At 63.8% G+C, this 115,343-nt stretch carries 96 protein-coding genes and 2 pseudogenes (1 of these 98 running past the window's edge); 42 read left to right on the forward strand and 56 right to left on the reverse strand.

Features of this window, described 5'->3' with window-relative positions; all coding sequences use genetic code 11:
- Positions 1-175: 175 nt before the first annotated feature.
- Positions 176-1,219 carry a L,D-transpeptidase gene (locus EV679_RS16750; RefSeq protein ID WP_068374545.1) on the reverse strand — a complete coding sequence of 348 codons (1,044 nt, stop codon included), beginning with the start codon at positions 1,217-1,219 and terminating at the stop codon, positions 176-178.
- 559 nt (positions 1,220-1,778) lie between these two features.
- On the opposite strand from EV679_RS16750, the gene EV679_RS16760 reads away from it, so the two are divergent.
- Together EV679_RS16760 and thrC are read left to right on the forward strand one after the other, a co-directional pair.
- Positions 1,779-3,080, forward strand: coding sequence for a homoserine dehydrogenase (locus tag EV679_RS16760; RefSeq protein ID WP_068374547.1), 1,302 nt, complete (start codon positions 1,779-1,781; stop codon positions 3,078-3,080).
- Positions 3,077-4,486, forward strand: a complete 1,410-nt coding sequence (thrC, locus tag EV679_RS16765) for a threonine synthase (RefSeq protein ID WP_130487825.1) — start codon at positions 3,077-3,079, stop codon at positions 4,484-4,486. The genes EV679_RS16760 and thrC overlap by 4 nt, the downstream gene beginning before the upstream one ends.
- Positions 4,487-4,662: 176 nt before the next feature.
- Here thrC and hpnE read toward each other — a convergent pair whose 3' ends face one another.
- From hpnE to hpnC, 3 genes are read right to left on the reverse strand one after another with little or no spacing between them, the layout of a single operon-like run.
- On the reverse strand, positions 4,663-6,069 hold the full coding sequence (gene hpnE / locus EV679_RS16770; protein WP_068374553.1) for a hydroxysqualene dehydroxylase HpnE: 1,407 nt from the start codon (positions 6,067-6,069) through the stop codon (positions 4,663-4,665).
- Positions 6,066-6,938, reverse strand: coding sequence for a presqualene diphosphate synthase HpnD (hpnD, locus tag EV679_RS16775; RefSeq protein ID WP_127774692.1), 873 nt, complete (start codon positions 6,936-6,938; stop codon positions 6,066-6,068). Before hpnD ends, hpnE begins: the two co-directional genes overlap by 4 nt.
- Positions 6,935-7,771 carry a squalene synthase HpnC gene (hpnC, locus tag EV679_RS16780; RefSeq protein WP_068374559.1) on the reverse strand — a complete coding sequence of 279 codons (837 nt, stop codon included), beginning with the start codon at positions 7,769-7,771 and terminating at the stop codon, positions 6,935-6,937. The genes hpnD and hpnC overlap by 4 nt, the downstream gene beginning before the upstream one ends.
- A gap of 172 nt (positions 7,772-7,943) precedes the next feature.
- Between hpnC and fghA the strand changes: the two genes are divergently transcribed.
- The 4 genes from fghA to EV679_RS16800 all read left to right on the forward strand — a co-directional run bounded on the left by fghA (position 7,944) and on the right by EV679_RS16800 (position 11,769).
- Positions 7,944-8,801: an S-formylglutathione hydrolase gene (fghA, locus tag EV679_RS16785; RefSeq protein WP_068374562.1), complete on the forward strand. Its 858-nt coding sequence runs from the start codon at positions 7,944-7,946 to the stop codon at positions 8,799-8,801.
- A gap of 123 nt (positions 8,802-8,924) precedes the next feature.
- Complete coding sequence (locus tag EV679_RS16790; RefSeq protein ID WP_068374565.1) at positions 8,925-9,650, forward strand: SDR family oxidoreductase; 726 nt, start codon at positions 8,925-8,927, stop codon at positions 9,648-9,650.
- A 16-nt stretch (positions 9,651-9,666) separates the two neighbouring features.
- The gene (gene radA, locus EV679_RS16795; RefSeq protein ID WP_130487826.1) at positions 9,667-11,034 is read left to right on the forward strand and encodes a DNA repair protein RadA; all 1,368 of its coding nucleotides are present in this window, start codon (positions 9,667-9,669) and stop codon (positions 11,032-11,034) included.
- 126 nt (positions 11,035-11,160) lie between these two features.
- Positions 11,161-11,769 (forward strand): nucleotidyltransferase domain-containing protein, encoded by a 609-nt coding sequence (locus EV679_RS16800; RefSeq protein WP_130487827.1) that lies wholly within the window; start codon positions 11,161-11,163, stop codon positions 11,767-11,769.
- A 50-nt stretch (positions 11,770-11,819) separates the two neighbouring features.
- Here EV679_RS16800 and EV679_RS16805 read toward each other — a convergent pair whose 3' ends face one another.
- The 4 genes and pseudogenes from EV679_RS16805 to EV679_RS16815 all read right to left on the reverse strand — a co-directional run bounded on the left by EV679_RS16805 (position 11,820) and on the right by EV679_RS16815 (position 14,629).
- Positions 11,820-12,185: a glyoxalase superfamily protein gene (locus EV679_RS16805; RefSeq protein WP_068374575.1), complete on the reverse strand. Its 366-nt coding sequence runs from the start codon at positions 12,183-12,185 to the stop codon at positions 11,820-11,822.
- Positions 12,186-12,242: 57 nt separating this feature from the next.
- Positions 12,243-12,788: a substrate-binding domain-containing protein gene (locus EV679_RS17760; RefSeq protein WP_207224961.1), complete on the reverse strand. Its 546-nt coding sequence runs from the start codon at positions 12,786-12,788 to the stop codon at positions 12,243-12,245.
- A 238-nt stretch (positions 12,789-13,026) separates the two neighbouring features.
- Positions 13,027-13,149 (reverse strand): annotated as a pseudogene (locus EV679_RS18080) (LysR family transcriptional regulator); the annotation flags it as partial.
- Between the two features lie 43 nt (positions 13,150-13,192).
- A complete protein-coding gene (locus tag EV679_RS16815) occupies positions 13,193-14,629 on the reverse strand; it encodes an SLC13 family permease (protein WP_202969572.1) in 1,437 nt (478 codons plus the stop codon).
- A gap of 256 nt (positions 14,630-14,885) precedes the next feature.
- On the opposite strand from EV679_RS16815, the gene EV679_RS16820 reads away from it, so the two are divergent.
- Positions 14,886-15,554, forward strand: coding sequence for a 7-cyano-7-deazaguanine/7-aminomethyl-7-deazaguanine transporter (locus EV679_RS16820; protein ID WP_068374813.1), 669 nt, complete (start codon positions 14,886-14,888; stop codon positions 15,552-15,554).
- Positions 15,555-15,639: 85 nt separating this feature from the next.
- Here the strand turns inward: EV679_RS16820 and EV679_RS16825 are convergent, their stop codons facing one another.
- The 7 genes from EV679_RS16825 to EV679_RS16855 form a co-directional block, all read right to left on the reverse strand.
- A complete protein-coding gene (locus EV679_RS16825; RefSeq protein WP_130487828.1) occupies positions 15,640-17,634 on the reverse strand; it encodes an FUSC family protein in 1,995 nt (664 codons plus the stop codon).
- 254 nt (positions 17,635-17,888) lie between these two features.
- Entirely contained in the window at positions 17,889-19,160 is a 1,272-nt protein-coding gene (locus tag EV679_RS16830; RefSeq protein WP_068374584.1) for a GDSL-type esterase/lipase family protein, read from the reverse strand.
- The gene (locus EV679_RS16835; RefSeq protein WP_130487829.1) at positions 19,157-20,530 is read right to left on the reverse strand and encodes an SGNH/GDSL hydrolase family protein; all 1,374 of its coding nucleotides are present in this window, start codon (positions 20,528-20,530) and stop codon (positions 19,157-19,159) included. Before EV679_RS16835 ends, EV679_RS16830 begins: the two co-directional genes overlap by 4 nt.
- Positions 20,517-21,923 carry an MBOAT family O-acyltransferase gene (locus EV679_RS16840; protein ID WP_130487830.1) on the reverse strand — a complete coding sequence of 469 codons (1,407 nt, stop codon included), beginning with the start codon at positions 21,921-21,923 and terminating at the stop codon, positions 20,517-20,519. The genes EV679_RS16835 and EV679_RS16840 overlap by 14 nt, the downstream gene beginning before the upstream one ends.
- Positions 21,924-22,133: 210 nt before the next feature.
- Positions 22,134-23,411 (reverse strand): TRAP transporter large permease, encoded by a 1,278-nt coding sequence (locus EV679_RS16845; protein ID WP_130487831.1) that lies wholly within the window; start codon positions 23,409-23,411, stop codon positions 22,134-22,136.
- A gap of 24 nt (positions 23,412-23,435) precedes the next feature.
- A complete protein-coding gene (locus EV679_RS16850) occupies positions 23,436-23,933 on the reverse strand; it encodes a TRAP transporter small permease (RefSeq protein WP_127774684.1) in 498 nt (165 codons plus the stop codon).
- A gap of 119 nt (positions 23,934-24,052) precedes the next feature.
- On the reverse strand, positions 24,053-25,027 hold the full coding sequence (locus tag EV679_RS16855; RefSeq protein WP_130487832.1) for a TRAP transporter substrate-binding protein: 975 nt from the start codon (positions 25,025-25,027) through the stop codon (positions 24,053-24,055).
- Positions 25,028-25,251: 224 nt separating this feature from the next.
- Between EV679_RS16855 and EV679_RS16860 the strand changes: the two genes are divergently transcribed.
- The 10 genes from EV679_RS16860 to EV679_RS16905 all read left to right on the forward strand — a co-directional run bounded on the left by EV679_RS16860 (position 25,252) and on the right by EV679_RS16905 (position 33,240).
- Complete coding sequence (locus tag EV679_RS16860) at positions 25,252-25,671, forward strand: group II truncated hemoglobin (RefSeq protein WP_068374603.1); 420 nt, start codon at positions 25,252-25,254, stop codon at positions 25,669-25,671.
- Positions 25,672-25,735: 64 nt separating this feature from the next.
- A complete protein-coding gene (locus EV679_RS16865; RefSeq protein WP_130487912.1) occupies positions 25,736-26,398 on the forward strand; it encodes a 3-deoxy-D-manno-octulosonic acid kinase in 663 nt (220 codons plus the stop codon).
- A gap of 249 nt (positions 26,399-26,647) precedes the next feature.
- Entirely contained in the window at positions 26,648-27,685 is a 1,038-nt protein-coding gene (locus EV679_RS16870; RefSeq protein ID WP_242611522.1) for a polyamine ABC transporter substrate-binding protein, read from the forward strand.
- 21 nt (positions 27,686-27,706) lie between these two features.
- The gene (locus EV679_RS16875) at positions 27,707-28,837 is read left to right on the forward strand and encodes an ABC transporter ATP-binding protein (RefSeq protein ID WP_068374824.1); all 1,131 of its coding nucleotides are present in this window, start codon (positions 27,707-27,709) and stop codon (positions 28,835-28,837) included.
- Positions 28,837-29,772, forward strand: coding sequence for an ABC transporter permease subunit (locus EV679_RS16880; protein WP_130487914.1), 936 nt, complete (start codon positions 28,837-28,839; stop codon positions 29,770-29,772). The genes EV679_RS16875 and EV679_RS16880 overlap by 1 nt, the downstream gene beginning before the upstream one ends.
- Entirely contained in the window at positions 29,769-30,572 is an 804-nt protein-coding gene (locus tag EV679_RS16885; RefSeq protein ID WP_068374609.1) for an ABC transporter permease subunit, read from the forward strand. Before EV679_RS16880 ends, EV679_RS16885 begins: the two co-directional genes overlap by 4 nt.
- The gene (locus tag EV679_RS16890) at positions 30,569-30,928 is read left to right on the forward strand and encodes a Spx/MgsR family RNA polymerase-binding regulatory protein (RefSeq protein ID WP_068374612.1); all 360 of its coding nucleotides are present in this window, start codon (positions 30,569-30,571) and stop codon (positions 30,926-30,928) included. The genes EV679_RS16885 and EV679_RS16890 overlap by 4 nt, the downstream gene beginning before the upstream one ends.
- A gap of 68 nt (positions 30,929-30,996) precedes the next feature.
- Positions 30,997-31,683, forward strand: coding sequence for a ribose-5-phosphate isomerase RpiA (gene rpiA / locus EV679_RS16895; RefSeq protein WP_068374615.1), 687 nt, complete (start codon positions 30,997-30,999; stop codon positions 31,681-31,683).
- Between the two features lie 226 nt (positions 31,684-31,909).
- Positions 31,910-32,665 carry a phosphate signaling complex protein PhoU gene (phoU, locus tag EV679_RS16900; RefSeq protein WP_068374618.1) on the forward strand — a complete coding sequence of 252 codons (756 nt, stop codon included), beginning with the start codon at positions 31,910-31,912 and terminating at the stop codon, positions 32,663-32,665.
- Between the two features lie 212 nt (positions 32,666-32,877).
- Positions 32,878-33,240 (forward strand): 5-carboxymethyl-2-hydroxymuconate Delta-isomerase, encoded by a 363-nt coding sequence (locus tag EV679_RS16905; protein WP_130487833.1) that lies wholly within the window; start codon positions 32,878-32,880, stop codon positions 33,238-33,240.
- A 210-nt stretch (positions 33,241-33,450) separates the two neighbouring features.
- Here the strand turns inward: EV679_RS16905 and EV679_RS16910 are convergent, their stop codons facing one another.
- Together EV679_RS16910 and argA are read right to left on the reverse strand one after the other, a co-directional pair.
- Positions 33,451-33,723 carry an oxidative damage protection protein gene (locus EV679_RS16910; RefSeq protein WP_068374624.1) on the reverse strand — a complete coding sequence of 91 codons (273 nt, stop codon included), beginning with the start codon at positions 33,721-33,723 and terminating at the stop codon, positions 33,451-33,453.
- 305 nt (positions 33,724-34,028) lie between these two features.
- Positions 34,029-35,387, reverse strand: coding sequence for an amino-acid N-acetyltransferase (gene argA / locus EV679_RS16915; protein ID WP_068374627.1), 1,359 nt, complete (start codon positions 35,385-35,387; stop codon positions 34,029-34,031).
- A gap of 294 nt (positions 35,388-35,681) precedes the next feature.
- On the opposite strand from argA, the gene hrpA reads away from it, so the two are divergent.
- From hrpA to EV679_RS16950, 7 genes are all read left to right on the forward strand, one after another.
- Positions 35,682-39,512 carry an ATP-dependent RNA helicase HrpA gene (hrpA, locus tag EV679_RS16920; RefSeq protein WP_130487834.1) on the forward strand — a complete coding sequence of 1,277 codons (3,831 nt, stop codon included), beginning with the start codon at positions 35,682-35,684 and terminating at the stop codon, positions 39,510-39,512.
- An 80-nt stretch (positions 39,513-39,592) separates the two neighbouring features.
- Positions 39,593-40,285, forward strand: coding sequence for a dienelactone hydrolase family protein (locus EV679_RS16925; protein WP_130487835.1), 693 nt, complete (start codon positions 39,593-39,595; stop codon positions 40,283-40,285).
- 291 nt (positions 40,286-40,576) lie between these two features.
- Entirely contained in the window at positions 40,577-41,299 is a 723-nt protein-coding gene (locus EV679_RS16930) for an STN domain-containing protein (protein ID WP_165390079.1), read from the forward strand.
- Between the two features lie 2 nt (positions 41,300-41,301).
- Positions 41,302-41,841 carry an RNA polymerase sigma factor gene (locus tag EV679_RS16935; protein ID WP_068374830.1) on the forward strand — a complete coding sequence of 180 codons (540 nt, stop codon included), beginning with the start codon at positions 41,302-41,304 and terminating at the stop codon, positions 41,839-41,841.
- A 25-nt stretch (positions 41,842-41,866) separates the two neighbouring features.
- Positions 41,867-42,952 carry a FecR family protein gene (locus tag EV679_RS16940; protein WP_130487837.1) on the forward strand — a complete coding sequence of 362 codons (1,086 nt, stop codon included), beginning with the start codon at positions 41,867-41,869 and terminating at the stop codon, positions 42,950-42,952.
- Between the two features lie 124 nt (positions 42,953-43,076).
- Positions 43,077-56,774, forward strand: coding sequence for a filamentous haemagglutinin family protein (locus EV679_RS16945; protein ID WP_165390080.1), 13,698 nt, complete (start codon positions 43,077-43,079; stop codon positions 56,772-56,774).
- 69 nt (positions 56,775-56,843) lie between these two features.
- Entirely contained in the window at positions 56,844-57,599 is a 756-nt protein-coding gene (locus EV679_RS16950) for an RNA polymerase sigma factor (RefSeq protein WP_130487839.1), read from the forward strand.
- A 138-nt stretch (positions 57,600-57,737) separates the two neighbouring features.
- Here the strand turns inward: EV679_RS16950 and EV679_RS16955 are convergent, their stop codons facing one another.
- Both EV679_RS16955 and lpxO read right to left on the reverse strand, forming a co-directional pair.
- Positions 57,738-58,664, reverse strand: coding sequence for an AEC family transporter (locus EV679_RS16955; protein ID WP_130487840.1), 927 nt, complete (start codon positions 58,662-58,664; stop codon positions 57,738-57,740).
- 114 nt (positions 58,665-58,778) lie between these two features.
- Positions 58,779-59,678: a lipid A hydroxylase LpxO gene (lpxO, locus tag EV679_RS16960; protein WP_068374639.1), complete on the reverse strand. Its 900-nt coding sequence runs from the start codon at positions 59,676-59,678 to the stop codon at positions 58,779-58,781.
- A gap of 206 nt (positions 59,679-59,884) precedes the next feature.
- On the opposite strand from lpxO, the gene dnaE reads away from it, so the two are divergent.
- The 8 genes from dnaE to EV679_RS16990 all read left to right on the forward strand — a co-directional run bounded on the left by dnaE (position 59,885) and on the right by EV679_RS16990 (position 70,860).
- Positions 59,885-63,379 (forward strand): DNA polymerase III subunit alpha, encoded by a 3,495-nt coding sequence (gene dnaE, locus EV679_RS16965; RefSeq protein WP_068374642.1) that lies wholly within the window; start codon positions 59,885-59,887, stop codon positions 63,377-63,379.
- Positions 63,380-63,544: 165 nt separating this feature from the next.
- Positions 63,545-65,524 (forward strand): BCCT family transporter, encoded by a 1,980-nt coding sequence (locus tag EV679_RS16970; RefSeq protein ID WP_068374645.1) that lies wholly within the window; start codon positions 63,545-63,547, stop codon positions 65,522-65,524.
- A gap of 64 nt (positions 65,525-65,588) precedes the next feature.
- Positions 65,589-65,735: a hypothetical protein gene (locus tag EV679_RS17685; protein WP_165390081.1), complete on the forward strand. Its 147-nt coding sequence runs from the start codon at positions 65,589-65,591 to the stop codon at positions 65,733-65,735.
- Positions 65,736-66,112: 377 nt separating this feature from the next.
- On the forward strand, positions 66,113-67,693 hold the full coding sequence (locus EV679_RS16975; RefSeq protein WP_165390082.1) for a porin: 1,581 nt from the start codon (positions 66,113-66,115) through the stop codon (positions 67,691-67,693).
- Between the two features lie 10 nt (positions 67,694-67,703).
- Positions 67,704-67,865, forward strand: coding sequence for a hypothetical protein (locus EV679_RS17690; protein ID WP_165390083.1), 162 nt, complete (start codon positions 67,704-67,706; stop codon positions 67,863-67,865).
- Positions 67,866-67,985: 120 nt separating this feature from the next.
- Positions 67,986-68,912, forward strand: a complete 927-nt coding sequence (locus EV679_RS16980) for a CorA family divalent cation transporter (protein ID WP_130487842.1) — start codon at positions 67,986-67,988, stop codon at positions 68,910-68,912.
- Between the two features lie 18 nt (positions 68,913-68,930).
- Positions 68,931-69,869: a magnesium transporter CorA family protein gene (locus tag EV679_RS16985; protein WP_130487843.1), complete on the forward strand. Its 939-nt coding sequence runs from the start codon at positions 68,931-68,933 to the stop codon at positions 69,867-69,869.
- A gap of 43 nt (positions 69,870-69,912) precedes the next feature.
- Positions 69,913-70,860, forward strand: coding sequence for a magnesium transporter CorA family protein (locus EV679_RS16990; protein WP_130487844.1), 948 nt, complete (start codon positions 69,913-69,915; stop codon positions 70,858-70,860).
- A 52-nt stretch (positions 70,861-70,912) separates the two neighbouring features.
- On the opposite strand, the gene EV679_RS16995 is transcribed toward EV679_RS16990, so the two are convergent.
- The 5 genes from EV679_RS16995 to nrdH all read right to left on the reverse strand — a co-directional run bounded on the left by EV679_RS16995 (position 70,913) and on the right by nrdH (position 76,561).
- Positions 70,913-72,100 carry a porin gene (locus tag EV679_RS16995; protein WP_068374842.1) on the reverse strand — a complete coding sequence of 396 codons (1,188 nt, stop codon included), beginning with the start codon at positions 72,098-72,100 and terminating at the stop codon, positions 70,913-70,915.
- A 518-nt stretch (positions 72,101-72,618) separates the two neighbouring features.
- On the reverse strand, positions 72,619-73,611 hold the full coding sequence (gene nrdF, locus EV679_RS17000) for a class 1b ribonucleoside-diphosphate reductase subunit beta (RefSeq protein WP_130487845.1): 993 nt from the start codon (positions 73,609-73,611) through the stop codon (positions 72,619-72,621).
- Between the two features lie 29 nt (positions 73,612-73,640).
- Positions 73,641-75,776, reverse strand: coding sequence for a class 1b ribonucleoside-diphosphate reductase subunit alpha (gene nrdE / locus EV679_RS17005; protein ID WP_238591440.1), 2,136 nt, complete (start codon positions 75,774-75,776; stop codon positions 73,641-73,643).
- Positions 75,773-76,177 (reverse strand): class Ib ribonucleoside-diphosphate reductase assembly flavoprotein NrdI, encoded by a 405-nt coding sequence (gene nrdI, locus EV679_RS17010; protein ID WP_068374664.1) that lies wholly within the window; start codon positions 76,175-76,177, stop codon positions 75,773-75,775. The genes nrdE and nrdI overlap by 4 nt, the downstream gene beginning before the upstream one ends.
- 162 nt (positions 76,178-76,339) lie before the next feature.
- A complete protein-coding gene (nrdH, locus tag EV679_RS17015) occupies positions 76,340-76,561 on the reverse strand; it encodes a glutaredoxin-like protein NrdH (protein WP_068374667.1) in 222 nt (73 codons plus the stop codon).
- A 419-nt stretch (positions 76,562-76,980) separates the two neighbouring features.
- On the opposite strand from nrdH, the gene EV679_RS17020 reads away from it, so the two are divergent.
- Positions 76,981-77,343 carry a hypothetical protein gene (locus EV679_RS17020; RefSeq protein WP_130487847.1) on the forward strand — a complete coding sequence of 121 codons (363 nt, stop codon included), beginning with the start codon at positions 76,981-76,983 and terminating at the stop codon, positions 77,341-77,343.
- A gap of 190 nt (positions 77,344-77,533) precedes the next feature.
- Positions 77,534-78,700, forward strand: coding sequence for an MFS transporter (locus tag EV679_RS17025; RefSeq protein ID WP_242611518.1), 1,167 nt, complete (start codon positions 77,534-77,536; stop codon positions 78,698-78,700).
- 85 nt (positions 78,701-78,785) lie between these two features.
- Here the strand turns inward: EV679_RS17025 and EV679_RS17030 are convergent, their stop codons facing one another.
- Positions 78,786-79,706 (reverse strand): NUDIX hydrolase, encoded by a 921-nt coding sequence (locus EV679_RS17030; protein WP_068374672.1) that lies wholly within the window; start codon positions 79,704-79,706, stop codon positions 78,786-78,788.
- 19 nt (positions 79,707-79,725) lie between these two features.
- Positions 79,726-80,901 carry a 5-demethoxyubiquinol-8 5-hydroxylase UbiM gene (gene ubiM / locus EV679_RS17035; RefSeq protein ID WP_127774662.1) on the reverse strand — a complete coding sequence of 392 codons (1,176 nt, stop codon included), beginning with the start codon at positions 80,899-80,901 and terminating at the stop codon, positions 79,726-79,728.
- Positions 80,902-81,166: 265 nt separating this feature from the next.
- On the opposite strand from ubiM, the gene EV679_RS17040 reads away from it, so the two are divergent.
- Together EV679_RS17040 and EV679_RS17045 are read left to right on the forward strand one after the other, a co-directional pair.
- Entirely contained in the window at positions 81,167-82,249 is a 1,083-nt protein-coding gene (locus EV679_RS17040; protein ID WP_068374678.1) for an AI-2E family transporter, read from the forward strand.
- A gap of 290 nt (positions 82,250-82,539) precedes the next feature.
- Positions 82,540-82,746: a cold-shock protein gene (locus EV679_RS17045; RefSeq protein ID WP_068374683.1), complete on the forward strand. Its 207-nt coding sequence runs from the start codon at positions 82,540-82,542 to the stop codon at positions 82,744-82,746.
- A gap of 219 nt (positions 82,747-82,965) precedes the next feature.
- Here the strand turns inward: EV679_RS17045 and EV679_RS17050 are convergent, their stop codons facing one another.
- Positions 82,966-83,856 carry a LysR family transcriptional regulator ArgP gene (locus tag EV679_RS17050; RefSeq protein WP_127774660.1) on the reverse strand — a complete coding sequence of 297 codons (891 nt, stop codon included), beginning with the start codon at positions 83,854-83,856 and terminating at the stop codon, positions 82,966-82,968.
- 128 nt (positions 83,857-83,984) lie between these two features.
- Between EV679_RS17050 and EV679_RS17055 the strand changes: the two genes are divergently transcribed.
- Complete coding sequence (locus EV679_RS17055; protein ID WP_130487848.1) at positions 83,985-84,602, forward strand: LysE/ArgO family amino acid transporter; 618 nt, start codon at positions 83,985-83,987, stop codon at positions 84,600-84,602.
- 46 nt (positions 84,603-84,648) lie between these two features.
- On the opposite strand, the gene EV679_RS17060 is transcribed toward EV679_RS17055, so the two are convergent.
- Positions 84,649-85,197 carry a dihydrofolate reductase family protein gene (locus EV679_RS17060; RefSeq protein WP_068374697.1) on the reverse strand — a complete coding sequence of 183 codons (549 nt, stop codon included), beginning with the start codon at positions 85,195-85,197 and terminating at the stop codon, positions 84,649-84,651.
- Positions 85,194-85,871 (reverse strand): TetR/AcrR family transcriptional regulator, encoded by a 678-nt coding sequence (locus tag EV679_RS17065; protein WP_068374700.1) that lies wholly within the window; start codon positions 85,869-85,871, stop codon positions 85,194-85,196. The genes EV679_RS17060 and EV679_RS17065 overlap by 4 nt, the downstream gene beginning before the upstream one ends.
- A 147-nt stretch (positions 85,872-86,018) precedes the next feature.
- Here EV679_RS17065 and EV679_RS17070 point away from each other — a divergent pair, with 147 nt between their 5' ends.
- Entirely contained in the window at positions 86,019-86,744 is a 726-nt protein-coding gene (locus EV679_RS17070) for a siderophore-interacting protein (protein WP_130487849.1), read from the forward strand.
- A 65-nt stretch (positions 86,745-86,809) separates the two neighbouring features.
- Here the strand turns inward: EV679_RS17070 and EV679_RS17075 are convergent, their stop codons facing one another.
- The 3 genes from EV679_RS17075 to EV679_RS17085 all read right to left on the reverse strand — a co-directional run bounded on the left by EV679_RS17075 (position 86,810) and on the right by EV679_RS17085 (position 90,096).
- The gene (locus EV679_RS17075) at positions 86,810-87,883 is read right to left on the reverse strand and encodes an NAD(P)H-dependent flavin oxidoreductase (protein ID WP_130487850.1); all 1,074 of its coding nucleotides are present in this window, start codon (positions 87,881-87,883) and stop codon (positions 86,810-86,812) included.
- Between the two features lie 188 nt (positions 87,884-88,071).
- Positions 88,072-88,974 carry a recombination-associated protein RdgC gene (locus EV679_RS17080; RefSeq protein WP_127774650.1) on the reverse strand — a complete coding sequence of 301 codons (903 nt, stop codon included), beginning with the start codon at positions 88,972-88,974 and terminating at the stop codon, positions 88,072-88,074.
- 102 nt (positions 88,975-89,076) lie between these two features.
- Positions 89,077-90,096 carry a zinc-binding alcohol dehydrogenase family protein gene (locus EV679_RS17085; RefSeq protein WP_130487851.1) on the reverse strand — a complete coding sequence of 340 codons (1,020 nt, stop codon included), beginning with the start codon at positions 90,094-90,096 and terminating at the stop codon, positions 89,077-89,079.
- A 110-nt stretch (positions 90,097-90,206) separates the two neighbouring features.
- Between EV679_RS17085 and EV679_RS17090 the strand changes: the two are divergent.
- Positions 90,207-90,533 (forward strand): annotated as a pseudogene (locus tag EV679_RS17090) (winged helix-turn-helix transcriptional regulator); the annotation flags it as partial.
- Positions 90,534-90,585: 52 nt separating this feature from the next.
- On the forward strand, positions 90,586-91,302 hold the full coding sequence (locus EV679_RS17095; protein ID WP_130487853.1) for an SDR family oxidoreductase: 717 nt from the start codon (positions 90,586-90,588) through the stop codon (positions 91,300-91,302).
- A gap of 37 nt (positions 91,303-91,339) precedes the next feature.
- Here the strand turns inward: EV679_RS17095 and EV679_RS17100 are convergent, their stop codons facing one another.
- A complete protein-coding gene (locus EV679_RS17100; RefSeq protein WP_130487854.1) occupies positions 91,340-92,851 on the reverse strand; it encodes an MFS transporter in 1,512 nt (503 codons plus the stop codon).
- 261 nt (positions 92,852-93,112) lie between these two features.
- On the opposite strand from EV679_RS17100, the gene EV679_RS17105 reads away from it, so the two are divergent.
- Together EV679_RS17105 and EV679_RS17110 are read left to right on the forward strand one after the other, a co-directional pair.
- The gene (locus EV679_RS17105) at positions 93,113-93,862 is read left to right on the forward strand and encodes a response regulator (RefSeq protein ID WP_068374727.1); all 750 of its coding nucleotides are present in this window, start codon (positions 93,113-93,115) and stop codon (positions 93,860-93,862) included.
- 47 nt (positions 93,863-93,909) lie between these two features.
- Positions 93,910-94,950, forward strand: coding sequence for an ATP-binding protein (locus tag EV679_RS17110; RefSeq protein WP_207224963.1), 1,041 nt, complete (start codon positions 93,910-93,912; stop codon positions 94,948-94,950).
- Positions 94,951-94,998: 48 nt separating this feature from the next.
- Here EV679_RS17110 and hutG read toward each other — a convergent pair whose 3' ends face one another.
- From hutG to EV679_RS17225, 23 genes are all read right to left on the reverse strand, one after another.
- Positions 94,999-95,946: a formimidoylglutamase gene (hutG, locus tag EV679_RS17115; RefSeq protein WP_130487856.1), complete on the reverse strand. Its 948-nt coding sequence runs from the start codon at positions 95,944-95,946 to the stop codon at positions 94,999-95,001.
- Complete coding sequence (locus tag EV679_RS17120) at positions 95,943-96,704, reverse strand: amino acid ABC transporter ATP-binding protein (RefSeq protein WP_130487857.1); 762 nt, start codon at positions 96,702-96,704, stop codon at positions 95,943-95,945. Before EV679_RS17120 ends, hutG begins: the two co-directional genes overlap by 4 nt.
- Before the next feature lie 71 nt (positions 96,705-96,775).
- Entirely contained in the window at positions 96,776-97,444 is a 669-nt protein-coding gene (locus EV679_RS17125) for an amino acid ABC transporter permease (RefSeq protein WP_127774641.1), read from the reverse strand.
- Positions 97,441-98,184 carry a transporter substrate-binding domain-containing protein gene (locus EV679_RS17130; protein ID WP_130487858.1) on the reverse strand — a complete coding sequence of 248 codons (744 nt, stop codon included), beginning with the start codon at positions 98,182-98,184 and terminating at the stop codon, positions 97,441-97,443. Before EV679_RS17130 ends, EV679_RS17125 begins: the two co-directional genes overlap by 4 nt.
- A gap of 108 nt (positions 98,185-98,292) precedes the next feature.
- Entirely contained in the window at positions 98,293-99,039 is a 747-nt protein-coding gene (locus tag EV679_RS17135; protein ID WP_130487859.1) for an IclR family transcriptional regulator, read from the reverse strand.
- A gap of 79 nt (positions 99,040-99,118) precedes the next feature.
- Positions 99,119-99,490 (reverse strand): hypothetical protein, encoded by a 372-nt coding sequence (locus EV679_RS17140; RefSeq protein WP_130487860.1) that lies wholly within the window; start codon positions 99,488-99,490, stop codon positions 99,119-99,121.
- Positions 99,491-99,583: 93 nt separating this feature from the next.
- Positions 99,584-99,829, reverse strand: coding sequence for a DUF2274 domain-containing protein (locus EV679_RS17145; RefSeq protein ID WP_130487861.1), 246 nt, complete (start codon positions 99,827-99,829; stop codon positions 99,584-99,586).
- The gene (locus EV679_RS17150; protein WP_130487862.1) at positions 99,826-101,103 is read right to left on the reverse strand and encodes a TraB/TrbI/VirB10 family type IV secretion system protein; all 1,278 of its coding nucleotides are present in this window, start codon (positions 101,101-101,103) and stop codon (positions 99,826-99,828) included. Before EV679_RS17150 ends, EV679_RS17145 begins: the two co-directional genes overlap by 4 nt.
- Positions 101,104-101,105: 2 nt before the next feature.
- Positions 101,106-102,110 carry a P-type conjugative transfer protein TrbG gene (gene trbG, locus EV679_RS17155; RefSeq protein ID WP_130487863.1) on the reverse strand — a complete coding sequence of 335 codons (1,005 nt, stop codon included), beginning with the start codon at positions 102,108-102,110 and terminating at the stop codon, positions 101,106-101,108.
- On the reverse strand, positions 102,107-102,811 hold the full coding sequence (gene trbF / locus EV679_RS17160) for a conjugal transfer protein TrbF (RefSeq protein WP_130487864.1): 705 nt from the start codon (positions 102,809-102,811) through the stop codon (positions 102,107-102,109). Before trbF ends, trbG begins: the two co-directional genes overlap by 4 nt.
- 17 nt (positions 102,812-102,828) lie before the next feature.
- Entirely contained in the window at positions 102,829-104,223 is a 1,395-nt protein-coding gene (trbL, locus tag EV679_RS17165; protein WP_130487865.1) for a P-type conjugative transfer protein TrbL, read from the reverse strand.
- On the reverse strand, positions 104,220-104,534 hold the full coding sequence (locus EV679_RS17170; protein WP_130487866.1) for a hypothetical protein: 315 nt from the start codon (positions 104,532-104,534) through the stop codon (positions 104,220-104,222). The genes trbL and EV679_RS17170 overlap by 4 nt, the downstream gene beginning before the upstream one ends.
- Before the next feature lie 12 nt (positions 104,535-104,546).
- On the reverse strand, positions 104,547-105,290 hold the full coding sequence (gene trbJ / locus EV679_RS17175) for a P-type conjugative transfer protein TrbJ (protein WP_130487867.1): 744 nt from the start codon (positions 105,288-105,290) through the stop codon (positions 104,547-104,549).
- Positions 105,287-107,737: a conjugal transfer protein TrbE gene (gene trbE, locus EV679_RS17180; protein WP_130487868.1), complete on the reverse strand. Its 2,451-nt coding sequence runs from the start codon at positions 107,735-107,737 to the stop codon at positions 105,287-105,289. Before trbE ends, trbJ begins: the two co-directional genes overlap by 4 nt.
- 12 nt (positions 107,738-107,749) lie before the next feature.
- Positions 107,750-108,019: a VirB3 family type IV secretion system protein gene (locus EV679_RS17185; protein ID WP_003462917.1), complete on the reverse strand. Its 270-nt coding sequence runs from the start codon at positions 108,017-108,019 to the stop codon at positions 107,750-107,752.
- Positions 108,016-108,393 carry a TrbC/VirB2 family type IV secretion system protein gene (locus EV679_RS17190; RefSeq protein WP_130487869.1) on the reverse strand — a complete coding sequence of 126 codons (378 nt, stop codon included), beginning with the start codon at positions 108,391-108,393 and terminating at the stop codon, positions 108,016-108,018. The genes EV679_RS17185 and EV679_RS17190 overlap by 4 nt, the downstream gene beginning before the upstream one ends.
- The gene (trbB, locus tag EV679_RS17195) at positions 108,390-109,463 is read right to left on the reverse strand and encodes a P-type conjugative transfer ATPase TrbB (protein WP_130487870.1); all 1,074 of its coding nucleotides are present in this window, start codon (positions 109,461-109,463) and stop codon (positions 108,390-108,392) included. Before trbB ends, EV679_RS17190 begins: the two co-directional genes overlap by 4 nt.
- Complete coding sequence (locus EV679_RS17200; protein WP_130487871.1) at positions 109,460-109,948, reverse strand: ribbon-helix-helix protein, CopG family; 489 nt, start codon at positions 109,946-109,948, stop codon at positions 109,460-109,462. Before EV679_RS17200 ends, trbB begins: the two co-directional genes overlap by 4 nt.
- Complete coding sequence (locus EV679_RS17205) at positions 109,945-111,951, reverse strand: conjugal transfer protein TraG (RefSeq protein ID WP_130487872.1); 2,007 nt, start codon at positions 111,949-111,951, stop codon at positions 109,945-109,947. The genes EV679_RS17200 and EV679_RS17205 overlap by 4 nt, the downstream gene beginning before the upstream one ends.
- Positions 111,952-112,186: 235 nt before the next feature.
- The gene (locus EV679_RS17210; protein ID WP_129485102.1) at positions 112,187-112,453 is read right to left on the reverse strand and encodes an EexN family lipoprotein; all 267 of its coding nucleotides are present in this window, start codon (positions 112,451-112,453) and stop codon (positions 112,187-112,189) included.
- On the reverse strand, positions 112,450-113,394 hold the full coding sequence (locus EV679_RS17215) for a LysR family transcriptional regulator (protein ID WP_130487873.1): 945 nt from the start codon (positions 113,392-113,394) through the stop codon (positions 112,450-112,452). The genes EV679_RS17210 and EV679_RS17215 overlap by 4 nt, the downstream gene beginning before the upstream one ends.
- 26 nt (positions 113,395-113,420) lie before the next feature.
- Positions 113,421-114,860 (reverse strand): efflux transporter outer membrane subunit, encoded by a 1,440-nt coding sequence (locus tag EV679_RS17220; protein ID WP_242611519.1) that lies wholly within the window; start codon positions 114,858-114,860, stop codon positions 113,421-113,423.
- A gap of 57 nt (positions 114,861-114,917) precedes the next feature.
- A protein-coding gene (locus tag EV679_RS17225) for an efflux RND transporter periplasmic adaptor subunit (protein WP_130487875.1) crosses the window boundary here: on the reverse strand, positions 114,918-115,343 show its final stretch. 504 nt of this gene lie beyond the right edge of the window; only the last 426 of its 930 coding nucleotides appear in the window; its start codon lies beyond the right edge, outside the window; its stop codon occupies positions 114,918-114,920.

A 115,343-nucleotide genomic window follows, 5' to 3' on the forward strand; every position in this document is an offset into this window, starting at 1 on the left:
AGAACAGCAGGCAGGGCTGCTGGCAGCACTACGAACGAGGATGCTGGACGAGACATATTGCCTCCTGGCAGGGCGAACAGGCATAGCCTAATGCCGGCAGGGGGCAAGCGGGTGTCATGTGTGACCGAACGAGCACGCTATTCGGGCAGGCTGCTAAGCGCTGGGGCCGCCACTTTCAGTAGTCGGATTCCAGAATGCGTGCAGGTGGCGCTGCGCCGGGGGGCAGGGGCTCGGGGCGGATGGCTGGCAGGCTGGTGACCAGGATGGTCGTGCCCGGCTTCAGGACGCTGTAGAGCTGTTGCATGAATTCGGGGGGCGCCTTGATGCCGTCTTCCAGCGTCTGCAAGGCTGGCGGATTACCCAGCAGCGCATAGCTGGTCCAGTGATGGCGCTGGCGCTGCGGGTCCAGCGGGCTGGGCTCGTTGAGGATTTCCTCTCCCATGACCAGCAGCAAGGTGCCTTCGAAACGTGCTTCCGGCGCAGCCACCAGCGGTGCGGCGCCGATGACGATGCCGTCGCGCAGGACATAGACGCGCTGTTCGGCCAGGCTTGCCAGGACATTGACGGGCCCGGAATCGGGGGCGAGACTGGGGTCCCAGAATTCGCCGCTTTCGAAACTGGCGACCAGCGCAGCCGGCAACTGGGACGGATCACTGGAAACCGGCGCCAGCAACGCGGGATAGGCAATGGCGGCCGGGTTCACCTTGGCATTGCTGACCACCACGGTATCGCCGCGCCGTGTTTCAGAGAACAGTTTCTGCGCGAATTTGTGGGGCAGCCGGACGCAGCCGTGCGAGGCCGGGTAGCCCGGCAGAGAGCCGCCGTGCAGGGCGATGCCATCCCAGGTCAGCCGCTGCATGTAGGGCATGGGCGCGTTGTTGTACAGGTTGGAGCGGTGATCCTTGGATTTTTGCAGGATGGTGAAGACGCCTGTTGGCGTTTCATGGCCTTCCTTGCCGGAGCTGATGGTGGAGGCAGCAATGGCGATGCCGTTGCGGTAGACATAGAGACGCTGTTCATCCAGGCTGACCAGGACGATCAGCGGGCCTGCTGGCGCGATTTCCGGGTGCCAGTAGAAGTCTCCTGGGCGCAATTGCGGTTTGCCGGCCGGTACGGTGCCGGGCGCGGCGGCGAATACCGAGCCAATCGGCAACAGGGAAACCAGGCCGAGCGCGGCGGCCTGGGCGAGAAGTCGGCGGCGTTGCGGTGTCTTGTCCATGGCGACAAGCCTAGCATGAGGAAAAAGGTTATTGGAGGCCTGTCTGTATCAGACTATGATGCCCGGCCGCGACAGACCGGTGCGGGATTTGGCCCGGGCTGGCAGTAAGGTTGCCAGTTCATTTGCCGAGCAGGCAACCATGCGCTAGATTAATGGATTCGGCATGAGCGGCGTCGTAAAATCCGTCATCCGGTTTCTTGCCTGATCCTGTCGCTAACTTCCTTGTCCATGCACCGTTTGCACCGGATTGCGCGGATTGTCCGGAAAAGTTGGGTTTTGTGCGCGGCCCTTGGCGCGTTTGCACGAAAACGCCGGAACGCAGGCGTGACAGGTGGCCTGAAGGTGTCTGTTACTGGCCTGAGGTCGGTGCCAGGACAGCCATTGGATGGCTGAGGGGGGCTGAAGGGCGGGCAGCAAGGCAAGAACACACAGGTACGGCAGCTTGCCGCACCCGTAGTAACCGATGTTTTGATGTCAGTGCGCATCCTGGAAGCGAGCAGCGTATCCGCCAGGCCGTACGCGGTATCAAGGAAATGTTTCGCAAGGATGGTCTGTTGAGATGAAACCAATAAAAGTCGGCCTGCTGGGCCTGGGAGTGGTGGGCGGCGGCGTCTGGGATGTCCTGCGCCGCAATGGCGAGGAAATCTCGCGCCGGGCAGGGCGCCGCATTGAAGTGGCGGCGATTGCCGTGCGCGATGTGGCCAAGGCCCGTGCCCGGGTCGATGGTGACGTGACGGTGACTGCCGATCCCTACGCCGTCGTACGCGACCCCGCGATCGACATCGTGGTCGAGCTCATCGGCGGTTCCACGCTCACACGTGAGCTGGTGCTGGAAGCCATCGCACAGGGCAAGCATGTCGTCACGGCCAACAAGGCCTTGCTGGCCGTGCATGGCAACGAAATTTTCGCTGCCGCGTCCAAGCGCGGCGTGATGGTGACCTTCGAGGCCGCCGTCGCTGGGGGCATCCCCATCATCAAGGCGATTCGCGAAGGCCTGACCGCCAACCGCATCGGCTGGTTGGCCGGCATCATCAACGGCACGACCAACTTCATCCTGTCCGAAATGCGCAGCAAGGGCCTGCCTTTCGCGACCGTGTTGGCCGAGGCGCAGCGCCTGGGCTATGCCGAAGCCGACCCCACCTTCGACGTCGAAGGCGTGGATGCCGCGCACAAACTGACCTTGCTGGCGTCGCTGGCGTTCGGGGTGCCGGTGCAGTTCGACAAGGCGCACATCGAAGGCATCAGCAAGCTGGAGCAGGAAGACATCGTCCATGCAGAGCGCCTGGGCTACCGCATCAAGCTGCTGGGTGTGACGCGCCGCCGTGCCGATGGCATCGAATTGCGTGTGCATCCCGCCCTGGTGCCGGCGCAACGGCTGCTGGCCAATGTCGAGGGCGCGATGAATGCAGTACTGGTCTGGGGCGATGCCGTGGGCGCGACGCTTTATTACGGCCAGGGCGCAGGCGCGGAACCCACGGCGTCTGCCGTGATTGCCGACCTGGTCGACGTGACCCGCCTGCATACCGCAGACCCTCACAACCGTGTGCCGCACCTGGCCTTCCAGCCCGATGCGCTGTCCGATCTGCCCATTCTGCCGATCAGCGAAGTCCATACCGCTTATTATTTGCGCCTGAAGGTGCAGGATCAGCCGGGTGTGCTGGCCGATATCGCCGGTATCCTGTCGCGCGCAGGCATCTCCATCGGCTCCATGATCCAGGAACCGGCGGAAGATGGCGCAACCATTATCTTCCTGACGCATGAAGCGGTGGAACGCAATGTGGATGAGGCCATCGCCAGCATCGAACAACTGCCCTTCGTGCATTCCCGCGTGACTCGCCTGCGCCTGGAAAACCTGAAATGAAATATATCTCTACCCGTGGCGGCATGGCGCCGCAAAGCTTTTCTGACATCCTGCTTGAAGGCCTGGCGCCGGACGGCGGGCTGGCCATTCCCGAGCAATTGCCGCGCCTTGACGCGGATACGCTGGAATCCTGGCGTGGTCTGTCCTACCCGGCGCTGGCCGTCAAGGTGCTGGGTCTGTTTGCCGACGACATTCCGGTCGCTGAACTGGAACGCCTGGTGCACGCTGCCTATGCGCCTGGCGTGTTTGCCGATGATGAAGTCGTGCCCTTGCGTCCGTTGAGTGAAGGCATTTCCCTGTTGGGCCTGTCCGAAGGGCCGACGCTGGCCTTCAAGGACATGGCCATGCAGTTCCTGGGCCAGGTGTTCGAGTATGTGCTGACCCAGCGCGGCACCACGCTCAATATTCTGGGAGCGACTTCCGGCGACACGGGCTCTGCTGCCGAATACGCCTTGCGCGGCAAGCGCGGCGTGCAGGTGTTCATGCTGTCGCCGCATGGCCGCATGAGCGCCTTTCAGCGTGCGCAGATGTTCTCGCTGCAGGACGCCAACATTCACAACATTGCCGTCAATGGCGTGTTTGATGATTGCCAGGATATCGTCAAGGCCCTGGCCGGCGATCTGGAGTTCAAGTCCAAGTATCGCCTGGGAGCGGTGAACTCGATCAACTGGGCGCGCATCGCTGCCCAGGTGGTGTATTACTTCCATGGCTGGCTCAAGGCAACGAGTGGCCCCGGCCAGCAGGTTTCGTTTGCCGTGCCGTCGGGCAATTTCGGCAACGTGCTGTCGGGCCACATCGCCCGCAGCATGGGCCTGCCGGTGCGTCGCCTGGTGGTGGCGACCAACGAAAACAACGTGCTGGAAGAGTTTTTCCGCTCTGGCATCTACCGTCCGCGCGACGCCGTCCATACCTACAAGACGTCCAGCCCGTCCATGGATATTTCGCGCGCGTCGAATTTCGAGCGCTTCGTGTTCGATCTGGTCGGACGTGATGGCGCCCGCGTGGCGGATCTCTGGCGCGAACTGGCCAAGACCGGCCAGTTCGACCTGTCGGCGGAACTGCCGCGCTTTGAGTCCGAATATGGTTTCGTGGCCGGTGCCAGCTCGCATGGCGACCGTCTGTCCACGATCCGCAGCGTTTTCTCTGCCGATGGTCTGATGATAGATCCGCACACGGCCGATGGCCTGCACGTGGCACGCCAGTATGTGGAGCCAGGCATTCCCATGCTGGTGCTGGAAACGGCGCTGCCTGCCAAGTTTTCGGAAACGCTGGAAGAAGCCCTGGGCCGCAGCGCGCCGCTGCCGCCCGCGCTGGCCGATCTGGAAAACCGCCCGCAGCGTGTCGATGTGCTGGACAACGACGCCGAGGCAGTGCGCCAGTACGTGATGGCGCGCGCGCAGCTGTAAACCGGATTCCGGCAGACCTCCGGGCGGCCCTATGGCTGGCCGGGATGAAAGAAATCTCCTGGGGACAGTTTGTTCTCAGGAGATTTTTTTATGTCCCGGAGGTGGCATTCGGCTTGCCCGCGCAATGGCGGCACAGGCGGCGCGAATATCGGGGTGGCTGGCGCCCGGAATCGCTTTCAGGCCATGCGCAGCAGGCGCCTGGCGGCTTCCTGGCCGCTGCGCACTGCGCCTTCCAGTACCCCGGGGTAGCCGGTGTCGGTCCAGTCTCCTGCCAGGTACAGTCCGGGCCAGGGGCTGACGGCCCCAGGGCGAGCCAGGCCTGGACGGGCACTGAAGGTCGCGCGTTTTTCCACCACCAAGGCATGGGCCAGCGTGGCGGGCGGTGCCGCAGGCGCGGGCTGCCCGATGCGGGATGAGGTAGTGCGAGCCTGCCACTGCCGGCGCCACTGGGCATCCATGGCTTGCGCCAGGGCTTCCCGGCCTGCTTCCAGGAAGGGGCCGGCGACGCTGCCGACGATGCTGAGTTCGCCGCATTCGGGCCTGCCGGTCAGGTTGGCCCTGTCGAAGATCCAATGGCCGGGTTGGCGGCCATCCTGGTCGTCCAGCTGCATCATCGGGAAGGGCAGTTGCCAGGGGGCGGCCAGTTTCAGGTTCAGGGTGGCGATCGCCTCGAAATCGAAAACCGCCAGGGTTTGCAACAGGCGTGCCGAGCCTGGCCTGCCAGGCAGGGGATGGAGCAGGCGGGCCGCCTGTGGCGGGGGCACAGCCAGGATCAGGGCGTCGTAGGGCGCGCCGGTTTCATGTCCGCCGGCGGGCGCGGCATCGTCGGTGTGGGCGCTCGCACGCAGGAGCCGCCAGCCGTCAGGCGTGTGCTCGATGGCCGTGATTGCGTTGCCGGGCCGCCAGTCTACCTGGCGGATGGCGGCATCCGGCCAGAGCTCGCCCAGGTCGCAGCCGGGCAGCAGCAGGTCACTGGCCTGGCGTTCCTCAGCAAGCCCATCACGTAGAATTCTGGCGAAAAGGGCGGCGCTGGCCTGTTGCACGGGGGTATTCAGGGCCGCCAGACAGAGCGGATGCCAGAGGCGTTGCCGCAGTTCGCTGCCTTGGCGCAGGCGCGCCAGCAATTGGTCGACACTCCATTCGATGGGAACCTGCCAGCCCCAGCGCCGCAGCGCCAGCATCAGGCGCACGGCCTGCCCGCGGGCGGCCAGGCTCAGTCCCCGGGCGCTGGCCAGCGCCAGGATGACATTCAGCGGGGCGGGCCAGCGCCCGGGGGCGTGCAGCCGGAAATGGCCATCCAGGCTTTCCAGATGCAGGGGGTAGCGGTGCAGGCGTGCCCGCTGGCTGTTGGCAGTTTGGCTGGCCAGGTGTTCGATCAGCGCCAGGCTGTCGCGATAGGCGCCCAGCAGGATGTGCTGGCCGTTGTCCAGACCGGCCGGAAAGTCCGGATGGTCGATGCGGCGGGCCCGTCCGCCAGGCCGGGGGCCGGCCTCGAAGACGCTGACATGCGCGACGCCGGCCTGGCGTAACGTCAGAGCTGCCGACAGCCCGGCCCAACCGCCGCCGACGACGGCGACCTTCATGATTGCAGCTTGCGCAACCGGCGGATGAGCCGCTTGCCGCCGCCGACCCAGGTACTCCAGGCCAGCCAGAGCTTGCGCAGGGGCGTCAGGGAAATGCGCTGGTGCAGCACTTGCCAGTTGTCGCGTTCCAGTTCTTCGAGCAGCGCATGGTAGATGGCGGCCATGAGCAGGCCGGGGCGTTGCGCACGCCGGTCGCTTTCGGGCAGTGCCTCCACCGCTTCGCGGTAGAACTGGCGTGCCCGGGCGGCTTCGAAGCGCATCAGCTGGCGGAATTCCTCGGTTTCGTTGCCATTGAGGATGTCCGCCGCGCGCACGCCGTGCTGCTGCATGTCGTTGATGGGCAGGTAGATGCGGCCGCGCCTGGCGTCGTCGCCCACGTCGCGCAGGATATTGGTGAGCTGGAAGGCCAGCCCGAGTTTTTCCGCATAGACCAGGGTGGATGGATCTTGATAGCCGAAGATTCCCGCCGAGAGTTCACCGACGACGCCGGCGGCGTGCCAACAGTATTTGCGCAGCCCGGCCCAGTCCAGATAACGGTTCTGGTCCAGGTCCATCTCCATGCCGTCGACAATCGCTTCCAGGCGCGTCTGGTCGATGTTGTAGGGCTGCAGGTGGGGCTGCAGCGCCTTTGTGACAGGGTGGTCAGGCTTGCCGTCGTACATGGCGGCAAGCTGGGTGCGCCACCATCCCAGCTTGACCCGGGCCAGGCCAGGGTCGCTGACTTCATCGACCACATCGTCCAGTTCGCGGCATAGCGCATACAGCGCAATGATGGCGCGGCGCCGTTCCGGCGGCAGGAACAGGAAGGCGTAATAGAAGCTGGAGCCGCTGCGCGCGGCCTTGTCCTGGCAGTATTCGTCGGGTGTCATGGTGCTAGGGTACGCCAGAACATGAGGGCCCAGTCACGGGCACCCAGAACGGGACGATGATCGAAAACATTGCCGCGCGCGGCATCTACGCGCTCAAGTATACGTAGACCGCCTTGTATGACCAGTCGCAATTCCCAGCCGATGCGCCCGCCCAGGGTGCGTGGCAAGGGTGCGCCGGCCTGCAGCAGGCGGCGTGCCCTGGCAGTCTGTCCGGCCATCAGGGCCTGCCAGACAGGCAGGTTGCGCTGTTCCGGCAGCGCGCGCACGGCGCGGTCTGTCAGGCCATGGGCGGCCAGTTCGTCAAGTGGAATATAGAGCCGGCCCCGGTCCCAGTCGATGGCGACGTCCTGGCAGAAATTGGTCAATTGCAGTCCGGTGCAGATGGCATCGGCCTGAGCCAGCGCGGTGGCGTCTCCCGGATGGCGATAGAGCCCAAGCATCAGGCGGCCGACCGGATTGGCAGAGCGCCTGCAGTAATCCAGCAGGGCCGCTTGCGTACCATACCGCAGCGTACAGACATCCTGTTCGAAGGCGGATAGCAGGTCGTGGCAGGCCTGCCATGGCAGGTGGTGCTCGGTCATGGCCTGCGCCAGCGGCTGAAAGATTGGGGCCAGGGGCGCAGGCACCTGTTCCACCTGCCCGCGTTCACAGGCGGATAACGCCTGGCTGTAGGCATGCAGGGCAGCTCGCCGTTCATCGGCGGACGCCTGGCCTTCGTCGGCGATATCGTCGGCGCTGCGTGCGAAGCGATAGATCGCCCGCACGGCCGGGCGCAATCGGCGCGGCAGCAGCAGGGATGCGACGGGAAAGTTTTCGTAATGTCCGACAGCCATGGGCAGGTACAGGGGCGCTACATAGGCGCTACAGGGAGCAGGATAGGGCGCGGCAGCGCGATATTGTACCGGCTGGCGCCAATCGCCCCTAGGGCATGCAGCGAACAAGGCGACACTATCCCCTTTGGCAACTGCGGTACTATCCTGCCGAAGATGAAAACCGGAGGAAGATATGTCCGACCTGGAGTTGTTGTCGCAGCATCGCGCCTTCGAGGGCAGCCAACGCTATTACCGTCATGCCTCGGCGGAAATCGGCCTGCCGATGCGCTTTTCCGTGTATCTGCCGCCGCAGGCGGCAGCCGGCGGCAAATTGCCCGTCCTGTTCTTCCTGGCGGGGCTGACCTGCACGGAGGAAACCTTCATGATCAAGGCGGGCGCACAGCGCCTGGCAGCCCAGGCCGGCATCATCCTGGTGACGCCGGATACGAGTCCGCGCGGCGCAGGCGTGCCGGGCGAGGACGATAGCTGGGATTTCGGCACCGGGGCGGGGTTCTACCTGGACGCGACCCAGGCGCCGTGGTCCGCGCATTACCGTATGGACAGCTATATCGTGAAGGAACTGGTGCCATTAGTGCAGCAGCAGTTCAATGGCGATCCCGCACGTATGGGTATTTTCGGGCATTCCATGGGCGGCCATGGCGCGTTGGTGCTGGCCTTGCGTAATCCTGGCGTGTTTCGCTCCGTGTCGGCCTTCGCGCCGGTGGCTGCGCCTTCTCAATGCCCTTGGGGGCACAAGGCGCTGGGCGCCTATCTGGGCGAGGACCGCTCCGCCTGGGCGCGCTACGATGCGACAGAACTGATCCGTGCCGCAGGCCGCAGCGTGTTTCCCGAAGGTATCCTGATCGACCAGGGCACGGAGGACGGCTTCCTGCAGGAGCAACTCCATCCTCACCTGTTCGAGCAGGCCTGCGCCGAGGCTGGCCAGCCCTTGGTGTTGAACCGGCGCGAGGGTTATGACCACGGCTACTATTTCATTTCCACTTTCATTGACGGCCATATGGCGCATCATGCGCGCGTCCTGGCTGGCTGAGGATGGCGGTCCGGCACGCCGCCGGCGGCTGCCGCCTCTCGCCGCGCGGCGGCCAGGGAATAGAATGATGGCGGCACGATAGATGACGACACGACTAATGGCGGCGCAAAAAGGAGCGATGCAATGAAGGGGCTTTGTGTACTGGTGACGGATGCCTGTTCCGGCGTGGGTTGGGCCATTTCCCGGCTGCTGGCCGATCGCGGCTGCCATGTGGTGGGTGTGGCTGGCGACGAGGAGCCCATCGAGTTTCCCGGCATCCTCTACCAGTGTCCGCCCCACGATGCCGGTCGCATGGCCGATATGCTGCGCGCCATTCGCGAAAAATATCCTATCGACGCCATCGTCAATAATACCGGCCTGAACGTGCCAGCGCCCCTGGGTGAAGTGTCGTTGACGGATCTGTACGATGTGTTCGATCGCAATGTGCGCACTGCGCTGCAGGTCACCCAGGCCCTGCAGGAAAACATGCGCGTGCGCCGCGCCGGCCGCATTGTCAATGTCTGCCATCACGGCTGGTGGGGACAGGCGACGGAATCAACGGCCTATGCGGTCGCCAGCGCTGCACTGGCTGCCTGCACCCGCGCCTGGGCGCTGGAGTTGGCGGATGCCGGCGTGACGGTCAATGCCGTGTTGGCCGGCCCGGTGGAAACCGAGGATTTCCGCGAACGCCATCCGCTAGGTTCGGAGGCTGAAAAGCAGGCCCTGGCGCAGTTGCCGCTGGGGCGCCTGGGCGCAGCGGAGGAAGTGGCAGGGGTCGTCGCATTCCTGTTGCAGCGCGAAAGCGCCTTCATGACGGGCCAGGTCATCGCAGTAGATGGCGGCGCAGGCTTGCGCCGCCCCACGTTCTGAGGTTTCGGGAATTTTCATGGCAAGTAAATCGGCCAGCCGCCAGAAAACGGTCTTCCAATGTACCGAGTGCGGCGGCAGTACGCCCAAATGGCAAGGGCAATGCCCGCACTGCAATGCCTGGAATACGCTGGTCGAATCCGTGGCCGAACCGGCGGGCGGGCATCGTTATGCCTCCTTGGCAGGAACGGCGCCGGTGCGCAGCCTCGAAGAGATCGAAGCACGCGAATTGCCGCGCCTGCCTACCGGCCTGGCTGAGTTCGATCGCGTGCTGGGCGGCGGGTTGGTGGCGGGTGCAGTCGTGTTGATCGGTGGCGACCCGGGCATTGGTAAATCCACCCTGCTGCTGCAGGCGCTATCGGCCATGGCACAGAACGAGCGCGTGCTGTACGTGACAGGCGAAGAGTCTGCCGATCAGGTGGCCCTGCGCGCGCGGCGGCTGGGCCTGAGCGGCGCAGGTGTTGATCTGCTGGCGGAGATCCGCCTGGATGCCATCCAGCAGGCATTGAACGAAAAGCGGCCGGCGGTGGCAGTGATCGACTCCATCCAGACCGTCTATTCGCCGGAATTGAGCGCGGCACCAGGGTCGGTGTCGCAGGTACGGGAGTGCGCCGCGCAATTGACGCGCCAGGCCAAGCAGACCGGCGTGCCGGTGGTGATGATCGGTCACGTGACCAAGGATGGCGCGCTGGCTGGTCCGCGCGTGCTGGAACACATTGTCGATACCGTGCTGTATTTCGAGGGTGACACGCACTCTTCGTTCCGCCTGATCCGCGCCTTCAAGAACCGCTTCGGTGCCGTCAACGAGCTGGGCGTTTTCGCCATGACCGACCGCGGCCTGCGTGGCGTGGCCAATCCTTCCGCCTTGTTCCTGTCGCAGCATGCGCGGCAGGTGGCGGGTTCCTGCGTGATGGCCACGCAGGAAGGCACCCGGCCCTTGCTGGTGGAAATCCAGGCGTTGGTCGACGCTTCCCACGCACCCAGCCCGCGCCGCCTGAGCGTGGGCCTGGAGGGCAATCGCCTGGCCATGCTGCTGGCGGTATTGCACCGCCATGCGGGCATTGCCGCACATGACCAGGACGTGTTCGTCAACGCAGTGGGCGGCGTGCGCATTACCGAGCCTGCCGCCGACTTGCCGGTGTTGCTGGCGATCATTTCCTCCTTGCGTGACCGGCCGCTGCCGGCAGGCCTGATTGCGTTCGGCGAGGTCGGCCTGGCAGGAGAAATCCGGCCTGCACCGCGTGGCCAGGAACGCCTGCGTGAGGCGGCCAAGCTCGGGTTCAGCATTGCCCTGATTCCCAAGGCCAATGCACCCAAGCAAGCCATCGAAGGGCTGGAAATCTGGCCGGTGGAACGCCTGGATGAAGCCATGGAGCGTTTGCGCTGAGCCGTTTTCATCCGGCCTCCATCGGCCCATCCTGCTCTTATTCGGTCGCCAGTCGGCCTTCATTTGGCTTTCATTCAGCCGCAAGGCGGTCCTTGGGTGCCAAGGGAAACAGGAAACAAGCGACTCATGACAAGCATGAGCAATGATGTAGAGGCTTACCCCTGGCACTGCTGGCAGCCGGAAGCACTGGCACAACGGCTGTTACGGGTGGAACGGCCGTGGTGCGTGGTTGGAGGCTGGGCGCTGGATCTCTGGCATGGCAGGCAGACCCGCGAGCACGAAGATATCGAGTTCACTGTGCTGCGCGAAGATATTGCAGCGTTCAGGCAGGCGCTGGCAGGTATCTCCTTTTATGCGGCAGGCGATGGGCAGGTGGCTGCGCTGGCGCCCGATGACGCGCCGCCTGCGGATATTTTCCAGTTATGGTGCCTGGAGGATGCCCTGCGCTGCTGGCGGGCCGACATGATGGTGGAGCCGGGCAGTACGGACACCTGGGCCTATAAGCGCGATCCCCGCTTGACCCGGCCGCGCCATGAAATGGTGGGCCGAACGGCAGCTGGCATTCCCTATCTGCGGCCTGCCGGCGTGTTGCTGTTCAAGGCCAGGCACCAGCGCGCCAAGGACGAGCAGGATTTCGAGCATGCGCTGCCGTCCATGCCGGTGGCAGAGCGGGCCTGGCTGAAATATGCCCTGGCTAGCTTGTACCCAGGGCATGATTGGCTGCACCGTTGCTGAGACGGCAGCGGTCGGTATCGGCTGGCGTGGCGGGTTTCAGGCCAGAGGCCTCAGCCGTGTGATTGCTCGCAAAAGCGCAGCCTGTTGCCGAATGGGTCGGTGAGCGTCAGTTCGCGGCCCCAATCCACTTTTTCCACGCCGGGTCGGGCGTAGCGGTAAGGCTTGGCAGCCAGTTCTGCGTGTAGCGTTTCAATGCCGTGCAGCGGGATGAATACGGTGGTGCCGGGCGTGGTGTCGCCGTAGTGTTCCGTCAGGTGCAAGACGAGGTCGTCGCGGCGTATCTGCAGATACAGGGGCATGTCCGCGTGGAAGCGGTGTTCCCAGTCCACTGTGAAACCGAGATAACCGACATAGAACTCGCGCGCTTTTTCCTCGGAGAAAATGCGCAATAGCGGGATGGCAGAGGAAATATGCATGGCGGTCATCCTGGAACTGGCCGGGTCAGGGCCACATGATAAAGGAAAGCCTTGGCGTCAGGCGTCACCCCAATGTCCCTCGGCCTTCAGTCCGTGCACGGTCTCGATGGCGGCACCCAGCAGCGCTTCGCCATTGCGGTGGGCCTGCCAGGCGAAAACCATGCAGGCCTGGTGCTGCGCTTGCCCGCCTATCAGTTCGACTTCACCTGCCGCTTCTGCGGCGCGGGCGGTGGTTTCGTGCAGAAAGCCCAAGCCTATGCCTCCGGTGATCAGGGCGCGCGAGGTGTTTTCGTGATCGGCATTGAACAGCCGTCCGGGCCGAAAGCCATAGGTCTGGAACACGTGTTCGGCGGCCAGTCCGCAGCAGGTGCTGGGGCCGGGGCAGATCCAGGCCAGGCGGGCAAGCTCTTGCCAGTCAGGGGGGGCTGCATGGGCCACCAGGCCGGGCGCGGCAGCCAGAAAAATGCCGAAGCGGTACAGTTCGATGCGGGCCAGGTTGGTGTCGGGCACGCCGGCATCGGCAAGAATACCGGCATCCAGGGTGCCGTTGCGTATGCCCTGCAGGATTTCGACCGATGTGGCGTATTGCAGGTCTAGCTCCACGGCTGGCTGGGTAGCGGGCCGCCAGCGCGCCCAGCAGCGGGCCCAGCACGGGCTCGCTGGCGGCGCTGGTCAGTCCCAGGCGCAGTCTGCCGTTGAGAGTGCCGCGCAGGCGCCGCGCTTCGTCCAGCATGTCGTGGTGCAAGGCCAGCAGCTGTTCGGCCCGGGTGTACAGGCTGACGCCTGCCGGCGTCAGGCTCATGCCGCGTGGCGTACGTTCGAACAGCAGCAGTTCAAGTTCTTCTTCCAGCGATTTGATGTGCGCGCTGATGGCCGGCTGGCTCAGGAACAATTGATCGGCTGCCCGTGTGATGCTGCCTTCGCGGGCGACCGCGAGAAAGGTGCGTAGCTGATAGATATCCATGGCGGTGTCGATGGCAGGAGCGGCCAGGCAAGCAGGCAGGTGATCATATCCAGCCCAGCAGGTGCCACCACAGGAGATCCAGCGGGGTCAGCACCAGCAAGGTGACGGCTGCCAACGCCAGGCAGATGCGGGTGGCGGCGCGCAGGTCGATTTTACCTAGTTGGATGGCGACCAGCAGCGGCGGTGATTGATAGGGCAGGATGACATTGGAAAAGGCCAGGACCTGGCTCATCAGGACGGTGGCGATGGGCAGGCCGGTGGTATCCGACAGGGATGCCGCCAGGGGCGTCATGATGGCAGGCACGCCGGGCAGGGTGGTGAACAGCGCCACCAGCGTGCCTATGCCCCCCAGCATGGCGACTTTCTGCCAGGCGGCGCCATCGCCCAGGCCGACATAGGTGCCGGCAGCCTCGACCAGCGCGCCACCCAGGCCGGTGGCGGCGACGATGGCGCCCAGTCCCATGACCCCGCCGATGAACAGCAGCGAACCCATATTGATTTCTTCATTGATGCAGCGTTTGCTGGTCAGGCCTGAGCCTGGCCAGAGGAAATAGGTGCCAGCCGCCATGCTGATCCAGGCCGGGGCGATGTGGTGCAGCGAGTCCGTCATCCAGAATGCCAGGCACAGCGCCAGGGCGATCATCAGGCGGCGTTGTGGTGGCGTGGGAGAAGTGCGGGCGCGGCGGATTTGTCCGTCGGGGTGAGCCGGGCCGGCCGGAAACAGCCAGAGTATCAAGCCGGCCAGCACCAGCGATTTCAGCATGCCGAGCACCGGAAAGTGCAACAGCAGGTATTGCGTGTAGGTGGGGGCATAGCCGTAGAGTGTTTCGGCGGTGCCGGCCATCAGCATGTTGGGCACATTGGCAGGCAGAATGGTAAAGGCAGGAATGTGGGTGCCCAGCGCCGTGGCCAGGAGCATGCCGGTCCTGCCATTGGAGCCGGGGGCGTAGCCCAGGCGGCCTGCCAGGGAGGTGATGATGGGAATCAGCAGAACGGCGCGTCCGATGGAGGACGGCAGCACGAAACTGAGTGCTACGCTGAAGGCGACGATGGTGCCTATGACGCTGCCGTAGCGCTGGCTCATCAGGGCGGCCAGTGAGTTGGCCCAGCGTTGGTCCAGCGCCGTATGGCGGACAGCAGCGCCGGTGATGAGTCCGCTGAAGAGCAGCCAGAAGGTGGATGAGTTGAAGCCAGAGAAAATGACCGTTGGCGGTGCGACCTTCAGCAGGATGGCCAGCAGGAAGAAACACAGTGCAGTGAGGTACTCGGGCAAGGCCGAGCTTGCCCACAGACCGATGCTGAAGATGGCCAGGGCCAGCGCGATGGCCTGGTCAGCGGGCAGCGGGCCTGCCGCCAGCCAGCCGGCCAGCACGGCGCCGGCCGCAATGATGGCCACTGCTGCATGACGCTGGGGTGGGGGAGGGCCAGGTGTGGCGGGTATGGACGCAGGTGGCGATGCGGGAGGAGGCAGGGTGGTCATGGCGGAGCCGGTACATGCGTGGAAGCGGGAGCGCGGGATAGCGGATGCGTAGAACAGTGGACATGTGAACGCCTGCCACTATGCAACGGGATCGCGCCTGCGTCCAATCGCAAATCTGGAGGGTTGGGTGTCAGGATATCGGGGAGCCTGCCATGATCCAGGGTGCGGGCCTGATAGAAAACCAGTACACTCCCGGCTGCAGTTTCTGCTGTTCCCTCTATGGGTTCCCTTACCCCATTCATCAAAAAGGTTCATGATGAGTCCTGTTACCGACCCGCGCTCGCGGGCGTCCTTGTCGCTGGCATTGCTGGTGGCCTTTCATGTGCTGGTGATCATTGCCAGCAATTACCTGGTGCAATTGCCCATTTCGCTGTTCGGTTTTCACAGCACCTGGGGCGCATTCAGTTTTCCCTTCATATTCCTGGCCACCGACCTGACTGTGCGTCTGATCGGCAAGCAGGCTGCGCGCAGCGTCATTGCCCGTACCATGCTGCCGGCGTTGGTCGCATCTTATATTGTGTCCGTGCTGTTTCATGACGGCGCGTTCAGCGGCTTTGCTGCGCTGGGGGAATTCAACAGCTTCGTGTTCCGCATCGCGCTGGCGAGCTTTGCCGCCTATGTGCTGGGGCAGTTGCTGGATATCCAGGTGTTCGACCGCATCCGTCGCGGCAATGTGGCCTGGTGGGTTGCTCCTACGGCATCGGGAATCGTCGGCCAGGCGCTGGACACTGCTGCGTTTTTTTCCATTGCGTTCTGGCGCAGCAGCAATCCGTTCATGGCTGCAAACTGGGTGGAAATTGCAGTGGTGGATTACTTCATCAAGCTTGCGGTCAGCCTGCTGATGTTCGTGCCGCTGTACGGCATCATGCTCAATGCCATCCTGCGTTCCTTCAAGCAGGAAAAACTGGCGGGCTCTGCCGCCTGAGGCCTGGTGTGGCGCACGGTAATCGTGCGTCACGCGGCCCGCGTTGGGGCTTGTGCATGTCGTCGCACTTGCCCGGGCCAGATTGTCAGGTGCTGACCGGGGTGGCCTTTGGCGCGGTGTCGGGGGCGGCCTCGGCGAAGTTGTGGATATGCGCCATTTCACTGCGGATAGTGCTGATGAGCGCAGATTCCGGCGAGCCGTCGAGCGGTGCGTTTGCCATGGCGTTGTCACTGATGATCTGGCTGCCCTCGGCATGCGAGGCTGTGGCAAGCAGGCCGGCCAGGCGTTCCAGTTCGGCGCGCTGGCCGGGATCGGGCTGTTCGCTGGCCACTGCGCAGTAGCCGGTAATGGCATCGCAGATCCGTTCGGCGCTGGTGATCAGCGGGAACCAGGCAGCTGCCTCGGGCCCGGCAGGTGGTGGTTCGGTCAGCGACTTCTGCAATTGCAGGCGGATGTCCGCCAGGGCGCCATAGGCTGTGCGGCGGCAGGCGCTGGCCTGCTGGTTATCCTGCGCTTGCCCGGGATCGGGCAGGCAGGCGCGCAGGTAGGCGGCAATGGCCTTGCGCGCCTCGCGGAAGGCCTGTACAAGTTGGCGCTCATGGCGCTTGGGCCAGATGGCATAGCCGAATACCAGGACGATGAGTCCGCCCAGCAGCGTATCCACCAGGCGCAATGCGGCGTAGTTGATGCCGTGCGTTTCCGGGGTGACGAAGTCGATCAGCACCAACACCAGCGGCGTCAGCGCCAGCGTGTACATGGCATAGGAGCGTTGCGAGGCCCAGGGAAGAGTGATGGCGATGAGTGTCATGACGATGACGAAGCTGGGGCCGGGTTCGAGCACGGCCAGCAGGATGGCGCCAAGGATGACGCCGATGCTGGTGCCTATGCTGCGTAGGATGGTGCGCGCGAAAATGGAGCCGAAATCCGGTTTCATGATGATGAGGATGGTCATCGGCACCCAGTACCAATGGCTTTTGGCATCTATCCAGTGCAGCGAAAAACCGATGGCGACGCACAGGGAAAGCGCCAGTGCGGATGCGATGGTAGCCCGGCCAGGGGTCAGGCGGTCCAGCAGGATGCGCAGCCGGCTCTCGCGGGCTTGCGCCGGCGCCTGCGTCACGCCGGAAGCCGGCTTTTTGGCGGGCGCAGCGCTGTTCCAGAAGGAGTCATACAGTGCCTGGACCGCCCGCAGCAAGGCGGGGTCCTGGGGACAGGCGGTGCTCGCCGGTGCCCTTGTGCCGTGGGCCAGCGCCTGGCCGATGGGCTGCAGTTGCTCGGCGGCGCGCCTCAGGGTGTCGGCATCCTGGCAAGCCATGATGCAGGCGAACAGGTTGTCGAAGCGCTGCAGCGAGGCGGCGGTGCGTTCGGTCAGGGGGTTGCGTCCTTGCGCATGGGCGCGAATCTGGAGCATCTGGGCATAGAGCACGCTGAGCCGGTCTGTGACCTGACGCCGTGCCGCGTCGGTGTCCTGTTTATCCGCACGGGCCAGCGCCAGTGCGCGCAGCGCCTGTGTCAGGGCGGCGAGCATGGCGCGCTGTGAACGTTGCCGGAAGCATAGCGCCTCCACGCCCAGCATCAGCGCGTAGAAGGCATTGCCGGCCAGCAGCATCAGGGCCGGCAGCCAGAAATCCGGGCCGATGTGGCCATTGCCGGTCATGACGGTGCCCATGACCAGCGCCTGCAGGCTGCCGGAGGACAGCGCGGCACTGTAGCTGCTGATAATGCTGCCGATGAAGGCAGCGCATACCATGGTGACCGTCACCACGCCCCAGGAGTAATCGCTCAGGTAGCCCAGTAGGCATCCCGCCGCGCCCATGGGAGCGGAGATGGCGATTTTCCAGAAGATGGCCTTGTAGGGACCCTCGCGTTCCGCACTGGCTTGCAGCAGAGAGCCCATGGCGATCCACAGGCTGGCGGCGAGTTGATCGAAGACGATGCCCAGCGCCAGGGGCAGGCCCATGCCGATGGCGGCGCGGATGGAAACGCCCCAGCGCCAGTGGGCGGGCTTGAGGGTAGTCAGTTCCCTGAGCCATGGATTGGGCCGGATGGCAGGGCGGGCGGATGATGCAGCTTGCGGCATGCGACGTCTTCCGGAAAAAGAATGGGTGGCAGGTGCCAGGCGGCGAGCCGGGGCTCGCGGGCCCAGGGCCGTGTGGCGGTCCTGGCTGCGCGCGAAGGTGGTGCACCGCCATCATACCGGCTACGTTGCAGCGGGCAATAGGCGGCCAGGGCAAATCCTGTCCCCTGGCCGGAGGGGGTGTCAGGAAAGGAAAAATATCGGCTCGCTGAACCCTCGCCTGGCGAGAGTTTTCAGGCCCTGGGCCTGTGCCCGCATCAGGGCTGGTTCAGGAAACCGAAGAAATCCGAAAGGAAGCGGCGGCTGCTTTCCTGGTAGCCTTCCATGGTGAAGTGCACCAGGTCTTTGCCCACCCATTCGCGCTGCTGCCATTCCAGCATGGGGCAGGCGCCGCCCATGGCCTGTTTCCAGTCCCAGAACAGGGTTTTTTCCTCGCGTGCCACTTCCCACTGCACGCGGCGCACGGTGTCGTGCATGGCGGGCCTGCGGTCCTGGCAACTGGCCGGCGCGGGCCGGGCGCGATCCATGGCGTCGGGGATGCCGACGATCAGGACGGCTGCGTCGGGCAGGGCGCGCCGTATCTGGCGGATACCGGCGCGCAGGCTGGTGGCCATGTCCTCGGCAAGCAACTTGTCGTCAAAGGACTCATTGGTGCCGTAGGCCAGGATGATCAGGTCTGCATGGGTGGCCTGCAATTGCTCCAGCCAGCCCGGCGACCATTTTTCAAAGATGGTCTGCCGGGCGCCATTGGTGCCGACGGGGGAAACGATGACGCCATTGCTGCCCGTTTTCTCCAGCCAGATGCCGCCCAGCTGAGCGCCCTGGGCGCGAGGCGCAGTAATGGAAAACGGCAGGCGCACGTCCACGGTGACGCGTTGCCAGCCTTCGCCGGGCTGGCGTGGGGCCAGGGGCTGGCGCCTGCCGCGTGCATCCTCGACAAGCAGCGCGGGACCGGTCGTGGTCTGGCGCACCAGGAAGGAGGCACGGTACAGCGAAGTATCGGGCTGGCGCAGTTCAATGCGGATGCGGGCGCCCTCCCTGGTGGGCATGGCGATATTGCCGCCCAGCGGGAAATGCGGGTGTTCTTCGGTACGGCTGGAGGTGAGCTGCCAGTGGGTGGAGCGGACCTTGACCAGCATGTGGCTCTGGCCGCGTATGTCCATGGGTGCGATCCAGCCGATGCCGGCATTGCCCAGCGAGGCCTGCAGCGTGCGGCGCAGGCCGGAGGTGAAGGTATCCGACGCCGTGTGTGAATCGCCTAGCTGCACGATGGACAGGGTGCCAGCGGCGGCGCCGGCCTGGCGGGCGCGGAAATTCGCGATCAGGCGTTCGCGGTTAGGGTCGCCGAAGTCCGTCAGGCCGGAAGTACCGACAGGGGGGATGTCATGGGCCAGCGGCGGGGCTGCCTTGGGTGGTGCGGCGGGTTCGGCTGCCGCCGCCAGCTGTGGATGGTAGGGGTTGCAGCCACTGGACAGTGCCAGCGCGAGCAACAGGGGGGCAAGCCAGCGGCGCGCAGGCAGGGCGCTCATTGGGCTGAGTCCGGCGCAGGCAGGACGTCGATGCGAGCCAGCACCGCTTCGGCGATCAGGCGCTGGCCCGCCACCGTGAAGTGGATGCCGTCGTCGATACGCACCTTGACACGGCGATCGCCGACCTGTACGTGGGTCGAGTACGCAGCGTTCTCGTTGCCCAGTAGCAGATTGGTAGGAATGAACTGGGCGCCGGCATGGGCGACTTCCGAGGCATACAGGGTGTTCAGGTAGTCCATGGACTGTTTGAGTGAATTCTTTTTCATGGCCGGGACTTCCAGCCACATGACATGGACCTGATGTTCGCGCGCGCTTTCGAGCAAGGCACGGATGCGTTCGCGATAAGCGGCTTCCCATTCCGGCGACTTGAATCGAAGGAAAGGCTGGCCTCGCGCCAGGGGGAAGTCCCAGGGGTCATTGGGGCCGAGAAATACCACCATCAGCCGGATGTCAGGATGACTGGTGAGCGTCTGCTCGACGGTGGCCGGCCAATTGAAGAAGCCAGTATAAGCCAATCCGCTGCTTTGCTTGCTGAGGTCCAGGCTCTCGATGCCATGCTCTTTGAAGAGCTGTTTGCGGACATGCGGTGCCACCCCTTGCATCATCGAATCACCGACGAAAAACACGGTGTCGCCGGCTTGTAGCAATACCTGCGGTGGGGGGGGCAGGAACAGATCGGGGGGGGCAGACGTGCCTGCTTCCTCCGTCGTCGTGCGGCTTGCTTCATTACCGATGCCTGCGGCCGGGCCCGCGTTGCGGCTCGCTGCCACCAGGCTGTCGGGGGCCGCGTCAGGCTGGCCGGCAGGCCATGCGTCCAGGGTGTTGTGCCGTGCTTTCAGCGGCATTGTGTCGTCACGTACCAGCGAGGTAAGCACGCCGGATTCAGGTAGCGCCGCCGGCTCAGGCAGCACTGACCAGGGGTACTCATGGGCGTCCAGCACTGTTTCTGCTGGCACTGTCGATGGCGGTTCCTGTGCGGGGGCTGGCACGGCAGCGGCAGGGGGGGCGGCCGCTTCCGACGCTGGCCGCGCGGGGCGGGCCTCCATACCGCGCACGGTAGCCTGTTGCGCCTGGCGTGGCGGCGTCAGCCATGTCTGGTTGATGCGCTCACGCATGGCATCGTCGAAACGGTGCAAGGCGGCGCTGCCTGCGTCCTGGTAGTGCATCCAGTCGCGTTGCAGTTCACCACCGGTCTGCCACAGTGCCGAGGCCTGGAACGCCGGAATGCCGGGGTCGCGGTGATACACCTCCAGCCAGTAGTTGCTGATGGAATTCTGCATCAGCCATACCAGCGCGGCAGCGGTCAGCAGCAGTGTGTAGAGCAGCTTGAAAAACGGCCGGCGTACCGGCGCCGGACTAGAATTTCGCATAGATGAAACCGGGAATGCCGGGAGGCGACAGTGTCATGCCTATCCACACCAGGGCGACCAGAACGAACGGCTGCAATACCCAAGGCGTCTGTCCGGTGCGTGCCAGCAGTTGTCGGGTCAGCTGCGCCAGCCTGGGATAAAGCATCAGCAGCAGCCAGGCCAGCAACAGGTAGAAGGGGGAATTGAATTGCAATGGCTGCTGGAAGTTGGAAAACAGCGCCCGAATGAAGTCCGTGCTTTGCTCCAGTGTCTGGCTGCGGAAGAAGATCCAGGCGAATGCCACGTAAAGCACGGTGGCGGTATTTGCCAGCAGCGGTGAAAGACCGCTCAGCCGGTCGCGTCCGAACAGGCGGTCGCCACAGTTCAGCAGGATCATGCCCAGGCCATGGATCGCGCCCCAGGCCAGGAAGTTGACACTGGCGCCGTGCCAGAGGCCCGACAGCACCATGGCGATCATCAAGTTGGCCTGGGTGCGGGAAAAACCCTTGCGTGAACCGCCCAGCGGGATATACAGGTAGTCGCGAATCCAGGTGGACAGGCTGATATGCCAACGTGACCAGAAATGGCGCAGGTTGGTCGCGGCGTAAGGCGCGTCGAAGTTGATGGGCAGGCGAAAGCCCAGTAGTAGCGCCAGCCCGGTGACCAGATCGGTATAGCCCGAGAAATTCAGGTAGATCTGCCAGCTGTAGGCCACCAGCCCGAGCAGGGCATCGAGCGCATGGTATTCCAGCGGGTTGGCGAAAACCGGATCGGCCCAGGTGTCAGCCAGCACGGCACTGAGCCAGACCACCTTGAGTATGCCCAGCGCGATCAGCAGCAGGCCACGCGGATACTCGTCAAGCTGGCGCGGTGCGGTGCTGGTGATCTGGGGCAGGAAATCCCTGGCCCGGTTGATCGGGCCGGCGATGACGCTGGGGAAAAACGCCAGAAACAGTGCGAGCTGGTCCACACGCACCGGCTTGAACTCGCCGCGCTGCAGCGAGACCAGGTAGCTGATCGAATGGAAGGTGTAGAACGAAATGCCCAGCGGCACCATGACTTGCAGCGCCGGCAGCATGTGCTTCAGGCCCAGCGCCAACAACAGGGTATTGATGTTTTCGCTGAAAAAGTCGAAATACTTGAAGAAGGCCAGATTGGCGATGGCCAGCGTGATCGACAGGCCTAGCGCCAGCTTGCCATGCACGCGCCATCGTGTGATGAGCAGGGCGCAGGCATGGATGCCCAGCGTGTAGCCGGCCAGAACCAGTGCGAAATAGGGATGGAAGCTGGCCAGGATGTAGTAGCTGGCCAGCAGGATGAAACTGTTCTGTATTCCCGGCAGTGCTTTGCATGCCCAATACAGCAGCAGGAAGAGCAGGAAGAAAACCGAGAATTCAAGTGAGAGGAAATTCATAAGCCGGGGCGCCCGCGATGCTGGCGCACGCTTGGCAGGCAGGCGGCGTCGCTTATCTTAACGTTTGCTTATTATTGGGACGCCGGCATGATACAACGCTTTAGGCGGGGTAACCGCCGGGGAAATGCCTGGTTACCGATGCCTAGATAAAGAAAGATTCTGGCATGCCGCCGGCCCTGCAGGGAGCGCGGGCGGCGGCATGCCGGGGACTCAGCGGCTGTAGGCCAGGTCCCGCAGCCACAGCGACATGCCGGGGATGTACGTGATCACCATCAGGCACAGCAGCACAACGATGACCAGCGGTATCAGGGGCTTCATCAGCCGTTCCAGGGAGATCTTGGCGATGGCGCAGGCGGCGAACAGGTTCACGCCCAGCGGCGGCGTGATCATGCCCAGCGCGAGGTTCACGATCATGATGACGCCGAAGTGCACCGGGTCGATGCCGAACTGCATGGCTACCGGCAGCAGCAGCGGCGCCAGCACCACGATCGAGGCCGAGGTCTCGATGAACATGCCGACCACGAAGAGCGCGACGTTGATGCCCAGCAGGAAGGTGAAGCTGTCGGAGAACAGTGTGCTCAGCCAGGCGCCCAGCATGTCTGGCACGCCGGCGCGGTTCAGCAGGAAGCTGAAGACGCCCGCATTGGCGATGATGAACATGATGACCGCCGTGGAAATCACCGAGCGGTGCAGCACGCGGGAAAACTGCTTCACGTTCATTTGCCGGTAGATGAACATGCCCACGAACAGCGCATAGACCACTGCCACCACTGACGCCTCGGTAGGCGTGAAGATGCCGCCATAGATGCCGCCGAGAATGATGACGGGCATCAGCAGCGCCAACCAGGCGCGCTTGAAGGCAGGCCAGACCGACAGGCGGCCTTCGCCGTCATGCTTGCCCAGGCCGTTGCGGCGGGCGTAGAACCAGGCATAGGCCATCAGCGCGAAGCCGATCAGCAGGCCGGGGATGACGCCAGCGATGAACAGTTCACCCGTGGAGGTTTCCGTCGAGACCGCATACAGGATCATCGGGATCGACGGCGGCAGGATGACCCCCAGTTCCGCCGATGCCGCCTGCAGCGATGCCGCGAATGGTACCGGGTAGCCGTGCCGCGCCATGGCGGGGATCAGGATGGCGCCGACCGCGAAGGTGGTGGCGACACTGGAGCCCGCGACGGCGGAGAAGATCATGCAGGTCAGGACGCAGGTGCAGGCCAGGCCGCCCTGCATGCCGCCGACCAGGCTTTTGGCGAAATCCACCATACGGGCGGAAATACCGCCGGCTTCCATCAGGTTGCCGGCCAGGATGAAGAAGGGAATGGCGACCAACGGGTACTTGTCCAGTGCGGCAAACAGCTGTTGCGCCACCACCAGCCAGGTCAGGTTGCTGGATGCGACACCCAGCAGGCTGGACAGGCCGATGGAGACGGCGATCGGGATGGACAGCCCGAAAAACACCAGCATCGAAACGATCATTAATTGGGACATGGCGAGGATTCCGTATTCAGTCCATCAACCTTGTGCATCGTTGCGCTCGGGCGCAGCGGCATCGCGGTCGAACAGGCGGGCAAAGACCGCAATGGCGGCCAGGGTCGTGCCCACGGGAATGGACAGATAGATCCAGGAAATCGAGATATCCAGGCTGGGCATGCTCTGGAACCGGACACGGTGGGTCATTTGCCCGCCAATCCAGGCCAGGAACAGCAGGAAGCCGGCACAGATGAGGGCCAGCACCCATTCCAGAATACGCCGGGGCCGCCCCGTCAGGCGTTCGCGCAGCATCTCGACGCTGATCATGGCGCCGTGCCGGAAGGCCAGGGAGATGCCGAGCATGACGGTCCAGATCAGGACGGCGCGGGTCAGGATTTCACTCCAGTCGGAGGGGGCCTGCAGGACGAAGCGCGTGATCACCTGGTAAAAGGCGGTCGCGACGGCGACGAGCAGCAACACCTGGGTAATGAGAGAGACAGCGCGGAAAAGGACGCGGTCGAACAGGCAGAGCAGACGCATGATGACAGTGTTTCAGGAAGAGAAACGCCCGAAGTTGCAGCGCAACGCCGGGCATGGCTCGGAGGCGGGCATGGCGGCATCGGCCATGCCCATTCCCCGGGATCCGGGTCAGTGCCGGATTACTTGGTGTCCTGGATGGCCTTGATCAGGTCGGCGCCATAGCGCTTTTCATAATCCTTGTAGGCCGGCTGGACTGCTTGCTGGAATGCCTCGCGGTCGATTTCCGTGGTGATCTGCATGCCTTCGCCGCGCAGCTGCTCCAGGCCATTCTTCTCGACATTGTCGACGTAGTCGCGCATGGCCTTGGCCCCATCGACGGCGGCCTGCTTGAACAGCGCCTTGTCGGCATCGTTCAGGCCTTCATAGACGGAGGGCGAAACGATGATGACGGTGGGCGCGTACACGTGCGACGTCAGCGAGAGGTACTTCTGGATTTGCGACAGCTTGGCCGAAACGATGACCGACAGCGGGTTTTCCTGGCCGTCGATGGTGCCTTGCTGCAGGGCGGTGGCCACTTCAGGCCAGGCCATGGGCGTGGGCAGCATGCCGATTTCGCGGAAGGCGGCGATGTGCACGGGGTTTTCGGTGACGCGGATCTTCAGGCCCTTGGCGTCTTCAGGCTTGCTGACCGGACGCACGTTGTTGGTCAGGTGGCGGAAACCTTGTTCGCCCCAGGCCAGCGCGACCAGGCCGCGCTTGGAAAAGTCTTCCAGCATGCCTTCGCCGATGGGGCCGTCCAGCACGGTACGGGCATGGTCCAGGTCGCGCAGCAGGAAGGGAATGTCGAAGACGCCGGTGGAGGGCACGAAGTTCAGCGTGGCGCCGGTCGAAACGATGGCCAGGTCGATGGTGCCCAGTTGCAGGCCTTCCAGCACTTCGCGTTCGCCGCCCAGCGCACTGTTGGCGAATTGCTGCACGGTGTAGCGGCCGTCGCTCGATTTAGCGAGGGATTGCGCGAATGCCTCGCCGCCGGCGCCATAATGGGATTGCTGCGACAACGCATAGGCCATCTTCAGAGGGGCCGCGGCGCTGGCCGGGGCGGTGGCGACGATGGCGACGGATGCCATGGCGATGGCAAGCCAGTTCTTACGCATGATGAGTTTGCTCCTGATCCTGAGGGGGCGGCAGCCTGCGGCGCTGGGAAAGGGATGGGCAGCGCGACGGGAGCCTGAATTTTTTCAGTGCAGCAGAGGGGAAGGGCCATCGTGCAGCAGTCCCCAGGAGCTGGCCGCGCATCGGTTACCATGCGGATCACGCCGAACCGGCGGCAGCTGTAATATCTTAATAATAATACTACGCATGGTATGCAAGGTTTCTCATGAGTCGTGTGCAACCCATTTTCGAGCCCTATGACACCAGCCGCAGTCTGTACGAGCATCTGGGTGGCGAGACCGGCGTGCGGCGTATCGTAGACCGATTCTATGACCTGATGGACCTGGAAGACGACTTCCGCGAGTTGCGCGCCGTGCATGGACCCAGCCTGGACGAGGCGCGCGACAAATTGTTCTGGTTCCTGAGTGGCTATTTCGGCGGCCCTGATCTCTATATCAGCCGTTTTGGCCATCCGCGCCTGCGCGCCCGCCACCTGCCGTTTCCCATTGGAACGACCGAGCGCGACCAATGGGTGGCCTGCATGGGCCGGGCGTTGGTGGACGAGAATGTGCCCGCGCCGCTGGTCGACCGCCTGGTCCATACTTTTTTCGGCGTGGCCGATTGGATGCGTAACCGTGAAGGCTGAGCTGCAGTCCGCGCCGGCGCTCAGTCCCACTGGCGAAGCCATCGTGCGCTGGCGCGGCGGTGCGATGATCTATGATCCGCAGGCCCTGTCCGGCAAAGGCGCGCAGGCCGGGCCGCACTGGCTGGTGCCGCCCCCAGGTGCGCAGCCGGTCGGGGCGGGCGGTCGGCAGGCCGCCTGGTATGTGGAAGGAGATTTCGGTGCTGGCGTGCTGCGCGGCTATCGCCGTGGCGGCTTGCTGGCGCGCATCAATCGCGACCGCTATCTGTGGCAGGGGGAAGATTTCACCCGGCCGTTCCGCGAATTCCGTTTGATGGCCGGCATGCGTGCGGCAGGGTTGCCGGTGCCGCAGGTATTGGCGGCCGGCTATTGGCGTACCGGTCCCTGGTATCGGGCGGCGTTGTTGACGCGCCGCATTCCCGGCGCCGTGCCGTTGGCCAAGCGTCTGGCGGACCGTTGCGCACTGACGCTGGCGGCGCGCGCGGTCTTCGATATGCACCAGGCCGGCGTCTATCATGCCGATCTGAATGTCTACAACCTGCTGTTCGACGCCACGGGCGCGTCCTGGATCATAGACATGGACCGTGGGCGCCTGGGGCTGGACGAGGCCCAGCGGCGCGAGACCCTGGCACGCCTGAGGCGTTCGTTCCTGAAGGTCGGCGGCGAGGTGGAGGGGGGCCAGGCCTGGCAGGTTTTCTCCGGCGCCTACATGCACTGCACCACGGGCTGACCCTGGAAGCGCTGGCGATTCGCACCACAGGCGCGTTGCCTGGCCAGGCGGATTGCAGGAAACCGAGCGGATTTCTTCACATTTTTGCCCGTTCTCCCAGGCAAAAAGCTTTATGATTCGGGCTTTTCACACATGCGGATTTTCGCGGGGGTCATCATGGGGGAAGAAATCCTGAACGGGTCGCGCAGGCGTGCGCTCGCGGGCGCGCTGGCCGGTGTGGCGCTGTCGCTGGCGGCGCTGCCGTCGGCGATGGCGCAGGACAACAAGGTCGTCAACGTCTACAACTGGGCGGAATACACGGCGCCGGATACCTTGTCGGGCTTTGAAGCCGCGACCGGCATCAAGGCCCGCTACGACGTTTATGACAGCAACGACATGCTGCAATCCAAGCTGCTGGCAGGCCGTTCCGGCTATGACGTGGTCGTGCCGTCGACCCACTATGCCGCCCGGCAGATCCAGGGCGGCCTTTACCAGAAGCTCGACAAGAGCAAGATCCCCAATTGGGAGCACCTGGACCCCGACCTGATGGCGCTGGTTGCGACGGTCGACCCGGGTAATGAATACCTGATCCCCTGGGGCTATGGCACCAACGGCCTGGGCTTCAATGTGACCAAGGCCAGGGAAATTCTGGGGGCAGACGCGGACCTGGCTGACTGGAAACTGCTGTTCGAACCGGAAAACGCCGCCAAATTGCAGCGTTGCGGCATTTCTATCCTCGACGAGGCGGCGCAGGTGTTCCCGGCCGTGCTGCATTATCTGGGGAAGGACCCCAACAGCAGCAACCCTGATGACTACCAGGAGGCCGCCGAGGTCCTGAAGAAAATCCGTCCGTACATCCGCCAGTTCAGTTCATCGGGCTACATCGACGAGCTGGCCAGCGGCGACCTCTGCATGGTCTATGGTTTTTCGGGCGACGTCATGATTTCACGCCATCGCGCCAAGACGTCGGGCCAGAAGTTCGAAGTGGATTACTTCATTCCTGCCGGCGGCGCGCCAGCCTGGTTCGATACCATGGCGATTCCCAAGGATGCGCGCAATGTCGATGCGGCACATGCCTTCATCAACTACATCGAAACGCCCCAGGTGCATGCGGCCATCACCAACCACATGTTCTATCCCAATGCCAACAAGAGTGCGCGAGAATTCGTGAATCCGGAAGTGGCGAACAACCCGATGATCTACCCGGCGGCCGAAGTTTCCCAGACGCTGTATGTCATCAAGCCCCAACCGCCGCGCATTCAGCAGTTGCAGACCCGGCTCTGGAATTCCCTCAAGTCCGGACGCTGATCTTACAGGCTAGTGAACATCATGGCGGAAAACCGTGTGCCGGTGCAGCCCTTTGCTGTCGATCCGGATGATTTCGTACAACTTGTCGATCTGGTGAAAATCTTCGACGAGACCGTGGCGGTGCGTTCGGTGAACCTGTCGGTACGGCGCAACGAGCTGTTTGCCTTGCTGGGCAGTTCGGGCAGCGGCAAGTCGACGCTGCTGCGCATGCTGGCCGGTTTTGAGCAGCCCACATCCGGGCAGATCCTGCTCGATGGCGTGGATATTGCCCGAGTGCCGCCATACCGGCGCCCGGTGAACATGATGTTTCAGTCCTACGCGCTGTTTCCGCACATGACGGTCGAGGCCAACGTGGCTTTCGGCCTCAAGCAGGAGGGCGTGGACCCGGCGGAAATCCACGAGCGTGTCTATGAAGCGCTGGACCTGGTGCAAATGGTGCCTTACGCCAAGCGCAAGCCCAACCAGCTTTCTGGTGGACAGCAGCAGCGGGTGGCCCTGGCGCGCAGCCTGGTCAAGCGGCCCAAGCTGTTGCTGCTCGACGAGCCGATGTCGGCGCTGGACAAGCAGATTCGCCAGAAGACGCAGATCGAGCTGGTGCGTATCCTCAACCAGGTGGGTGTGACCTGCATCATGGTGACGCATGACCAGGAAGAAGCCATGACCATGGCCGATCGCCTGGCGGTGATGACCGATGGCGAGATCGTCCAGTGCGGCACGCCGCAGGATGTCTATGCCTTCCCGAATTCGCGTTTCGTCGCGAGTTTCATTGGTTCGACCAATATTTTCACTGGCACAATCGTCGTTGACGAGCCGGACCATGTCGCTATCGAGTGCGAGGAACTGGGGCGGCGTCTATACGTCAACCATGGCATCAGCGAGCCGCTGGGCATGGATGTCTACGTTTCGTTGCGCCCGGAAAGCGTGCTGGTGCGCCGCGAGCAACCGCCAGGCGAGGTCAACTGGGCGCGCGGCGTGGTCAGCCATATGGCCTGGCTGGGCAGTTACGCGCTGTACCAGATCCGGCTGGATTCCGGCAAAGTGGTGGAAGCCAGCGTGCCCGGCCTGATGCTGGCGCGCGAAGATGCGCCCGGCATCGACGACGAGGTCTTTATCACCTGGGACGCCGACAGTGGCGTGGTGCTGGCATCATGATGTTCAAGCGCTGGCGCCGTGAGCGCTCGGGCCTGCCCAGCCTTTCTCGGCTGCTGGCCATCGTGCCGCCCTATTTGTGGCTGGCACTGACCCTGCTGGTGCCTTTCCTGCTGGTGCTGAAGATCAGCTTTGCCGACCAGGATTTCGGCCTGCCGCCCTATACGGCGCTGGCCGAATTCAAGGAAGAGGCGCTGCATGTCTCCCTGCACCTGCGCGGCTACCTGCTGTTGCTCAACGATTCGCTGTATGTCGCCACCTACCTGAATTCGCTCAAGATGGCGGCGGTAACCACTCTCTGGTGCATCCTGATCGGCTTTCCGCTGGCCTACTACATTGCGCGTTCCGCTCCGGCGGTGCGCGGCCTGCTGCTGTTGCTGGTGATCCTGCCGTTCTGGACCTCGCTGCTGCTGCGCGTCTATGCCTGGGTGGGCATCCTGCGCAACGACGGGCTGCTGAACAGTCTGCTGATGTGGCTGGGCATCATCGACGCGCCCATCCCGATGTACCGCACGGATTTCGCCGTGTATGTCGGCATGGTCTACGCTTATCTGCCATTTTTCATCCTGCCGCTCTATGCCACGCTGGTGAAGCTCGACAACCGTCTGCTGGAAGCCGCCTACGACCTGGGCGCGCGGCCCTGGTCAGCGTTCCTCCATGTCACGCTGCCCATGGCCTGGCCCGGCATCGTGGCGGGTGCGTTGCTGGTATTCATTCCCTGCGTAGGGGAGTATGTCATTCCGGAAATGCTGGGTGGCGCCGATACGCTGATGATGGGGCGTCTGGTCTGGGATGAATTCTCGCGCAACTCCGACTGGCCGGTTGCGGCGTCCATTACCGTGGTGATGGTGTTGTTCCTGCTGGTGCCCTTCGTCTGGTTCCAGCGCAACCAGATGCGCCAGATGCGCGTGGCGGGCGACGTGGAGGAAAAGGCATGAAGCCCAATCCCTGGTTGCGCCTGCTCAGCTTCGCGTTGGGTTTCGGTTTCCTGTACCTGCCGTTGTTCACGTTGGTGGTGTTTTCGTTCAACGCGTCCGAAATGGTGACCAAATGGAGCGGATTTTCGCTGCGCTGGTACCGTGAACTGCTTAACGACGAAGTCTTGCTGTCGGCGGCCTGGCTATCGCTGCGGGTGGCGGCGATGACCGCGACCATGGCGGTCGTCATCGGCACCTGGGCGGGCTACGTGCTGGCGCGCATGCGTCGCTTTCCTGGCATTTCCCTGTTCGTCGCGATGATCAGCGCACCGTTGGTGATCCCTGAAGTGATCCTGGGGATTTCGCTGCTGCTGATGTTCGTGGAGCTGCACAACCTGACGGGCTGGCCCGAAGGGCAGGGTGTGTTCACCATCTGGGTGGGCCACGTGGTGCTGGCGACAGCTTATGTCGCGGTGATCATTCAATCACGGCTGCGTGAATTCGACCGTTCACTGGAAGAGGCTGCGCTGGACCTGGGCGCAACGCCGCTGACGGTATTTTTCCGCATCACCTTGCCGTTGATCGCGCCGGCATTGGCGGCTGGCTGGCTGCTGGCCTTCACGCTGTCGCTCGATGATGTCGTCATCGCGTCCTTCCTGTCGGGGCCGGGTTCGACCCTGTTGTCGCCGGAAATTTTTGCCCGCGTGCGCCTGGGGCTCAAGCCCGAGGTCAACGCACTGGCTACTATCTTTATTGTCGCGGTAGGTATTTGCGTGCTCGTTGCCTACCGCCTGCAGAAACGCAAGGAGGTATCGTCATGAGCCTGGTCCTTTACGGTCTGAATAAGTGCAGCACCTGCGTCAAGGCGCGTGCCTGGCTGGACAGCCACGGCGTGGCGCACACGTTCGTCGATTATCGCGACCATCCGGTGGACCCGGCACTGTTGCGGGATTGGGCGGCCCAGTTGGGTGGCTGGGAGAAGCTCGTCAACCGGGCTTCCATGACCTGGCGCAACCTGCCCGAATCCGCTCGCAGTCCGGCCGATGACGCCGCCTGGCTGGCCCTGATTGCCGACTATCCGGCGTTGGTGCGCCGTCCCGTGGCGGTCGATGGCGACGGCAAGGTTGGCGTCGGTTTCCGTGAAGCCACCTATGCGGCGCGTTTCCTGCCTGCGTAGACGGTGCCGGGCCGCTGTTTCGGCGTGCCGGGCGTATGATGTTTTTTTCTGACTGACAGGTTTCATTCATGTTGTCGCAGCAACAACTCAAGCAGCAAGCGGCCGATGCCGCCTTGGCCTATATCGAACCCATGCTGGGCGCGGATGTCATCATCGGCGTGGGCACGGGTTCCACGGCGGATCTTTTCATCGACGGCCTGGCACGCTATGCCGGCCGCTTCCGCGGCGCGGTGGCCAGTTCGGTGCGCAGCGCCGAGCGCCTGGCCGGCCACGGTATCGCCGTGCTGGATCTCAATGACGTGCAGCACATGCCGGTGTATGTCGATGGCGCCGACGAAATCGACGCTGGCATGAATATGATCAAGGGCGGTGGTGGCGCGCTGACGCGCGAGAAAATCGTCGCCTCGGTGGCGGACGAATTCGTGTGCATTGCTGACGATAGCAAGTTGGTCCGGCGCCTGGGGCGCTTCCCGCTGCCGGTGGAAGTCATTCCCATGGCGCGCGAAGCCGTGGCCCGTGCGTTGCGTGCCTATGGCGGTATTCCGGCGTTGCGCGAGGGCTTCGTAACCGACAACGGCAATGTCATCCTGGACGTTTCCGGCCTGGAAATCAACGAACCGGCCCGCCTGGAGCAGGAAATCAACAACCTGCCGGGTGTCGTCACCTGCGGCCTGTTCGCGCTGCGCGGCGCGAACCTGGCGCTGTTGGCGGGCAGCGACGGCGTGCAGCGCCTGCTGCCGGGCGCGCGCGGCTGAGAGCCGGGGGCAGCGCGGCACCTCAGTGCTGCGCTGTTGCCATGGGCACGAGGATGACGCCCGCGTAAGTTGCATTCACGCGTATGTTGCATTCATGAATTTGTCATGATTGGGTCATAAGATCACTTTCTGACATACGGCCACTGTCCGCTTCGCGATCGCGCGGGCGCTTCCCGACGGCTGGCGTTCTTCACATGGATCGTTTTGAATAGGCAGGGATCACAGGATGAGTGAGCATACCAACAGGCAGTTTGCGACGGATCTGGAAACCATCCGTTCCCAATTCCTGCAGATGGGGGGCGTCGTCGAGGCGATGATCGGCGAAGCGGTGGATGCGCTGGCCGGCAACGACCCGGTGCTGTTCGAGAAAGTGCGCGAACGCGAAAAGGAAGTGAACCGCCGCGAGGTCGAGATCGACGAGCGCATCGGCCTGACGCTGGCCCTGCACCAGCCGACCGCCATTGACCTGCGCACCTTGCTGGCCGTTTCCAAGATGCTGACCGATATGGAACGCTCGGGCGACGAGGCCGACAAGATCGCCTCGCTGGCGCGCCGCATCCATGACGCCGAGCAGCATCGCATGCCGGTGATCGAACTGCGCCACATGGCCAATAGCGTGATCACCATGCTGCGCCAGACGCTGGACGCCTTTGCCCGCCAGGATGCGGTCCAGGCCGCCGCCGTGGTGCGCAGCGACAAGGAAGTCGACCGTGAGTGGAAGGCGGCCCTGCGCCATCTGATCACCTACATGATCGAGGACCCGCGTACCATCTCGCGCGCCATCGACATGATTTTTGTCGCGCGTGCGCTGGAACGCATCGGCGATCATGCCAAAAACATGGCAGAGCGTGTGATCTACATGGTGCATGGCGCCGATGTGCGCCATACCGGTGTCAAGAATGCCGAGCGCACGGCGGCGGGCGAAGAACCCATCAGCATTCACGAGAAACAGGCCAGCGACAGCAACAATACGCAGTCCTGATGCCGGGCCTTCCCTGCCGCCGTCGAGTGGCAGGGGAGGGATAGGCCAAGAGGCCTGCAGGCGCGCTGCCCGGTTGCCATGCTTCGTCCAGAAGCCCGGCAACCGGGCAGTGTTGCGTTCGGCGGGGGGCGGGGCAGGGGGCTGTTGCGCTTGGGTTATCCTGTGGGCCGCCATGGAAACGGAGCCATGGAAGCGGAATTGAAGGAGCAAGCATGCCGCATTGCATTATTGAACACGCGCCAGCACTGGATGGCCAGCACCTTGTCAGACAGGTATTTGCCGGGGCGCTGGACTCGGCGTTGTTCGAGCCGGATGGCAGCGATATCAAGGTGCGTGCGTATGCCTGCGATGCCTATTGCGTAGGTGCAGATATCGTGGGTAGTGCGAATACCACCGATGCCACGCATTTCATCCATGTCACGCTGCGCCTGCTGGCTGGGCGCACTGCCGTGCAGAAGCAGGAATTGGCGCAGGCGGTATTGGCTCGATTGCAGGCCCTGCCGTTGCAGAATTGTTCCGTTACGATCGAGGTGCAGGACATGGAGCGCGGCAGCTACCTCAAGTGGCTGGCCTGATTCTGGGCAGACTCGGTGGTGGGCTGCCCAGAAAGGCGCCCGGAGGGGATGTTTTGACAGGGGATGCTGGCTACAGGAAGCCGCTCCGGCTGAAAGGCGGGTTCTGGCGGTAGCGGGTAGCGGCTAAGCCTGCAGGCCCGTGGTAAGAGGAACCCCGGCCAGGTCAGATTGCCAGCAGACAGCAGCCCGGCCGTAGCCGGGCGCCTGGGGTCAGGCCGAGGGCGGCACGAAGCCGTGGGCTTCGACCTGGCTGTCTTCGAACAGATGGCGTTCCATCTGTTGCGTCAGGTATTTGCGGGCGCGGGCGTCCGCCAGATTCAGGCGATTCTCATTGACCAGGCGCGTCTGGATGCTGAGCCATTCTTCCCAGGCTTCCCTGGAAATGCTTTCCCAGATGCGCTGGCCCAGCGCGCCGGGGTAGGGCGGACGTTCCAGGCCTTCAGCTTCTTTCTTCAATTTGACACATTGGACGATACGGGTCATGGATGCACCTCTGGAAATGGTGTACGCCGCGCTGGCCGGCTGCTTCAGCCTGGCAGGGGCGCGGCGGGCCGGGCGCCAGGCGCCCGGGGTGAAAAGGGAAGGCAGGGCTGCGTGAGCGCACGATCTCGATGCGCCGGCGGCCCAGCCTGCATGATGCCGATTTTAAAGGCGTCTGGCGCGCACGGCAGGCATAGCCGTTCTTGTTGCCAGGGTATATGGGGCATGCCGGCGGAACCGGCGTGGCAGGCAGTGGCTTTGCCCGAGGCCCACGGCCGGTTCAAGGCTTGCCGCCTGCCTGATACCGCCTACAGACGCTTGATGAAGACCATGCTGTTGCGCGAACGGTTGTAGCTGGCCTGGCGTTCGCGTGGCAGGTCGGTGATGCCGCCCTGCACGAAGCCGCGCTTGATGAACCAGTGCGAGGTGCGGGTGGTCAGCACAAACAGGCGCTTGGAGCCGCGCTGGCGGGCCTGGGTTTCGATGTGGCGCAGGAGTTTGTCGCCGCCACCTTCGCCCTGCCATTCCGGATGGACGATCAGGCAGGCCATTTCTGCCATCTGCTCCTTGGGGAAGGCGTGCAGCGCGGCACAGCCGTAGATGACGCCATCGTGCTCCAGCACCGTGAAGTTGTCGACGTCGCGTTCGACCGTGCTCCGACCGCGCGGCACCAGCGTGCCGTCGGCTTCCAGCGGTTCGATCAGTTGCAGCAGTGCGCCGACATCGTCCAGCGTCGCGGGCCGCAGGTCGTCCAGCGTGTCTTCCACCACCATGGTGCCCACGCCATCGTGGGTGAAGATCTCCAGCAGCACGCTGCCGTCCAGCGTGAAGGGGACGAGGTGGGCGCGGGCGACGCCGCGCTTGACCGCCAGCGAGGCATAGCGCAGCAGGTAGGCGGTGACTTCGTCCAGTTCAGAGGAGGTCAGCAGGCTGTCGGCGTCGGCACGGGCCAGTTCGGTATCCACGCTGCCGTCCGGATTGTGAACCGTGGTGTTCTCGGTCAGGAATATGAGCTTTTCCGCACGCAGCGCCACGGCGACGCTGGTGGCGACTTCCTCGACGGCCAGGTTGAAGGCTTCGCCCGTTGGCGAAAAGCCCAGCGGCGAGATCAGGACGATGGAGTCGTGGCTGATGGCGAAACGCAGTGCGTCGACGTCGATCTTGCGCACCTTGCCGGTGTGGCCGTAATCTACGCCGTCAATGATGCCGGCCGGTCTGGCCGTGACGAAGTTGCCCGAGATGACGCGGATGTGCGATCCGGACATCGGGGTATTGGGCAAGCCCTGGCTGAATGCAGCTTCGATATCCAGGCGGATTTCGCCGGCGGCCTCTTTGGCGCATTCCAGTTCGGCGGCGTCCATGGGTTGCAGGCCCAGGCCGAAACGGTTGGCATAGCCTTTCAGCCGCAGTTGCTCGTTGACCTGCGGCCGTGAGCCATGCAGCAGCACCATGCGAATGCCCAGCGCCGAAAGCAGCGACAAGTCCTGAACCAGCGCATTGAGCGCGCCCTCCTGTACCAGCTCGCCACCGAAGGTGACGACGAAGGTCTTGCCTCGGAATGCGTGCACATAGGGAGCAACGTCGCGGAACCATCGCACGAACTGTGCGGGCGCGAATTCGGGGGCTTCCTGGGCGGACAGGATTTCAGGCACGGGGTCGTCGGGCATGTCAGGCTAGTGTTCGGAAAAAAAGTCAGACGGAGGATGGGAAGGAAACGGCATGGAGCAGGCAGACCTGACCATTGCTGGCGCGGTGGCAGTGCCAGGCGGCGCCAGTTAAAACAAGGCCGGCTCGGGGCCGGCGACGTACGGCCAGGCAGCGGATGCAGCCTGGACAGGAAAATTATAATATCTGCCAGCGGCCAGCGTGCCGTTTGGATGCTGCAAAAATGCCACCGCCGCGCCTGAGCGCGGGCAGGGGGGCGAATCCTGCGGCATCCTTGCCAGTTCCACAGGAGTTCCATGTCTGAGTCATCCGCGCCGGCCAACCGCCGCGCCGTCGTCACGCCCGAACGCGTGCTTCCCGCCATTACCTATCCGGAAGACCTGCCAGTCACCGCCCGCCGCGATGAAATCGCCCGCGCCATCCAGGCGCACCAGGTGGTGATCGTCAGCGGTGAAACCGGTTCCGGAAAAACCACGCAGCTGCCCAAGATCTGTCTGGAAATCGGCCGCGCCGCGGGCCGGAAGATGATCGGTCATACGCAGCCGCGACGCCTGGCGGCGACCTCTGTCGCCAAGCGCATCGCGGAAGAGTTGAATACCCCGCTGGGCGAGCTGGTGGGCTACCAGATCCGCTTCAATGAAAAGGCCGGGCCGGGGGCCGCGATCAAGTTGATGACGGACGGGATTTTGCTGGCGGAATCGCAGCGCGACCCACTGTTGCGCCGCTACGACACCATCATCATCGACGAGGCGCATGAGCGCAGTCTGAATATCGACTTCCTGCTGGGCTACTTGCGGCAGATTCTGCCGCGCCGTCCCGACCTGAAGCTGATCATCACCTCCGCGACCATAGACGCCGAGCGTTTCGCGACTCACTTTGCTGGCGCGGACGGAAAGCCCGCGCCTGTCATCGCGGTATCCGGGCGGCTGTATCCGGTAGAGATTCGCTATCGCCCGGTGCGTGAGGAGCAGGATGCAGAAACCGCGACGCGCCAGGCCGGCGCCGGCCGCGGCCGCGAGCGTGACGAAGAGCGCGACCTGGTCGACGCGATCGTTGACGCCGTGGATGAGTGCTCGCGCCATGGGCCGGGCGACGTTCTGGTTTTCCTGCCGGGCGAGCGCGAGATCCGCGAAGCCGCCGATGCGCTGGGCCGCCACGTGCGCGCAGGGACGGAAATCCTGCCGCTGTTTGCGCGCTTGTCCCAGGCAGAACAGGAAAGTATCTTCCGGCCGCGTGGCAATGCACGGCGTATCGTTCTGGCGACCAACGTCGCGGAAACGTCCCTGACGGTGCCGGGGATACGCTATGTGGTCGATAGCGGCCTGGCGCGGGTCAAACGCTATTCCTGGCGCAACAAGGTCGAGCAGCTGCGCATCGAGCCCATCAGCCAGGCGTCCGCGAACCAGCGCGCCGGCCGTTGCGGCCGTGTGGGGCCGGGCGTTTGCATACGCCTGTACGACGAAGGCGATTTCAATTCGCGCGCGCCGTTCACCGACCCTGAAATCCTGCGTTCCTCACTGGCGGCAGTGATCCTGCGCATGAAGGCGCTGGGGCTGGATGACATCGAAACCTTTCCCTTCGTCGAGCCGCCCACCGGGCGCGCCGTGGCGGATGGCTATCAGTTGCTGCAGGAGCTGGGTGCACTGGATGATGCCAATGCGCTGACGCGTACCGGGCGCGATCTGGCCAAATTGCCACTGGACCCGCGCGTCGGGCGCATGATCCTGGCGGCGCGCCATGAACAATGCCTGGCGGAAATGCTGATAATTGCGTCCGCGTTGTCGGTACAGGACCCGCGTGACCGGCCATTGGCCGAACGCGAGGCGGCTGAAGCCGCGCAGGCGCGTTTCCAGGACGAAAAGTCCGAATTCGTGTCTTACCTGAAATTGTGGCGCTGGTATGGCGAGCAGGCCGCCAGCGGCCTGTCGCAGCGCAAGCAGGCGGGCGTCTTGCGCCAGCATTTTCTTTCGCCGCTGCGCATGCGCGAGTGGCGAGATGTGCATAGCCAATTGCTGGCGCTGGTGCAGGAACACGAATGGCGCATCAATAGCGCCGAGGCCACCTACGAACAATTGCACCGCGCCCTGCTGGCCGGCCTGCTGGGCAATATAGGCCTGCGCGGCGAAGAGGGCGGGCAGTACCAGGGCGCGCGCGAGATTCGCTTCCTGGTCCATCCAGGTTCGCGCATGGCGAAGAAGGGCGGGCGCTGGGTACTGGCGGGCGAGCTGGTTGAAACCACGCGCCTGTATGCGCGTTGCGTGGCCCGCATCGAGCCGACCTGGGTGGAATCGGTAGGCAGCCATTTGCTGCGCCGCAGCTGGTCCGACCCGCGCTGGGAAAAGAAAACCGGCCAGGTGGTCGCCAACGAACGCGCCACGCTGTATGGCTTGCCTATCTATACCGGCAGGCGCGTGCAGTATGGCCGGGTCAATGCCGCGCATGCGCGCGAGCTGTTCATCCAGCAGGCTCTGGTGCCGGGCGAGATCGACACCAAGGCCGATTTCGTGGCGCGCAACCGCAAGCTGATCGCTCAGATCGAAAAGCTGGAACACCAGTCGCGCCGTCCGGACATCCTGGTGGATGACACACTGATTGCCGCTTTCTATGACCGTTTGCTGCCTGAAGGCATCAGCCAGACGGCGGCGTTGGAAAAATGGTATGCAGGGCTGTCGCGCGAGCAGGCGCAGGCCCTGCTGCTGCGGCGTGAAGACCTGATGCGCCACGAAGCGGCGGGTGTGACGACCGATGTTTTCCCCAAGCAGGTGGAGTGGGCCGGCGTTTCCATGGCGCTGTCGTATCACTTCGAACCGGGTTCCCCCAAGGATGGCGTGACGCTTTCGGTCCCGTTGTTCGCGTTGAACCAGCTGGATGCGCAGCGCTGCGAATGGCTGGTGCCGGGCATGCTCAAGGAAAAGGTGCATTTGCTGCTGAAATCGTTGCCGCAGAAGATGCGGCGCCATTGCGTGCCATTGCCCCAGTACGCTGCCGACTTCTATGAACGCTGGTTCGAGCGTCTGGAGAACCCTGGCATGGGGCTGCTGGAGGCGCTGGCGGCGGACATGTGGGAACAGGTGAAGGTACGTCCGGCGCCCGGCGATTTCAAGCTGGAAACCTTGCCGCCGCATTTGTTCATGAACTTTCGCCTGGTGGATGAACATGGCCGCATGCTGGCAGCCGGACGCAATCTGGATGCGATACGCGCCGAACACGGGCGCCAGGCGCAGAATCAGTTCCAACAGGTGGCGGCACGCGATGCCGGAGTTTCTGAAGCGCTGGCGCACGAGGATATCAGCAGCTGGAGTTTCGGCGAGCTGCCCGAAGTCATGGAAATCCGCAGAAAGGGCCAGGCTGTCATTGGTTATCCGGCGCTGGTGGACAACGGCCAGACTTGCGACCTGGATGTCTTCGACGATCCGCAGGAAGCGCGCCGGCGTCACCGGCAAGGCCTGTTGCGGCTGTTCCGCGTGGCGCTGAAGGAGCAGGTCAAGTTCCAGGAAAAGAATCTGCGCGACCTCAACAAAATGGGCATGCTTTACCTGCCGCTGGGCACGGTGGAGGAACTGCGTGACCAGTTGCTGGATTGCGCCTTGTCGCAGGCTTGCCTGGCCGAACCCTGGCCCGTGAATGCCGATGAGTTCGCAAACCGCGTGACCGAAGGCAAGGGCCGGCTGGGCCTGCTGGCGCAGGAAGTGGCACGCCTGGTCAATGATGTCCTGACGGAATGGACGGCGCTGCAGCGTAAATTGCCGCAAGCCAAGGCGCATGCCCAGGCCTACGCCGATTTGCAGCAACAGCAGCAGGCTTTGGTGCATCGCTGGTTCATTCGTGATACACCCTATGCGCAGCTCAAGCATTTTCCGCGCTATCTGAAGGCGGCAGTGGCACGTATCGACAAGTTGCGGGCGGACCCGGCGCGGGATGCCAAACTGCTGGCGGAATTCGCCACGCTCAACACCCTCTGGCAGCGCGAGAGGGCGGCTCGCAAGGGCGCGCCTGATGCGCGCCTGGACGAGTTTCGCTGGCTGCTCGAAGAGTTGCGCGTGGCCTTGTTCGCGCAGGAGCTGCGTACGCCCATGCCGGTTTCGGTCAAGCGCCTGCAGAAAGCCTGGGAATCGTTGCGGCGTTGACGCCGCGCTGGCGGGGCTGTTCCCGCCGTTATCGCACCAAGAACCTGATCCCGTCCGGGACTCGATGCAAAGGAGAGAAAATGGGCCAGTTCATTCAGATCGAATCGCGTGACGGTTTTCGCCTGCCCGTCTATGAGGCAAGGCCGGCAGGCACGCCGCGCGGCGCCATCGTGGTCATCCAGGAAATTTTTGGCGTCAATGCCCATATCCAGGCGGTGGCCGATGGCTATGCCCAGGAAGGCTACCTGGCGCTGGCGCCCGCTATTTTCGAGCGCCTGGAGGCCGGTGTGGACATGGGCTATGCGCCCGAGGACATGAAGCGCGGCGTGGCCCTGAAGGCGGCGCTTGAAGGCCAGGCACAGGCGTCTGCTGGCGACATACAGGCGGTGATCAGCTACGCCGGCCAGGCAGCAGGCGGCAAGGTTGGCATCGTGGGCTTCTGCTATGGCGGCCTGATTGCCTGGCGCGCGGCCGAACAGGCTGATGGACTGGCTGCGGCAGTGGCCTATTATGGCGGTGGCGTGACGACCCCTGCCGAGGTGGGGCGGACACCCAAGGTGCCGGTGCTGGCCCATTTCGGTGAACGCGATACGCATATCCCGCTGGATGGCGTCGAAGCATTCCGTCAGCAGCAAAGCGGACGTGACGTCGAGGTTCATGTCTACGCTGCCGATCATGGCTTCAATTGCGATCACCGTGGCGCTTTCGATGCCGACGCGGCGCGCCTGGCCAAACAACGCACGCTGGATTTCTTCGCCCGCCACCTGGGCTGATCCCGCCCTTGAGGCGCCGGCCGTTCTGGCTGGTGCCAGCTTTCCTCCGTCTTTACCTGCCTTGCTTGCCCCGCGCCTGATGTCCTGGCCGGGGCTGGGCCGGCTGTGTCCGTCCGTCGCGCCAGCGTTGCGAGACCAGGAGGCGGCAAAGACGCGTCACAGAGCCGTCATCTACGGCGCTTAGCATATGCCCATCTCTGCCGGGAACGATGTCCCTGTTCCGCAAGGTCCGGGAGCTCGTTCCATCGTGCATGCGTGCATATGCCAGGTCATTTCAAGCTAGGCAATTTCTTGTTCCGTTCCGGCCAGGCTGCGCAGCGCTTCCTGGTGGCGGCGAGCCTGGCAGGACTGGTGGTCGCGGCGGCGAATGCAGCACCCGGGGTCCGTCCACCTGTCTCCATGCTTTCCGTGAATATCCATTTCGATATCCCCGCGCAGCCGCTGGCCGAAGCCCTCCAGGCTTATGGGGACGCGACACAGCTATCGGTACTGGCGCCCAGCGGGCTGCTGCGCGGCCGCATGTCCACGCCGGTGCACGGCGATCATACCGCGCAGCAGGCCATTGAGTTGCTGTTGACGGGCACCGGCCTGCAGGCCCGTTTTCCGGGTGGCGATGCGGTCACTGTGCAGGCGCCGGACCTGCGTGCGCAGCATGCGCCGGCGTCGGGCGCAGGGCAGGCCGTCGATGAAGTCGATGGCGTCGGCAATCGTCTGCATGCGGGCTATGTCGCACAGATACAGCGGCGCGTTATCGGTGCGCTATGCGAGCGTCCGGCCACCCGGCCCGGCACCTACCGCATGGCCTTGCGATTTCATGTTGCGTCGTCTGGCGCTGTCGACGGCCTGCGTCATGCCGGCGGCAGCGGCAGCGCCGCGCGCGATGCTGCCATTCTTGCGAGCGTTGGCCGGCTGCGCCTGGACCCGCCGCCGCCAGATCTGCCCCAACCCATTACCTTGCTGGTGCGGCCCGACCAGCCTGGCGTACGCAACGCCTGTGCGCAGCCGGGAGGATGAGCATGGGCGAAGCAGTGGGAGCACGCCTGCAATCGTTGCTGGTGTCGCGTTATGTGCAGTTGCGCCGCAAGCTCGAGCGCATCGTGGGTTCCAGTGATGGCGCGCAGGATGCCTTGCAGGAAACGTGGCTGCGCCTGCATAGCGTTGATGGTGCCACGGTCGTCAAGAATCCCGAGGCCTATCTGTTGCGCATCGCCGTCAATGCTGCGGCGCGCGATCATCGCCATGCCGGTGCACTGCTGAGCGAACAGGACGTCGAGGCCATGTTCCAGGTTCCCGACGAGTTGGCCGACCCGGCGCGGATTACGGCGGCACGCAGCGAGATCGAAGTGCTGGAGAAGGTCTTGCGCCAGTTGAGTCCGCGCTGCCGGGCAATATTCATGGCGGCGCGCCTGGATGGTATGCTCAACCGGGAAATCGCCGATCACTTCGGTGTTTCCCTCAGTCTGGTGGAAAAAGAGCTGAGCCACGCGTTGCGTCTGTGCCAGCAGGCCACCGAGCGTTCCGCGACGCAGCGCCGCCAGGGCGGACGCGGCCTGTGACGGCCCTATCGTTTGGATTTCAGGCATGGCCGACCCCGATCTTCCTTCATCTCCCATAGCATCCGAGCCCGCTGCTGCGCCCACGCCGGTTGCCACGGATGCATCTGGAGCGGCAGCGCCGGGCGCCGATGCCAGTCACGCGGCTGCTGCGCTGCAGGAACAGGCTACCCAGTGGTTGCTGCGCCTGCGTTCGGGGCGCGCCACGGTGGAAGATGCGCGGGCGTTTGCCTTGTGGCGCGCCCAAAGTCCGGCCCATGAAGCGGCGGCACAGGCGCTTGGCCAAGTGCTGAAAACCGGCAGGCTGGCGGCAGCGCGGGTGGCTCGCGACGCGTCGGTGCCCGCCTGGCGCGGGCGTCGCTGGTCGCCTGCCAGAACGGGTTGGCAGCCAGCTCGCCGCGCTTTGCTTGCTGGTGCGTTGGGGGCCGGCGGTGCCTGGCTGGTGGTGCGTCCGCCCCTGGGCCTATGGCCGGCGCTGGGGGAGTTCACTGCCGATTTCCGTACCGGCGCGGGCGAGCAGCGCGAACTGACGCTGGGCGAGGGGATGGACGTGGCGATGAATACCCGGACTCTGATCAATCTGGGCGCCGCCGAAGGCGCCCAGCGGCGCGTGGAACTGGTGGCGGGCGAGGCGGAGTTTTTCGCAGACCTGCCGGCCCTGCAAGCGCCACGGTCTATCCAGGCCGGGGCAGGGGTGTTGCGCGTGCAGCATGCGCGCCTGAACCTGCGCCATCTGGATGGCCGTACGGCGGTCAGTTGCCTGGAAGGACAAGCCGAGCTGCTGCACCCGCAACGCCAGCTGCTGCTGTCCGCCGGGCAGCAACTGCATTACGACGGGCGCGGCCTTGCTGCCGTGACGTCGCTGGATGCCAGCCAGGTATCGGCCTGGCGCCAGGGCATCCTGCAATTCGACGATGCGTCGCTGGCGGATGTCGTGGCCGAACTGAATCGCTACCGCCAGGGCCGCATCCTGCTGCGTGACAGCGATCTTGGCCGCATGCGGGTGCAGGCCCGGTTTTCAGTGGCCAGGCTGGACGAGGCGCTTAACCAGATCAGCGATATGGCGGGTGGCCGCGTGACGCGCCTGCCAGGGGGCATCGTCCTGCTGGGATAGCGGTATTTCCAGGGCAGGACAAAAAATTTATGAGGCTTTGTCTGGCTCGATGACTCTAGATAGCAGATGGCACGGATTCGTGGTCCGGTTGCCTGCGCAAACAGTCTTCAAGGAAGCCCGCTGCATGAACTCCCTTCATTCCTGGCAATGCCGGTCAGGCAAATCCGGTACGCGACGCATGGCAGACATTTCATCCCGTGGCTGTCCGCCGGGGCAGCCGGCCGGGCGCCTGACGCCTCCCGCCATGCGGTTGACGCCGGCGGCGGCCGCCCTGGCGGCGTTATTGCTGGCGGGAGCATGGCAGCAGCCGGTGCAGGCTGCTGGTTCTGCTGGCGCCGCCTGGCTGGCGTCTGGTGGCGCACGGGCCCAGGCGTACCAGGCTCGCCCTGCCGCTGGTGTAGTGCCGCCCAGCGCGCAGCGTGAGCAGCAGCGGGCCAATGAAGCGTTGTCACGTTCCATTGCCAACCTGAACCGGACCGCCAACGCTATCGCCGTGCGCCAGGCTGCCCAGGCACAGGCGCGCGCCCAGGCCCAGGCAGGCAAGCCCGGTGCGCCGGTGCCCGAAGGGCTTGCGCAGGGCGGACTGTGGGATCGCGATGCGCAAGGCAATATGCTGGCCTGGCGCGGTGCCGAGCGCGCCCGTGAAACGGTGGCCGATGGCAAGGTTCAGGTCGATATCAAGCAGACTGAAAGCCGCGCCATTCTGAATTGGGACACGTTCAACGTCGGCCGCAATACCACGGTTGCCTTCGATCAGCAGGCAGATTGGGCCGTACTCAACCGGGTCAATGATCCCCAGGCGCGCCCGTCGCAAATCCAGGGCAGCATCAAGGGCGGCGGCACGGTGATGGTGGTGAACCGTAATGGCATCGTGTTTGCCGGGGGCAGCCAGGTCAATGTGCGCAATCTGGTGGCCAGTGCCGTGGGCCTGAGCGACGACCAGTTCGACAAGGGCATCTTCAGCGACCCGCTGGGCAGCGGCCACATGCCGTCCTTTGGCAATGACCTGTTGCTGTCTGGCGGGGCGGTCAGCCATGGCGCCGCGACGGCTGGTGTCTTGGTCGAGGCCGGCGCGAGCATTGCCACGCATGCGTCCGGTACGGTGACGCAAGGGGGCGGCTATGTGTTGCTGCTCGGGCGCGAGGTCGCGAATGCCGGCCACATCAGCACGCCTGGCGGCCAGGCCTTGCTGGCTGCCGGAGACGCCTTCGTGATCCGCAAGGGCCTGGGGACCGATGAGAACCAGGCGTCGACGACGCGCGGCAACCAGGTGGAGGCGCGCCGCAGCGTGTCTACCGAGGCCGGGACCGTTTTCCAGGTGACGAACACCGGCTTGATCGAGGCCAGGACAGGCGATATCACACTGGTTGGCCAGCAGGTGTCACAGGAGGGCGTGCTGCTGGCCACATCGTCGGTGCATACGCGTGGCACGATCCATTTGCGCAGTGACGCCGCACTGGCGGGCGAGCAGGCCGGCAAGGTGACGCTGGCGCGTGACAGTGTGACGGCGATCGTGCTCGATGAGAGCGCGACGACGGCGCTGGACGTGCAGCGCGAAGCCCAGATCAAAGATTCCACGTCTGCGGGTGACGGAGAATACCATCGTCGCGACCAGTCACTCATTCAGATCGCCAGCGCTGGCGATGTCGATTTTCTGGGTGAATCCCTGACGCTGGCGACGGGCGGCCAGATTCTGGTGCAGGCGACGGGCCGCAGTGAGTTGCACGAAGGCGCCCAGCTGGATGTGGCGGGTCATGTCGGGGTGCGGGTCGCGATGGAGGCGAACAACGTCGAAATCAACGTGCAGGGCAATGAGCAGCGCGACTCACCGGGTAACCGGGACGACAAGAGCCTGAACAACAGCACGATCTGGCTGGATCGCCGGGATTTGGTCCTGGTGCCTGCCGGCACCAACGGTTATGAAACGGACCGCTGGTACACCGCCGGCGGCTTGCTGGAAGTTGGCGGCTATCTGGGCATCAGCGGCCACGGGATTGGAGAATGGTCGGCGCAGGGCGGGACGGTGCGCTTCGGCGGCGCAGAGCTGATTACGCGAGCCGGCTCGGTGGTGAACCTGTCGGGCGGCACGCTGGATGTCCAGGCGGGGCAGGTGTACCAGACCTTTCTGCGCGGCGCTGATGGCCGCATCTACCAGGCCGCCAGGGCGCCTGCCGATATGCTCTATACCGGTATTTACCGGGGCTACGAAGTCGAGCACGAGCGTTGGGGCGTGACGCGGCGCTACCATGACCTGATGGCGCCCGGACGACGCTGGGAAGAAGGATATACGGTTGGGCGCGATGCTGGGCAGATGGTGGTCGCGACGACGCGCGCCACGCTGGAAGGCGATATCGAAAGCAAGACCTTCCAGGCGGAAAACCAGACGAAGGCGCGCGAGGCGGCGCTGGATGGCTATCAGCAGGCCCAGACCGCCAGGGCGCGCAACGGTCAGCTGATCATAGGCAGCTATGTGCCGGTCTATGACAATGAAACCCGCAACTTGCTGTATTCACCCCAGGCAGTGACAGGCAAGGTGAGCATCGCCGGCGCAAGCGATGGCAGCGCCGATGCAGATATTGCGCTGGACGCGGCCTGGCTCAACGGTTTGGCGCTGGGCGAGTTGCGGATCTATGCGCGCGAAGAGATCCACGTGGATGAGGCGGTGCAGGTAGATACCGGCGGCACCATCGCCCTGCATGCCACCCAGGTGCAGGTCGGCGCGGATCTGACGGCCCGTAGCGGCAGCATCCTTTTGGGCAATGTGGTCAGGAAGCAGATAAATGGCACGCGCTGGGAATCGCGGGCGATAGATGAAAGCAACGGAGCCATGGCGGCTGGTGCTTCGGCGAGCGTGGCCGAAGGTGTCACGCTGGATGTGCGCGGCGTCTGGACCAATCAGTGGCTGGACCGCCAGGAAACGGCTGGCCTGCCCTACGTCAATGGCGGCAGTATCCAGATTGTCAGCAGCGGCCAGGTGACGATAGGCCAGGGGGCGTTGCTGGATGCTTCTTCCGGCGCGGTGATGCGGGTCGATGGCGGTGTGCTGGACGGCCGTGGCGGCGATATCGCCCTGCGTGCCGACGCACTGGCGCAAGGCTTGCAGGGCAACGGTGCACAGGCCGCCCTGCACCTGGCCGGCGAGCTGCGCAGCCTGGGAGGCAAGGGAGGCGGCAGGCTGGTGCTGCAATCCGGTGGGGCTGTTGTCATCGGCGGTTCCGTGGCCGGCAGCGATGGCATGTTGCATGCTGGCGAGGATTCGCTGGTCGACCTGGTCACGCAGGAGGGTTTCGTGGTGGAGCAGGGCGCTATCCTGCCGCTGGACTTTCACTACCAGCGTACCCATGCGCAACCGGGCGAGGCGATTGGCGGGCAGCCGAATGTCACCTGGAGCGACCCCGCCAGCAAGATCACGCTGGCGGCGGAATGGACGTTGCCGGTGCCGACGGACAGCGCGCAGAGCTACAGCGTGCGTACGACTTCGGGCCGAAACTATCAGGTCTATGCCTGGGCTCCGCCGGTCACACTGCCGGCTGGGACGGTGATCGACAACATAACGGGCAGTTTTCCCGAAGGCTACGTCCTGCCGCAGACAGTCTTTCCGCAAGGGCTGGCGATCGTGCCGGTCACTGGTGTCATCAAGGCTGGCGAGGCGGCGCCGCAGGCGGTCCATTTTGCGGCCGGCAGCCGCTTGCCGGCAGGAACAAGACTGTCGCAGGACGTGGCTGTCATTGTGCCATTGCATGTGGATGACAGCCTATTCCGCCAGGGTTTTTCACAGTATGAGATCGGCGGCAACCAGGGCCTTGCCGTTGCCGCCAACAGCCGTATTGCGGTGGAAATGCCGGTATGGCGCGTGGATGCGACCGCCGCGCGCGAACAGCCGGGGGGAGCCGAGCCAGGCAGCGTGCTGCAGGCATGGCTGCCCGAAGCGTTTCAGCAGAACCCGAAGGAGGGCAGACTGACGCAACGGCTGGGTGCGGACCTGTTGCTGCGCGCGGGCTTCGGCCTGGATTCCGGGGAGTCTCTGGCGATAGGAGAGGGCGCGAGCGTCAGCGTGGACGCCGGGCGTGCCGTGACGCTGCAAGGCAATGGGCAAGTGACCATAGACGGCGTGATACGCGCGTCTGGCGGCAGCATCGACATTCTGAATTTCGGTTATCCGATGGTCGGGCCGACGCCGCAGGGCCATGCGCAGTCCATCTGGATCGGCAACGGCGCCGTGCTGGACGTTGCCGGTCAGGCATACTGGGCGGTTGATCGCGACGGCCTGCGCTACGGCAAGGTAATGGCAGGCGGGCGCATCAGCATCGGCGGCAAGTATGCCGCCGATGCGACTGAAGCCGAGGCGGTGGATGCATTTATCGTCGTGCGTCCCGGCGCGAGATTGGACGCCTCAGGCAGCATGGCGGTGCTGGATCTGCCGGGCGCCGCCAATACGCCGGTTGGCTCGGCGGGCGGCCTGATTTTCCTGAGCAGCTTCAATGGCCTGTTCCTGGATGGCGACCTGCGGGCCCATGCCGGCGCGCCTGGCGCCGCTGGCGGTACGCTGGCGCTGGCGTTGGAGTCACCCAACTATGCCGTTTCCTCCAATCCGAGCAATGCCGTGCTGGCCGTCCGGGAACTATTGCTGGCCAGGGAGCAGGGGGCGCCGGTGTTGTCCGAGACTTTGCTGCCAGGCCGTCCGGATGCCGGATTGAACTACGGCCATGGCCGCATCGGCAGCGATAAGGTCATGGCAGGGGGCTTTGGCAATCTGTCGCTGTTGGTCAATGGCGTGCTGCTGCTGGAACCTGGCGTGAACCTCTCGCTGGCGCAGAGCCTGCGGCTGACCAGCGGCAGCATCAGTCTGCCCCCTGACGCCGGTGCCGGCGCGCGTGTCGATTTGTCCGCGCCCTACGTACGGCTGGCCGGCGCGACGCGCCGCCAGATGGATCACTACATCATGCCGCTGCCTCAGGAAGGCCGGTTGCCGGACGTGCTGGATGGGACGACGCTGGTGGTGCGCGCCAGCCTGCTGGATATCCTGGAGCGCCAGGCGTTTGGTACGAAGGGAACCGTCAGGACCAGCAGCGGTTCGGTCGCCTACGAGCGCCTGGGTTTTGCCGACCTTGAACTGCGCAGCCAGGGGGATATCCGCCTGCTCGGTGCCACTGTGCGGGACCGCACCCTGCTGGAAACGACCGGCAATCTATTGCTGGCTGCCCGCCAGATCTACCCGGCGACCCATGCGCGGGCGGAAATTCGCGCGGGCCGCCTGGGGCGTTTCGATGAATGGGGCAACTACATGGCGGACTATGATCCCCATGCGGTGCTGCGGATTGAGCGTGTCGGTACCGACACACCCGTCATGCCCTACTCGGTCTTTGGCTCGCTGACGCTGATGTCGGCCAATATTGAACAGGGCGGCGTGCTGCGCGCACCCCTGGGCAACCTCATCCTGGGACATGATTTCGCAACCAGCAACCAGCCCAGTCACCTGGCGTTGTTGCCCGGCAGCCTAACCTCGGTCAGTGCCGCCGGCCTGATCATGCCCTACGGTGGGACGGTGGATGGGCTGACCTATACCTATGGCGGTGCCGATGTGCTTTACCGAGGGTTGGGCGGCGGCTCGGGCACCTTCCGCGGCCTGGTGCTGCGCAGCGACGATATCCAGGTGCAGCCTGGCGCGCTGTTGGATCTGTCCGGTGGCGGTGAACTGACGGGCAGCGCGTTCCTGTCGGGGCGTGGCGGCTCCACCGATGCCCGTCTGAACCCGCTGCTGCAGGTTGCCGTCGATGGCAGCGGTTTTGTCGTGCCGGGGCTGTCGACCAATCCTGTGTACGCCATTGTGCCCGGCACACAGCAGGGTTATGCGCCGGTCGGCGCGGAAAAGGGCGCGGGCGACCCGATGCTGGGCCAACAGGTGACGATTGCTGCTGGCATACCGGGCCTGCCTGCTGGCACCTACACTCTATTGCCTTCCAATTATGCGCTGCTGCCCGGCGCGTTCCGCGTGGAACTCAATGGGCTGGCAGGCAGCCAGCGCCCCTTCGGTGCGCAGCTCGGCATGCGCAACGGTTCCTATGCCACGCAAGCGCGGCTAGGCCTGGCCGACACCGGCGTGCTGGATGTCCTGACCACCCAGCTGATCCTGACCCCCGCGGATCGCCTGCGTACCTATTCCCAATACAACGAGATGAGCTACGCGCGTTTTGGCCTGGACTGGGCGGCGCGGGATGGCGCGCCCAGGCCTACGCTGGAACGTGATGCCGGCCGCCTGACCTTGATGCCGGGCGTGGGCAAGCCCGGCGCGCAGAGCGGCGTGCAGTTCGCGCCGGGCACAGTCAGGGCCCTGGCGGCAGAAGGCGGGTACGGCAGCGAGCTGATCGTTTCGGCCAGTGGCGTGGCGCTGGAAATCCTGGGCAAGGGCGCAGCGCCCACCGCAGGCTTCAAAGGCGTTTCCCTGCATGCCGACACGCTCAATTCCATCGGCGCGGCGACGGTCGTGATCGGGGGTGACCTGATATCGGAATTTGCCTCGCTGGATACCCGGAGCACGCAGAACGCTTCCACGGTGAGATTCGGCAATGCCTACACGGCGGCGCGTTCCATTGTGCTGCGTGATGGGGCGTTGTTGCAGGCAGCCCAAGTTTTCCTGGTGACGGGCCGGGTCGACAGCGGCATTACGGTGGAGGAGGGCGCGGGCATCAATGCGCTGGGGCAGGGGACGGCAGGCTGGGATTCGATGAGCGGCTATGTGCTGGCGCCGTCCGCTGTTTCCGTGCTGGCCGTGTCCAATGGCTGGCTGGAAATCAAGGCACCGGAAGCGGCCAGCGGCGACGGTTTCGGTGCGGGCAGCATCCGCCTGGGGACATGCGGGGTGCCCCAGGCCTGCGGCAAGGAAACCCAGCTGTTTGCCGAAGGCACGATCACGGCAGCGACGGACAATGCCTTCAGCCTGGAAGATACCGTCCGGTACGGCGCGCGCAACCTGATCCTGGCAGTGGGAGCCATCAATGCCGGAGATGCCGCGACTTTGGCAAAGGCGGCTGCGCAGGGCGTGTTGCCTCCGGGGCTGACATTGAATCAGCAGGTGCTGGACGGCCTGCTGCGCGGAGATACATCGCGCGGCGCGCCCGCATTGGAAAATCTGGTGCTGACGGCCCGTGATGCGGTCAATTTCTATGGTTCGGTCGTGTTGTCGACGCTGAATCCAGAAACCGGGAAGTCATCGCTGGAGCGTTTGGTGCTGACCACCCCGGCCATCCACGGCGCGGGCGACGCCGCCGATGTCGCCCGAATCGAAACAGCCGTACTGACCTGGAATGGGGCGACTCAGGCGCCGGGAGCCATTGTTACCGGCGGCGCCGGGACCGGGACAGGCCGTCTGGTCGTGGATGCCGATGTGATCGAGTTCGGCTACGGGCCACGTAGCCAGCCTGATACCGTGAGCCAGCATGACCGGCGCACCCTGGGCTTTGGTACGGTGGAGCTGAACGCTCGTGAACGTGTGACGGCCAATCACATGGGGTCGTTATCGGTATACGCCTCCCAGGGGGCCTGGGACGGCGCTGCCAAATCCTACACCTATCATGGCGGCGACTTGCTGATTCATACGCCGCAATTGACGGGCCAGGCGGGTTCTGTCAACCGCATCACGGCCGGTGGAAGCATTCTGGCACAGGCGTTTGCCGGCCAGGCCGCAACGCAGCCAGATACCGCCACCCTGGCGGCGGCCCTGGGTGCGGAACTGATGCTGGACGCAGGCGGCAGCCTGCGGCTGGATACGGCAGTGCTGTTGCCCAGCGGCAAACTGACGCTGGCTGCAGCCGGGGATGTCTTGCTGGATGAAGGAGCGCAGCTGGATCTGGCCGGTCGCAGGCTGGTGTTCTACGACCAGGAAAAATACAGCTGGGGGGGAGATGTCATCCTGAACAGCCGGGAAGGCAGTATCCGCCAGGCGGTCGGCTCTGCCATCCTGCTGGATGCGCAATACAACCGCGCGGGCAGGCTGAACGCCGTGGCGCTGGGGGCGCAGGCCTGCCATATCGAATTGCTGGGTGCTATCCGTGGCCAGGCCAGCGGCAATTATGACGCCGGCGGCACCGCGCTGCCGTTCGCATCGGGCTTTGCCGATATCCGGGCCCAGCAGATTGTCGATTTCGCCGGCCTGAATCAGCGCCTGAGCGAAGGCGGCGTGTTTGGCGGCCGCAGTTTTCAGCTGGCCAGCGGCAATCTGGTGATTGGCGACGAACTCAAGGCACGGGAAATCAGTGTTTCGGTGGATCGCGGCAGTCTTGGCGTCAATGGCACGATTGATGCCAGCGGCGAGCAGGCCGGCAGCATCCGGCTCTTCGCCGGGCAGGGCGTGACGCTGGCAGGTTCTGCCGTGCTGGATGCGCGCGCCAGCGTGCTGCGCAAGGACAGCTATGGCCAGGTCATCGAGGCGCCCAACCGGGCGGTGATAGAGATCGGTTCTGGCTCGGGCCGGTTGGTCATCGGCGATGGCGCCCGCATGGAATTGGCTGTCGCGGGCGCACCGCAGGCCTATGGCACGGTGACGTTGAATGCGCCGCGGCTGGGCGGGGCGACCGGCAACGATGTGGATATCGACGCCGGCGGCGCCGTTCACATCGGCGGCGCACGTACTGTCGTCGTCAATGCCTTCCAGCGTTATGACGATGCCCGCGAGGGCACCGATACGACGGTTTCCGGGCGCGACTACCAGGTGATAGACCAGGCCTACCTGGATGCCAAGCACGCTGACAGTCTCAAGTTCATGGCCAATGCGTTGGCCAATGGTGTTCTGATGGACCGAAAATTGGCGGGCCTGCGTGCCTACCAGGAGCAATTCCACCTGCGGCCGGGCGTGGAAATAGTCAGCGCCACATCGGACGGCGACCTGCATGTGGATGGCGATATCGACATGTCGCGATATCGCTATGCCAGCGTCAATCCGCATAGCCAGCAAACGCCGGTGCGCGGTTCCGGCGAAGCCGGCGCCCTGGTGCTGCGGGCTGCCGGCAACCTGGAAATCCACGGCAGCATGACTGATGGGTTCGACGTGGCACGTGTAGGCGTGACGGCGGATGATCAGGGCTGGGTGCTGCCTGCCGGGCAGCTGCCGTTCGGCGGCGATGTCGTGATTCCGCATGGCGGCCTGGTCACGCTGGCGCCCGGCACACAGTTCCTGCCTGGCCGTACCCTGAACTACGATCTGCCCATGCCGGCGTTGACCCTGCCGGCCGGGCTGGCCTTGCCCACCGCCATGGTATTGGACCAATCCCTGGGCCTGGCAGCAGGTTCAGTGCTGGGCGCTGCCGTGAGCGATGCGTCCGGCCAGGTGCTGTATGCCGCTGGCACGGTGCTGGCCCAGGATGTCACGCTGCCCGCAGGAACGCAGCTCGGCGCAGGGTTCAGACTGTCTGCTCCGACAAAAATCCAGGCTGGCATCTGGCCCGGCGGCGTGCCTTTGCCTGTCGAGGTCAAACTGGCACAGTCGCTAACCCTGGCCAAAGGGGCGGTCGTGCCATCGCAGACGGTGGTGGTTCTGCCCGATGGCGCGAAGTTGGTCAATCTGCGTCCGCAGGACGCCGACGGCACGCAAGGACGTACCTGGGCGCTGGCGCCCATGCTGGCGGCGGGTTCACAGTCCTGGGACCTGCGTCTGGTGGCCGGGGCAGACCTGGCCGCCGCAGACAGCCGCCTGACTCACTCACAGTCCGGTGGCAAGCTGATGCTGGCCGATCCGCATTTTGGCCTGGTGCTCGAGCGCTTGCCAGTACCGGGCACAGGTACGGCGAACGTCTATCGCTGGTCCGACGAGATCTCCGCCGAGCTGATCGAAATCTATTTTGGCGTGGCGGGCGAGTCTGGCGCAATCATTCCTCAGGAAACTGTGGACATGCTGGCCAGCTGGGGCTATTTCGTCGATTCCATCGAGGAATTGAATGCCTGGGGCCTGGGCGAAGTCGTGTCCCTGCATGCCAAGGGAGAGGAACCGGAATACACGACACAGGCCGAGCCGGTCCGCCAGCAGTTGTTCAGCGTGCTGCGCACGGGAACGGGGGATCTGGACTTGATCGCCGCCGGAGACTTCGACATGAGCTCGCCGTTCGGGGTCTATACCGCCGGTACGGCGACAGCGTCCGTACCGGCAGGCTTGGACGACCCCTATAACCAGGCGCGCGGCCTCATGAAAGATGGTACGGTGCTGTGGCAAAAAGAGGGCGTGGACTTCGAAAGCCTGGTCGATGGCGGCAGCAACAGCCTGTATTCGGCCTGGTATCCGGCCCAGGGCGGCAATGTGCTGTTGCGTGTTGGGGGGAACCTGATGGGCGACCTGACCGGGCAGAACAATAAGCAGATAGATGCGATTGTGCCGCTGGGGCGTACGCGACAACAGATTGCCAGCGTGGATGTCGGCAGCTGGCTGTGGCGTCAGGGTTCGGGCAGCCTGGAATCGGGCGGCATGGACGTGCCGACGGCCTGGTGGATCAATTTCGGTACCTATGTTGCCGGGCCGGTAGACCTGCAGCGCGACGAGTACAACAGTTGGCTGTACGGCAACGCACCGTTCCTGACTGGCTTCACCGGCGTGGGCACGCTGGGCGGCGGCAACCTGGTGGTGGAATCCGGTGGCGACGCGGGCATGATTCAGATCCGCGGGGATGTTGTGCTCAATGGAGAAGGCCAGCGCGCTGCCGCATTGCGGCAGACGCCGCGCAGCCAGGGCGTACACCTGGCGGTGGGCAGCACGGGGCGGGTGCAGGCTGATGGTTCGCTGGTGCAGACCGGCGGCGGGGACTTGGATATCCGCATTGGCGGAACGCTCAATCCCAATCCACAGTTGCGCAGCAACGACCATGACCTCAATAGCACTTTCGTCAATCTGCGCGGGGCGCTACGTCTGGAGGCGGGCAATGTGGGCGGCATCAAGCTGCGCTACGGCAAGCTGGACCCGCTGGACACCCGTGGCGGCGATCCCTATGCCGCCGGCCGTGTGTTTGCCGGTGGCGGACCGATGCTCGTGCTGGGCGATGCCGCAGCGCGCCTGGATACGCGGGGCGACCTGGTGCTGGGCGGCGTGGCTGACCCGGGACGCACTCGCCTGTACGGCAGCTCGCCGTTCTCCTATATGGGAACGCGTTATTCGGGCGAGGGCTGGAGCTGGTTCTCGCTCTGGACGCCGGGAACCTCGGTCGATCTGTTCAGCGCCGGTGGCAACCTGACGCCGACCACTGCCTGGGCGGATGGCGCGTCCTACGAGGACATCCATTCCACGGTGAAGGGCCGCAATCAGTCATCCACCATGGACGGCGCCAATTTCTATCCTTCCATCTTGCGTGCCAGTGCTGCCAGCGGCAGCATCTACTATGGTGTCGGCACGACCAGCCTGATCAACAATTTCGGCAGTACACCGTTGCGCACCGAGTTCGGCATGACGGTGGCGCCTTCCCCAGTGGGCGACCAGTACGTCAATGCGACCGGACGCAACCAGCTGGAGCTGTTGGCACGCCAGTCCATCTATGCCAGCGGTTATGCCGTCACGGCGTCAGCAGCGGATCCCGCCAGCCTGAGCAGTCCCTTCCGTCCCGGCTTTGTCGGCGTCCTGGCCTTTACTGGCGGCGGAGACTGGGGCACGCAGCCTATCCGCGTGACGACGGTCAGCCCGTTGATCGCGGATCGGACGGAATGGCTGCAGGCGCTTTCAGGCCGTTCCAATACCGGCACCCTGTTTACCAATGGCACCACGGCGACCACCGGCTATGCTGTGCCAGGACAGTCGCCGGCACGCTATTACGCGGTCGAGGGCGATATCGTGGGGCTGCGCGTCGGTTCCATGGTTGGCCTGGGCTATCCGGCAGGTTTGCTGGGCTACCGCTACGAAGGCTCGATTCCCGTGGCGGTCCGGGCCGGTCGGGATCTGACCAATGCCGGCACGCGCTTGGGTGAGAAAGATACGGTCAAGGACACCAAGGGCAATCTGATCTCGCACAGCTTTGCCACCGATATTTCCGTCGTCGAGGCGGGACGGGACATCCGCGAGAGCAGTTTCTACATTACCGGCCCCGGCCTGCTGGACATTGCCGCGGGCCGCAACCTGCTATTTGCGGACAAGGGTGAAGTCACCAGCCTGGGCGATATTCTGCGGGAAGGAGCGAACAGCCGTACCGGGGGTGCCAGCATTGCGGTATCTGCAGGCCTGGGTGCCGGGGCTCAATGGGCGGATTTCGCGGACCGCTACCTGGACCCGGCCAATCAGGCCGATATTGAACTGCCGTTTGCCGACCAGCCCGGCAAGGCGCTGGTGGTTTACAGCGGGGAGCTGACGCTGGCCCAGTGGCTGCAGCGTGAATACGGCTTCCAGGGAGACGCAGCCGAGGCCGAAGCGTTCCTGGAAGCCAGGCAGGCAGAACTGGATCGCAGCTATCAGGAGCAATACGCGGCAGGACGCCAGGCGTCGACACGCTCATTGTTGCGGGACTATCGCCAGGAAAGCCAGCTCTATCTCGTCAACTGGCTGTCCGGGCGTTTCGGGCCTGACAGCGTGGTCGCGGCCGGCGGGCCGGCGGGCCATGTGTCCAACGGTACCGGGCAGGTCTACGACCCGGCAGCGATGGATGCCCGCGAGTTCTTTGCGACGTTGGCGCCCGAACAGCAACGTGCCTATTTGCGCAACGTCTATTATGCCGAGCTCAAGGCGTCGGGACGCGAATACAACGACCCCGGCAGCAAGCGCTTCGGCAGCTACCTGCGCGGCCGCGAGGCGATCGCCACCTTGCTGCCTGCCCAGGACAGCGAAGGCCGTCCACGGGTTTATGAAGGCGACCTCACCCTGTTCAGCAGTGCGCTGTATTTCGATGACTGGACGCAAAGCAACGGCATAGGCAAGAACCGCCCGACACCGGGCAAGACCTATGTGACCCGCGCGGAATGGCAGGCGCTTGGCGGAACGGGCGCTGCAGGCGTGTCTTTCTATGATGTGATGGATGCTGGCATGCACACCAATTTTGGCGGTGATATCAGCATCCTGGTGCCTGGCGGGCGTACTTTGGTGGGCGTGGATGGCGGGTTTACGCCAGGGCCGGGCTCGGGCGTGATCACCCAGGGCGAAGGGGATATCAACATCTTTTCGCTGGGCAGCATCCTGATGGGCCAGAGCCGCATCTTCACGACTTTCGGCGGCAATATTCTGGCCTGGTCGGCGCAGGGCGATATCAACGCTGGCCGGGGCAGTAAAACCACCGTGGTGTATACGCCGTCGCGGCGTGCCTATGATGCGCTGGGCAATGTGTCGCTGTCGCCCACGACGCCCAGCACCGGGGCGGGTATCGCCACGCTCAATCCCATCCCTGAAATTCCGGCGGGTGACATCGACCTGATTGCACCAGAGGGCATCATCGACGCGGGCGAAGCGGGCATCCGGGTGTCGGGCAACGTCAATCTGGCTGCAATGCGAGTGGTCAATGCCGAGAACATCCAGGTGCAGGGAGAGTCGACCGGCATGCCAGTGATCGCCAGCGTCAATATCGGCGCGTTGACGGCGGCCAGCTCGGCGGCCAGTTCTGCGGCTTCCACGGCCCAGGACAGTGTGCAGCGCGCCCGCAATGCGGCGCGGCAGAACCAGCCCTCCGTCGTCAACGTCCAGATTCTCGGGTTTGGTGATGGCGGCGATGGTGCGGCGGCCGGGCAGGAAGCGCGACCAGCCGGCCCGCAGGCGGCGGCGCGGCCTGCCAGCCACCGCCCCGACAGTTCCGTTGTGGTGTTGGGCGTGGGCGGCGAGGGGCCGGTGCAGCGCGGGCACTTGAGTGCCAGCGAGCGCGAGGAACTGGGCGGCTGATGCCGGAAAGTGAATGCGCCTGCCGGGCCGTCGGTTCAGGCCTGGCAGGCGCGATGCACGGAGTTCATCATGATCATGGGACAAATCGCTGTCCTTCCCCCGTCGCGGCAGGCCTGCCGTACGGATGTGCCCGGCAAGGGCGTAGCCGAGGGGCCGTTGCGGCGCCCGCGGGAAGCGGTCTGGGAGCGCATGTTCAGTACGGCATCCGGCGTCGGCCAGGGTGCTGTGGACGCGGCACAGCTAGCGCCACTGGCGGCGGTACAGGTGCCAGTGGCAGCAGCGGCAGCGGCTTCTGGCTACACGATGGCAGAACTGCGGGAGTATCTGGCGCGGCATTATGAAACGCTGTCCCGGCAATTGGCAGCGCGCGTCGGCGGGTTGGACCTGGCACGCGAAGCCCTGCATGAGGTCTGGCTGCGCCTGAGCGAATCCATGGAGCAGGGGGGCGGCCTGCGTCAAGTTGAACGTCCCGGCGCTTATCTGGCGCGAATGGCCTACCACGCGGCGATCGACCGCTTGCGCCAGGATGAACCGCTGCGCGGCAGCCCGCAGGGTGACGAGGATTATCTGCAAAGCCTGCCTGATCCGTCCGCAGGGATCGAGCATATCGTGGCGGGGCGCAATGCCCTGCGTGTGCTGGTGGACAGCATTGATGCACTACCGCGCAGGCGCCAGGCGATTTTCGTGGCCATCCGGCTGGAAGCGCTCAGCCACAACGAAGTGGCGCGTCGCTTCGGGCTGTCGCTGGCGGTGGTGCGCGGGGAACTGCGCAAGGCGCATGCGCACTGCGCGCAGGCCTTGCAATGGGACGGTTTCGGGGCCTAGCCGCGCCCATGCCAGCTGCCGGCACGGTGCCAGCTTTGTCCTGGGGCCCGTACGGGTTCTGCGCTGTTCCTGTCGTTCTTGGTTCTGTACTTTCTCGGGTTCTGGCCTGTAGCTGCCGGGCTTCCAGCTGCGTCCGCTTCAGGCCAGCGCCAGCGCGGCCATGACGGCCAGCGGCAAGGCCAGCGCTGCCAGCACGGTTTGGGTTGCAATGATGCCAGCCATCAGCGGGGCATCGCCGCCCAGCTGGCGCGCCATGATGTACGACGACGATGCCGTGGGCAGGGCCTGGAACATCAGGGCGGCAATGGCGGCTGGCCCCTGCAGGCCAAACAGCCGACAGGCCGCCAGCGTGGCCAGCGGTAGTGCGATGAACTTGGCAACCGAGGAGATGCCGACCGGCCGCAACCAGCTGCGCAAGGTGGAGAAATCCAGCGCAGCCCCCACGCACAGCAGCCCCAGCGGCAGCGAGGCCTGGCCCAGCGCCTTGAAGGCAGGCCCGAGGCCGTCAGGCAGCCCCAGGCCGGTCGCGTACAGCAGGATGCCGATGAAACAGCCCGCCACCAGGGGGTTGGTAAAGAGATGCCGCAGCAGGTGGGTGGCCGACAAGGCCTTGATACTGCCATAGCGGGCGAAGACCAGCACGCAGAGGATATTCACCGTAGGCACGATGGTGGCGGTGGCCACGGCCGCCAGGGCAATGCCCTGGTTGCCGAACAGGCCGACAGCAATGGAAGCGCCGACATAGTTGTTGAAGCGCACGCCGCCCTGGAAAATCGACGTGAAGGCGGCATCGTCCACCGGCAGCCGCCGCCGCACGGCCACCAACAGCGCCGCGACCGCCAGCAGGGATACGATCAGGGTGGCGACCATGGCCGCCACGGGCACGCCGTCGAGCCTGGCCGTGGCCATGCCGTGCAGGAACAGGGCAGGCAACAGCACGTAATATCCCAACCGCTCGGCCTGGGGCCAGAAGTGTTCCGCGAGGAAGGCGCGCTGCCGCAGCCACCAGCCCAGCGCGATCAGCAGCGCGATGGGAACGAGCGCGAGCAGCAGTTGGACGATCATGGCAACCTCAATGAAAAAGCGGCAGGCTGTCTGGCAACCTGCCGCTGCCGGCATGTACGGGGCGAGGGCATTCAGCCAGCGCCGGCAAGGGCGCGGCTGAATGCAAAGGCTGGCTTACAGCAGGATGAAGGCGGCGATGACCAGCGCGATCAGGGCGTATTTGGTCAGCTTGTAAACCGTGCGGTTCCACTTCTTGAACGCTTTGCGCTTCTGGTCCAGGACCCAGTGGTAATGGGTCAGCCGGTTGATGGCGCCGGTCTTGTCGGTGCTTTCGTTGGGGGCGCTGGCGGCTGAAATCGCCACCCGGCCGAACCAGTTGTTGAAGGCCTGGGCCCAGCGCCAGCGCATCGGCCGCTCGACGTCGCAGAACAGGATGATGCGGTTGCCTTCGCTGTCATTGCGCGCGTCGTGGATGTAGGTTTCGTCGAAAATCGTGCTTTCGCCGTCGCGCCAGCTGTAGTGGATGCCGTCCACGTTGATATAGCAGCGGTCATCGTTGGGCGTCGACAGCCCCAGGTGATAGCGCAGCGAGCCGGCATAGGGGTCGCGGTGGGCATTGAGCTTGCTGCCGGATGGCAGCTCGGCAAACATCGCAGCCTTGATTTCCGGGATTTCATTGAGCAGCGCCACGGTGCGCGGGCACAGTTTCTCGGCGGACGGGTGGCGCGCGTCATACCATTTCAGGTAGAAACGCTTCCAGCCTTCCTTGAAAAAAGAGTTGAAGCCGATGTCGTCGTGCTTCTGGGCCGCCTTGATATGCCGCATTTCCGCCATGGCCAGGGCTTCGTCGCGAATGACCTCCCAGTTGTCGTCGAGCTTTTTCAACGCCGGCAGGTACTTCTCGTCCAGGTAAGGCGTGGTCGGCACCTTGGAAAACAGGACCATGAATGCGTTGACCGGCGCCAGCAGAATGGAATGATCCAGCAACTGCTTGTGCAACGGAAAACGGACACGGCCACGGAAGTGGGCGAACAGGATGGCGGCCAGCCAAATGCCCGGTATGATCCATTTCATATTGCCAGTGACTCCTGGGTTGGGTAAACAGCGAAGCCGGTTCCGGCCTGGGTGAGCAGGATGCGGCATCCTTGTGGAATGCGGCTTCAGCTTCATCTTCAGGTTCAATTGTAGGCCCATGGGCACGGCTTGGCACGAGCTGCGCAAGCGTTCGTAACCAATGTTTGCTACGTTCTCTGGCTGCCGGATGGTTACAATCCTGCCCCATGACTGCATCGCTTCCCGCTACTCCCTTCGTCCATCTGCGCGTCCATTCCGAATTTTCGGTGGTGGATGGCATCATCAGGATACCCGAACTGGTCAAACAGGCCGCGGCGTTCGGCCAGCCGGCCGTGGCGCTGACCGACCTCGCCAACCTGTTCGGCCTGGTCAAGTTCTACAAGACCGCCAGAGGCGCCGGCATCAAGCCCGTGGCGGGCTGCGATGTCTGGCTCAACAATGATGACGATCCGGACAAGCCGTTCCGCATTCTGTTGCTGGTGCGCAATTGGCATGGGTACCTGCAGCTGTGCGACCTGCTGACACGCGCCTGGTTGGGCAACACGCAGCGCGGGCGCGCGCAGATACGGCGCGAATGGCTGGATGGCGCCGATGGCCTGATCGTGCTTTCCGGTGGCCGCATGGGCGATATCGGCCAGGCGCTGGAAGCCGGCAACCCGGCGGCAGCCGAAGCGCTGGCGCGTGCCTGGCAGTCGCGTTGTCCCGGCAGCTTCTATATCGAACTGCAGCGTGCCGGCCGCGATGGCGACGAAGCCTATGTGCAGGCTGCCATGCGCCTGGCGGCCAAAATCGGCCTGCCTGTGGTGGCGACGCATCCGGTGCAGTTTCTCAAGCGCGACGATTTCCAGGCGCACGAGGCCCGGGTATGCATCGCCGAGGGTGAATTGCTGGGCAATCCCCGCCGCGTGCGTCGTTTCAGCGACAGCCAGTACCTGCAAAGCTCCGAGGAAATGGCGCAGCGCTTTGCCGATGTGCCTGCGGCGCTGGCCAATACCGTGGAAATTGCCAGGCGCTGTAACCTGGTGATGACGCTGGGCGAACCGCAACTGCCCAACTTTCCCACGCCCGACGGCATCTCGCTGGACGATTATCTGGTGCAGCTGTCGCGCGAAGGCCTGGAAAAGCGCCTGGCGTTCCTGTTCCCTGATGAAGCGCAGCGGGCCAGGGAGCGGCCTGTCTACGATGAGCGCCTGGAGCGTGAATGCCGCACCATTATCCAGATGGGCTTTCCCGGTTACTTCCTGATCGTGGCGGACTTCATCAACTGGGGCAAGGGCAATGGCGTGCCGGTTGGTCCGGGCCGGGGCTCGGGTGCGGGTTCGCTCGTGGCCTACAGCCTGGGTATTACCGACCTCGACCCTATCCGTTATGACTTGCTGTTCGAGCGCTTCCTGAACCCGGAGCGGGTGTCCATGCCTGACTTCGACGTGGATTTTTGCCAGGACAACCGCGAGCGGGTGATCGAATATGTGAAGGAACGCTATGGCCGCGATGCCGTGAGCCAGATCGCGACCTTCGGTACGTTGGGTGCCAAGGCGGTGGTGCGCGACGCTGGCCGGGTGCTGGACATGCCCTACATGTTCTGCGATGGCCTGTCGAAAATGATTCCCTTCAATCCGGCGGACCCCTGGACGCTGGAGCGTACGCTGGAAAACGAGCCGGCCTTCCGTGAGCGCTATGAGCAGGAAGAGGAAGTCCGGGCGCTGGTGGACCTGGCCAGGCCGCTGGAAGGCCTGACGCGGAATATCGGCATGCACGCCGGCGGCGTTCTGATCGCGCCGGGCAAGCTGACCGACTTCTGCCCGCTGTACTGCCAGCCCGGCAGCGAAACCAGTGTGGTGTCGCAGTACGACAAGGACGACGTCGAAGCCGTCGGCCTGGTGAAGTTCGACTTCCTGGGGCTGCGCAACCTGACCATTCTGGATTGGGCCGTGCGCTATGTGCGCCAGTTCAATCCCACCATGCGTGATTTCGACGTCATGGCATTGCCGCTCGATGACGGCAATGCCTACCGTCTGCTGTGCGAAGGCAACACCACGGCCGTCTTCCAGCTGGAATCGCGTGGCATGAAGGAATTGCTCAAGAAGCTGCGCCCCAGCAACTTTGAAGACGTTATCGCTATGCTGGCGCTCTACCGGCCGGGGCCGCTGGAATCCGGCATGGTGGATGATTTCGTTGACCGTAAGCACGGCCGTGCCGACGTCGATTATTTCCATCCAGACCTGGAATCCACGCTCAAGAGCACCTACGGCGTGATTGTGTACCAGGAACAGGTGATGCTGATCTCTCAGATCATCGGGGGCTATTCGCTGGGCGGCGCCGACTTGCTGCGGCGCGCCATGGGCAAGAAAAAGCCCGAGGAAATGGCCAAACACCGCGAGCTGTTCGAGAAAGGCGCGGTAGAGAAGGGCTATGACGCCGACCTGGCGGTCAAGCTGTTCGATCTGATGGAAAAGTTCGCGGGCTACGGCTTCAACAAGTCGCACTCGGCCGCCTACGCGCTGATTTCCTACCAGACGGCCTGGCTCAAGCACTATCATCCGGCCGAGTTCCTGGCCGCCACGCTGTCGTCCGATATGGACGACACCGACAAGGTCCAGATTTTCGTGCGCGACGCGCTGGACAACGGCGTCAAGGTGTTGCCGCCGGACGTCAATGCGTCGGCCTACCGCTTCGAGCCGGTCGAGGATGAATATACCGCGCAGGGCAAGCCGCCCCGCACCATGCGCTATGGCCTGGGCGCGGTCAAGGGCACGGGCCAGGGCGCCGTCGAGGAAATCCTCAGGGTGCGCCAGTCCGGGCCGTTCCGCGACCTGTTCGATTTCTGCCGACGTATTGACCGCCATACCGTCAACCGGCGCACCATCGAAGCGCTGATCCGCGCTGGCGCCTTCGATGGCCTGGACGATAACCGCGCTGCATTGCTGGCGTCGGTGCCGTTGGCCATGGAGGCTGCGGACCAGGCGGCGCGCAGCGCCGACCAGGTATCGCTGTTTGGCGATGATGATGCCGCCATCGTGGTGGCCGGCGAACTGGCCAAGGTGCCGCCCTGGGACTTGCGTACCCGTCTCACCGAGGAAAAAGCGGCGCTGGGCTTCTTTTTCAGCGGCCACCTGTTCGATGCCTGGCGCGACGAGGTACGGCGCTTCGTACCCACGCCGCTCACGCGCATCGGGCCGTCGCGCGAGTTGCAATGGCTGGCCGGCGCCCTCAGTTCCGTGCGGACGCAGCTCACGCGGCGCGGCAAGATGCTGTTCGCGGTGCTGGATGATGGCACTGCCCAGCTGGAGGTGTCGGTCTTCAATGAACTCTATGAGCAGAACCGCAACCGCTTGAGGGAAGACCAGTTGCTGATCGTGCAGGGCAAGGTGAGCCATGACGATTACTCGGGTGGGACGCGCATCGTGGCCGAATCGCTGTTCGACCTGCAGGCAGCACGCGAGACGCGTGCTCAGGCGCTGCGTTTGACCTTGCCGGCGGACAAGGCCGATGCAGCCGCGTTGCGGCGCGTGCTCAATCCGTTCCGCGCCGAACCGGAAAACGGCGTACCCGGCGTGCCGGTGGAAATTTTCTACCAGCGGCACGATGCCACGGCGTTGATCCGGCTCGGGGAGTCCTGGCGAGTACGGATGGCAGATCAAATGTTTGACAATTTGGCTGTTTGGCTAGGGACAGGAGCTGTAGAGATCCGTTACGATTGAGGGCTTTCATCCCAGGCTGGGCATGCTGCATGCCAAGCATGCGTAATGCAGTAAGACGCAGGATAATTGCAGCCTGGGGCCTTAAATTGCGGCAATAGGTCGGTATTTCTCCCTTTCGTGCGGTGGGATGCCGACGCTCTGTCGCCCGCTTTGAAGGAGTGGCGCATGGCACGATCTCCCACCGGCAGCAGGCCGAAACTCGTCATCAATCCGCCGGTGTTCTGGTCGGCAGCAGGGCTGATCCTGCTGCTGGTCGTACTGACTTCAGCCTTCCCCATCCGTGCTCAGGCGCTGTTTGCGGTCGCGCAGGACTGGATTGTCATCAATGCCAGCTGGTTCTATATCCTGACGGTTGCATTGATCCTGCTGTCCATCATGTTCTGCATGATCAGTCGTTACGGCGGCATCAAGCTGGGGCCAGACCACAGCCAGCCGGACTACAGCAACACCACGTGGTTTGCCATGCTGTTTTGTGCAGGCATGGGCATCGGACTGATGTTCTTCGGCGTGGCCGAACCGCTGATGCATACCATCGCGCCCCCCGTGGGCGATCCGATGACAGTGGCGGCGGCCAAGGAGGCCATGCGCATCACCTTCTTCCATTGGGGGCTGCATGCCTGGGCCATCTATGCGGTCGTGGCGCTGTCGCTGGCGTTCTTCTCGTTTCGCCATGGGCTGCCGCTGACGTTGCGTTCCGCGCTCTACCCTCTGATCGGTGAAAGAATACGCGGCCCCATCGGGCATGCCGTGGACGTGTTCGCCATCATTGGCACGGTGTTCGGCGTGGCGACCTCGCTGGGCTTCGGCGTCCTGCAGATCAACAGCGGCCTGAACCTGTTGCTGGACGTGCCGGTAAATACCACCGTGCAGGTCATCCTGATCGCTGTTGCGACGGCGCTGGCCACGATGTCGGCGGCGTCCGGCCTGGACAAAGGGGTGCGGCGCCTGTCTGAACTGAACATGATCCTGGCCATTCTGCTGATGCTGTTCGTGTTCCTGGCCGGCCCTACCGTGTTTCTGCTCAAGGCATTCGTGCAGAACACCGGTTCCTATCTGTCCGAGATCGTCAACAAGACGTTCAACCTGTACGCCTACGAACAGACCGACTGGATGGGCGGCTGGACGCTGCTGTACTGGGCCTGGTGGATTTCCTGGTCGCCCTTCGTCGGCATGTTCATTGCCCGTGTGTCGCGCGGCCGTTCCATCCGCGAGTTCGTGGGCGGCGTGATCTTCGTGCCGGCCGGTTTCACCTTCCTCTGGATGACGGTGTTTGGCGATACGGCCATTCACATGCTGCTGGCTGACGGTTATACCGAGCTGGCCCAGATCGTGAAATCAGACAACTCGCTGGCCTTGTTCGCCTTGCTGGATCGCCTGCCGATGGCGACCTTCATGTCCTACCTGGCCGTCGTGATGGTGCTGATCTTCTTCGTCACCTCGGCCGACTCCGGCGCACTGGTGGTTGATTTGCTGGCGTCCGGCGGCAGCGAGCACAATCCGGTTTGGCAACGGGTGTTCTGGTCTGTTTCCATGGGAGGTCTGGCCATTGTGCTGTTGCTGGCCGACGGACTGGCGGCCTTGCAGACCATGACCATCATCAGCGCCTTGCCGTTTGCGGTGGTTCTGCTGGCAGTACTGGCGGGATTGCTGCGCGCCCTTCGGCTGGACCTGGTCAAGCGCGGCATGCGCTACCAGAACCACCTGGCGCCACGAGCCCAGCATGGGGATGACAATTGGCGCCGCCGCCTGCGCAACCTCATGGTCATGCCGCGCAGAGCGCACGTCAACCGCTTCATCCAGGAAGTCGTCAAACCGGCCTGCGAAGACGTGGCCCAGGAGTTGCAGGGCAATACGCAGGACGTCAAAGTGACCGAACTGGAACAGGGCGGCATACGCCTGGAAGTCATGCACGGCGACGAAATCGACTTCATTTACGAAGTACGCCCCCGCGCCTACGCTCGCCCGACTTTCACCGTCAACAGTGACGACGACAGCAATGACGAGCGCAAGTATTTCCGCGCCGAAGTCCACCTCAAGGAAGGCGGCCAGAACTATGACGTCATGGGCTGGAACCGCAATGCGGTGATCGGGGACATCCTGGACCAATACGAGAAACACTTGCACTACCTGCATCTGCTGCGCTGAAATAGCATTGCTTCGAACGGCCCGCCGGCCGCCCAATTCGAGGGCGGCCGGCGGGCCGTTTTTCGTGGCAGCATTCGCTGCCTATGACGGCGATGACAAGCGAGTGCACTACAGCCTGATCGACGGGAATGCCGCGCTGGTATTGCCAGGGGACGGCGTTCTGGTGCTGGCCGGGCAACCGGATGCGCATTGGTCTCTGGCGGTGCGCTGAGGAGGCAGCTACCTGACGCCGGGGCCTGCTTGCGGATGGATTATCCCAAGGTATATCACCGGCACCCAAAGATGTCGTGCCGCGACCCAAGAGGCCAATGGCATTGCCTGTGGCCGGGTGCGACAATCTTTTTCGTTGCATTAGCCCTGGCCGCGCAGCCGGCAAGGCGCAGGTGCGGCGTCTGACCACTTCACGGAGCCGAGCACATGGACGATGACGAGAGTATGCCCGTTGGCTTGAACGACAAGCCGGCGGGCGGCCCCCAGACCTTCTTCCTGATTGACGACTTTTGCCTTTCACCAGCAAGGGCAGGGGTGTGCTCGGCCTGATCGTTTCGCCGGGGCATCCGGCCTTGCGCGGTTTACAGGATGCACCCCATGCGAACCTTGTTTTTTTCTCGTGCCACGGCACGCAATGCAGCGCCACACGCGTCGGCAGGCTGCAGCGTCCGGCGCGGCCACTGCGCCCTGCAGGAACATGCCAGGCTGTCGCTGGCCGACAGCCTGAAGGTGTTGTCCGGCGACAGGGCCGGGCTGGCTTTCGACGAAGTCTTGCGCCGGCTGGTGCGCAACGGTCCGGATCGTCCCCGCATCCCGCAGGCCGCGCCGCCAGACCTGGCGCGTCTGGCGCGCAGCCTGAAAGACCGGCGCGTGCCGGTGTTGCGACGCCTGGACCTGTATGGTCAGGACGAAGCGCTGGCCCGCCTGGTGCCCGCCAGCCTGCTGGTGCCTGGCGACATTATCGAACTCAACGCCGGCGATATCGTGCCTGCCGACGTGCGTCTGATCCGCAAGGATGGCCTGATGCTGGACCGTGGCATTTTCCAGGCCTGGCCCGACAGTTGCGCCATGGGCGATCGTGTTCTCACCGGCAATGCCAGCGCGCTGGTGCTGGCGACCGGCAACCAGACCCTGCTGGGCCTGTTGCTGCAGGAACCGGTGCATGAGCCGCAGCAGGGGCGGACGCTGTCAGGGATCTGGCGCCAGCTGGGACGCCGGGCCGGGCGCCAGTGGCAGTGCCAGGCTGGCATGCTGATGGGAGGGCTGGGGGTTGCCCTGCTGGCGCTGGCGGCGCCGCGCCCGGCGCAGGCGGCAGAGGTGTCGCTGTATGGCACGCTGGATGTGGGCATCGTATCCACCCATGTGCGCGGCGAGGGGACCGGCAGCGGCCTGATCAGTGGCGGCCAGACCGATTCGCTCTGGGGGGCGAGCGGACGTGAAACGCTGGCGGGGGATGCTTTTGTCAGTTTCACGCTGGAAGGCGGCCTGGATGCCGCGACCGGCCATGCCGAAGACCCGGATCGCCTGTTCAACTACCAGTCCTGGCTGGGCGTGGGCAGCGCAGCCTGGGGCGAACTGAGGCTGGGGCGCCAGTACACTGCCGGCCAGGCTTTTGTGTCCGGCATAGAGGTGGCGGGCTGGAAGGATTTCGGCATGGGGGCGTTGATGCGCGCGGCGGATAACTACCAGGTGTCGAACATGCTGAGCTGGACCAGCCCGCTATGGCAAGGCCTGCAAGCCGGCCTGAGCTATAGCCCGGATGTTGGTGAGCGTGGCTTCAAAAAGGGGCGGGCGCACCTCTTCAGCAGCGCCCTGCAATACGCGATTGAAGACTGGGTGCTGGTTGCCAGCTACGAAACCATGGGTCGTGTGGAGCTGGGCAACGACCGGGCGCGCCGGCCTGCGGCCCTGCAGCTGGGCCTGAGCGCGGACTTCGAGGCCGCCCGGCTGGCCGCTGGCTGGAGCCGTCAGCGCAATGGGTTCGTGGGACGCAATGGCGGCGAGGGTCCGGCCGGACTCGAACCCATGGGCCTGCAAGGCATGGGTCCCATGGAATTCATGGATGGCGGCCGTCTGGATGCAGTCTATGCCGGTGTCGCAGTGCCGTTTGGCAATGATGAGCTGCAATTGCAGTGGTCGCAGGGGGCGGCCGAGCTGGCATTGGCGGGACAGCGGTGAACGGGCCGGGATGGTGCGCGTGATGTCGCTGGGTTATGTGCACTCGCTGTCGCCCCGTACCACGCTATATGGCTTTGCCGCCTTGGGGCAGCGCTATGACCTGGACGATGTTGTCGGCGCCGATGCGCCGCGCACGCGGCGGGTCGCCATGGGGCTGACGCACCACTTTTAGCCCGGGTGTCCGTGCAGGTTGCCTGCACGACCATGATTTTCTTCTCATTTCCGACCTCCTGGCAGGCCTGCCGCCTGCCGTACCGGTCCGGGGTTGCAATCAGTACCATAAGGTGTCCCCATGTTGAACCCATCCCAGGCGGCAGCCGGTCTGCCGCAGCTCTGGCGCAGCGGTGGCGCGTCGCAGCCATCCGGCCTGGCGCCTGTCAGGCCGGAGCAATGGCGCGATGCCGCCGAGCGTGCCGGTTTTTCTTCGCGCCTCATAGATGCAGGCCTGAGCACTCGCCCGCTGCGCCCCCTGTTCAAGGAGCAGGACGGCGAAATCCTGCTGGTATTCGCCGTGCCTGTGCCCGCAGGGCCCGGTAGCGCGCGTCCTTTTACCATCGGTTATCTCTCGTTGCTGGCCAATGAACAGCATGTCCTGGTCGGCAGCCACGCGGCCCAGGCCGCCATGGCGCTGGTCAGCGAAGAGACGGCGCAGGCGGCGGGCTCAGGCAGGCAGGCGGCCGGCCTGCTGCGCGACGGCGCCCATCGCTTCATCGAGGCGCTGCGGGAGATCAATGCCGGCGTCGATGGCATCGAGGAGCACCTCAGGAGCGCCATCGTCAACCGGCAGATCTTCGACCTGCTCGAACACAACAAATGCCTGAACCAGCTGTTCGGCGCGCTGGAGTCCAACCTCAAGCTGCTGCAGCGGGTGCAGGCCTCGACGCTGCTGCACCAGGATGCCCGGGCGCGCCTGATTCTCGACGATGCCATGGTGGAAATGGGCCAGGCGCGCGCCATGGCCGAGATCCACAACGTCAATCTGAGCAACCTGATGGACGCATATTCTGCGGCGGTGGAAAACAACCTGAGCCTGGTCGTGCAATACCTGTCCATCTTTGTCATCGTTGCCGCGGTTCCCATGGGGATCGCCGGTATCTACGGCATGAACACGCCGTTGCCGTTCCAGGACGAACCTTACGCGCTGCCGGTGTTGGGGCTGCTGAGCCTGTTGCTGGCGGCCCTGATGGTGGCCGTGTTCAAGGCACGCCGCATCCTTTGATTTCGCAGGAGAAAACCTATGCTGCACTTCTATAAAAGTGATGACGCGGGCGTGCTGGCCCAGGTCGGGGATATCGCCCACAACGCTATCGTCCACATGGAGAATCCGGACGCTGGTGAAATCAGCCGGGTGGCGCAAGCCTTGGCCATCCCCCTCGATTTCTTCGAGGATTCGCTGGATCGTGACGAATTGCCGCGCATCGCCCAGCAGGGCGGCGCCACGCTGATCGTCGTCAATGCACCCCGGCGTATTGCAGGGGATGCACCTGCCTGGCGCACCACGCCGGTGGGTGTGATCCATGTGCAAGATCATCTGGTGATCGTGTCGCGTGAAAAGCTGGAACTGGTCGATGACCTGTTGCACGGCCGTCATGGGGACTTCCGCAGCTATATGAAGACCCGCGTCAGCCTGCTGCTGTTCCGCGCCATTGCCCAGGCCTATGACGACAGCCTGCAACAGATCAACCAGCAAGTGGCCGTATTGCAGAAGAAAATCAAGTCTTCCTACCGCAATACCGAGCTTTTCGCACTCATCGCGCTCAATAAGAGCCTGGTGAGCTTCTCGACCGCGCTCAGCGCCATGGCCATTCTCTACCGGCGCCTGATGGCAGGGCAGGATATCCGTATCCATGACGAAGAGAAGCGGCGCCTGCACGACATTCTGATCGACATCCGCCAGGCGGCGGAGATCACTGAGATGCGGCGCGAAAGCCTGAGCAATCTGATGGATGCCTATGCCGCCATCATTCACAACAACCTCAATTCAGTGCTCAAGGTGCTGACGGCCTTGACCATCATCATGGTCATTCCCACGATGATAGGCAGCATTTTCTCGATGAACGTCGCTTTGCCCTATGAGGAAGAGTGGATTTCCACCGTGGTGGTCGGGGTGGGCATGCTGCTGCTCAGCGCGGCCCTGATCTTTGTCTTCTACAAGAAAAAATACCTGCGGCAGTAAGGCTTCCGGCCTGCTGCGCGGAATCCTGCGGAGAATTCCCAGCATGATGCATATTTATACCCAAGACGCCCAGGGCCAGTTTGTCCGGACCGAGGCCATTCCTGCTTGCGGCTGGATCCAGCTGCAAGATCCCCGGCCTGAGGAACTGCACCAGGTGGCCAGCGCCACCGGCCTGCCGTTTGCCTTTTTTGAGGACGCATTGCGCCCGGAAGAGCGTCCCAGGGTGGAGCGGCAAGGCCAGGCCTGCCTGGTCCTGCTGCACGAACCCTGCCGCGACGAGCGCGTCGGCGCCATTGACGAGGACGTGAAGTATCGCAGCCTGCCGCTCGGCGTCATCGTGGCTGGGGACCTGATCGTGACGGTCAGCCGCCAGGTGTCGGTGATTTCGCCGGATTTTTTCCAGCGCCACGGCCTGCGGCTGGCGCCCGGACGTCAGGCCGGCAACGTGATGGCGCTGGTGGAGGGCATTGCCCAGGCCTTCGGCGGCGTCATGCAGGACATAGATGCGGACATTGCCAGCGCCGAAGCCGAGCTGGCGCGTTCCTACCGGAACCGGGAGCTGTATGCCTTGCTCTATCTGAATGAAAGCCTGATCTACATGACCACTGCGCTGAAGAACATGATGCACGTCATGAACCGGATACGCCACGATGACTATTTGCCGCTGGGGCCGGACGAAGCCGCCATGTTCGAGGTGGCGCAGGCGGAACTGGACCAGGCGCATGCCGTGACGCACATCAGCCAGCTAAACCTGAACAACGTCATGGATGCCTACGGCAATATCATCCAGAACAACGTCAGCCACATCGTCAAGTTCCTGACGGCAGTCACGATCGTGCTGTCCATCCCGACGCTGATCGCCAGCATCTACGGCATGAATGTGCCGCTGCCTTACCAGGAAGAGCCCGGCGCCTTCACCGCCATTGTCGTCGGCATGGTCGTGATTAGCGGCCTGGTGGCCTGGATATTCCAGAAGAAGCGCTATTTCTGAGCATGAAAACCGGCCGGCACCAGGGCGGGGGAAAGCTGGTGCCGGTGCGGGATCAGAAGCGGTGGTTCAGGCCTATCATGACGCCGGTCTGGTTGCTGCCGACAGCAGCGCCGCCCCAGGCTGCCACGCCGATGCCGGGAGTGACGCTGACGGCACTGTTCTTCTGGTTGCGCATGTGGCCGGTGGTGATGTAGCCCGAGGTGCGCTTGGAGAAGTTATAGATGCCTCGCAGATAGAGGGCGGTGGCTTCGCCGTTGCCGCGCCGGCGGCTGACCGCCATCTCGGTTTCCGAGTCGGCATTGCTGATCATGCGCACGAGCTGCGTGTTGATGACGAAGCGTCCGATTGGGTAGGACAGGCCGACGAAGAAGGTATTGGTGGTGAACTTGATTTCGCCCGGGGTGGCGTCGGTATCCGGCGTGTGGCGGCGCTGCATCCAGCCACCGCTGAGCGTGATGTCACCCGTGAAGGTGTAGTAGCCGTTGATGCCGAAGCGGTCGTCATGCGCGTGCAGGCTGCCCAGCCCCCAGAAGGATTCATTGGGCCCGCCGGTCACGCGGTCGAAGGCGGCGCCAAAGCCGTAATTGGCCGCGTTGTACTTCACATAGACGCCTTTCTCCTTGCACGAGCCGTTGTTATTGGTGGCCGAGCCGCCGCAGGTGGTGCCGGAAGGGCCGCCGGTGGCGTTGTCACGGCCGAAGCTGTAGGTACCGCCGAACGTGAAATTGTCGATCTTGTTGCTATAGCCGATGGCGTTGTCGGCGCGCGCGTTGGGAATGTAGGGGTCGAAGTTGCCCAGGCCATGCACGCTGGGGCCCATGACATCGGCGGGCGACATCAGGTACAGCGTAGTGGGCGTGTACTGGCGGCCCAGCTGGATCGTGCCATATGGGCCGCTGATGCCCAGGATGGCGGTGCGGCCAAACAGGCGGCCGGCCTGGGCGCTATTGCCATCGCCGGGCGAAAAGCCGCTTTCCAGCTGGAAGAAGGCGCGGTAGCCGTCGCCCAGATCTTCCGAACCCTTCAGGCCCCAGCGGGAGGGGGCGATGCCGCCGGTGGCAATCGGAAAACGGGTAACGCTGGAGGTGCCCGCATCACTGCCTGCCGGGCCTTGCGGAACCTTGTTGGTCCATTCGATACCGGTATCAATCATGCCGTAGAGGGTGACTTCCTGCGCTTGGGCTGTGCCTGCAAAACATGAGAGAACGCAGGCGGCAGCGAAATAGTGCTTGGTCTTCATGAACATCCTTGGTGCTGTTGGTGGTTGGTGGAAAGCCTGGTTGTCGATTTTTAGGTTGTCTTAATTGTTATTTTTGATAATTAAACATTGGCAGCCAATACAGGAAAACAGCATCAGTGTTTCTCTGTATGGCAACTTTGAAATTGTTTTGTAACACATAAATTGGCTGTGTTTTGCGAGATTTTTTGTCGTTTCAACAGTAAATCAGTACGTTTTAAGCAGTTGTTTTACTTTTCACGCAATGTTCGTGCGTTTTTGATTTACCGTTGAAATATTTCTTCCCATATGTTAATTAATTTATTTTGGTAATTAAAATATTGCCATGCAGCACGCCCTGGAAAAGCGGGGTGCGGGGCGGGAGTGCAGGCGGGCGGGGAGCCCGTCATGGCTGGTTGGAGGCGGCTGGCAGTGCGTTTTGTGCAGGAGCGGCGCGCCACTGTCCGGCTCGTGCGCACCAGGCGGACAGACGAAAAAAAACCCTGCCGGGGCAGGGTTGGGTGGAGCGGAGCGGGAAGGGCTTAGAAGGCCCAGTCCTCGTCTTCGGTGTTGACGGCTTTGCCTATGACATAGGAAGAGCCAGAGCCGGAAAAGAAGTCGTGGTTTTCGTCGGCGCCAGGTGAAAGCGAGGCCAGGATGGCAGGGTTGACGTTGGTGACGGCTGCGGGGAACAGGGATTCATAGCCCAGGTTCATCAAGGCCTTGTTGGCGTTGTAATGCAGGAACTTCTTGACGTCTTCGGTCCAGCCAACGCCGTCGTACAGCTCTTCGGTATAGCGAATTTCGTTGTCGTACAGCTCGTGCAGCAGTTCGAAGGCGTAATCCTTGACTTCCAGCCGGCGCGCCTCGGAGACCTGTTCCAGGTTGCGCTGGAACTTGTAGCCGATGTAGTAGCCGTGCACGGCTTCATCGCGGATGATGAGCCGGATCAGGTCGGCGGTATTGGTCAGCTTGCCCCGGCTGGACCAGTACATCGGCAGGTAGAAGCCGGAGTAGAACAGGAAGGATTCCAGGAAGACGCTGGCTACCTTGCGCATCAGCGGGTCTTCGGCGCGGTAGCGTTCCAGGATCAGGCTGGCCTTGCGCTGCAGGGCTTCATTTTCCTCGCTCCAGCGGTAGGCGTCATCCACGTCCGGCGTCAGGCACAGCGTGGAAAAAATGGAGCTGTAGGAACGCGCATGCACGGCTTCCATGAAGCTGATGTTGGTGTACACCGCTTCCTCGTGCGGCGTCAGCGCATCATTGATCAGCGCCGGGGCGCCCACCGTGTTCTGGATGGTGTCCAGCAGCGTCAGACCGGTGAATACCCGGATGGTGGTCTGCTGCTCCAGCGGCGTCAGCGTGGCCCAGGCGGGAATGTCATTGGAAAGGGGGACTTTCTCGGGCAGCCAGAAATTGCCGGTCAGGCGGTTCCAGACTTCGAGGTCCTTGTCGTCTTCGATGCGGTTCCAGTTGATTGCATCGACGCGCTTGAGCCGCTTGGCGGCCAGCGGGCTGGGCGGGTTGGTGCTCATGGCAGTTTCCGTGGTTCTGGGGGGGCGGCTCATAGCGTGCAGGACACGCAGCCTTCGACGGCGGTGCCTTCCAGCGCCATCTGGCGCAGCCGGATGTAATAGATGGTTTTGATGCCCTTGCGCCAGGCGTAGATCTGCGCCCGGTTGATATCGCGCGTCGTGGCGCTGTCGCGGAAGAACAGCGTGAGCGACAGCCCCTGGTCCACGTGCTGGGTCGCGGCGGCATAGGTGTCTATGATTTTCTCCGGCCCGATTTCATAGGCATCCTGATAGTAGGCCAGGTTGTCGTTGCTCATGTAAGGGGCGGGGTAATAGACGCGCCCGATCTTGCCTTCCTTGCGGATTTCGATCTTGGCCACAATGGGGTGGATGCTGGAGGTCGAATGGTTGATGTACGAAATCGACCCGGTAGGTGGTACGGCCTGCAGGTTCTGGTTGTAGAGCCCGTGTTCGCGTACGGCGGCTTTCAGTGCGCGCCAGTCTTCCTGGGTGGGAATGGCAATGCCGGCTTGCCGGAACAACTCGGCCACGCGCTGGGTGGCAGGCTGCCAGGCCTGTTCCGTATATTTGTCGAAGTATTCGCCGCTGGCGTATTTGGATTCCTCGAAGCCGGCAAAGCGCTGGCCGCGTTCATAGGCCAGCAGGTTGGAGGCGCGCAGGGCGTGGTAGGTCACTGTGTAGAAGTACATGTTGGTGAAGTCCACGCCTTCCTCTGAACCATAGAAAATGCGTTCGCGGGCCAGGTAGCCGTGCAGGTTCATCTGCCCCAGGCCGATGGCGTGCGATTGGGCATTGCCATGGGCAATGGAGGGCACCGAACGGATATCGCTCATGTCCGATACGGCCGTCAGGCCGCGCACGGCCACTTCCACGGTACGGCCGAAATCGGGAGAATCCATGGTCTTGGCGATGTTCAGCGAGCCGAGATTGCAGGAAATGTCCTTGCCCAGGTCCGTGTAGGAGAGGTCTGGGTCGTAGCTGGCCGGCGCATTGACCTGCAGGATCTCCGAGCACAGGTTGCTCATGTTGATCCGCCCCTTGATGGGGTTGGCGCGGTTGACCGTATCCTCGAACATCAGGTACGGATAGCCCGATTCGAACTGGATCTCGGCCAAGGTCAGAAAGAATTCGCGCGCATTGATCTTGCTCTTGCGGATGCGCGGGTCGTCCACCATCTCGCGGTATTTTTCCGTGACGCTGATGTCGCCGAAGGGCTTGCCATAGACGCGTTCCACGTCATAGGGCGAGAACAGGTACATGTCCTCGTTGTCGCGTGCCAGCTGGAAGGTGATATCGGGCACGACGACACCCAGCGACAGCGTCTTGATGCGGATTTTCTCGTCGGCGTTCTCGCGCTTGGTGTCCAGGAAACGCAGGATGTCGGGGTGGTGGGCATTCAGGTAGACCGCGCCGGCGCCTTGGCGTGAACCCAGCTGGTTGGCGTACGAGAAGGCATCTTCCAGTAGCTTCATGATGGGAATGATGCCGGAGGACTGGTTTTCGATCTGCTTGATGGGGGCGCCGGCTTCCCGGATGTTGCTCAGCAGGAAGGCTACACCGCCGCCGCGCTTGGAGAGTTGCAGCGCCGAATTGATGGCGCGGCCGATGGACTCCATATTGTCTTCAATGCGCAGCAGAAAGCACGACACCAGCTCGCCGCGCTGCTTCTTGCCGGCGTTCAGGAAAGTGGGGGTCGCGGGTTGGAAGCGGCCGCTGATGATTTCATCGACCAGCGCCAGCGCCAGGCCTTCGTTGCCCTGGGCCAACGCGAGCGCGACCATGCAGACGCGGTCTTCGTAGCGTTCCAGGTAGCGCTTGCCGTCGAAAGTCTTGAGCGTATAACTGGTGTAATACTTGAAGGCGCCCAGGAAGGTGGGGAAGCGGAACTTGCGTGCGTAGGCATCGGTGAACAGCTGGTGGATGAAATCCGGCGAATACTGACGCAGCACGTCGGCCTCGTAGTATTCCTTTTCCACCAGGTAATCGAGCTTTTCCTGCAGGTTGTGAAAGAACACCGTGTTCTGGTTCACATGTTGCAGGAAGTATTGCCGCGCCGCCATGCGGTCTTTGTCGAACTGTATCTGCCCTTGCTCGTCGAACAGATTGAGCATGGCATTGAGCGCGTGAAAATCCAGTTCAGCGCTGGCGGCGGCTTTCGGTATCAATGTTGTCGTTTCCAAAATGCTTGTACTCCGTGGCGGACTTTGATGACATCTTCTTCTGTTCCCAGCATTTCGAAGCGGTACAGCAGCGGCACCTTGCACTTCTGCGCAATGATGGTGCCGGCCAGGCAATAGGCCGTACCGAAATTGGTATTGCCGGCGGCAATCACGCCACGCAGGAGCGCGCGATTGGCTTCGTGGTTCAGGAAGTGGATGACGGCCTTGGGCACGGCGCCGGCGGGGTGGCCGCCGCCGTAGGTCGGGACGATGAGAATGTAGGGTTCAGGCGCCAGCAGAAAGGCGTCCCGCGAGGACAGGGGAATACGGTGGGCAGCCATGCCCAGTTTTTCAACGAAGCGCTGGGTATTGCCGGAGCTGGTGGAAAAAAAGATGATCTGGCCCATGGCTGCGGGTTCCTGGTCCTGCTGATTGCTTGGTAAGCGGCTGGGAAAAGCACGGAGCGAGGTCGGGTCCGGCTGCCCGCCTGCCTGCCGGATTTGCCTGCCTGGCAGAAGCAGGCAGCCTGGGGACGCTGCCGCCACCCTGGCTGGCACCGGTCACCGGCCTCAGGCCAGCGCGCTGATCTTGTCCGGACGGAAGCCCGACCAGTGGTCCGCGCCGGCCACCACGACGGGGGCCTGCTGGTAGCCCAGATCGCGCACCTTTTGCAGGGCGACAGCATCTTCGGTCAGGTCCACGACCTGATAAGTGATGCCCTGTTTATCCAGTGCCCGGTAGGTGGCGACGCATTGCACGCAAGCCGGCTTGCTATAAACAGTAACGATCATGATTGCTATTCCTTGGATTGGTTTGAAAATTCCTGCATCGCGCAGAAAACGGCTGGCGCGGGATGAGGCAGGAATGAACGGGAAGTTAAGCTATCTGGTGCACAGAATAGCAAAATAGTACTAGATGTAGTGGTTGCATTTTGGTTTAACCATAAATCTAGTGGTTGTATTGAATGCCGGATCAGGCCCGGAACCGCGCCAGTTCTGGCCTTGGCGGGCGCTTGCGGGCATGGCGGCCAGCGCCGGCGATATTGTTACGAAGCGCAAACCGCGTTAGCGGCTGACGTCAGCCCTCGGGCTGCCCCGAACCTGGATGCCAGGGCCGGGCGGCGGTGTTCAAAGCCTGCCGAATGGCGTATTCTCTCGGCAGCGAGCCGGTACCGAGGGGTGCCGGCGTTTTTCTGATGCGGTTCTGCGCCATGTATTACACCTTCCTGCTGTTTGTTGTCCTGACCCTTCTGCCTCTGCTGCTGATGACGCTGCCTGCCTATCTGCGCAGTGCGCGCGGCGGCGATGGCCGTGTCAAGTTCTGGTGGGGATTGTGCCTGGCAGGCACGGCGCTCTGGGGGTTGGCGCTGGTCGTATTCTCGGACAGCTGCCTGTCGTTTGGCGGCGGCCAGGTCGTCTGTCATTCCCAGCTGGTATTGCCCGAATGGTTCCGCATGGCGGCGCTGGTCTACGTGCCGCTGGGCGGCGTGGTGGTGCCGGTCCTGTGGTTCATGGTGTTTTATGTCGCAGTGCGGTGCGCTCAGCGCCGGCGCGCCCAGGCCGGAGAGGCCTGAGCGGCAGCCCTGATATTTGCCCTTGGGGAAGGGTGAATCGGTGGCAGGTATGCGCGGGGAGCCTGTTTTTCTATCGGAACGAATCCAAGACTGTCTTGAGGCAGCACGGAATGGAGCAGGAATGACGGAGACAGCGCAAAACAAGGCGCCAACAGACCCAAGACCCGCCGCTGCGGCGCCACCCGGTGCCGTGGTTCCCCGCAGAATCCTCTGGTACGCCGTCCTGGTCATATTGATCGCAGGCAATCTGCGTCCAGTGTTTCCCAGTCTGGCAGCGTTGCTGCCGGAAATCATGGCAGCGCTGGACATGTCGGCGGCTCAGGCCAGCTATCTGACCACCTTGCCAGTCATTTGCCTGGGCATATTCGCCCCGTTGGCACCGGTCATGGCGCGCCTCCGGGGTGTCGAACGCACCATGTTCTGGGCGCTGCTGCTGTTGACGCTGGGTTCCGCGCTGCGTTTGGTTGAATCATTCTGGGTGCTGCTGCTGGCATCGGCCATGGCAGGCACCGCCATTGCCATTGGCAACGTTCTGTTGCCTGGGCTGGTCAAACGCGATTTTCCCAGGCACATGGCCTTGATGACCGGCCTGTACACCACCTTCCTCTGTGCTGGGGCGGCCTGTGCGGCCGTGCTGACCGTGCCATTGGCGCGTGCCACGGAATGGAACATGGCCCTGGCTGCCTGGGCGCTGCCGGCGGCGCTGGTCGCGCTGTTCTGGGGCGTGCATTTGCGCCGCCTGCCCGCACACCAGCCGGCTGCACCGGCGCCGCAACGGCCGGCTGCCGTCTGGCGAGACCCTTTGTCCTGGCAACTGACAGGCCTCATGGGGCTGCAATCGGCTTTGGCTTACTGTGTCTTTGGCTGGCTGGCACCCATTATGCGTAGCCGGGGCATGGATGCGGGCATGGCTGGCGTGATGGTGTCGGTATCCATCGTGGTGCAGATGGTGGCTTGCCTGTTCGTTCCCCATTTCGTCGTACGCTGTCGCGACCAGCGCTGGATCGCCAGCGTACTGGCGCTGTTTGCCGGTGGCGCCTTGCTGGGCCTGTTGTATCTGCCGTTGTCGCTGGCCTGGTTCTGGATGGTGATCCAGGGGCTGGGGCAGGGTGGCCTGATCGCGCTGGCCATGACATTTATCGTGCTGCGCGCGGCAGATTCCGCCGTGGCCTCGCGGCTGTCTGGCATGGCGCAAGGCGGCGGCTATATTCTTGCGGCGCTGGGGCCCCTGCTGGTCGGGTTGCTGCTGGAGTGGACCGGCAGCTACGCCAGTTCCGGTTGGCTGTTTGGCGGACTGGCGCTGGGGGTTGCCATCACGGGCTGGGGCGCTGGCCAGGGCCGGGTAGTGCGGGCCTGACAGGTGGGCAAGGCAGCCTTGCCGCCGTAGGCGAGGGGGCTGGTGTACGGGTATGACGGTCCGGCCCCCTGGGGGGCTGCCTGGCTCAGGATTTCATCAGAGGCAGGCGGCCGCCCGTGGCCAGTGCACGCTCCATCTGCACGCCGCGGCGGAAGCGGTACAGCTTGGCCGGGCGCCCGCCGGTTTGAGTCGATGCGCCGGTTTCCTCCACCAGGTCCTGCTGGGCAATCAGGCGACGGAAGTTTTGCTTGTGCAGGCGCCGTCCCGCCAGGGCCTCGACGGCCTGCTGCAATTGCAGCAGGCTGAAGCTTGCAGGCATCAATTCATAGATGACCGGCCGGTACTTCAGCTTGGCGCGCAGGCGTGTCATGGCCGTGGCCAGAATGCGGCGGTGATCGTACAGCATGCTGCGCCCGGGCAGCAGGTCGGTGCCAGCAGTCGGGGATTCCGGCACCAGGCTGGCTTCATAGAGCAGTTCGTAGCGCGGTAACGTGCGTTCTTCATCCCAGATATCGTTTTCCAGGCCGAAAAGCGCGCAGCAGCGCTGCCACTGGCGTTCGCGCAGGCCGCGTGGCTGGCTGCGCGCCCAGGCGCGCAGGCGGGTGGCGATATCGGCGAGCAGCAAGGCATTGCTGTCGTCGCGGCGGTCTTCCCAGGGGAAGTATTCATACCAGCTGCGCCAGCTTGCATCCAGATCCGCCGGCGCGTCGCCTGCCAGGGTGAGGCCGAGATAGCTGATGGATATCGTGCGCATGTCCGGGGCATCCGCATGGCGGCCGCGATCGGCAAAGGTGTAGAGCTGTTCGAGATAGCCCAGCGGGTGGTGGGTTTGCGCCTCTACCCAGCCGCGCAGGCCGGCCTGCAGCGAACGGTGGGCCATGACGAAGGGGCCGGCGGGGAAGGTAAGCCCGCCCTGAATGGTCAGGACGGAGGGCGCCTGGCTGTCGGCGGCGGCCAGGACGGCCACCAGTTCCACAGCCAGTGTATCGGAAGCCAGGGTCTGCATGACGATGATCGGTGCCGGGTCAGGTCAGGCGCGAGGCGACGAAACGCTTGAAGGGGCTGGCCGAACTGGCGAAGCGCAAAGTGGCTTCGCGCAGCAGGCGGCCCGGCGGCGTGTCGTTGGTGAACATGGTGACGACCAGATTGGTGGACAGGAACAAGGGCAGCGTGTGCAGGCGGTGGGCGCGCTCATAGCGCTTGAGCCAGCTGCTGTCGCCGATATCCGCATTGCGCCTTGCTGCGGTCAATACCTGTCGCGACAGGCTGGCCACACTGCGCAGGCCCAGGTTGAAACCATGCGCGGTGACCGGGTGCATGCCCACGGCGGCGTCGCCCACCAGCGCGAAGCGCGGGCCGGCGAAACGGTAGGCATAGACCCCGACCAGCGGATACACGTGGCGAGTGCTGGCCGTGCTCATCTTTCCCAGGCGCTGATCAAAGCGCCGCGTCATCTCGTCGGCGAAGCTGGCGTCATCCAGTGCCTGCAGTGCCTGGATCTGGTGGTGCGGCAAGGTCAGCACGGCCGAGGCGCGCAGGCCGTTGAGCGGCAGCAATGCCAGCGTCTGGCCATAGCCGAACCATTCCCAGGCGACGTGGCCATGGTCGATTTCATGATCCAGGCGGCCGACCATCATGGATTTGCCGAAATCGTGCATATAAGCGCCTATGCCCATGGCACGGCGCATCGAGGAAAAGCGGCTGTCGGCGGCGACCAGCAGGCGGGTGTGCAATTGGCGGCCATCGGACAGGCTGACCCGCGTGCTGTGCTCGCCCGGTTCTACCGTGACGGCACTGGTGCCGTCGAGCACCTCGATGGTCGGACGCTGAGACACCGCCTGCCAGGCCGCGCGCCGGATACAGCAATTGGGTACCAGCCAGCCCAGCTGGTCGCTGCCGCCGGCCTGAGCGGTGATCGCCATGGGGTTGCGCGAGCTGCCGTTGAATACGTGTGCGTCGCGCAGCAGGGAAATGTCGTCTTCGGCAATCAGTTGCCAGACGCCCAGTTCTTCAAGCAACTGGCGCGATTCGTGCGATAGCGCAATCTCGCGGCCATCGAAGGCGGGGTCGGCCAGGCTGGAGGCCGGCTGCTGTTCAACGATGGTCACGGACAGGCCGCCCGCCGACAGGGCGCGCGCCAGGCACAGGCCGGCGGGGCCGGCGCCGACGATGACGACATCCTTTTCCGCAGCGTGGGTCATGAGGTACTCCAGAAAGACAGATAGGCGGCAGTTTAGAGCCTGTTTGCAGGCGGCGCCATGCCGGTGGCAGGCGCACTTGATCCAGCACAAGCGGGGCTGGCGGCCGCGCCCTGCATAATACCCAATGCGCGCCGCCTGCGCTGTATTCCCGACAGCAGTCTGTTGCATAAATCTGCCCGAATCAGCGGCTTTTCGCTTAGTATTCACCAGCCGTACCCAGGTTTTCCCTGTGCGGTCTTCTTCTTCATTTTTTACAGTGGCGACCATGCGCTCTGCACATTTGCACTATCGGGTCTTCGTCCTGTTGCTGACGGTCGTTTCGTTGGCTTTCTTCTGGCTCATGCTGCCGTTCTTCACGGCCATTTTCTGGGGGACTGTTCTGGCGGTGCTGTTCATGCCCCTGAATCAATACATGATGCGTATTCTGCGCGGCCGGAAGAATCTTGCCGCGTTATTGACGCTGTGCGCGGCGTTGTTGTGCGTGATCCTGCCAGTGGCCTTTATCACCGGGGCCTTGGTCAAGGAAATCATCGCGCTCTATGAACGCATCAGTTCCGGGCAGCTTAACTTTTCCCTGTATTTCCACCAGATCGTCAATGCCCTGCCGCCTTCCTTGCAGGAGTACGTGGTGCGCCTGACAGGTGAGGAATCGGGCGGGCAGGGCAAGGTGGCTTCCACCATCATGCAGGTCAGTCAGTATGTGGCTTCCCACGCGGTCAGCCTGGGCCAGAATACGCTGCAATTCGTGGTGGGCGCGGGCATCATGATGTACCTGCTGTTCTTCCTGTTGCGTGATGGCACCTGGCTGTCGCAGCGCATCCGCCGCGCAGTGCCGCTGAGCGACATGCACAAGCAGAACCTGGCGCGTAACTTCACGACCGTGGTGCGCGCAACCGTCAAGGGCAACATCGCGGTGGCTGCGGCGCAAGGCTTGCTGGGTGGCCTGAGCTTCTGGTTCCTGGGCATCCAGGGCGCCTTGCTGTGGGGGGTCGTCATGGCGTTTCTGTCCTTGCTGCCGGCCGTCGGCGCCAGCCTGATCTGGGGCCCGGTGGCCATCTATTTCCTGGTAACCGGCGCAACCTGGCAGGGGGTGTTCCTGCTGCTGTACGGCATCCTGGTGATTGGTCTCATGGATAACGTCTTGCGTCCGCTGCTGGTGGGTAAGGACCTGCGCATGCCGGACTACCTGGTGCTGATTTCCACGCTGGGCGGGCTGACACTATTCGGCTTGAACGGGTTCGTGATGGGGCCGCTGATTGCCGCGTTGTTCATTGCAGTCTGGAATCTGTTCGTGGATATTCCGACGGCGCCTTCTGATCGTCACGGCCGTAATGCGCATCTGCGTTGATAGGCGGAAACGCCAGTATTGATGCGCTTTTTGCGTGTATCTGGAAGGTCTGAAGTGGGTTCCCGGGGCGATTCCGAATGCCCCGGGAAAGACAATTTAAAAAAATTCCGATTTTCCGATTGACTGCGGCTGAAATTCCGGTCATAGTGGAGACGCAGATGGTCAAGCGACGCGGGTTTCAGTACACCAGTCGCCCAGTGTTGGTATCTAGGTTGTGTTCGACGTCCCTTCCTTGATCGTTTCTGGCAATCCCGGGCGTTGCGCCCGTTTATTCAAGGAAGTTTTTAGTTATGGCAACCGGTACCGTTAAATGGTTCAACCCTGAAAAGGGCTTCGGCTTCATCGTTCCTGATGAAGGCGGCAAGGATCTCTTCGCTCACTACTCCGAAATCCGTATCAACGGTTTCAAGTCGTTGGAAGAAAACCAGCGCGTGAGCTATGAAATCGGCGAAGGCCCCAAGGGCCCGAACGCAAAGAACATCGAACTGCTGGCCTAATACCGGCGAGTTCGTTGCCGCATCACCCTTCACCGGGTGATGCGGCAGGAAAAGACCGCAGCCCCAGGCTGCGGTCTTTTTTTATTCTGTCAGGGTTTTCTGACGCTGTGGCGCAATTGGTGGTCTTGTCCAAACTGGTGGCCTGGTCCATCAAGGCGGGTGGGTCCGGTGTCAGTGCGCACGGGCCGGATGCCTGATTGCTGCGCAGCACGCCAGCGCTCAGCGCAGTGCGCTGGCCGAGGCCTCGCGCAGCGCCAGGGTGATCTGCTGCAGCGTGATGGAGCGTATGGCTGCATGTTGCCAGTAGAGCGGTACATCCAGCCAGCGTTCCGTGTCCAGCAGGCTGAGGGTGCCGTCACGCAGCGCAGGTGCAATCAGGGATTCGGGCGCCAGGCACCAGCCCAGGCCCCTGGCTGCAGCTTCCACGAAACCTTTGGATGTGGGAATGTAGTGCACCGGTGGCGTCAGGCGCGCGCGGGTAATGCGGCGCACGAAGCGCCATTGTAGTGCGTCCTTGCGATTGAAGACGATCATGGGGGCGGCGGCGAAGGCTGCTGCATTCAATCCGGCGCCGAAATAGCGTTCGCGGAATGCGGGCGCGGCAATGGCGCGGTAGCGCATCGTGCCCAGCGGCTGGACATTGCAGCCCTGCAAGGGCTGGGGCTCGGCGGTGACCGCACCCAGCACCGAGCCGTCGCGCAGCAGGTCCAGCGTATGGTCCTGGTCATCGACACGGATATCGAAGACATGCCCATGGCGCTGGTGCAGCAGGGCCAGTGCAGCCACGAACCAGGTTTCCAGCGAATCGTCATTGACGGCGATGGCGATAGGGTGGGCCGTTCCCGCCTGGCCAGCCGGCAGGAAGTCGGCGAGCGCTTCGGCCTGCAGCGCCTGCATGGGACGTACACGCCGCAACAGGCGTTCTCCGGCAGGGGTCGGCCGGCATGGGGATTGGCGCACGATCAGCACCTGGCCGAGCCTGTCTTCCAGCGCCTTGATTCGTTGGGAAATAGCCGAAGGCGTGACCGACAGGCGCCGTGCCGCGGCTTCGAAGCTGCCTTCTTCCAGTACGGCGGCAAAAGCGGCGAGTTGTGGGTGTATCAAATCCAAGGCAGCTGTCCAGGCATCGGTATCGAATTAAGAAATTCTTTATATGGTACAGAAAAAATAGCTAGTCTTAATATGGGCTGTCGGCCAGCATAGGCGCTTTCCCGTCTTGTTGCGCTAGTTTCATCCTTATGTACCTTGCTGCTGCCACCACTGGTTTTTTCTCCGGCGCCGGGCTGATCATTGCCATCGGAGCACAGAATGCGTTCGTCTTGCGGCAGAGCCTGGAACGGCGGCATGTCGGGCTGGTGATCAGCGTGTGCGCGCTGGGTGACATCCTGTTCATCGTCTGCGGGGTAGCAGGTATCGAAGCGCTGGTCCGCACGTGGCCGGGCCTGCTGCAATTACTGCGCTTCGGTGGCGCAGCCTTCCTGGCGGTCTATGGCCTGATGGCGGCCTGGCGGGCCTGGCGCGGTCAGGCCGCCCTGACGCAGACAGCCGCAGGGGCCGTCTGCCGTCGGCGCGTGGTGCTGGCCTGCCTGGCCTTTACGTTCCTCAACCCCCATGTCTATCTGGACACGATGGTCTTGCTGGGTAGCTTGTCGACCCAGTACGGCGGCCTGACACGCTGGGCCTTCGCCGCCGGCGCCTGCCTGGCCAGCGTGACCTGGTTTTTGAGCCTGGGCTATGGCGCGCGATTGCTGCTGCCGGTGTTCAGGCGTCCGGCTGCCTGGCGGGTGCTGGATGCGCTGGTGGCAGCCTTCATGCTGGTGCTGTGCGTGTTGATGCTGTCGCGGCCCCTGCATTGATCCCGGACGCAGCAAAAATAATCGTCGCAGGCGTCCAGGGCGCAGATCAGCGTGGCAGGACGCGATAGTGTGATTGCACGAAGCCGAATGGGTAGGCGTGCGAACTGACGAGCGTCAAAGGCTGGTCTTCGGGCAGGCTGCCGAATAGCGGGCGGCCTTGCCCCAGAAGCAGCGGAATCGTGGTCAGGGTGATGTCAGTCACCAGGCCAGCTTGAAGAAAGGACTGGATCAGCCGGCCGCCGTCGAGGTACAGCCGGCCATAGCCGGCCTGCTGCGCGGCTTCGACGAGAGCGGCAGGCGAGGCCGCAGTGAGGCGTACCTTGTCAGGCAGGGCCTGGCCGGCAGCCAGCGGAGAGCGCGTGACAACCCAGACCGGCTTGTCGGCATAGGGCCATTGCGGAAATTCCATGACCTTATCGAAGGTGTTGCGGCCCATCACCAGCAGGTCCACGGAGCGCATGAACGTGGCATAGCCGCAATCCTCTCCTGGCGTCACGGCGCCATTGGCGCGTTCCAGCCAGTCAATGGCGCCATCCTGGCGGGCGATGAATCCGTCCAGGGACGAAGCGATGAAAACCGAGCAGCAGAGGGTCATTGCGGAGCAACCTCAGGAGGGGGGGGAGCCGTGGCGCGGGGGCCGGCACCAGGGCCAGGGCCGCCAGTGTACAGATAGCCGCACAGCGTATCCACAATGGCCTGTTGCACGGCTTGCTCCGGGAACTGCGGCCAGGGGGAGAGCACGGCGGCGTGGATCAGGGCTTCCATGGTTTGCAGCAACACCCAGGCCGCCAGGTCCAGGTTCGTGGGCTGGATTTCGTCGCGGTGGCGCTCCAGTATCTGGCGGAATTGCTTGAAGATGGCTTGGTCCGCCGGGCTTTCCTCGGACGGCACGTCATAAAAGGGAAACTCCTTTTCCAGCACGCGATGCAACTCCGGCTCCACCCGATGCACCGCCAGCCATGCACTGACGATGGCCGCCAGGCGATCGCGCAATTGGTTGGGGTAGGGTGCCTGCATGACCGATGCCATGACATCGTATAGCTGCGCGGCATGGCGTTCGTGCAGGGCCGTGATCAGGGAGTCCTTGTTTGGAAAATACTGGTATACGGACCCGATGCTGACCCCGGCTCGTTCAGCGACGAGATTGGTGGTGGTGCCGGCGTAGCCGCGTTCGGACAGAACGCGAGCGGTTGCTTCAAGAATGGCCTCGACCAGGGCTCGGGAACGGGCCTGGCGCGGCGTCTTTCTTGGCTGTTGGAGCGGTTGCATGGCGGTCCGATAAAGCGAGTATCAAATGCGAGTAATAGCTCATATTATTCCACGTAACGAATCAAGGCTGATGTTCTGGAGGATTTATGTCACAAGATTTTCGTTACACGGCTGCCCGGCTGGCGGCCAGCCGGATGGGAGTACAGCATGGGTGAAAGAGAAAGGGCGGCCATGGCACGCGCCGCTGTTGACGTCGTTGCGGTTGCCGAACTGACGCCGCATATGCGGCGCATTACTTTGGGCGGCAGCGAGATGGCGGCCTTCCTGCAGGCCGATGGCATCGAAGACCCGGCAGCCTGGGTGAAGGTATTTCTGCCGACCGGAGAAGGCCGGGCGTACACCATACGCAGCGTCAACCGGCGTGCTGCGACGCTGGATCTGGATTTTGTCATGCATGGCGACGAAGGCCCAGCCTCCGCCTGGGCGGCAGGAGCACAGGTGGGGGACCGCCTGATGATCGCCGGGCCGCGTTCAGGGCGTTTCGAGCTCCCTGATGATGCCCGCTGGGTGTTGCTGGCCGGGGATGCGACGGCGCTGCCCGCGATACAGGTGATCGCCGAAACTTTGCCAGCCGGCATCAAGGTCAAGGTCTATGCCGAGATAGCCGCCCAGGCCGACCGCCAGCGTATAGACACGCTGGCCAGCATGCGCATCGCCTGGTTGCAGGCGCAGGGCGACGCTGGCAGCGTGCTGCGCCAAAGCCTCATGTTCCGGCCGTTCCCGGCGGGGCCCGGCTATATCTGGGTAGCGGGGGAATCCGCCATGGTGAAGGCCTTGCGCAAGCACTACCTGCAGGAGCGTGAAATGCCGGTACACCGTGTCAGCGCCAGCGGCTACTGGAAGGCGGGGGAAGCGGATCACCGGGATGCTTGAGCCTGGTAGCGGCCCGGCTGACGGACATTGGCACGGGATCGTGCCGGCGCGCAGGTAGCGAAGATTCAGGCACTGGCGGATGCTGCCAATTCGGTCAGCAGCGTTTGCAGCAGCTCGCTGGCAGGCATGGCGCGCGCCCTTGCGAATGACTGGCCGGCCCATTGGGCTGCATAGCCGTGGTCGCCCTGGGAGATAGCCAGGGCACTGAGCTGCTTGGCGGCATCATAGGCTAGCGGGTAGTCGGCCGGCCGTGGGCTGCCTGAAGCGGTGCCATGGCATATCAGGTCGTTGAGAAGGCCGCGGGCCGGTCGGCCGGACAGTACTGTCGTGAGGCGTGTTTCCAGTCCTGCCGGATGAAGCAGCCTGTCGCGGTAAGCTGCGTTGGCCGAGCTCTCGGGGCAGGGAACAAAGGCCGTACCCAATTGGGCAGCAGCAGCCCCGGCGTTCAGGGCGGCGCAGATGTCCGCACCGGTCATGAGGCCTCCCGCAGCAATGACAGGCAGGCCGATATGGCCATGCAGGCGTTGCAGCAGGGCCAGCGTGCCCAGCGCTTCATCCGGGCCTTCCGGATCAAATATGCCACGATGGCCGCCGGCTTCTATGCCTTGCGCGACCACAGCATCCAGGCCGGCCGCTTCGATGCGGCGCGCTTCGTCCAGGCTGGTGGCGCTGGCCATAAGGAAAATGCCGGCTTCGCGCAGGGCGCGGGCCTGCTCCGGGCGTGGCAGGCCGAAATGGAAGCTGACGACTGCCGGGCGTTCTTCCAGCAGCATGTCCAGAATGCTGTCGTCTGCCAGGAAACTGGGATAGATTTCTTCCAGGCGGGCGGGGGGCTGTCCGCCGAAACGGGCGAACAGCGGCGCCAGGTGCTGCAGCCAGGCGGCCTCGCGTGCGGCATCCCTGCGCGCGGGGGCATGGGTGAAGACATTGACGTTGAAGGGGTGCTGCGTCTGGCTGGCGGTGGCCCGTATCATGTCGCGCGCCTGCGCCGTCGTGTTCGAGCCTATGCCAAGGGAACCCAGCCCTCCCGCGTTGGAGACGGCTGCCGCCAGAGCCGGCGTGGCAACGCCGGCCATTGGCGCCTGAATAATGGGATGGGAAATAGCCAGCCGTTGGCAAAACGATGAGGCATGATCCATGGCAGCGTGGTCCTTGCTGGTGTGAGCTCGAGCGGGAAAGGAGTAGGGGCCGGGTGCAGGTACAGTGCCGGTATGGCCCAAGTATCCTCCCAAAGCGGCGGCAAGACAAATGAGCGAGCGGAAAGCAAAAGGCCTGGCGAGCGATGGCTGCCAGGCCTTTTGACGTCAGCGCAAAATTGCGTCCGGGATCAGCTGGATTTCTTTTCGCCGCCCAGGGCGTCCACCAGCGCGGTCACCAACTTGGCCAGTTCCCCGGTCATCAGCGTCATGTCGGCATCGAAGCGTTCATCTTCCGCCATGCCGGCAGCTTCGCTGTTTTCGGCCAGGACGTCCAGCGGTGCAACCCGCTTGATGTCCAGCGCGTCGGTGAGGACGAAGGACACGCGGTCTTCCCAGGTCAGGGCCAGGCGCGTGCATTGTTTGCCGCTGGCGATATGGCGGCGCAGTTCCTCGGGCTCGGGGGCGTGCTTGACATAGCGCACGGCCGCCTTGCCGTCGCCGGCGGCGCGCAGTTCGGTGTCCTGGTCAATGGTGAAGCCGGCAGGGGCTTCGTCGTCGGCCAGCCAGCTGGTCATGGCTGCGCCAGGGGATTGCTCCACATACAGGGGCTCGGCAGGGAAGGGGCTGAGGGTTTTGGCCAGCAGGCCCAGGGCTTCGTCGGCCTTGGCCGAGGCGGCGGCGTCGATCACCAGCCAGCGGTTCTTGCGGTCGATCCAGATCAGCGTGTCGCGGCTGATGCTGAAGGCGCGCGGCAGCAGCTCATCGTAAATGCGCTCCTTCAGTTCCTTCATCTGCTTGCGGCCCGGCTTGTAGCCCTGCTGCGCTTCGAAGTCGGCTGCGCGTTCCTTGGCCACCTGATTGACCACGGTGCTGGGCAGCAGCTTCTTTTCCGTGCGCAGCGAGATCAGGATCTGGTCACCGATGGCATGGGCAAAGCGGCCGTTTTCACGCACCGGCGTCCAGCCCAGCGTCTGGGGCTGGGATGTGTTGCCGGGCGTGAAAGCCAGTGTGGCAAGCTGTTCGTCCAGCTCGTCCACACTGGGATTCCAGCTGGCGTTCAGACGATAGAGTTTCAGGTTCTTGAACCACATGGCGCGCTCGCAAAAGTGGGCATTCTAATACAGCCCTGGCAGACAGGGGGATGGCGGCGTGCTTGCTTGGCTACATCTTGTGTCTGCCGCCTGCATCTGCCTTCAGCGGGCAAAGCCCTGCAGCGTGATCTTGCCTACGGTGTGCCCGCCCTCCAGACGGGCATGGGCCAGGCGCAGGTTGGCGGCATTGATGCTCCCCAGCGATTCCGTCCGGGTGCTCACAATTTTTCCCTGGTCGGCCAGGGCGGCGACGGCACGCAGGATATCCTGCTGGCGTGCCAGGTCTGCGGTTCCCAGCAGGGAGCGGGTGAACATGAATTCCCAATGCACGGACAGGCTCTTGCGCTTGAGGGGCACGATATCCAGGACATCCGGATCGTCTATCAGGACGATGCGGCCCTGCGCCGCGATCAGCGCCTCGATATCCTCCAGGTAGGCCGCGCTATTCGTGGTGGACAGGACGAATGCCGGGGCGCCCAGGCCCAGGGCGGCGACTTGTGGCGCTAGGGGTTCGCGATGGTCGAGCACGTAATGGGCGCCCATTTTTCGCACCCAGTCGATGGATGCTGGGCGGGACGCGGTGGCGATGACGTTCAGGCCGGTCATGGCGCGGGCCAGCTGGATGGTCATGGAGCCCACGCCACCGGCGCCACCGATGATCAAGATGGCATTGGCCGCGCCGGCGACGGGTTGCTCGACCTGCAGGCGGTCGAACAGCGTCTCCCAGGCGGTCAGCGCCGTCAGGGGCAGTGCGGCGGCCGCTGCGTCATCCAGGGTGGCGGGGGCATGGGCGGCGATGCGGGCATCGACGGCCTGCAGTTCGGCATAGGCGCCAGGCCGGTTGATGGCGCCGGCATAGAACACCCGGTCACCGGGCAGAAAGCCGCTGACCCGGCTGCCGACCGCCTGCACAATGCCGACGGCATCCCAGCCGAGGATGCGCCAGTCGCCAGGGGCAGGGCGTGCCGAGGCGCGGACCTTTGTGTCCGCCGGGTTCACGGCAATGGCCCGGACCGCCACCAGCAGGTCGTGCTCGCCATAGACGGGCGCCGGGAGGTTTACATCGACAAGCGATTCAGGGGAAGAGATGGGCAGGGGACGATTGAAACCGACGGCTTGCATCAGGCACTCCTTTTTTGCGGGAAACAGGGCAATGGAGCTATTCTGGCAATTACCTGCGTTGAATGTAAGAACGCATTTATTTTGTATATAGTGTCTAAAAAGGTACTGTCATGGGGCGGATTCCACACCAGGCTTTCAACTGCAGCGCGGGGTGCACCGTCGAGGCGACGCTCAATCTGATCGGCGGCAAATGGAAGGGAGTGATCCTCTATCGCCTGTTGGCCGGACAGGTGCTGCGCTTCAATGAATTGCGCCGCCTGCTGCCGAACATCACGCAGCGCATGTTGACCAATCAGTTGCGTGAACTGGAGCGCGACGGGCTGATTGCCCGCAAGGTCTATCCGGAAGTGCCGCCGAAAGTGGAGTACCGGCTGACGGATTACGGCCAGACACTGGCGCCGGTCATCCATGCCCTGAAAACGTGGGGCGATGCCCATGTCGCAAAAACGGCGGTGCCGCAGGAACAAGCAGTTTGAACGGGAGCAGGACATGAAGCTGATGGTCATCGGGGCCAGCCGGGGGCTGGGCCGCGCTTTTGTCGAGGGCCTGTGCGATGCAGGCGATACGGTAATAGGCGTCTCCAGGAAGCGGCCCGGCAGCGTGGCGCTGCCCGATGCGGTGCATCTCGAATGGATAGAGGCCGACCTCAGACAGCCGCTCGAGGCTGCCCGCCAGATCGCGCAGGCCGCGCCGGAGGGGCTTGATGTGCTGATCTGCAATCTGGGCGTCTGGGAAGAGGCGGCCTTTACCGAGGACTACCGCTTCCTGGAAACGACCGACGCAAGCGTCGTGGAAATGGTGGATATCAATATCACCGGGACCCTGCTGCTGATCAAACAATTGATGCCCCGGTTGCTGCGTTCAAAGCGGCGGCAATTGATCTTGACGGGCTCGACCTCCGCCTTGCGCCAGAGCGGCCGGCCCGAAGTTGCCTTTGCTGCGTCGAAATTTGCCTTGAACGGCATGGGTGATGCGTTGCGCGAAAGCTTCCGGGCCGACGGACTGGCTGTATCGTGCCTGCAGCTGGGCTATCTCAATACCGATGACGGCCTGGCGGTACCACTGGCCGACGCAGCGGCGCGCGGAGAAGGGCAATTGGTGCCGGTGCATGACGTGGTCAGCATGGTGCGGACCATGATCCATCTGTCGCCAGCCGCCTATATCCGGGAGCTGGTCATGCCCGCGATCGGGGACGCGCGTTTCTGAGCCCGCAGTTGTCCCGGTGCAGGGGCGGCCGCGGCGTTCACCCGCCGGCGGCGCGTGCCGGCGTTGTTCCCAGCATCAGGTAGACGGCCAGGGCCAGCAGGGCGATGAGCGCGGCGGCAGCGGTCAGTACGGTGGAGTGTGTGGCGGAAAAAGCCGTTCGAGCCGCAGCGATGACGGCGTCCGCCTGGTCTGGCGCCAGTGTCCGGGCGACGAGAAAACTGTTGCCGATGGACTGCGCGGCCTGCTCTTGCAGGGCGCCGGCCAGTTGCGGCGGCAGCACGATAGTGCGGCTGTAGACGCTGGCCATGAACACGCCGAACAGCGTGATCCCCAGGCCGCTGCCCAGTTCATAGCCGGTGGCTTCCAGTGAACCGGCGGCGCCCCCCTTGCTGGCGTCGACTGCGCCCATGATGGCAATGGAAGAGGCAGTCAGCCCGATGCTGAGGCTCAGCCCCATGACGGTGAGGGCGGCAGGGACCTGCCAGCCGGAATCGTTGAGATCGGCCTGAGCCAGCCAGGCCAGGGCAAGGGCGGCAATGGCCATCGACAGGCTGGCAACCAGACGCAAGCCCAGCAGGTTGGAGAGATACCCTGCAACAGGCCCGCCTATGGCAGCGGCCGCCATGATGGGAATCATGAACACGCCGGCTTGCAGCGGTGTTTTTTCCAGCACGTATTGCAGTTCTTGCGCCAGCGTCAGTTCCACGCCCGCCAGCGCCCCGCAGGCAACCAGTGCCATGACCATGCCGGCGACGATGGGCGGATGCCGGAACAGGGATAGATCCAGCATCGGCGTGGCGGAATGCAATTGGGCGCGCGCAAACCAGGCCAGCAAGGCCAACCCGCCCAGCAGCAGCGGCACGGTGCGCGCCAGTGGCTGGCTGCCGGCCATGCCCGCCTTGAGGCTGTAGACCACGGCAATGATGCCGGCAATGAGAACCAGGGCCTGGCCGATGGCCCAGCTGCCTGCCGTGGTGGCCTCCTGGCGGGGCAGCAGCGCGTAGGCCACGGACACGACCACCAGCATGATGGGGACATTGATCAGGAAGACGGAACCCCACCAATAGTGCTCCAGCAGCGCGCCGCCGACCAGCGGCCCGATGGCTGCGCCAGCAGCGCCGACCGTGCCCCACAAACCCAGCGCGATGGCACGTTCCCGCTCGTCCTCGAAGGTTTTGCGGATCACGCCCAGCACGCAGGGCATGATCATCGCGCCCCCGGCGGCAAGCAGCACGCGAGCGCCTATCAGCATGCCTGGCGTGGCGGAAAACGCGGCCAGCAGCGAAGCGATGCCGAACACAAGCAAGCCTGCCAGCATGATGCGGCGGGTGCCGACGCGATCGGCGAGTGTGCCCATGGGCACCAGCAGCCCGGCCATCAGCAGCGGGTAGATGTCTATGATCCAGAGCACTTCTGTGCTGCTTGCGCCCAGGGCCTGGGTCAACGAGGGCACGGCAATATGCAGGATCGTCATGTCGATGATGACCGGCAGGAACGCCAGCATGACGGCGCACAGGATCAGCCAGCGGCGGGGAATGGCAGAAAACATAAGTCCGGCGTCCGGATAGGGAGGTGAACAGGCCCCTGTGTCTGCGCGAGGCAGGCGCGGCCTGCGTGGCGGCGGCGCGTCTTTCTGCGGACTGGAAAGGTGAGTCGCAAGCGGGGCGACAGGGCCCGCAACCAGGCCCGAGGCATCGCCGGCGACCGCACAGACGACGGAGCGGAAGACTGGATTTTGCCGTGCGCGTATGGAATTTTCTTCGAAGTTTTGTGGAGTTATAGTGGAGATGGACAAGAAACAACGATACTTATGCCCCAGCAGAAAAATTTGCGCGTACCGCTATCGGCCAGCCTGGACACCAGCGGCAATGCCCTGATCCTGATTGCCGAAGATGAAGTGGAGATAGCGGATATCCTGGCCGCCTATCTTCAGCGTAGCGGCATGCGTACTGTCCATGCCGGCGACGGTTTGCAGGCGCTGGCGCAGCACCTTGCCCGCAAACCCGATCTGGTGTTGCTGGATGTGCAGATGCCGGGCCTGGATGGCTGGCGGGTCCTGAGCGCCATACGGTCGCGAGGCAATACGCCAGTCATCATGCTGACTGCGCTGGACCAGGACATAGACAAGCTGATGGGTTTGCGCGTAGGCGCCGACGACTACGTCGTCAAGCCCTTCAATCCTGCCGAGGTCGTCGCCCGGGTCCAGGCCGTCTTGCGCCGTACCGGCGCCGGCATGGCGCAGGCAGCGCGTTTGTTGCGTGTCGGTGCGCTGCAACTGGACCTGGATGGCTACGAGGCGCGGGTTCTGGCTGACGGCCAGTCTGTTGCGCTGGAACTGACCCTGACCGAGTTCAGGTTGCTGGCTGGCCTGATGCGCACCCCCAGGCGGGTGTTCAGCCGTGCCGAACTGCTGGCATCCTGCCTGCCCGAAGGCGATACCCAGGAGCGGACGGTCGACAGTCATATCAGCAAGCTGCGCAAGAAGCTGGAAGATGCAGGCCTGCAAGGCATGCTGTCGAGTGTCAGGGGCGTAGGCTACCGTTTCGGGGGTGATGCTTGACGCGCCACCACGGCCTGCGCCGGCAGATCGTCCTGTCCCTTATCGCCATGGCGCTGGGCGTTATCCTGCTCTCGGTGGTCGGTTCCTATGTCTTCTATGCGCTGGCTAGCACTTATTCCCCGGACAGCCTGTCCGAAACCTGGATGCCATCCGGCATCGAACTGGCCTGGATCGTCGGCACCACGGTAGCTGCGCTGACCCTGGCAGGTACGGTGGCCGTCCGGCTTTCGCGTCGCATCCTGACGCCCCTGAACGCCGTCGCGGACGGCTTGCGCGATGTGGCCCAGGGAAAGCTGCAGGCGCGCGCCCGCCTGGACGAACCGGCATCCGGCGAAACCGCCCAGCTGGTGCGGGACTTCAATGCACTGGCCGAACGCCTGCAGAGTGCAACGCGTGAGCAGGAATTCTGGAATGCCGCTGTGGCGCATGAACTGCGCACGCCGGTCACCATCCTGAGAGGGCGCCTGCAAGGCCTGGTCGATGGTGTGTTTTCGCCGGGCACAGAACTGTTCGAAGGTTTGTTGCGCCAGGTGGAGGGCCTGAACCGCCTGATCGAGGATTTGCGCGTGCTCAGTCTCAACGACAGCGGGCACCTGGAACTCGACCTCGTGCCCAGCGATCTGGCGCATGAGCTGGCTGACGTGGCCCAGGCATTTTCGGAAAGCCTGGCTGCCAGGGGGCTCATGTTGCGCGTGGACATCCATGCGCCGTTGCCAGTGGTGGTGTGTGATGTGATCCGCATCCGGCAGGCATTGATGGCCTTGCTGGAAAATGCGCTCAGGCACGCGACGCCGGGCTTGCTGCGCGTGTCGCTGGAGATATCGGCCGAGGCTTGCGAACTGCAGGTGGAGGACAGTGGGCCAGGCATTCCGCAGGAAATGGCGGTTCATGTATTCGAGGCCTTTCGCCGGGGCGATCCGTCGCGGTCACGGCGCAGCGGCGGCAGCGGGCTGGGCCTGGCTGTGGTCCGGGCCATTGCGGAAGTGCATGGCGGCCGTGCCGCCTGTTGGCCGGCTGCATGCGGCGGCACGGTCTTTTCGTTGCGCTGGCCCGCCGTACGGGCGCAAGCGCCGACGGCGTCCCGTTAAGGGGTAAGGGCTGCCGCCAGGTCAGGTCAGGCCGGGCGGGGTGGTGGGCTAGGGCGCCAGCAGGTGCCAGGCCAGGCGTGCGGCGGCGCGCGCGCCGTGATTGTCCACATCGAAACGCGGGTTGTATTCCGCAAGGTCTGCCAGCCTGAGTTTGCCACTGGCTTTGACGCGCAGCACGATTTCCTCTATCACCGGCAGCGGCACGCCATAAGGAGCGGGTGCCGAGACGCCTGGCATGACGGTGGCGGGCAGGACGTCCAGGTCAACGGTCAGGTAGACGTGCCGGGCCTGTTCCAGCAAGGCGTCGATATCCGCCAGGCGGGCCTGCAGATGCCGTTCCTGCATGTCGCTGTCTTCGATCCAGACTGCGCCGATTGCTGTTGCCCGCGCATATAGCGCAGGTGTATTCGCCACACGGGAAACACCCAGGCAGGCATATTGCAGAGGCAGGCTGTGTGCCTGGCAATGGCGCGCAATCTGGTCGAACGGCGTGCCCGAGCTGCCGGGCCGGCCGGTACGCAGATCGAAATGCGCGTCCAGGTTCAGTACCAGCACGGGGCCAGCATCGTCCTGCTCCGCCAGCCAGCGCGCCATGCCCTGGAAGCTGCCCCAGGCAATCTCGTGGCCGCCGCCAAGCACGACCGGGCGTGCGCCCTGGCCTATCAGGGCGGCCAGGCGTGCGCCCAGGCGCTCCTGCGCATCTTCCAGCGCGTCACCCTCGCAGGCGATGTCTCCGGCATCCAGCAGGCGTTTCAAACCGTGCGCCGGCAGGCCGGCAAGGAAGCGGCGGATGGCTGCCGGGCCAGCGGCTGCGCCGATACGGCCCTGGTTGCGCGCCACGCCCGCGTCACAGGCAAACCCGAGCAGGACGGCTTCTCCCGGCGCGGGCGTCCCGGCAGCCGCTTCGACGATATGCGCCAGCCTGCGCGTATCGCCGTATTCGGCACTGTCATCCCGCGCTTGCCAGAGGCTTGTGTCCACTAGCATGGGGCTCATGCCAGCCCCCCCTGTCCTGCAGTCAGGACTGCCTGGAGGAACTCGCGGGTACGGGCCTCACGCGGCTGGCTGAAAATCACTTCGGGCGCGCCGGATTCCAGGATGACGCCGCCATCCATCACAGCCACGACGTCAGCCACGTCACGGGCAAAGCCCATTTCGTGCGTGACCACCATCATGGTCATGCCCTCGCGCGCCAGCAACTTCATGACTTGCAGCACTTCTCCTACCAGTTCGGGGTCCAGTGCCGAGGTCGGTTCATCGAACAGCATCACTTTGGGTTGCATGGCCAGGGCGCGGGCAATAGCCACGCGTTGCTTCTGGCCGCCCGACAGGCTGGCCGGCATGGCTGCCATTTTCTGGCCCAGGCCGACTTTCTTCAGCAAGTCTTCCGCCAGTGCATTGGCCTGCTCGCGTTTCATGCCACGCAGTTTGCGCGGGCCTATCGTTACGTTGTCTAGGACGGAAAGATGGGGGAACAGGTTGAAACCCTGGAAAACCATGCCAACCTGCATGCGCAGATGGTTCAGCGCAGCGTCGGGCAACAGCTTGCCCTCGTCCAGCAGGGTCTGGCCGCAGATTTCTATGGTGCCGCCCTGCGCGACTTCCAGCCCGTTGCAGCAGCGCAGCAGTGTGCTTTTCCCTGAGCCGCTGGGCCCGATGACGACGACGACCTGCGAGGGTTGGACATCGAAGTCGATGCCACGCAGCACGGCATGGTCGCCATAGGATTTATGCAGATTTCGGATCCGGATCATTTCCTGCTGCGTACTGACGGCACCCTTTGCGGCACTCGTGGCAGCATTTGTGGCAACGTTAAGGCTTGCGTTCATTGCACCATTCCTCCGGCACGCAGGCGTTGTTCGACCGCCCGCAAAATCAACATCGTGACAGTGGTCAGGACCAGATAAATCAGCGCCACCACCAGGTACGTTTCCAGCGAGCGATAAGTCACGCTGATGATCTTCTGTCCTTCGTGCATCAGGTCGTGGATGGTCAGCAGCGACACCAGCGCCGAGTTCTTGATCAGGGCGATGAACTCGTTGCCCAGGGGCGGAATCATGCGCACCACGGCCTGGGGCAGTACGATGGCTCGCATCGACATGCCCGAGGACATGCCGAGCGAACGAGCCGCCTCGGTCTGTCCGCGGTCGACCGACTGGATCGCGCCGCGCACGATTTCCGAGACATAGGCGCCCGAATACATGGCCAGGCCCAGGACGCCGCAGGCGAATGCCGGCAGCGTGATGCCAAAGTGCGGCAAGCCGAAGAACCAGATGAACAACTGCACCAGCAAGGGCGTGCCACGGAACAGCAGCAGGTACAGGCTGCACAGGTTGTAGATGACGTAGCGTTTCGGGTTGAGCCGGCCCACGCCGATCAGCAGGCCGATGGCGCAGGCCAGCAACAGGGCGCAGGCAGTCACCTCGACAGTGACCAGGGCGCCGCTGAGCAACTCGTTGAAATCAGCGAAAACGGGAGAAAAGTCCAGGTTCATTGTGCGGGTGCCTCGAACCACTTGTTGACGATGGCCTGGTAGCTGCCGTCAGCCTTGAGTTGCTGCAGCGCGGCGTTCAGCGCCTGGGTGAGTTCCGGCTTGCCTTTGCTCACGGCAATGCCGTATTCCTCGGTGGTGATCTGTTCGTCCAGCACCTTCATGTCGGGAGAGCTCTGGGCAAACAGCTTGGCGGCCGGCTTGCCCGTCACGGCAGCGTCGACACGGCCGATCTGCACCAGGTTGAACATTTCCTGATTTTTCTCGACCTCCACGCGACGGATGGCCGGGTAGTGTTCCTTAAGGTAATTGACCGACTTGGTACCAACCTGCACCGAAACCCTGCGGCCATCCAGGTCCTGCAAGGCATGCACCGGGCCGTCCTTTTTCGTCAGCACGGCAAGGCCGCCGGCATAGTAGGGGTCGGTGAAGTCCACGACCTTGGCGCGCTCAGGCGTGATGTAAATGGCGGAAATGGCGATATCGGCGCGGCCAGCCTGCAGGGCCGGGATCAGGCCCTTGAAGTCTATGTCTATCCACTCCACTTTCTTGCCCATGGCATTGGCCAGTGCTTCAACCAGTTCGATATCGAAACCGGTGCGCTGGCCATCCTTGACGAATTCCATCGGAGGGAAGGTGGCATCAGTGACTGCGCGCAGGGTTTCCTGCGCGTGTGCTGAGCCTGCGCTCCAGGCCAGACTCAGGGTCAGGGCGGCGGTTAGCAATGTGCGACGTGTCGTCATGGTCAATCCTAAGAGAGTGGGTGCGGAGGAAGGAATGCGTATCGGGGCAATAAAAAAGACAGGGAAAATTTTTAGGGCCAGGGGAAAGGATGCGTGCGGGCAAGGGTGTCAGCGTTGTTGCAGGCGGGCGGAAATGCGCCTGGCAGCGGCTAAGGTCATCTCGATCAGGGCCTGGGGGCGTTTGGAGGCACGTGTGGACGGCGCCATCAACGTGATCGACGCGACGGCCTGTGTCGGCCGCTGGAAAATGGGTACGCCCACACCCCAGACGCCGGAATCGACCTCGCTATCGGTGACCGCATATCCTTGCGCACGGATGGCGTTCAGTTCACTGGCCAGGCGTGTGGTGTCGACACCCGGTTCGCGGGCCAGATAGGCCAGTGCCGCCTGCTGGCGCGTTGTCGACATAAAGGCCAGCAGGGATTTGGCAGATGCGCCGCGCGTCAGCGGCAGGCCGCGTCCTTTCGTGAAGGAGCAGCGCAGCGGGTGCTGGCTTTCGACCATATCCAGGCACACGGCCTGGTCCTTCACCGTGACCAGCAGCCCGACGGTCTCGCCTGATGCCGCAGCCAGGGCTTCCATATCGAGCTGCGCTTCTTGGATCAGGTAGGAAGATTGGTCGAACCCCCAGGCGAGCTGCACGCTCAGCGGTCCAGGCCCGTATTCGCCTTCATGTTCCGCGACAAATCCCCAGCGCTTGAGCAGGGCGATTTGCCGGTAAAGCGTACTTTGAGCCAGACCGGTCTGTTCGGCCAGGGCGGCAATACTGAGGGGGGCGTCGTGCCGTGCTAGCGTGGCCAGGACATACAGCACACGATCAGCGCCCGCCCCGACGGATTGATCTGTTGTCACCATCGAGTTCCAAGCTGGTTGATGGCACAAAGATTATCAATTTGTGGCTTTTTTCTTCGAAATTATTCCCATATTTTGAGAATCAAAAGGGAAAACCCCGAATGTTTTCTTGCAACTGCTTGTTGGGTTCTTCACTTTGCAGGCCTTGGGCAGACAGTTTTTCCGTGCCAGGCAAACGGGGGCATGCAGCGTCGTCCCCGCGATTGGTGGCTCGGCGCTGCGCGAAGGGCTGAAACAAGGAATCAGAGAAATAAAAAATGGCCATTGTCAAGCCTTTCGTGAAAAGCGCACGAGGCTTAAAACCATATACGGGGCAATAGGTTAGCTCTGTTTCATGCTGCTTGCAGAGGATGCAGCGTTGTGAGCTGGGAGCCACATAAGAGCCTGGAGAAAGCAAGCCGGGTCGCGTTGCAGCGATGGAAATTGCCAAGGGCTGGCTGGCTTGTTCAGTCATCTTAGCCCACTCCCTCGCAGCCCATCCAGAACGAAGAACGCGCAGCGTTGGGCTGCACGTTCGAAGGATGGTCAGTCTGGTTCCAGTGCATCTTCAGCTTGGCTTCGGCGGCAAGGCCTTGCTGGCGTTTCCTCTTCTGAATCCCCGATCCCCCGCCATGAACGCTTCCAGCATGTGCGGGATCAGCGTCGTGGCATCGACCGCCTCGCCATACGCCTGCGCGTGCAGCGCAGCGTAGCGGTCGAGGTCTGATTTCAAGCTGGCCGGGCAGGCAAAGGTCAGCTTCACGCTCTCGGTCTTGGGCAGCGGCCCCAGCCGCAGTTTTCTGGTCGTGCTCATCGGGAAGTCCCCTTGTTGAAGAACAGCGGCTGATAGGGCCGCAGCACCAGATCGCGGTTCACGAGGATGCGCACCGGCAAGCCGGGGCGGCTGGTCAGCGTGGGTTGGATGTTGAGGTTGCGCCGGGTCACTTCCTGGCCGACCTGGTTCACGGTGTCCTGCAGGCTGTCGCGCCCGGCGATGATGACGCGATCACCGTCCTGGCGGTTCTCGGGTGCGGCCAGTTCGGCACCGACGCCCAGCAGCGTGGTCAGCACGGCACCTGCAAAGATCCGATCCCAATGCCAGTCCACGTCGTCTTCCAGACCGGCATAGCCTGCCGGATCGGTGCCCACGAGGTTGTCGAGCGTGAGCGAAGACGTATCCGGCAGGATGATACGGTTCCACACCACCTGCACGCGGCTCTGGCCGTAGCTGACCTGGCTGTTGTACTTGCCCAGGATACGCGAACCCTGCGGGATCAGCAGGAACTTGCCGGTGGCCGTGTCGTAGATCGGTTCCGTCACCGTGGCGATCACGTCGCCCGGCAGGTCGGACTTGATGCCTGTGACCAGTGCCCCGGCAATGACGGTTCCAGCCATCACCTGATACGGCAAGGTGGGCATTTGCAGGTTGCCGGAATTGCGGGTTTGCGTAGAGCCACCCGTCCGGAACGCCTCTTTCTGGTCTTGTCGGTTCTGCACGGCAGTCGGGTCAGCAGGCTGGGCCGCCGTCGAGGCCGGGCCAGCAGCCAGTGGATCAAAAGCGGCATTGGCAGCGAAGCCTGGTGCGGCAGCGACCTGCGACTGCGCCACGGGCGCTGCCTGCGGGGAACCAGTGCGGAAGAATACCGATGACGCTGCCGCCGCTTCTTCTTCCTTGCGCAGCGCATCGTTGGGGTCGTAGCCTGGCGCGGCATAGGTAGCGGCGACCGGCTGCTGCGAATTGACGATGGCTGGCCCCAGGTCGCCGGGCAGCGGAGGCCCCAGCTCCGGCACATCGGGCGGCAGCGCTGGCAGCTTGGAGTAATCCGTTGGCAGCGCATCCAGCCCTTCCGACTTGGACACGCGATCCACGTTGTACAGTTCGGCGGATTCACCCGCGCCGCGTTGCTGCGGTTGCAGCGACCAGATCAGTGCGCCCATGACGCCGACCGACAAGCCGCCGGCGAGGATGGCCAGCGTGTGCCGGTTCAGGCGCGTGACCGGGCGCGGTTGGGCGCGCAGCGCCACCACCTCGGGTGCCACCTTGTCCGCCTGCGGCGTGGCAAGGTCGGGAATGTCGTCCTGGCTCATGCTCAGTTCCTCCCGGCGATGCCATCCGTGCGCTCGATGCGCACCACATCGCCCTTGTCGGCCCCCAGGCGCAGTTCTGCCGCACCGAACAGGCGATCCACGATGTAGTACGGCGAGCGGAAGCGATAGTTCACCAGTTGCCCGTCGCCCTGTGTGCCGATGACGAACAGCGGCGGCAGCTCGCCCTGGGCGATGCCTGCCGGGAACTGGATATAGACCTTCTCGCCATCGTCGAAGGCGCGCAGCGGCTTCCAGGGTGGATTGCTGCCGCTGATTGCATAGCGAAAGCGGATGTTCTCCAGCGACAGCCCCGCATCGACCGGCGCGGCAGCGCTGGCCGCCTGCGCCTGGCGTTGCAAGGCCAGCATCCGGTCTTTCGGGTAGTCCCAGGACACCGACGCCATCCATGCACGCTCGGTCGAGGTCAGTTCCAGCAGGTATGTGCGGCGGCTGGTGGTGATGACCAGATTGGTTCTGAGGCCCGAACGGATGGGTTTCACCAGTACATTGACGCGCAGATCGGCCCCGCTGCCGCTGGAGGTGTCGCCCACGATCCAGCGCACCGTGTCGCCCGCAGCGACCGTCACCAGTTCCTCGCCGGGCTGGAGCGCGATCACCGTCACGCGGCCCACGGACGCATAGACCTGGTACAGCGCGCCATCGGTGAAGGGCCAGACCTGGATCGCATTGACGTAGCCCTCGCGGGTCGGCGCGATGCGCGCTTCGGCATTGGCGCGAGAAACGCGCACCTTCTCGTCGGCAGGCTCCGGCGTGATCGGGGCCGAATCAATGCCCGGCAGCGGCTTCAACTGTGCTGGCAGCGCCAAGGGTTCGGGCACCGCCACGACTTCGATGGGTTTGGGCGGCTCGGGCAATGGCTGCGCCTGCACCGGCTCATCGAGCGAAATGACCGGCGGCGGTTTGCCCTGCGTGGCGCAGCCCGCAAACAGGACAGTCGATGCCAGCAGGATCACCGGCAATGCGGTTTTACGGAAATTTGCATTCATGGTTTGGCTCCTTCAGAAGAATCCAGTTCACGGCTCCACGACAAGCCATTGACGTAGATGCCCAGCGGGTTGCGGCGCAGGCGTTCTTCGGTGCGCGGGGTCTGCTGCACGATGGACACCACCGCCGTCCATCGCTCCAGCCCGGCCGCCGCGCCATTGACGTAGCGGCGTTCTGTCCAGCGCACGTTGAACGACGCATCGCTGGCGCGAACCACACTGGTGATCTGCACCGTCACCGACTCCTTGCCGATGCGGGCGAACGGGTCGTTGGTGCGGGCGTAGTCGTTGAGCACGGCCGCGCCCCGATCTGTGGTGTAGTCGTAGGCATCGAGCCAGTTCTGGCGCACGACGATGGGGTCGATGGACAGCGAGCGCACCAGCGTCACGAAGCGCGCGATGTGGTGCGCGGTCTGGGCATCGGTGGGCCGGTACGGCGTGGCCGCTTCGCCCACGGTACGCACCTGGCCGGACTGATCGACCTCGATGACATAAGGCGTGACGATGGACTGGGCCGAGCGCCACACCAGGCCACCGGCCATCAGCAGCGCGAGCACCAGGCAGCCGAAGGCCATCAGCCGCCAGTTCTTGGCCTGCACGCGGGCCGAGCCGATGCGCTCGTCCCACACCTGGGCAGCGGCTTGATACGGAGTGGCAGGCTGCGGCGTATCGGCATAGCGCACCTGCGGTCGTTTGAATCGCATAGAGTTCTCCTTGAAAGTCAGCTATCGGAATCCCGCAGGCTCGGGCCTTGGCCCGAACCGCCGCCGTCGCCACCGCGCAGCGTGTGCGCGGCCGTGGTGGTGGCCTGGGTGAGTCGTTGGCGGCGTTGCAGGCGCTTGGCCCAGCCGGGTTGTTCCTGCTTTTGCGCATTGGCCGTGTCGCCAGCGGCATCGCCTGTGGTGGCCTGCCCGGAGCTGGCAGCGCCACCGCCGGAACCACCATCGGTGCTGGAGCCTTGCCAGCCTGCTTTGAATGGCGCGGCCGCCTTGGCTGCCGCCGCTTTGATACCTGCACCGGCGCGTTGGCCTGCCGCCTGTGCGCCGCCCTTGGCGACACTGCCCAGCCCTACCACTGCACCCTTGGCCCCGCCGCCCGCAGCGGCAGAACCGGCCTGGAAAGCCGACTTCGCGCTGCCAGCCGCCGAAGTCGCGGCCCGCGCGCCAGCCCCAGCGAGCTTGGCGGCAGCCGGTGCCATGCGCGCCCCGGCCATCACCGCACCGCCCACGCCGGTGGCCGCAGCACCTACAGCAACCGCCGCGCCTGCGGCACCAATCGCAGCACCGGCCATCGCCCCAGCACCCAACTGCGGTGCGCCGGATACCAGCCCGGTGGCAATGCCCGGCCCGAAGATCCCCAACGCCAGCAGCGTGAGCGAGGCCAGCATGATGACCACCGCATGGTCGATGGACGGCTCGGCCGGATGCACCTGGAACTCGGCAAACAGGCCCGAGCCGATGCCAACAATGACGGCCAGCACCAACACCTTGATGCCCGAGGACACCACGTTGCCCAGCACCTTTTCGGCGAGGAAGCTGGTCTTGTTCCACAGCGCGAACGGCACCAACACGAACCCGGCCAGCGTGGTCAGCTTGAACTCGATCAGGGTGATGAAGAGCTGGATTGCCAGCACGAAGAAGCACAGGATCACCACGGCCCAGGCCAGAAACATGACCACGATGGGCGTCATATTCACGAACACCTCGGGAAAGCCCGCCATGTCACTGATCTGCTCAAGGATCGGCGCTGCCGCGTCAATGCCGGTCTTGGCCAGGCGTCCCGGTTGCAGAAATTCGCCCATGCTCATCGTCGAGCCGCTGGCCGTCAGGCCCAGGCCCGCGAACGAGCGGAACACGATGCCGGCCAGCCAGTTGAAGTTGTTGATGATGTAGGCGAAGGCGCCGACGTAGAGCACCTTGCGCAGCAGTTTGGCGATCACATCATCGCCCTGGCCGGTGGCGTGGCTCATCGCCCAGTACAGCCCAGCGATGGTCATGTCGATGACGATCAGCGTGGCGGTGAGGAACGCGACTTCGCCCTGCAGCAGCCCAAAGCCCGAGTCGATGTAGCGCGAGAAGGTAGCGAGAAATCGGTCGATCACTGTCACGTCATTCATGGCACGTCCCCCTCGAAGGGCATGGCGTCCTGGTCACTGATGGTGGTGTCGAAGCTCGGCGGGATCGGTGGCAGATCGGCCAGCGTGCGGAACTCGTCAGACCCGGTTTCACCGGCGAAGAAGCGCCGCCGGAAGGCCTCAGCCGCTGCCAGGCAGGCGTCTTCGCCTGCCGTCGTCCTGTCGGCCGCACACTGCGCACGCAAAGCCTTGAGCCTCACGGGATCGGCGGCCAAGGCAACGGCCAGGTCTTCGGTCGGCTGCTGGCTGCAAGCGACCAGCAGCACAGGCAACAGCAAGGAAACGCATCGCATGGTCGTCTCCCGTCAGTTGCCGTAGAAATCCACGCGCTGCGGCGTGTAAGGCGTGCCATCCCCCAGAAAGCGGCGCGTCACTTCCCGGCCACGTTCGACAGCCGCCGCCTGGCGTGCCAGTTCCAGCGCGGCGGCGCGTTCCTGCGTGATCTGGAGCTGCTGCGCCTGGATGGATTGCTTGGCCTGCAGGGCCAGAAGCTGGTTGGTCGCCTGCATGGCTTGCAGCGCGCCGGTGGCGGACTGACTCTGGCTGACCAGGTCGGACAGTGCGCTTTCGTCTTGGGCCAGGTTCTGCGACACCTGCGCCTGCATCCGCATCGCGGTGTGCAGGCCGTTCAGCGTGTTTTTCCAGCGCTCCTGCGCGTCGCGCAGCATCTGGTCGCCGCTGACGGTCGCGGCGTACTGCTTCGGGTACAGTCGGGCGAACGTGGCATCCATGCTCTGCACGTCGTAGGCCAGGCCGCGTGCCTCGGCGATCAGGCGTTCGGTGGTCGCCAGCGTCGAGCGCAGGCGATTGACGATGTTGAAGTCCAGCTTGGCCAGGTTGCGCGCCTGGTTCATCAGCATCTGCGCTTCGTTCTGAAGCTGGTTGATCTGGTTGTTGATCTGCTCCAGCGTGCGCACGGCGGTCAGCGTGTTTTGCACGAAGTTGGACGGGTCAAACACCGTCAGCGCGGATGCAGGCTGTGAGGCCAACAGCGATACCGACAGCACGGCGGCGAGCGAGACGGACAGCAAACGGGGTTGGGTTTTCATGGTGAAACCTCCGGTGGTTGAGAAGTAAGGAAGGAAGCCGCCGCCGGTGAGGACGGCAGCAGGTCAGCGGCCCAATCGAGGCCGCGATGGCGCAGCCACGCGCCGGCAAATCCCGGTGTGCCGGCTTCCAGCAGCACGCGATCCATGTCGCGTTGGTCTTGCGGAGTGGAAGCCCCGGCAAAGGCCAGCGTGGCTGGCCCCAGGTCGAGGTCGAACAGGCGATTGCCCAGGCGCGATTGGTAGTAGTAGTCACGCTTGGGCTGCGCGGTCGCCACGATCTCGATCTGCCGCGCGTTCAGCCCGAAGCCTTCGTAGATCGTGCGGATCTGCGGCTCGGTCGCCTGCGGATTAGGGAGAAAAATCCGGCTGGCGCAGCTTTCGATCACCGCCGGGGCGATGCTCGAATCCTTGATGTCCGCCAGCGACTGCGTGGCGAAGATGACCGACACGTTCTTCTTGCGCAGCGTCTTGAGCCACTGACGGATGCGCGCGGCGAACACCGGGTCATCGAGGAACAGCCAGGCCTCGTCGAGGATCAGCAGCGTCGGAGCACCGTCGAAGCGATCGTCGAAGCGCGCGAACAGATAGCCCAGCACGGCCATGACGGCAGCCTTGCTGTGCATCAGCTCTTCCATCTCGAAGCACTGCACGCTGCCGGAACCCAGCCGGTCAGCATCGGCGTCCAGCAGCTTGCCGTGGGCACCGCCCAGCACATAGGGCGCGAGCGCCTGGCGCAGTGCGTTCGATTGCAGCAGCACCGACAGGCCTGTCAGCGTGCGCTGCTCCACTGGCGCACCGGCAAGGCTGCCGAGTGCTGACCAGATCGCGGCCTTCTCATCCGGGCCGATGGCGACACCTTCATGCAACAGGCGGCCTTCCACCCATTCGGCGGCCCAGGTGCGGTAGCCCTCACGGTCGATGCGTGCGAGCGGCTGGAAGGCAATTTCTCCATCCGTGCCCAGGTCGTAGTGCTCGCCGCCGAGGCCGAGGATCGTGGCACGCATGGAGCGGCCCATATCGAAGGCGAAGATGCGCGAGCCGGGATAACGGCGAAACTGCATCGCCAGTGTGGCGAGCAAGACCGACTTGCCCATGCCGGTCGGCCCCGCGACCAGCGTGTGGCCCACGTCGCCGATATGCGTCACCAGCCGGAACGGCGTCGCGCCATCGGTGCGGGTGACGATCAGCGGCGGGCCATCCAGATGCGCGTTCCTCTCCGGGCCAGCCCACACGGCGGACAGCGGCATCATGTGAGCCAGGTTCAGCGTCGAGACGATGGGCTGGCGCACGTTGGCATAGGCATTTCCAGGGATGGTCGACAGCCAGGCATCGACGGCATTGAGGGTCTCGGGGATGGTCACGAAGCCCCGGCCCTGGATGACGCGCTCCACCATGCGCAGCTTTTCGTCCGCCACGGCGGCGTCCGCATCCATGACAGTGACGGTGGCCGTCAGGTAGCCGAAGGCGACTTGATCGCTGCCCAGTTCTTGCAAGGCCGCATCGGCATCGGTGGCCTTGTTGTTGGCATCTGTATCGACCAGCGGGCTTTCTTGCTGAAAGATCGTTTCGCGCAGCAGCGCGACGACGTTCTTGCGCTTGGCGAACCACTGGCGGCGCAGGCGGCCCAGCTCTTTTTCCGCCTCGGCTTTGTCCAGGCACAGAAAGCGCGTGCTCCAGCGGTAGCCAAAGCCCAGGCGGTTGAGGTCGTCCAGAATCCCGGGCCACGTCGAAGTCGGAAAGCCTCGCACCGACACCACGCGCAGGTGCTGATCGCCCAGCACGGGTGCTAGGCCGCCGACCAGGGCGGAGTCGGCCAACAGTGCGTCGATGTGAAACGGCACGTCGGGCACGCCGACGCGATAACGTCGCGTGGACACCGTGGCATGCAGGTAGGTCAGCGTCTGGCTATCGTCCAGCCAGGCAATCTCCGGCATCACACCGTCGAGCAGGTCGAACACGCGATCCGTTTCCGCCACGAAGGCTTCCAGCCGACCCTGCCAGTCCACGCCATCGCCCGGCGCATTCTCATAGAGCATCTTGGCGGCACGGGCGCGGGATTCTTCTGGTGGCAGGTAGGCCAGCGTCAGTTGATAGGTGCTCTCGTAGTGGTGGCCGGATTCCTCGAAGGCTGCACGGCGTTCTTCCTCCACCAGCCAGGACAACGGCTCGGGGAAATCGGAACGTGGATAGCCCGCCGCTGCGCAGCGCTCGGCTTCGATGAACAAGGCCCAGCCCGATCCCAGGCGGCGCAGTGCGTTGTTCAGCCGCGCCGACGTGGCAATCAGCTCGCCTTGCGTGGCGCTGTCCAGATCCGGCCCACGAAAGCGTGCCGTGCGCTGGAACGAACCATCCTTGTTCAGCACCACGCCCGGCGCGATCAGCCCGGCCCAGGGCAACCAGTCGGCCAGCAGCGCGGGCCGCTGGCGGTATTCGGCAAGGTTCAGCATGTCGGCTTCTCCCTATGCGTCCAGCAGCGGCTTGTGCTTGATGTGCCGGGCGAAGACCTGCATGAACTGCGGATCGACGCGCGCACCCCAGACCGCCAGCGAATGGCCGGCGATCCAGAGCACCACGCCGGGAATCCACAGTTGCAGGCCCAGCCCGACGGCGGCAGCCAGCGTGCCGTTGGCAATCGCCACGGTGCGCGGCGCACCGCCCAGCAGGATCGGCTCGGTCAGCGAGCGATGCAGCGGCACTTCAAAGCCCGGAAGATCAGTGGCCGTGCTCATACGACGGCCCCGCCGGAGAAACTGAAGAACGAGAGGAAGAAGCTCGAAGCCGCGAAGGCGATGGACAGGCCGAAGACGATCTGGATCAACTTGCGGAAACCGCCACTGGTGTCGCCAAAGGCCAGCGCCAGCCCGGTAGAAATGATGATGATGACCGCGACGATGCGCGCCACCGGCCCCTGGATGGATTCGAGGATGGATTGCAGCGGGCCTTCCCACGGCATCGAGGAACCTGCGGCCTGCGCCGTGCCTGCCAGCAAGAGCATCAGCGCGGCCAGCAGCAGCCCTTGCCCTGCGGGGCGGGCCAGACTGTGCTGCCGTGCCCAAGGCTGAAGCGGATTTACGGAAAAGCGGAAAGCATCAACGTGCGTCATGGCAGTTCTCCAGAGGGTTGGTTGGGGGACGTGGAAGGCGCAGCGGCAGCGGCTGCAAGAAGAACCGGCGGTAGCTCGGGAAACGGTGCTTCCATCGCATCCGCCAGGCGGTAGCCCGCACCGTCGAAGCCGACGACACGGGCAATGGTTTCGACGTGGCGCTTGCGGCCACGGCCTGCGATGTGGATCACGACATTGACCGCCTCGGCGATCAGGGCGCGGGGCGGATTCACCGCCACTTCGAGGATCAGTTGCTCCAGGCGCAGCAGCGCGCCCAACGCGGAGCCGGCATGGATGGTGGCGATGCCACCGGGGTGACCGGTGCCCCAGACCTTCACCAGATCCAGCGCTTCGCCGCCGCGCACTTCGCCGACGATCACGCGATCCGGGCGCAGCCGCATCGTGGCGCGCACAAGCTCCTGCATCGACACCACGCCCGTACGGGTGCGCAGCGGCACATGGTCACGCGCGGCGCATTGCAGCTCGATGGTGTCTTCGAGCACCAGCACGCGGTCGCCGGTGGCGGCGATCTCGGCCAGCAAGGCATTGGCCAGCGTGGTCTTGCCGGTGCTGGTGCCCCCAGCGATCAGAATGTTCTGTCGCTCGCGCACGGCATGACGCAGGAACTCGGCCTGCCCAGCGGTCAGGATGCCGTCGGCCACATAGCGATCCAGACCGATGATGCTCACGGCACGCTTGCGCAGCGCAAAGGCCGGGCCAGGTGCGGCGGGCGGCAAGATGCCCTCGAAACGCTCGCCGGTCTCTGGCAGTTCGGCGGTCAAGAGCGGCTGACCGCGATGCACTTCCGCGCCGACGTGCGCGGCGACCAGGCGGATGATGCGTTCGCCATCGGCCTCCGGCAGTTCCACGCCCAGCGGTGCGCGGCCTGATGACAGGCGATCCACCCACAATGTCCGGTCGGGGTTGAGCATCACTTCCACCACGTCCGGGTCTTCCAGCGCAGCAGCGATCACCGGCCCCATCGCCGTGCGCAGCATCTGGATGCGGCGAACCTGAGATGCCGCAGCGGATGAGCGCGGTTCGGGCGGAATTTGAGGAACGGCACTCATGACGCACGCTCCGCAGCACGTTCATGGGCGGCTGCCATCGCCGCCGCGTCATCCATGCGCATACCAAACTCACGATCCTGAGGATGCAGTTCTTCCACCACGTCGCGCACCAGGCTGCGGCCACGCAGGAGGTGGCGGCCCAACTGTTCGACGAACTGCTCGAAACGCGCCTTGCCCTGGGCGCGGGCTGCATCCTGATGTGCCTCCGGCACCGGCGTGCTGACAGTCAGGTAGTAGCGGATGAACAGCGCCAGCGTTTCGATCTGGATGTTCTGGTCGCGCTCCAGGCGCTCGGCCTGCCGCGACAGACGATCCAGTCGTTTGGCGATGGCGGCCTCGCGCTGGTCGCCGGCATCAGGCGACAGCCAGGATGCCAAGGCAGCGGCGACGATGCTGGACTTGGACACGCCTTTCTTGGCGGCCAGCTCGTCCAGGCGTTTGGCGTGCTCGTGCTGGATGAACAGGTTCAATCGGTATTGGCTCATAAGTCGATTCCGTCATTGGGGTCGAGGGATGCCAGCCGTGCCGTGCGCTGCATGGCCGGGTCGAGCTGGCCGGGAAGCGGCAGCGGCAAGTCGTCGTCATCAAGCAACGCCAAGTCGCTGGGTGTGTAATCCGGCTCGGGGTCGTAGGCGATGGCTTCGGACAGTTCTGGCTGGCGGCGTGGGCCACCGTCGTCGGTCGAACCCAAGGCCTCCAGGCCATCGGCGGATGCCGTGGCCAGTGCCGCAGGAACCGCAGGTATTGCCAAACCGCTCCAGTCGTCAGGCCGTGCAGGCGGCACATCGGCATAGCGGCCTGCCGTCACCGCAGGCGGCGGAATTACCCGTTGCTTGAAATTGGCGTCGGCGAAATAGCGCAGCTTCTTGGCCTTGATCGGCGGCAGGCTGGACACCATCACCACCGCGTCATTGGTCGGGAGCTGCATCACTTCGCCCGGCGTCAGCAGCGGCCGGGCAGTTTCTTGGCGCGACACCATCAAATGCCCTAGCCACGGTGCGAGCCGGTGGCCTGCGTAGTTGCGCTGCGCGCGCAACTCAGTGGCCGTGCCCAAGGTTTCGGAAATGCGTTTGGCCGTGCGTTCGTCGTTGGTGGCGAAGGTCACGCGCACATGGCAGTTGTCCAGAATCGAATGGTTCTGCCCATACGCCTTGTCGATCTGGTTAAGCGACTGCGCGATGAGGAAACTGCGGATGCCGTAGCCCGCCATGAAGGCCAGCGCCGTCTCGAAGAAGTCCAGGCGGCCCAGCGCCGGAAACTCGTCCAGCATCAACAGAAGTTTGTGGCGGCGCTGGATGCCGTCGCTGCCGTCAAGCGATTCGGTGAGACGCCGTCCGATCTGGTTGAGGATCAGGCGAATGAGCGGCTTCGTGCGCGAAATGTCCGAGGGCGGCACCACTAGGTACAGCGAGACGGGATGTTCTGCCGCAATCAGGTCAGCGATGCGCCAATCGCAGCGCGAAGTGACTTCGGCCACGGTCGGATCACGGTACAGGCCGAGGAACGACATGGCGGTGGAGAGCACGCCCGATCGCTCGTTGTCCGACTTGTTGAGCACTTCACGCGCGGCGGACGCGACAACCGGGTGCGGTGCGTCGCCTAGGTGCCTGGTCGTCATCATCCGATGCAGCGTCAGCTCGAAGGGACAAGCCGGGTCGCTGAGGAAGTTGGCAACGCCGCGCAGCGTCTTGTCCTCGCCCGCGTACAGCACATGCAGGATGGCGCCGACCAGCAGCGCGTGACTCGTCTTCTCCCAGTGGTTGCGTTTCTCCAGCGCACCTTCGGGATCGACCAGGATGTCGGCGATGTTCTGCACGTCGCGCACCTCATGCGCGCCGCGCCGCACTTCGAGCAGCGGGTTGTAAGCCGCCGACTGCGCATCGGTCGGGTTGAACAGCAGGCAGTGCGAGAAGCGCGAGCGCCAGCCGGCTGTGATCTGCCAGTTCTCGCCCTTGATGTCGTGGATGACGGCGGACGCGGGCCAACTCAACAATGTCGGCACCACCAGGCCCACACCCTTGCCTGAGCGCGTCGGCGCAAAGGTCAGGACGTGTTCCGGCCCTTCATGCCGCAGATACTGGTCATCATGCTGGCCGAGAAAGACGCCCGCTGGCTGTGTCAGCCCTGCCTTGCGAATGTCGGCGGCATCGGCCCAGCGGGCAGACCCATAGGTCGTCACCTTCCGCGCCTGGCGCGAGCGCCACACCGACATGGCGATGGCGACCACCACGGCCAGCAGGCTGCTGCCCACTGCGATCATGCCGCCTGTATCGAAAATCTGCGGCGCGTAAGCGTCGAAGAAGAACCACCACTCGAACAGCTTCCAAGGGTAATAGACCGGTGTGCCGTACAAGTCGAACCAGGGCGAGCCCAGGCGTAGCTGGTAGCCCAAGGCGGCGGCTGTCCATTGCGTGGCACCCCACACACCGGCGATCACGATGCCGAAGACGGCGGCGATCTGCCCGAACAACACACCTTGAGCCTGCATACCCTGACCTCCGATTTCTCCTGCGCCAATTCCCCGTGGAAAACGCGGCACAAAGGCGTGCCGCAGGCGTCAGGATCGGTGCCGGTTCAGTGCCGGTCAAAGACCGTTATCGGCAGCAAGGTGATGCAAAAAGCATGGTTTCATGCGGGGACGAAACCCGTAAAAACGCCGCAGGCGCGGGCGCGCTGCGGCGTGTCGAGAAAGAAAACGGAGATATGCGGCAAGCCGCCAACGGTCAGAACTTCGGCGGCGTCTCCGATGGCGTGTAAGGCACCTTGCCGTCTCCGAAGAAGCGCTTGTTCGTTGCTTCGGCCACGCGGTTGCACAGCACATCGCCCATCGTCGGACGCTCGGTCTTGCATTGGCGGCGTAGCTCCTTCAATCGTTCAGGGGCGGCAGCCAGTTCTTCGACGGTAGGCACATTGGCTTGCTCCTTCGGTGGCTCGGACGGGCCGCAGGCCGCGAGTGCAGCAACCAGTAACAAAGGGATAGATCGCTTCATGGCTCGGTGTCCTCAGGAGGATTGGATTCAGGTGGTTGTGCTGGCCTCGCTCCTTCTGGCAAGTCGATGGCGTGCACCCTTTCGATGAATCGAGACAACACTTCCGAAGATTCACCTTCTCGATGTAGCAGGTAGGTCGTCAGCACAGGGGAACGACCCTCCAAAGGCCGTGCGACTACGCCCAACTCGCGGCTAGCCGCTAAGTGTGCTGAGCCAGTCAGCCCCAGCGCAAAGCCCGCCGACACTAGTGCCATCATCAAATCGCATGAGGCCACGCGCTCGGCAATCAGCGGCTCCATGTCCGAGCGGCGCAGCACGCGCTCGACCTGGCGCGCATGCCCTTCGCACGCGAGCGGATCGCACAGCACGAGGGGGTAACGCATCATTTCTTCCAGGGGGATGCGCTTGTGCTTGAGCAACGGGTGGCGCGCTGGTAACGCCACCATCAGCGGATCACTCCACACTGTGCGGACTGCAATACCATCACCCACCTCGTCAGACTGCGCGAAACCCACGTCGTACAGGTCGTCATGCAGCCCTTTAATCTGCTGCGATAGAGGCACTTCGAAAAGGCGGATATCGACCTCAGGTTCCTCCTGCCTGCACATTGCGAGCAACGCTGGCAGGCGCGATGGAGTGATGCAGTCGGACAGCGCAATGCGCAGTTGGCCGTGAAAGCCATTGGCTGCCGCCTGCACGCTGTCGCGGGCCTGCTGCAAGGCAGTGAAGATGCGTGGCACATGTCCCAGAAAGAGCTTGCCCGCCCGTGTCAGTCGCGTGCTGCGGCTGGTACGGATGAACAACTTCTCGCCCAGGTCTTCCTCCAGTTCCTTAATCGTGCGTGACAGTGGCGATTGTTCGATGTGCAGCCTCTCCGCTGCACGGGCGAAGTGGAGTTCTTCGGCGACGGCCAGGAAGCAGCGCAAATGTCGTAACTCCACGAAGACGCTCCTTTACGGCAATGCAATCATTGCGCCCTTGCCGCCTCGAAACCATCAGATCGGTCAATGTCTTGACCCAAGGGCGCGTCCCGCCAGCCAGCACCAAGGGACTTGTAGAGGGCAATAAGACCTCGGAGTTCTTCCAGCTGGCTAAGAGCAAGTTCGTCTCGCGACTGGTTGAGCGCACGCTGCGCCACTAGAACCGGTAGATAAGCACTTAATCCTCGCTTGTAGAGCCTGGTCGAATGCTCCAAGGCTTGTTGGCTCGTGATAACCGCCTTGTTCAAGGATGTCTGGCGCTGGCGCTCACTCGTCCATGCCGTCAAAGCATCCTCCACATCACGCAGTGCGAGCCGCACATCTCGTTCGTAGACCAGTCTTGCGGCATCGGCGTTAGCTTGCGCTGCTTCTACTCCTGCTCGCGCACGTCCTCCGTCATAGAGTGATTGGTTGCTCTGTATTCCGGCCGACCAGGCCAAGCTGGCACCGGAAAAGAGACTGTGAATGACGCTGGCCGTAGTACCTATGCCCAATGGGATTCGAAACTTGGGAAAACGCTCCGCCTCGGCGACACCTATCTGGGCACTAGCTGCGGCAAGGCGTCGCTCATCAGCCCGCAGATCCGGGCGTTGACGGATCACTTCAGACGGCATGGAAAGTGGCAGATCGGCACGCATTGGCAACATAGGTGCAGCCCTACCCAAGGCATCGTGCCAGTCTCCAGGGAAACCACCTGCCAAAACACCAATGGCATGGCTGAAGCGAGCAATGTCCGCTTCCATCAACGGTGGTTTCGCTTCGGCTGTTTCACGCTCGGCACGCGCCTGCGTGACATCTGCCAAGGTACCCAAGCCCATCCGATACGCCTGTTCGGCCAATCGTTCGGCGTCAATGAGTGTGCGGATATTGTCGCGTGAGATATCCAAGCGTACCTGCGTAGCTCGAAGCCCTGCGTAATTGGACACCAGCTCCGCAACTAGGCTCACTTGTAGCGCACGATGATCTTCAGCAAGCGCCTCTATACCCGCATCAGCGGCCTCAATTGCCCGGCGAGTTCCACCAAATAGATCCAGTTCCCAACTGGCGTCAAATCCTAGATGCCAGGCGCGTGACTCACCACCCGATTGCGAAGTCAGCGCCTTGCTGCTGCGCAGGGCTTCTCCCGTACCACCGGCTGAAACCGTAGGCCCAGAAGAAGAGGCGATTTGTACCCGCTCAGCACGTGCCTGTCGCAACCGAGCCAGAGCAATGTCGAGATCCTGGTTTCGCATCAATGTCTGATCGACCAGGCTATCGAGCATTGGGTCTTGGAATGATTGCCACCAGGTACGAAGACCATCTTGATCTGTGTTGCTCATGGTTGCTGCGTCTTCAACCCAGTTTGCAGGAACCTGCACCGTGGGTCGTTGATAGTCAGGGCCGACCGTCGTGCAGCCCGATAGTCCAACAAAGAGCGAGAGCATCATGAGTACGCGGCAACGCCGCGAGAGAGTGCGATTCGGTGATGTGTGCATGACCACCTCTTACATCCAGCGTTGCAGTATTGATACGAGCCAGCCCTGCGGCGGTGAGTCACCTTCCGGCATATTCACTCCGATGCTGCCAGTCATGCCTGCAGCCAGAACGATGTCATTCGGAAGCTGCTCGAACTCAACCCGAACAGGGATGCGCTGCGCCAAGCGAACCCAACTAAAGGTCGGCTCTACACTGGGTAAGCCTTGGGCATCGGCCTGCTGGTTGGCATCAGTGATGCCTCGTCCGATGCTGACGACCCGGCCAGGGATGACCTTGTCAAACCCCATCAACCGGATCTGTGCGGTCGCACCGGGACGGATACCATGCAATTTCGTTTCCTCGAAATATCCGGTGATCCAGAAACTGTTTGCATCCACCAAGGCGATGTTGGGTTGCCCAATCGCTGCGTAATCACCCTTGTTCAATCGCAGGCG

The organism is Kerstersia gyiorum, assembly GCF_004216755.1.
Lineage (GTDB): Bacteria > Pseudomonadota > Gammaproteobacteria > Burkholderiales > Burkholderiaceae_B > Kerstersia > Kerstersia gyiorum.

Bases quoted from the DNA above. Each gene is read 5' to 3' on its own strand.
- EV679_RS16840 (WP_130487830.1), bottom strand. From the start codon at position 21,923: ATGAATTTCCTCTCACTTGAATTCTCGGTTTTCTTCCTGCTCTTCCTG.
- EV679_RS16945 (WP_165390080.1), top strand. From the start codon at position 43,077: ATGAACTCCCTTCATTCCTGGCAATGCCGGTCAGGCAAATCCGGTACG.
- EV679_RS17120 (WP_130487857.1), bottom strand. From the start codon at position 96,704: ATGATCCGGATCCGAAATCTGCATAAATCCTATGGCGACCATGCCGTG.
- hrpA (WP_130487834.1), top strand. From the start codon at position 35,682: ATGTCTGAGTCATCCGCGCCGGCCAACCGCCGCGCCGTCGTCACGCCC.
- EV679_RS16905 (WP_130487833.1), top strand. From the start codon at position 32,878: ATGCCGCATTGCATTATTGAACACGCGCCAGCACTGGATGGCCAGCAC.
- EV679_RS16875 (WP_068374824.1), top strand. From the start codon at position 27,707: ATGGCGGAAAACCGTGTGCCGGTGCAGCCCTTTGCTGTCGATCCGGAT.
- EV679_RS17105 (WP_068374727.1), top strand. From the start codon at position 93,113: ATGCCCCAGCAGAAAAATTTGCGCGTACCGCTATCGGCCAGCCTGGAC.
- EV679_RS17125 (WP_127774641.1), bottom strand. From the start codon at position 97,444: ATGAACCTGGACTTTTCTCCCGTTTTCGCTGATTTCAACGAGTTGCTC.
- EV679_RS16910 (WP_068374624.1), bottom strand. From the start codon at position 33,723: ATGACCCGTATCGTCCAATGTGTCAAATTGAAGAAAGAAGCTGAAGGC.
- EV679_RS17190 (WP_130487869.1), bottom strand. From the start codon at position 108,393: ATGACGCACGTTGATGCTTTCCGCTTTTCCGTAAATCCGCTTCAGCCT.
- EV679_RS17100 (WP_130487854.1), bottom strand. From the start codon at position 92,851: ATGTTTTCTGCCATTCCCCGCCGCTGGCTGATCCTGTGCGCCGTCATG.
- fghA (WP_068374562.1), top strand. From the start codon at position 7,944: ATGTCCGACCTGGAGTTGTTGTCGCAGCATCGCGCCTTCGAGGGCAGC.
- radA (WP_130487826.1), top strand. From the start codon at position 9,667: ATGGCAAGTAAATCGGCCAGCCGCCAGAAAACGGTCTTCCAATGTACC.
- ubiM (WP_127774662.1), bottom strand. From the start codon at position 80,901: ATGACCCACGCTGCGGAAAAGGATGTCGTCATCGTCGGCGCCGGCCCC.
- hutG (WP_130487856.1), bottom strand. From the start codon at position 95,946: ATGAGCCCCATGCTAGTGGACACAAGCCTCTGGCAAGCGCGGGATGAC.
- EV679_RS16955 (WP_130487840.1), bottom strand. From the start codon at position 58,664: ATGATCGTCCAACTGCTGCTCGCGCTCGTTCCCATCGCGCTGCTGATC.
- EV679_RS17080 (WP_127774650.1), bottom strand. From the start codon at position 88,974: ATGTGGTTCAAGAACCTGAAACTCTATCGTCTGAACGCCAGCTGGAAT.
- dnaE (WP_068374642.1), top strand. From the start codon at position 59,885: ATGACTGCATCGCTTCCCGCTACTCCCTTCGTCCATCTGCGCGTCCAT.
- EV679_RS16815 (WP_202969572.1), bottom strand. From the start codon at position 14,629: ATGACCACCCTGCCTCCTCCCGCATCGCCACCTGCGTCCATACCCGCC.
- EV679_RS16990 (WP_130487844.1), top strand. From the start codon at position 69,913: ATGATGCATATTTATACCCAAGACGCCCAGGGCCAGTTTGTCCGGACC.
- EV679_RS17210 (WP_129485102.1), bottom strand. From the start codon at position 112,453: ATGAAGCGATCTATCCCTTTGTTACTGGTTGCTGCACTCGCGGCCTGC.
- EV679_RS16940 (WP_130487837.1), top strand. From the start codon at position 41,867: ATGGCCGACCCCGATCTTCCTTCATCTCCCATAGCATCCGAGCCCGCT.
- thrC (WP_130487825.1), top strand. From the start codon at position 3,077: ATGAAATATATCTCTACCCGTGGCGGCATGGCGCCGCAAAGCTTTTCT.
- EV679_RS16790 (WP_068374565.1), top strand. From the start codon at position 8,925: ATGAAGGGGCTTTGTGTACTGGTGACGGATGCCTGTTCCGGCGTGGGT.
- EV679_RS17095 (WP_130487853.1), top strand. From the start codon at position 90,586: ATGAAGCTGATGGTCATCGGGGCCAGCCGGGGGCTGGGCCGCGCTTTT.
- EV679_RS17130 (WP_130487858.1), bottom strand. From the start codon at position 98,184: ATGACGACACGTCGCACATTGCTAACCGCCGCCCTGACCCTGAGTCTG.
- EV679_RS16985 (WP_130487843.1), top strand. From the start codon at position 68,931: ATGCTGCACTTCTATAAAAGTGATGACGCGGGCGTGCTGGCCCAGGTC.
- trbE (WP_130487868.1), bottom strand. From the start codon at position 107,737: ATGCTGAACCTTGCCGAATACCGCCAGCGGCCCGCGCTGCTGGCCGAC.
- EV679_RS17200 (WP_130487871.1), bottom strand. From the start codon at position 109,948: ATGAGCCAATACCGATTGAACCTGTTCATCCAGCACGAGCACGCCAAA.
- EV679_RS16925 (WP_130487835.1), top strand. From the start codon at position 39,593: ATGGGCCAGTTCATTCAGATCGAATCGCGTGACGGTTTTCGCCTGCCC.
- EV679_RS16750 (WP_068374545.1), bottom strand. From the start codon at position 1,219: ATGGACAAGACACCGCAACGCCGCCGACTTCTCGCCCAGGCCGCCGCG.
- EV679_RS16935 (WP_068374830.1), top strand. From the start codon at position 41,302: ATGGGCGAAGCAGTGGGAGCACGCCTGCAATCGTTGCTGGTGTCGCGT.
- EV679_RS16845 (WP_130487831.1), bottom strand. From the start codon at position 23,411: ATGTCCCAATTAATGATCGTTTCGATGCTGGTGTTTTTCGGGCTGTCC.
- lpxO (WP_068374639.1), bottom strand. From the start codon at position 59,678: ATGAAATGGATCATACCGGGCATTTGGCTGGCCGCCATCCTGTTCGCC.
- EV679_RS17205 (WP_130487872.1), bottom strand. From the start codon at position 111,951: ATGCAGGCTCAAGGTGTGTTGTTCGGGCAGATCGCCGCCGTCTTCGGC.
- EV679_RS16975 (WP_165390082.1), top strand. From the start codon at position 66,113: ATGCGAACCTTGTTTTTTTCTCGTGCCACGGCACGCAATGCAGCGCCA.
- argA (WP_068374627.1), bottom strand. From the start codon at position 35,387: ATGCCCGACGACCCCGTGCCTGAAATCCTGTCCGCCCAGGAAGCCCCC.
- EV679_RS16890 (WP_068374612.1), top strand. From the start codon at position 30,569: ATGAGCCTGGTCCTTTACGGTCTGAATAAGTGCAGCACCTGCGTCAAG.
- EV679_RS17070 (WP_130487849.1), top strand. From the start codon at position 86,019: ATGGGTGAAAGAGAAAGGGCGGCCATGGCACGCGCCGCTGTTGACGTC.
- hpnC (WP_068374559.1), bottom strand. From the start codon at position 7,771: ATGGCTGTCGGACATTACGAAAACTTTCCCGTCGCATCCCTGCTGCTG.
- EV679_RS16980 (WP_130487842.1), top strand. From the start codon at position 67,986: ATGTTGAACCCATCCCAGGCGGCAGCCGGTCTGCCGCAGCTCTGGCGC.
- EV679_RS17060 (WP_068374697.1), bottom strand. From the start codon at position 85,197: ATGACCCTCTGCTGCTCGGTTTTCATCGCTTCGTCCCTGGACGGATTC.
- EV679_RS16885 (WP_068374609.1), top strand. From the start codon at position 29,769: ATGAAGCCCAATCCCTGGTTGCGCCTGCTCAGCTTCGCGTTGGGTTTC.
- hpnD (WP_127774692.1), bottom strand. From the start codon at position 6,938: ATGACACCCGACGAATACTGCCAGGACAAGGCCGCGCGCAGCGGCTCC.
- EV679_RS17690 (WP_165390083.1), top strand. From the start codon at position 67,704: ATGGTGCGCGTGATGTCGCTGGGTTATGTGCACTCGCTGTCGCCCCGT.
- EV679_RS17065 (WP_068374700.1), bottom strand. From the start codon at position 85,871: ATGCAACCGCTCCAACAGCCAAGAAAGACGCCGCGCCAGGCCCGTTCC.
- EV679_RS17030 (WP_068374672.1), bottom strand. From the start codon at position 79,706: ATGCAGACCCTGGCTTCCGATACACTGGCTGTGGAACTGGTGGCCGTC.
- EV679_RS17055 (WP_130487848.1), top strand. From the start codon at position 83,985: ATGTACCTTGCTGCTGCCACCACTGGTTTTTTCTCCGGCGCCGGGCTG.
- EV679_RS16835 (WP_130487829.1), bottom strand. From the start codon at position 20,530: ATGCGAAATTCTAGTCCGGCGCCGGTACGCCGGCCGTTTTTCAAGCTG.
- EV679_RS16865 (WP_130487912.1), top strand. From the start codon at position 25,736: ATGATCTATGATCCGCAGGCCCTGTCCGGCAAAGGCGCGCAGGCCGGG.
- EV679_RS17185 (WP_003462917.1), bottom strand. From the start codon at position 108,019: ATGAGCACGGCCACTGATCTTCCGGGCTTTGAAGTGCCGCTGCATCGC.
- trbB (WP_130487870.1), bottom strand. From the start codon at position 109,463: ATGAGTGCCGTTCCTCAAATTCCGCCCGAACCGCGCTCATCCGCTGCG.
- EV679_RS16820 (WP_068374813.1), top strand. From the start codon at position 14,886: ATGAGTCCTGTTACCGACCCGCGCTCGCGGGCGTCCTTGTCGCTGGCA.
- EV679_RS16880 (WP_130487914.1), top strand. From the start codon at position 28,837: ATGTTCAAGCGCTGGCGCCGTGAGCGCTCGGGCCTGCCCAGCCTTTCT.
- EV679_RS16850 (WP_127774684.1), bottom strand. From the start codon at position 23,933: ATGCGTCTGCTCTGCCTGTTCGACCGCGTCCTTTTCCGCGCTGTCTCT.
- trbL (WP_130487865.1), bottom strand. From the start codon at position 104,223: ATGAATGACGTGACAGTGATCGACCGATTTCTCGCTACCTTCTCGCGC.
- EV679_RS17150 (WP_130487862.1), bottom strand. From the start codon at position 101,103: ATGAGCCAGGACGACATTCCCGACCTTGCCACGCCGCAGGCGGACAAG.
- EV679_RS16970 (WP_068374645.1), top strand. From the start codon at position 63,545: ATGGCACGATCTCCCACCGGCAGCAGGCCGAAACTCGTCATCAATCCG.
- trbJ (WP_130487867.1), bottom strand. From the start codon at position 105,290: ATGAAAACCCAACCCCGTTTGCTGTCCGTCTCGCTCGCCGCCGTGCTG.
- EV679_RS17020 (WP_130487847.1), top strand. From the start codon at position 76,981: ATGTATTACACCTTCCTGCTGTTTGTTGTCCTGACCCTTCTGCCTCTG.
- nrdH (WP_068374667.1), bottom strand. From the start codon at position 76,561: ATGATCGTTACTGTTTATAGCAAGCCGGCTTGCGTGCAATGCGTCGCC.
- EV679_RS16830 (WP_068374584.1), bottom strand. From the start codon at position 19,160: ATGAGCGCCCTGCCTGCGCGCCGCTGGCTTGCCCCCCTGTTGCTCGCG.
- phoU (WP_068374618.1), top strand. From the start codon at position 31,910: ATGAGTGAGCATACCAACAGGCAGTTTGCGACGGATCTGGAAACCATC.
- EV679_RS17045 (WP_068374683.1), top strand. From the start codon at position 82,540: ATGGCAACCGGTACCGTTAAATGGTTCAACCCTGAAAAGGGCTTCGGC.
- EV679_RS17220 (WP_242611519.1), bottom strand. From the start codon at position 114,860: ATGATGCTCTCGCTCTTTGTTGGACTATCGGGCTGCACGACGGTCGGC.
- EV679_RS16950 (WP_130487839.1), top strand. From the start codon at position 56,844: ATGATCATGGGACAAATCGCTGTCCTTCCCCCGTCGCGGCAGGCCTGC.
- trbF (WP_130487864.1), bottom strand. From the start codon at position 102,811: ATGCGATTCAAACGACCGCAGGTGCGCTATGCCGATACGCCGCAGCCT.
- EV679_RS17075 (WP_130487850.1), bottom strand. From the start codon at position 87,883: ATGGATCATGCCTCATCGTTTTGCCAACGGCTGGCTATTTCCCATCCC.
- EV679_RS16870 (WP_242611522.1), top strand. From the start codon at position 26,648: ATGGCGCAGGACAACAAGGTCGTCAACGTCTACAACTGGGCGGAATAC.
- nrdF (WP_130487845.1), bottom strand. From the start codon at position 73,611: ATGAGCACCAACCCGCCCAGCCCGCTGGCCGCCAAGCGGCTCAAGCGC.
- EV679_RS17110 (WP_207224963.1), top strand. From the start codon at position 93,910: ATGGCGCTGGGCGTTATCCTGCTCTCGGTGGTCGGTTCCTATGTCTTC.
- EV679_RS16860 (WP_068374603.1), top strand. From the start codon at position 25,252: ATGAGTCGTGTGCAACCCATTTTCGAGCCCTATGACACCAGCCGCAGT.
- EV679_RS17140 (WP_130487860.1), bottom strand. From the start codon at position 99,490: ATGACTGAACAAGCCAGCCAGCCCTTGGCAATTTCCATCGCTGCAACG.
- EV679_RS16760 (WP_068374547.1), top strand. From the start codon at position 1,779: ATGAAACCAATAAAAGTCGGCCTGCTGGGCCTGGGAGTGGTGGGCGGC.
- EV679_RS16995 (WP_068374842.1), bottom strand. From the start codon at position 72,100: ATGAAGACCAAGCACTATTTCGCTGCCGCCTGCGTTCTCTCATGTTTT.
- EV679_RS16805 (WP_068374575.1), bottom strand. From the start codon at position 12,185: ATGCATATTTCCTCTGCCATCCCGCTATTGCGCATTTTCTCCGAGGAA.
- EV679_RS17040 (WP_068374678.1), top strand. From the start codon at position 81,167: ATGCGCTCTGCACATTTGCACTATCGGGTCTTCGTCCTGTTGCTGACG.
- EV679_RS17170 (WP_130487866.1), bottom strand. From the start codon at position 104,534: ATGCGATGCGTTTCCTTGCTGTTGCCTGTGCTGCTGGTCGCTTGCAGC.
- rpiA (WP_068374615.1), top strand. From the start codon at position 30,997: ATGTTGTCGCAGCAACAACTCAAGCAGCAAGCGGCCGATGCCGCCTTG.
- hpnE (WP_068374553.1), bottom strand. From the start codon at position 6,069: ATGAAGGTCGCCGTCGTCGGCGGCGGTTGGGCCGGGCTGTCGGCAGCT.
- EV679_RS17135 (WP_130487859.1), bottom strand. From the start codon at position 99,039: ATGGTGACAACAGATCAATCCGTCGGGGCGGGCGCTGATCGTGTGCTG.
- EV679_RS16800 (WP_130487827.1), top strand. From the start codon at position 11,161: ATGACAAGCATGAGCAATGATGTAGAGGCTTACCCCTGGCACTGCTGG.
- EV679_RS16855 (WP_130487832.1), bottom strand. From the start codon at position 25,027: ATGCGTAAGAACTGGCTTGCCATCGCCATGGCATCCGTCGCCATCGTC.
- nrdI (WP_068374664.1), bottom strand. From the start codon at position 76,177: ATGGGCCAGATCATCTTTTTTTCCACCAGCTCCGGCAATACCCAGCGC.
- EV679_RS17145 (WP_130487861.1), bottom strand. From the start codon at position 99,829: ATGAGCACGACCAGAAAACTGCGGCTGGGGCCGCTGCCCAAGACCGAG.
- EV679_RS17085 (WP_130487851.1), bottom strand. From the start codon at position 90,096: ATGCAAGCCGTCGGTTTCAATCGTCCCCTGCCCATCTCTTCCCCTGAA.
- trbG (WP_130487863.1), bottom strand. From the start codon at position 102,110: ATGAATGCAAATTTCCGTAAAACCGCATTGCCGGTGATCCTGCTGGCA.
- EV679_RS16825 (WP_130487828.1), bottom strand. From the start codon at position 17,634: ATGCCGCAAGCTGCATCATCCGCCCGCCCTGCCATCCGGCCCAATCCA.